Genomic DNA, 111861 nt, shown 5'->3' with positions numbered 1-111861 from the left:
TACCGGCGGCGCAGGCTTTATCGGCAGCAATATTGTTAAGGCTCTCAACGACAAAGGCATCACCGACATCCTGGTGGTTGACAACCTGAAAGACGGCACCAAGTTCGTCAACCTGGTGGATCTGAACATCGCTGACTATATGGATAAAGAAGACTTCCTTATCCAGATTATGGCAGGTGAAGAGTTCGGCGAAATCGAAGCTATCTTCCACGAAGGTGCGTGCTCTTCCACCACCGAGTGGGACGGCAAGTACATGATGGACAACAACTATCAGTACTCTAAAGAGATCCTTCACTACTGCCTGGAGCGTGAAATTCCGTTCCTGTATGCCTCTTCTGCAGCAACCTACGGCGGTCGCACGTCAGACTTCATCGAATCCCGCGAATATGAGCAGCCGCTGAACGTCTACGGTTACTCTAAGTTCCTGTTCGACGAATACGTGCGTCAGGTTCTGCCTGAAGCGAACTCCCAGATTGTGGGCTTCCGCTACTTCAACGTCTACGGGCCGCGCGAAGGGCATAAAGGCAGCATGGCAAGCGTCGCGTTTCATCTGAACACCCAACTGAATAATGGTGAAAGTCCGAAACTGTTCGAAGGCAGCGACGGCTTTAAGCGTGACTTCGTCTACGTAGGCGACGTTGCTGCGGTGAACCTTTGGTTCTGGGAAAACGGCGTGTCTGGCATCTTTAACCTGGGTACGGGCCGTGCGGAATCCTTCCAGGCTGTTGCAGACGCGACCCTGGCGTACCACAAAAAAGGCAGCATTGAGTACATTCCGTTCCCGGATAAACTGAAAGGCCGCTATCAGGCGTTCACTCAGGCTGATCTGACCAACCTGCGCGCAGCAGGTTATGACAAGCCGTTCAAGACCGTTGCGGAAGGCGTAACGGAATATATGGTCTGGCTGAACCGCGACGCGTAAGAAACAAGCATGAAGATACTGGTGATCGGCCCGTCATGGGTGGGCGACATGATGATGTCGCAAAGTCTCTATCGCACGCTCAAGGCGCGCTATCCCCAGGCGATAATCGACGTGATGGCACCTGCATGGTGCCGTCCGTTGTTATCGCGTATGCCGGAAGTTAACGAGGCGATCCCAATGCCGCTCGGCCACGGGGCGCTGGAAATCGGCGAACGCCGCAAGCTCGGCCACAGCCTGCGCGAGAAGCGTTACGATCGCGCTTACGTGCTGCCCAACTCCTTCAAATCTGCCCTGGTGCCTTTCTTTGCAGGCGTGCCTCATCGTACAGGCTGGCGCGGTGAAATGCGTTACGGTCTGCTGAACGACGCCCGCGTGCTGGATAAAGAGGCCTGGCCGCTGATGGTAGAGCGCTATGTCGCGCTGGCCTACGACAAAGGCGTGATGCGCAGCGCGAAAGATCTGCCGCAGCCGCTGCTGTGGCCGCAGTTGCAGGTTAACGATGGCGAAAAATCCCAGACCTGCAACGCATTTGGCATTTCGGCCGAACGTCCGATGATCGGCTTCTGCCCTGGCGCAGAGTTCGGCCCGGCAAAACGCTGGCCGCACTATCACTATGCGGAGCTGGCAAAACAGCTGATTGACGAAGGCTACCAGATTGTCCTGTTCGGTTCGGCAAAAGATCACGACGCCGGTAACGAAATCCTTGCCACGCTGAGCACAGAACAGCAGGCCTGGTGCCGCAACCTGGCCGGGGAAACCCAGCTGGAGCAAGCGGTTATTCTGATTGCTGCCTGTAAAGCCGTGGTCACTAATGATTCCGGTCTGATGCACGTCGCCGCGGCGCTAAATCGCCCATTGGTTGCGCTGTATGGCCCAAGCAGCCCGGACTTTACCCCGCCGCTGTCCCACAAAGCGCGTGTCATTCGCCTGATCACCGGCTACCACAAAGTGCGTAAAGGCGATGCGGCGGAAGGCTATCACCAGAGCCTGATCGACATTACGCCAGAGCGCGTGCTGGAAGAGCTTAACGAACTGCTGTTGAGCGAAGAAGGATAACGGATGCGGGTATTGATCGTTAAAACCTCTTCGATGGGCGATGTTCTGCATACGCTGCCGTCGCTGACGGATGCCATGCAGGCCATTCCCGGCATTCGTTTTGACTGGGTGGTGGAAGAAGGCTTCGCGCAGATCCCCACCTGGCATGAAGCGGTCGACCGTGTGATCCCGGTGGCTATCCGCCGCTGGCGTAAGGCGTGGTTCTCGGCACCGATTAAAGCCGAACGCAAAGCGTTTCGTGATGCGGTGCAGGCTCAGCAGTACGATGCCATTATCGACGCGCAAGGGCTGGTCAAAAGCGCTGCGCTGGTAACACGACTGGCACACGGCGTAAAGCACGGCATGGACTGGCACAGCGCCCGTGAACCGCTGGCGAGCCTGTTCTATAACCGCCGCCACGCTATCGCAAAGCAGCAGCACGCGGTGGAACGCACCCGTGAACTGTTTGCCAAAAGCCTGGGCTATACAAAACCTGAAGTGCAGGGTGATTACGCCATTTCACAGCATTTTCTTCACAATTCACGGCAAAATAGCTCCCCTTATCTCATTTTCCTCCATGCCACTACCCGGGATGACAAACACTGGCCGGAAACCCACTGGCGTGAGCTGATTGGTTTACTGGGCACAGCAGGTTTGCGCATCAAACTGCCGTGGGGTGCCCCGCATGAAGAAGCGCGCGCCAGACGCCTGGCGGAAGGGTTTGATTACGTGGACGTCTTGCCACGCATGAAGCTCGACGGCGTGGCACAAGAGCTGGCGGGCGCGACGGCAGTGGTATCGGTAGATACTGGCCTGAGCCACCTGACGGCCGCGCTGGATAGACCTAATATTACGCTTTACGGCCCAACGGATCCGGGTCTTATCGGCGGCTACGGAAAAAATCAATATGTCTGCCGTCCGGAACATTCATCGCAGCTGAGCGACCTCAGCGCCGCTGCGGTATTTGCACAATTAGAGCCTTTGCTGGCAGCAGAGAGAGCCTATGTCTGATTTTTTCTCAGCGGAGCGCCCACCGAAGCGCGTGCTGATCGTTAAGCTGCGTCACCACGGTGACGTGCTGCTTACCTCGCCGGTCTTTACCGTGCTGAAAAAGAACTGGCCGAACGTCGAAGTCGACGCGCTGGTCTACGACGACACGCAGGCGATGCTGACCAGCCATCCGCATATCGATCAGGTGCATACCATTGGTCGAAACTGGCGCAAAAAGGGCTGGCTCGAACAGTTTCGTCTGTATCGCGCCCTGGTCAACACGCTGAAAGGACGTCAGTACGATGTGCTGATTAACCTGACCGAACACTGGCACGGGGCGCGTCTGGCGCGTCGGCTGAAGCCGCGCGTCTCCGTCGGCTTTAAGCCGGATAAACGCAGTGGTCTGGCACGTCGTCGCTGGGTGAAATCCTTCACCACGCTCTACCCGGCAATTCAGGACAACAGCCGTCATATGGTGGAGGTGAACCTGGACGCCCTGCGCCGGATCGGGATCCACCCACAGTCTGCTGAAGACAAAAATACCCTGTTTGTACCGGGCGATGCGGCGGAAACCTCCGTTGCTGAGAAACTGGCCGGGTTTGGCCTGGAGAGTAAATCCTACATTCTGGTGCACCCGACGTCGCGCTGGATGTTTAAAGCCTGGGATATCAAAAAGCTGGCGGCAACCATCGATAACCTGGCGGCTCGCGGCCTGCCGATTATCCTCTCAGCCGCGCCGTCGAAAGAAGAAACCGCGTATATGGATGAGCTGCGTGCGGCGCTGACCCAGCCGGTGTTTGATTTAAGCGGTCAGCTGAACCTGAAAGAGCTGGGCGCCCTGATGAAGCACGCGCGTATCTACTTCGGCGTTGACTCCATGCCGATGCACCTCGCGAGTGCCGTAGGAACCCCGACCGTAGCTATCTTTGGCCCAACCGGGGCAATCAAGTGGGCACCGTGGGGGGTAAACTACCGCGTGATCGCTGCCGGGTTCACCTGCCAGCCTTGCGGCAAGGCGGGCTGCGGTGACGGTGGCGTTTCCGACTGCATCACCGCCATTACCCCGCAACAGGTGCTGAGCGCGATTGATACCCTGCTGCTGGAATATCCTGCATGAAGCTGGCGATCGTCCGACAGACCTACAACCCCAACGGCGGCGCGGAGCGTTTCGTTTCCCGCGCGCTGAACGTGCTGGCTCAGGACACCACCCTGGATGTCACGCTGATCGCCCGCCAGTGGGAAGATGCCTCAGGCTGGAAAACGCTGACGGTAAATCCGCCGTTTCGTAACCGTATCGCCCGTGAATCCGGGTTTGCGGTGGAAGCGGCCTCGCATTTTGCTCAGTTCGATATTGTGCAAAGTCATGAGCGTATTCCCGGGGCCACTATTTTCCGCGCAGGCGACGGCGTACACGCCACCTGGCTTGAGCAGTATGGCCGCATTCTGTCGCCGCTGGCGCGCTGGGCACAGTCATTCAGCCGTTACCACCGCTATATTTTGCAGGCCGAAGCGCAGATGTTTACCCATCCGCAGCTGCGCACCGTTATTTGCAACTCAAAGATGGTGCGCGATGACATCGCCCGCCGCTTTGCCTTGTCGGATGACAAACTGACGGTGATCTACAACGGCGTGGATACGGCGCATTTCAGCCCGGATGTCCGCTCGTTATCGCAGCGCACTGCGCTCGGCATACCGGAGGATGCGCCAGTGCTGGCGTATGTCGGGTCTGGCTTCAGCCGTAAAGGCGTGGCCACCGCGCTACGGGCCATTGTCCCGCATTCTGACGTCTGGCTGCTGGTTGCTGGTCGCGATAAACACGCACGCAAATTTGAAAAGCTGGCACAGGCGCTCGGCGTGGCATCACGCGTGCGTTTCCTGGGGCCGGTTGCGGATGTGCGGGAAGTTTACGGCACGGCGGACGCGCTGATCCTGCCGACGCTCTACGATCCGTTCCCGAACGTCTGCGTGGAAGCGCTGGCCTGCGGTCTGCCGCTGCTCACCAGCCACGGCTGCGGCGCGGCAGAGTGGGTAACTGAAGGTCAAAACGGCTGGGTGCGCGACGCGCTCGACAGTGAAGGCTACCAGCAGGCTATCGCCCACTGGCTGCAAGGCCGTGACCAGGGCGTGGATTATTCAGCGGCGGCGCGCGCAACGGCTGAACCCTACACCCTGGACAGAATGGCAAAAGAGCTACAGGCGCTTTATCGCGATCTGCTGCGCTGAGCCGCTTCAGAGAAGACTTTCTCCATCGCGTCCAGCATACATTCGCGAGTAAAGTGGGTGCTCAGGTAATCATAACCCTGCTGCGCCAGCTTCTCGCGAAGGGATGCATCGTCATACAGCTTAACGATGGCATCGTGCAGCGCGTTTTCATCACGCTGTGCGACCAGAATTCCGGTCTGACCATCAATCACCGCATCTCCCGTCCCGCCTGCATCGGTCGCGATGGTGGCAATGCGAGATGCCAGCGATTGCAGGACGCCCTGAGGGACACCTTCCATATCGTGGGAAGGACTCAGCGCAATATCAAACGCCGGGAACCAGCTCTCCGGATCGCTTTGATGCCCCGCCATCACCACACGCTGCTGTAATCCCAACGAGACAATTTCCTGTTCCAGCGTCGCTTTATGCGGACCTTCACCGACGATCGCCAGCTTAATCTGCGGATTGTCGATTTTCGCCAGAGCGCGCAGCAGCACGCTGTGGCCTTTGTTCGGACGCAGATGCGACACTACGCCCAGCCAGAAATCCTCCTGCGACAAACCACAGTGCGCGCGGGCTTCGTGCTTATCTCCCGGGCGGAAACGCTGCGTATCCACCCCGCTCGGCACCGATGTACTCTGGGACATGGGTACGCCAATATTCGCCACCTGATGGCGCAGCGCTTCACCGGTCGTGACGATATGCGCACAGGCTTTACGGAACAGCCAGCGCGTCGTCCAGTTGTTACGCGGTACACCTGAAGCATGGCGGGTACGGACCAGTGGCACAGGATTAGAGAGCGTCAGATTCGCCAGTGCCACCAGCCAGGTATCCGCCGAGTTATGGCTATTGATGACATCAATAGACTGGCGGTTATCCTTCAGCCAGCGGCGCAGCAACTGCAGGTTTTTAAGGTTCTTACGTTTCAACGGCATCGTGACAACCGTCAACCCAGCATCACGCGCCAGCGTATGCAGCGGTGCAGTTTCCGGGCAAAGAAGGGTCACCTGATGGCCACGCTGAATCATCCCGAGCGATTCGTTAATAATGCGCAGAGGCTGTCCGCCTTTGCCGCCGTCTGCTTCAGTGTGAACAATATGCATACATTTCCTGTTAAGAATCTCGCCAGCATGACGCTAATTTGCCGCCTGAGGGGATCTTTGTCCCTCCAGGCATATGTTTTTAGTATCCACCGGATATAATACAGCACGAATGGTACCACCAACATGGGTGGCCTGCCCTGAACACAACGGAGAAAGCATGTCCGACACACCTTTATTGAGCCTTGTAGTCGCCGTCTATAACGGTGAAAAATTCCTGAGTGCATTTTTCGACAGCATCAAAGCTCAACATCTGGACAGTCTGGAACTGGTCGTTGTGGACGATGGGTCAAGTGATAACTCTGCGGCCATCATTGCGCAATATGCCAGTGAATTCCCGTATTACAAGGTTATCGAACAGGCCAACCAGGGCGTCTCTGCCGCCCGTAACACCGGTCTGGCAGAGGCAACTGGCGAATATGTCGCGTTTCCGGACATCGACGATGTGATCTACCCGGGCATGTACCCACGCCTGCTTGAGATGGCGAAGAAAAACGATCTCGACGTTGCCACCTGTAACGGCACCTATATTTACGATGACGGCAGACCGTCGAAAAAAATCTTCCCGTCCGACAAGCTGCAGTCCACCGACGTGCTGGACGGCCCAACCTGGCTTCAGCGCGCGCTGGCATCGCGTAAATTCCTGCATGTGACCTGGCTGAATATTTACCGCCACGCCTTTATTAAAGCGCAGGGGTTCACGTTTGAGCATGGACTGCGTCACCAGGATATCCCATGGACGACCGAAGTGCTGCTGACCGCCAAACGCGTTCAGTACACCGACGAAACGTTCTACGACTATCTCATCCATTCCGCCTCGGTATCACACACGCCGGGTACGGATGACACGCGGATGCGTAACGCGCGTCACTATATGAAAATCCTTGAGATGCTGGACGTTATCAACCAGCGCTATCCGGATGCCGTGCGCCGCGTGCCGGCCTGCCAGTGGCAAATCGCGAAAGAGGGTCTGGGTATTCTGCACGCGATTAACAACATTGGCGATGTGACCAAAAAGCGTGAAATTATTCAGGAGCTATTCGATCGCGGGATCTGGACGCTTATCTGGAAAAACGCCCGTGGGCTTCGCCAGCACTGGCGACTGGGTCGCCGTTATTTCCGTTTAAAGCGGTATCTGGCATAAGAGATAGCTTTACCTGGCTTAAATGCTTAGAATTTGCCCGCCGAAACTAAAAAAACGGATAATCGCTTGGAATTGTTGTATACCGCCCTGCTCTACATCATTCAGCCACTGGTGTGGCTGAGACTGTTGCTTCGTAGCCGTAAAGCACCTGCGTATCGTAAACGCTGGGCGGAGCGCTATGGCTTCTGCCGCAATAAAGTCGCGCCGGACGGTATTTTGCTGCATTCCGTTTCCGTTGGCGAAACGCTGGCGGCTATTCCGCTGGTACGCGCCCTGCGCCATCGTTATCCCTCTTTGCCGATCACCGTCACCACCATGACCCCAACCGGCTCCGAGCGCGTGATGTCCGCATTTGGTAAAGACGTGCATCACGTCTATCTGCCCTACGACCTGCCCTGCGCCATGAACCGTTTCCTCGATACTGTTCGCCCAAAGCTTGTGATCGTGATGGAAACCGAACTGTGGCCAAACATGATTTCCGCCCTGCACGCCCGTAAAATTCCGCTGGTGATTGCCAACGCGCGCCTGTCAGAACGCTCGGCGAAAGGGTACGGCAAGCTGGGCAAATTTATGCGCCGCCTGCTGAGCCAGATCACGCTGATTGCCGCGCAAAATGAAGAAGATGCCGCACGCTTTGTCTCTCTTGGTCTTAAGCGCAATCAGCTCGCGGTAACCGGCAGTCTGAAATTCGATATTTCGGTCACACCTGAACTCGCTGCCCGAGCGGTGACACTGCGCCGCCAGTGGGCGCCGCGTCGTCAGGTCTGGATTGCGACCAGTACCCACGACGGCGAAGAAGCGATCATCCTGCAAGCACACCGTAAGCTGCTGGAAAAATTCCCGGATTTATTGCTCATTCTGGTGCCTCGTCACCCGGAACGTTTCAAAGACGCCCGCGAGATGGTGCAAAAAGGCGGTTTCAGTTTCACCCTGCGTAGCAGCGGCGAGATCCCGTCCAGCAGCACCCAGGTGGTGATTGGCGATACGATGGGCGAACTGATGCTGCTGTACGGCATTGCCGACCTCGCCTTTGTCGGCGGCAGCCTGGTCGAGCGCGGTGGTCATAACCCGCTGGAGCCAGCGGCGCATGCGATTCCGGTGCTGATGGGGCCGCATACATTTAATTTCAAAGATATCTGCGCTAAATTGCAGCAAGCCGATGGTTTAATTACCGTGACCGATGCGGACTCAGTGGTCAAAGAGGTTTCGACCTTACTGACCGACGAAGATTACCGTCTGTGGTACGGTCGCCATGCCGTCGAAGTGCTGCATCAGAACCAGGGCGCACTGACCCGTCTGCTGCAGCTTCTGCAACCTTATCTGCCTCAGCGGAGCCACTAATGTCTCAGCGTCTGTCGGTCGTGATGATCGCCAAAAACGCCGCCGACCTGCTTCCCGATTGCCTGGCCTCTGTCGCCTGGGCCGACGAAATTGTCGTGCTTGATTCCGGCAGCACGGACAACACGGTGGATGTTGCCCGTGCTGCGGGCGCAAAGGTCTTTATCGACACAGACTGGCAAGGCTATGGCATCCAGCGCCAGCGCGCGCAGGGACACGCCACTGGTGATTATGTCCTGATGCTCGATACCGACGAGCGCATCACGCCAGAACTCCAGCAGGCGATTCAGAGTGTGCTCTCTGCGCCGCAGCCAGGTGCGGTGTACAGCATCGCGCGTCGTAACTACTTTCTCGGCCGGTTTATGCGCCACAGCGGCTGGTATCCTGACCGCGTGATGCGCCTGTACGAGCGCGAGCGTTATCAGTACAACGATAACCTGGTGCATGAGTCCCTGGCCTGCGATACCGCCCCGGTAGTCGCCTTAAACGGTGATTTACTGCACCTGACCTGCCGCGATTTCGCCAGCTTCCAGCGTAAACAGCTCAACTATGCCACCGCATGGGCGCAGGAACGTCATCAGCGCGGCAAGAAGGCCACGTTGACCGGTATCTTCACCCACACGCTGGGCGCGTTTCTGAAAACGCTGCTGCTACGTGGCGGCGTTCTGGATGGTAAACAGGGCTGGTTACTGGCGGTGGTGAATGCCCAGTATACTTTCAACAAATACACCGAGCTGTGGGCGCTTAGCCGCGGCTACTCAGAGAAAACGTGAGCCATGAGCACAAAAGCGATTTATCCGGGTACCTTCGATCCCATCACTAACGGTCATCTTGATATTATCACCCGTGCGGCGAGTATGTTTGACAAGGTGATTCTGGCGATAGCCGCCAGCCCCAGTAAGAAACCGATGTTCGATCTGCCCGAGCGCGTACAGCTCGCCAGCGATGCGATCTCACATCTGTCGAACGTTGAGGTGGTGGGCTTCAGTGACCTGATGGCTAATTTCGCCCGCACCCAGCAGGCTAATATCCTGATCCGCGGCTTACGCGCAGTGGCAGATTTTGAGTACGAGATGCAATTGGCGCACATGAACCGCCACCTGATGCCAGAGCTGGAGAGCGTGTTTCTGATGCCTTCCAAAGAGTGGTCATTTATCTCTTCCACGCTGGTGAAAGAAGTTGCACGGCATCACGGCGATGTGACCCATTTCCTGCCGGTTAACGTCCATCAGGCGTTGATGGAAAAGTTAAAGTAGCCCTATTTCTGGCACTGACGGCAATAAAACGTGGCGCGCTGGGCATGCTTCGTTGCGATAATCGGCGTTCCGCACACGCGGCATGGCTCACCTTTACGGCCATATACCTGTAGCTCCTGAGCAAAATAACCGGGCTTACCGTCACTCTGCAGGAAGTCCTTCAGCGTTGTTCCGCCCTGCTCAATGGAACGCAGCAGCACCGCTTTAATCACCCTCACCAGCAGCTCGCACTCTTGCGCAGACAGCGAAGAGGCCAGCCGATCGGGATGGATCCCGGCAGCAAACAGTGATTCACTGGCATAGATATTCCCCACGCCGACCACCAGCTTGTTATCCATCAGCCATGGCTTAATCGGGCTTTTTTTCTTTGCACACTTCTCTTTCAGGTATTCCGCATTAAACGCGTCTGAGAGCGGCTCTGGCCCCAAATGCGCCAGCACGCTGTGACCTTCAAGTTCTTTAGTCCACAACCATGCGCCAAAGCGTCTTGGGTCGGTGTAACGCAGCACTTTGCCGTTACTCATGACCAGATCGACGTGGTCGTGCTTTTCCGCTGGCAGTTCTTCAGTGAGGATACGCAGGCTCCCGGACATCCCCAGATGGATAATAATCCAGCCGTCGGGCAGCTCCAGCAGCAGATACTTGGCGCGACGCTGAACGCTGAGGATCGGTTTGTCGCTTAACGCATGGATCTCATCGGAAACCGGCCAGCGAAGACGCCCATTACGGACAACCGCATGAAGAATAGTCGCACCGACCAGATGCGGCTCAATACCGCGGCGGCTAGTCTCTACCTCTGGTAATTCTGGCATGGTTCCTCCGTTGAGATACAGAATGCAAAAAACCCCGCAGTTGCGGGGTTTTTCAATACAAGGAAACTAAAATTATTTGATTTTAGCTTCTTTGTACAGTACGTGCTGGCGTACAACTGGATCGAATTTTTTCAGTTCCAGTTTTTCCGGCTTAGTACGTTTGTTCTTCGTGGTGGTGTAGAAGTGACCTGTACCAGCAGAAGAAACCAGCTTGATTTTCTCGCGAATACCTTTAGCCATGATTTATTTCCTCTTTAAGTACTTAGTACTTTTCGCCACGGGCACGCAGTTCAGACAGAACTGTATCGATGCCTTTCTTATCAATTACACGCATACCTTTAGCAGATACACGCAGGGTGACAAAACGCTTCTCGCTCTCAACCCAGAAACGGTGAGAGTGCAGGTTCGGCAGGAAACGGCGTTTAGTCGCGTTCAGTGCGTGGGAACGGTTGTTACCGGTCACCGGACGCTTGCCAGTAACTTGGCAGACTCGGGACATGTCTATTCTCCAAAAATCAAATTAGCTCGAGCTTCGTATGGGGTATCGGCGCCTCGTCAGGCTTTACAGCCCGGTCATCGCATAGTTCTAAGTGAACTCTCGATTGCCAGGCCCAAATGCCAAACCCGAGATTCTCAAAGGTGGCGTAGTATACGCTGACTCGGCGGTGTGCTCAAGTCCCGAACAGACAAAGATCCCGATGGATCGCGAGAAATAGCCTAAATCCAGCCATGTTCTGCAAAAGAAATGTACTCTCCGCGGCCAATTATCAGATGGTCCAGCACACGAATGTCCATGAATTGACAGCATTTGATAATGCGTTCGGTAATTTCTTTGTCAGCTCTGCTCGGTTGTGCACAGCCAGAGGGGTGATTATGCGCGAGGATCACGCCGGCTGCATTCACTTTTATCGCTTCGCGCACAATTTCACGCGGATGTACCTCAACGTGGCTCAACGTGCCCGAAAAGAGGTGGCTATGTTTCAGTATCCGGTTTCTGTTGTCGAGAAAGATCACCATAAAGATCTCGCGCTCCGCATCCGCCAGTTGGCTTTGCAGGAATTCACGTGCGCCTTCTGGCGTCAGAACCGGATCCTCTTCTTCCATACGGACATTGTAAAAACGCCGTGCAAGCTCGGCAATGCCCCTCAACTGGGCATATTTCGCCACGCCGATCCCCTCGACGTGCTTAAACTGGGCCAGATCGGCAGTCAACAAGCCATACAGTGAACCAAAATGCCCTATCAGCTCTTTTGCCAGCGTAAATACCGTTTTTCCGGGCGTGCCGGTACGTAAAAAGAGCGCCAGGAGCTCATCGTCTTTTAACAGGGTTACTCCATAACGCAGCAGTTTTTCGCGCGGCAGCAACTGCTCATCCTCTTCTTCCATGCTCGTTCTCCCTTTTCCTCTCATGCTGCCACAAGCCAGACAGGCGCTCGACGGCGACGTTGCAGTCTTGCGTAACGCCTCGCAAAGTGTCCGAAGGACAAAATCACCCCCTATTAGGGATTGTGATAAAATGCCCGCTCTCTGGTGAACCCCAACAGGAAAGAATCATGATGAGCCTGGCCGGTAAAAAAATCGTTCTTGGCGTGAGCGGCGGTATTGCTGCTTATAAAGCGCCAGAACTGGTGCGTCGTCTGCGTGAGCGTGGAGCCGATGTGCGGGTCGCGATCACCGAAGGCGGTAAAGCCTTTATCACTCCATTGAGCCTGCAGGCCGTTTCAGGATACCCGGTATCTGACAGCCTGCTTGATCCGGCAGCCGAAGCTGCGATGGGCCATATTGAGCTTGGGAAATGGGCTGACCTGGTTATTCTTGCCCCTGCCACGGCAGATTTAATCGCTCGTGTGGCGGCCGGCATGGCAAATGACCTGGTCTCAACCATTTGCCTGGCCACGCCTGCCCCCGTCGCCGTCGTACCCGCGATGAACCAGCAGATGTATCGCAATGCCGCCACCCAGCATAATCTGGAGACGCTGGCCGCTCGTGGCCTGTTAATTTGGGGACCGGATAGCGGCAGTCAGGCCTGTGGCGATATCGGCCCAGGACGTATGCTCGACCCGCTGACTATTGTTGATATGGCTGCAGCCCATTTTTCCCCTGTCAACGATCTGCAACATCTCAACATCATGATTACCGCGGGCCCAACGCGTGAACCGCTGGATCCGGTGCGTTACATCACTAACCACAGCTCCGGTAAAATGGGCTTTGCGATTGCGGCAGCGGCAGCAAAGCGCGGTGCAAACGTTACGCTGGTGAGCGGCCCGGTCTCATTACCTACACCGCCGTTTGTTCAGCGCATTGATGTGACTACCGCGCTGGAAATGGAAGCCGCAGTACAAGCACATGCGCAAAACCAACAGATTTTTATCGGCTGTGCGGCCGTCGCAGATTATCGCGCCGAGACCATCGCCGAGGCTAAAATCAAAAAGCAAGGTGATGAATTAACAATAAAAATGGTGAAAAACCCGGATATCGTTGCCGGTGTCGCCGCACTAAAAAGCCATCGACCTTACGTTGTTGGGTTTGCCGCAGAAACAAATAATGTGGAAGAATATGCCCGGCAAAAACGTACCCGCAAAAACCTCGATTTGATTTGCGCGAACGACGTATCGCTGGCCACGCAAGGATTTAACAGCGACAGCAACGCACTGCACCTTTTCTGGCAGGATGGAGATAAAGTCTTACCGCTTGAGCGCAAGGAACTCCTGGGCCAACAATTACTGGACGAGATCGTTACCCGTTATGATGAAAAAAATCGACGTTAAGATTCTGGACCCGCGTGTTGGCGAGCAATTTCCGCTGCCAACCTATGCCACCTCCGGCTCTGCCGGACTTGACCTGCGAGCCTGTCTCGATGACGCCGTAGAACTGGCTCCGGGTGCCACTACTCTGATCCCGACGGGTCTGGCGATCCACATTGCTGACCCATCACTCGCCGCAGTGATCCTGCCACGTTCTGGCCTGGGCCATAAGCATGGCGTTGTGCTGGGTAACCTGGTTGGCCTGATCGACTCCGACTACCAGGGTCAACTGATGGTCTCCGTCTGGAACCGTGGTCAGGACAGCTTCACCATTGAACCTGGCGAGCGTATTGCGCAGATGGTCTTCGTACCGGTGGTACAGGCAGAATTTAACCTGGTGGCAGACTTTGACGCCACCGACCGTGGCGAAGGCGGCTTCGGCCATTCCGGGCGTAAATAATCGCCCAATAAATACGCGTCCCACAGCGCCATAATGCAATAACAAACCGCAAGCCTCAGTTTGCGGTCGCTGTGTGGATGCCAGCCTGGCAAGTGCTTATTTTCAGGGGTATTTTGTAACATGGCAGAAAAACAAACCGCGAAAAGGAATCGTCGCGAAGAAATACTTCAATCTCTGGCTCTGATGCTTGAATCCAGCGATGGCAGTCAACGCATCACCACCGCGAAACTGGCCGCTTCTGTAGGCGTGTCTGAGGCGGCGCTATATCGTCATTTTCCCAGCAAAACCCGGATGTTCGACAGCCTGATCGAGTTTATCGAAGACAGCCTGATCACGCGCATCAACCTGATTCTGAAAGACGAAAAAGACACCACCGCGCGTCTGCGTCTGATTGTGCTGTTAATCCTTGGCTTTGGTGAACGCAATCCGGGCTTAACCCGTATCCTGACCGGTCACGCACTGATGTTTGAGCAGGACAGACTGCAGGGCCGCATTAACCAGCTTTTCGAGCGTATTGAAGCGCAACTGCGCCAGGTTCTGCGTGAGAAGAAAATGCGTGAAGGGGAAGGTTACAATACTGATGAGACGCTGCTGGCAAGCCAGATTCTGGCGTTTTGCGAAGGGATGCTCTCCCGATTTGTACGTAGCGAATTCAAATACCGTCCAACGGACGATTTTGACGCCCGCTGGCCGTTAGTGGCTACCCAATTGCAGTAACGCCGTAGGCCCGGTAAGCGTAGCGCTTCCGGGCAATAACATTACACGCCAAACTCTTCTCGATATGCGCGTACCGCTGCAAGATGGTCCGCCATCTCAGGCTTCTCTTCCAGATACGCAATCAGATCTTTCAGGGTGATAATCGACGTCACTTTACAGTTGTAATCGCGCTCCACCTCCTGAATGGCAGAGATCTCTCCGCGACCACGTTCCTGACGATCCAGAGAAATCAGCACGCCTGCAAGCGTCGCGCCATTGGCCTGGATAATTTCCATAGATTCACGAATTGCTGTGCCTGCAGTGATTACATCGTCGACCAGCATGACGCGGCCCTGCAACGCGCTGCCGACCAGATTTCCACCTTCACCGTGGGTTTTGGCCTCTTTGCGGTTAAAGCAGTATGGCACGTCGCGGTCGTGATGTTCTGCCAGCGCCACCGCTGTGGTGGTCGCAATCGGAATGCCTTTATAGGCCGGGCCAAACAGCAGGTCAAAATCAATCCCGGAATCCACCAGCGCTTCGGCATAGAAACGGCCTAACAATGCCAGATCGCGCCCGGTATTAAACTGCCCGGCGTTGAAGAAATAGGGGCTCTTACGCCCGGATTTCAGCGTAAATTCGCCAAACTTAAGTACCTGCTTGTTAAGCGCAAACTCAATAAACTGGCGCTGATACGATTTCATGGATTTGCTCCTTTGGTTTTTCTGTCTTACAGGCAAAAAAAAGGCGACTCATTGGTCGCCTTTAAAATCAATTTTCTAACGCCGCTTTCTGCGTCGTTACAATAGATTCGATTCCCCCTCGGGCCAGAGCCAGCAAGGTAAGAAGTTCTTCATGGGTGAATGGCTCACCTTCTGCAGTGCCCTGCACCTCAATGATGCGACCGTCTTCGGTCATCACCACGTTCATGTCCGTCTCGGCAGCGGAATCTTCCACGTATTCCAGATCGCAAAGCGCTTCGCCGTTAACGATACCCACGGAAACGGCTGCAACCATCCCTTTCATTGGATTGGTTTTCAGCTTACCGGCTGCAACCAGTTTATTCAGGGCATCGGCCAGCGCTACGCAGGCACCAGTAATCGACGCCGTACGCGTACCGCCGTCTGCCTGAATCACATCACAGTCAAGGGTAATGGTGTATTCACCGAGCGTTTTCAGATCAACGGCGGCGCGCAGCGCACGCGCGATCAGACGCTGAATCTCCATGGTACGGCCGCCTTGCTTACCCTTTGCCGCTTCGCGGGCATTACGGGTATGGGTCGCACGCGGCAGCATGCCATATTCAGCCGTGATCCAGCCCTGGCCCTGACCTTTCAGAAAGCGCGGAACACCTTCTTCAATAGATGCAGTACACAGTACTTTGGTGTCACCAAACTCAACCAGCACGGAGCCTTCAGCGTGTTTTGTATAGTTACGGGTCAGGGTGACGGGACGCACCTGATTGGCGCTACGACCTGCTGGACGCATGATGAATTCTCCGGCTTGAAACGAATGTGGCTGCGCATTATACGGATAAAGGACGCTTATTCCTATCCTGAGAAGCCCCCGAAAGCTATAATCCCCCCATCTCTCCTTTAAAAACGGGAATATCTATGATCCGCAGTATGACCGCCTACGCCCGGCGTGAAATCAAGGGTAGCTGGGGTAGCGCTACCTGGGAAATGCGCTCGGTAAACCAGCGCTATCTGGAAACCTATTTCCGTATGCCGGAGCAGTTCCGCAGCCTTGAGCCCGTCGTACGTGAGCGTATCCGTACGCGTCTGACGCGCGGTAAAGTGGAATGTAACCTGCGTTTTGAGCCTGATGCCAGTGCGCAGGGCGAACTGATCCTCAACGAAAAACTGGCAAAACAGCTCGTTAATGCAGCGAACTGGGTCAAAATGCAGAGCGATGAAGGCGAAATCAACCCGGTTGATATTCTGCGCTGGCCAGGCGTCATGGCCGCCGGTGAGCAGGACCTGGATGCCATTGCCGCTGAAATTCTCAGTGCCCTTGACAGCACCCTGGATGACTTTATCGTTGCCCGCGAAACCGAAGGTCAGGCACTGAAGGCGATGATTGAGCAGCGTCTTGAAGGCGTTAGCACTGAAGTAGCGAAAGTGCGCACCCATATGCCGGAAGTGCTGCAATGGCAGCGCGAGCGCCTGGTCGCCAAACTGGAAGAAGCCGAAGTTCAGCTGGAAAATAACCGTCTGGAACAAGAGCTGGTGCTGATGGCGCAGCGCGTTGACGTAGCTGAAGAGCTGGATCGTCTGGAAGCGCACGTTAAAGAGACCTACAACATCCTGAAGAAGAAGGAAGCTGTGGGCCGCCGTCTGGACTTTATGATGCAGGAGTTCAACCGCGAGTCGAACACCCTGGCGTCTAAGTCGATCAATGCCGAAGTAACCAACTCAGCGATTGAACTTAAGGTTCTGATTGAGCAAATGCGCGAGCAGATCCAGAATATCGAGTAAATATTTAAGAACTATCACAAAGACGCAAAGAACCAGCAAAGCCCGCATTTAGCCGGGCTTTTTGTTATTATGGGCTATCATAAAGACGCAACAAAGCGCATAGTTAAGGTGTACCCAAAGGTGTACCCAACGAGTTTTGTGTACATCACTTTGGGTACACCCTCTATTCAAAGTTTGGATATTCGCAAAATGCCAAAACTGACAGACATGCAGATCCGTGCGTGGATAAAAGCCGGAGAACGCTTCGAAGGACGCGCTGATGGTGGTGGGCTATACCTCCGATACCGACAGGTAGACCAATCCCCAAGCTGGAGATTTCGCTATAAGTTCGCTGGTAAGCAACGGGCTATGGTTATTGGCTCCTATGCCGAGCTCTCACTATCTAAAGCCAGAGAGACCGCCAAAGAACTAGCCGCCCGCGTTGCGCTTGGCTATGACGTGGCAGGAGAAAAACAGGAACGGAAAGCCAAGGCCTTGGCGAAGATGGAAGCAGAAAAAAACGCCATGCGCGTTTCAGATCTTGCCGCCGAATACTTTGAACGCCAAATACTGCCTCGCTGGAAGCACCCCGACATACTACGCCGCCGAATAGACAAGGATATAAATCCCCACATCGGGCGAATGAAGGTGGAGGACGTAAAGCCGCGCCATATTGATGACATGCTCAAAGCGATAGTAGACCGTGGAGCACCGACCATAGCGACAGACGTTCTACGCTGGACGCGCCGCATATTCGACTACGGAATCAAACGGCACGCTCTGGAGATTAACCCATGTTCCGCATTTGAGGTTTCGGACGCTGGTGGGAAGGAAGTTAGCCGTGACCGCTGGTTAACCCGTGATGAGCTAATCCAGCTATTTAGGGCCATGCGCACCGCAAAGGGATTCAGTCGACAGAATGAGATCACTTTCAAACTATTGTTAGCCCTATGCGTTCGTAAAATGGAGTTATGCGCCGCCCGCTGGGAAGAGTTCGACCTGGACAAAGGCATCTGGCACTTACCAGAAGAACGCAGTAAAAACGGGGACGCTATAGATATTCCGCTGGCACCACCAGCAGTTGAATGGCTAAGAGAGCTTTACACGTTCTCATGCAACAGTTCATGGGTATTGCCAGCCAGAAAGATGCAAAACAGGATGATTCCACACATTCAGGAAAGCACTCTGCCCGTGGCGCTGGCAAAGGTACGTGCAGAAATGCCGGACGTGCCGAACTTCACCATTCACGACTTCCGTCGTACAGCTCGTACACATTTAGCGGCATTGGGTATTGACCCGGTAGTCGCAGAAAGATGTCTAAATCACCGTATCAAAGGCGTAGAGGGTATCTATAACCGGCACCAGTATTTTGATGAACGCAAAGCAGCGCTGGCACAATGGGCCGATCTGCTGGTGGCCTTAGACAGTGGTGAAGATTACAACGTAACACCAATCAGAATAGTGAAGTAAACGGATAGATTGAGCCTAGCCCGACGGGGTGAAAAGCGGAGGCCTTACCGCCTGACTCAATCGCTCATTAAGGCATGGCGCGAAAGGTGACGCGATGACAAGGAAAAACGATAGCCAAAATGATGTAAATGTATGGAAACGTAACAATATTCCTGCATTAGAATTTTGCACTCTGCCAAGAGCCGCAGATCTGCTCAATTGCCATCTAAATGATTTAATTCATTTTATTCAAATTGGCGCTATTGAAATTTGTTTATCACTTCATGATTTTGAAGCGGCGCTATTTACACTTGGCCCTTGGGAAGAATCAAATGAATGGGAGGAAAAGTTTCCTCCTAAACTGATGACAAAATACACAAACAAATCACCTTTAAGCCTGTTTATGCCGAAAGCTGAATTTGATATGAATCCAGCATCAACCGTTCGAGTTAAGCGGTTTTATCAAAACAAAGACATTCCTGGGTTAAGGAAACCAATTTTATATCTTTCCGGACTTTGGGCATTATCAATAGGTTACCTGCCTTCTTCATTTTTCGGCGCCTTAAAAAATAATGAAGAAATCTCATTCACAGCTTTCAACCTCTCATTTAAAGAAGCAGATGTTCCATTAAGCGCTGATGATTTTGACAGTGATGACTACGTGGTTATGGCTCATCCATTAACAGAACACCTTTACTCATCTGGCTTGCTAAATGAAGCAGAAGTCAAACCGATTGCAACCATCACGGCAAACGATATTTTTGTTACCAGGTGTCAGATTGAAAAAGTATACAACTCTATTGGGAGGGATATACCAAATCTCATAAATGGAGGGGTTAGCCAACCTCAATCACCTGAAACAATGATAGAGAAACCAGTCAGAACAACAGCAAAACAGGCAGAGCTTATTGTCGCCTTACTTAAAGGCATTGGCTTAACCGATGATGATCTAGTCGGCAGCGTTTCACAGCTGAGAGCTAAAGCCAACAATAAAGTTAATGGACTACCATTCCCGGATGATGATAAGCCGCTGATTGAATGGTTGCGGAGAGGAGGAATCAGTCGATAACGGAATTATGATAATTCCGGGGAGTTTTCTGATAACTCCGATACATTACAATCAGTTGTGCCTATCGTATCTCGTAACAACTCAACAAGAATCAAAAAGAGGTTACGAGAAGCATGAACATAGAGACCATCCCCACCAAAGGTTATATACGACGCTTTCGCTTAGCTGAATTGCTGGGCGTTAGCGTATCTACTATCGACCGCAAAGTACGTGACGGCTCACTTCCTCGCCCGGTAAAACTAGGTGAAAAGATCACCGCATTTGACGCGGTAGAGATTCATAACTGGCTGGCAGAACGCCGCGGGGAGGTGGCGTAATGGAAAAGAAAAACCGCCCAGTACAGCAGGCGGCTAACTCTGATATTCGCGGATCCGATGTTACGCCACCAGCCCACTCTATTCAACAGATGAAGCGCACGCCGAAAAAGCATCGTGCCCGCGTCTATATGCTGCGCACCGGTGTAGAGGGATGGACAGAGAACGATATTCTTCGCTACTGCCGTCTTTCATCTGGCCGCAACTATGCGTCTGAAATCGAGCGCCGCCTCGATATTCAGCTTGAGCGTATCGATGAGAAAAACCCGGATGGCATTGGCGCACACCTACGCTACCGCTTTGTAAGCCGTGGTGATGTGATGCGAGTGATCCAGTTGGTTAACAACAACGCTGCCGCAGGTGGTTATCAGGGACTTACTCAGCCTGAAATAACCGACATCCTCAACCTCTACCCGGACGCATTCACCGCCGCATAACGGAGTCTGAAATATGAAACTCGAAAAAAGCCGATTCACTTCGGAGGCCGCCCCACAATCTAACGTAGGCCTGGGCGTAATTATCAATAACGACTTTGCCGCCATTGTGCCGGTTAATTCAGGTCTGATTGGCGGGCGTCAAACCAATATTGTGAGCGCCAGAGATCTGCATAAAGCGCTCGGTGTTGGCAAAGATTTCTCAACGTGGATCACCGACCGTATTACTGATTATGGCTTTGCTATTGGCAGTGACTACATCGTTAACAAGGCAATTTCCCCAAAATTGGGGAAAAGCCCTACTGGCGCGGCTTGCAGCCCGGTAACTGTAGGCAGACCGGGTAAGGACTATCTGCTGTCTATCAGTACCGCCAAAGAAATCGCAATGCTCGAGCGCAACGAACAAGGCCGAGCCGTTCGCCGCTACTTCATCCAGTGCGAGGAGGAGTTACAGCGCAGCGTACCGGAGATTGCCTCCCGTTATCGCCAGCATCTTAAAGCCCGCATCAATGCGGCTGGTCGTTTCACCGCTATGTGTGAAGCGCTTGAATTGGCGCGAATGGAGCAAGGTAAAGCCACCCAGCGCCATCACTACACCAATGAGAGCAACATGTTGTCTCGCATTGTTCTTGGTGGCCTGACAGCTAAGCAATGGGCGCAGACAAACGGTGTAGAGGGTGAGCCACGCGACAGCATGAACGCTGAGCAGCTAGAGCACTTCGCTTACCTTGAGAATACCAACATCACGATGATCGATATGGGCATGGAGTTTGATCAGCGCAAAGCGGAATTAACCCGCCTGTCACAGCGCTGGATGGCAAAGCATCTGGAGGTTGCTCATGACTAAGGCCACCAGCATCCCACGCCCGCAGCAGCGCTTTAAGGACGCACACGGCACTATAGTGACGGTTGAGAGTGTCATTTTTAACCGAGTTACATTTTACCGCGACGGATATCACTCACCATGCGTACAGCCGCTGGAACGCTTTACCAAAGAATTCCGGGAGGTAGCGCAATGATGGCTACCGTCCAGAACAAGGGCTTTCCACTGGCTGGCCTGTTAGCAAATGTTAACCCGCAGAACCTTATAAAACCCAATGTCGCGAACGGCTGCCTGTTATCAATTGTTATGGTTAATGGCTTAGCAAAACTTAGCCTGAACCTCACAAAACCTGACATCCACGCACGGGGAATGACGACAAATGATGACATTTTAAACCAAGAAATAATCACCTCTAAAAAGCTGATTGTGGGGAATAAATTCCCCCTGCTGGCTGGTGGTATGAACTGGATTGCTACCGTTGTGAACCGTTCCACATCGACTTTCGCGACAAATACGCGTGCGCTGGAAGATTTATTAGGGGTCGTTACGCGAGAAGGTGAGTATTCGGAGTCCATAAAAAAGGGCAGCCATAAGGCCACCCTTTGCAATGTTGCTGAAAAAAATCAAGCCTTAAGTTTGATTCCTTCTTTCCGCAGCCTATCGCGGCATGAGTCTTTAACCCAAGAACTGAAATTGCCTTGTCCAGCAACAGCGTTGATTTGCTCAAGTAGTTCATCCTCAAAGCGAATGTGCTTCATGGTGCTCCCCTTGCGATCGAACGCTTTTTTCTGCTTATCATCTTGCATTGGTAGTTACCAGTATTATAATGGCAATACAGATGGTAACTACCAGTTTGCGGTAATTCAATACCAATCTGTAAAAACGGCAAAGCCCGAGGGTGCGCTAACACCAATCGGGCTTCTAACCACCACCGATAGTAATAGTATCGAGGTAGCTATGAGCAATCGTACCACACACCCGCAAGGGCGGGATTCTTACACCCTTAAAAAATTCACATGGCGTTTTCTCGCTATCAACCGCCACGACAAAAAGGCCAAACCATGCCGCCTGTCTGTTGAGGCTGAAACTGAGCGCGAAGCACGCAGCATCTTAGCCCCGCATTTCATTCTCTCTTTGGCTGCCCGCCTGCCAGTTGTCGGAGGGAGCCATGCGTAAAAAACCATTGAAAAGCAGCATTGCGATTGCCCTCAGATCCATTGAGCAGGCTTCCGCTGTACTGATTGCTGTCCGCCACGCAGCCGGAGAAATGGAGCCTTGCGATATTTCAGACGCTATTGATGCGTGTTCTGGTTTGGTCAATGAGGCGCGTTGTGAGCTGGCAATTCTGGAGGGTGAAGAATGAATAAGTACCGTGTGTTAGTTAACTGTTTCGACCGTGCGGGCGCACCGATCCCATTGACATGGTATGGCAACGCCACCAGCCCCAGTGACGCAATCCAAAAAATGAACCATGAAGCGCAGAGCAATGGCTGGAGTGTTGGAAAAATCATTTGTGTACAGCAAAGAAAAATAAGTCAGGAAATGGAGGTCGCAGCATGAATATCAACGCAATCTATCGCCACCCGGCGGAACTGAATGCCGAAGAAATGCTAGCTCGTGAACATCCCTACCCCGAATCATTCGCGCTCGCCGAGCGTACCGTGGAACGAATGAACCGCGCCCGTACAGGTCTGGCTCATGTGATGACGGAGTTGCTTCCCGAACTCGACGAAGAACAGGGGGTAGTACTGAATTGCTGGTTAAACAAAATCCTGACGATTATCGATATTGCCCGTATTGATGCGGAGGGGAGAGCATGAGCCAGTTACAACTTATTGATGCTACCCGCCAGGTTGAGCAGGCACAGGCCGTTTTATCTATGTGGGTGGAGAGAACCCCACAATGCCCAAATCCAGAATTAACACGCCTTATCGGTTCAATTCTCACTTTACTGCATGGCGTTCCAGAGGCGATGAGCGAGGCAGAAAGCCAGCTGGCGGACTATGTGATGCGTGATTACCGGGAGAACAAGGCATGAATGAGATTAAAGCGATTCCTGAAGGAATAATTATCAACGGGAAGCTGCAGGCCTACTCGGACGTCATCAGTTTGTTTGAGAACGGCACATATGATTCCTGCCCGATTGATGCTTATCAGGCTTTACAGGAAATAAACGAGGCCCATCAGCGTGGCTGGGTAGATCCCGATATGGACCAGCAGATTGTTATGTGGCGGTGGCTGGTGGCGGGCATGTTCATCCGTGAACTTGCTAAAAACGGTTGTGAGTCAGAAAGCATCACGCCGGGTGAGGATAAATATTACACCTATGCAGGTGGCGGGATCCCTGTGCCTCTGAGGATGAGGAATGTGCGCAATGCGCTTATGTGCCTAGTGGAAACGCAGCTTCTGCAGATTTTGGGAGGTGATGAGGGCAGGGTTGCCTGCACAGAAGCCTACCGGGCAATGGTGACAAATTCCCCTGAGGATGGTGGCTTGATTTTGTCTGCCGAGGGCATGAGACAAATCACCGGCTTTTTGGATGCTTTTGTCACTATGGCTGTTACCGGCGCGTTCCCTGATAACCGGGCTATTCACTGATGGAGAGGACTATGAACTATCGCGCAGAAGCCACTCTGGAAGGAGTGAACATCATGACCCGCAATGATGCCGGGATTTCTGAACATGTTGAGTTGATCAGCTATGAGTGCGCCGTGGCGCGTCTGGTAGTGGGCGAATACGACAACAATCTGGATAAGGGTTTCGCGATACATCTTGCTGTAGCAGAAGGTGGCAACGTTGGATGGTTCGACTACACCGCACAGCACAATCTGGAGATGTGGCGCTGGCTGATTGCTGCCGCATTCATTGCTGAAATGAAGCACGAGAACGGCACAACCATTGTGACTGATTTAGACGGTACAACCTCATGGGCAGCTCTTTATTCCAATGGAGATACAACAATTCCGCTATATCCCTCAGCTGAAAGACTGGCGATGGCAAACAACATCGAGGGAGCCATGCTCGAGCGTTACGGTATTGAGCAAGGGACGGAGAATATAATTATTTTCTATCACTCCATGCTGGATGTTGAGCTGGGCGAGCTAACGCCGTTCGGGCGTGAAGTACTGGCAGAGCTACACGATCACTTTATTAACGATCTGGAAGTAAACGGCTGGCCTGAAACGCCAGTGACGCACTGAGGAGAGAGTATGATTACTAAAAACTTTCGACTGAATGCGCTGGCTAACCAGTATGCGGCGGCGCTGTATGACCATATTACAGCGACCAGCGGCGGTGATTATTTCATGATTGACGCAAATGGTGAGGCTGTTCGCGTGGAGGTTATCGGCGGTATCAAAGGGATACGTGACCTTGTTGATGGTTACGCACTGGAAGCACTCAAAGAGCATTATCCGGCAGCACAATGGGAAAGTATCGGGATCGCGTATCTGTCCCGGTACGTTGATGCTGAGGGAATTACGGATGACGGGATCAGCGCATGGACAAGCATGACTGCCGACATGGGCGCAACGGTAGGGGGAAATAATGCGTAATATCGACCTTATTCGTGAAGTGACCAGCGCCGCAGCGAACAACTGGCCTCATGTGCTGGCTGGCCTGAATATCGATGTTCCCGACTCGCCTCACCGCCACGCAGGATGTCCCGCATGCGGCGGGACGGATCGCTTCCGGTTCGACGACAACGGGCGCGGCGCTCACATCTGCAACCAGTGCGGTGCGGGCGACGGCCTGGACCTGATTAAGAAGGTGAACAACTGCGACACCACAGAAGCGGCGAAGCTTGCCGCTGGTGTGCTGGGTATTGATTCCCGGGCAGAGGAACAGGACGAAGTGAAAGCCAGCCAGAGGCGGAAGCAACTGGAGACTGAGAGCCAACGACGTGAGCAGGAGCGCCAGCAGCGGGCAGAAAATGACGCAACGCAGCGCCGGGCGACATTTACCCGTCTGTTTGATGGGATGCGTCAGAATGCCGCGCAGGGCGAATCTGAGTACCTTATTGCTAAGGGGCTGAGTGGATTCACCCTCCCCATTCTTACCGATGGATCAATCTTATTGCCGCTGGTGGACGAATCCGGCTTTGTAACTGCCGCACAGACCATTACGCCAAAGGGAGAAAAGCGACTCCTGACCGGTTCTGCAAAGCGCGGTGCATATCACGCCGTAAACGCACCAGAATCGCCGCAGAGCGTTTTAATTGCCGAAGGGCTGGCAACGGCATTGTCTGTTCACCTGATGCGACCTGACGCGCTGACAGTGGCAGCAATCGACGCTGGCAACCTACTCCCCGTAGCGGAAGTGATGCGCCGGAAACTCCCGGACGCAGAAATCATTATCGCTGCAGATAACGACCACCACGAAGACGGTCAACCCAATACAGGGAGGGAGGCTGCAGAAAAAGCGGCCTTATCAGTAACGGGATCGGTATCGCTGCCTCCGACAAGCAATAAAGCCGACTGGAATGACTACCATCAGCAAAACGGGCTGGAAGCGTCTGTATTAGCTTTTAAAGAATCTGCATATCAGCCGCAGGCGGAAACTCAGGACAACAAGATCACAACAAGAAATTGTCCCGACAACGGCAAGATTACGGCAATGGATTTACCTGATGACGGTAAGAACACGGTAAGTGAACCGGGTGATAAAGACCCATTAAAACCCCGAATTGAAAGCCGGGATGATGGCGTTTTCTACGTATCTCCAAAGGTGGATAAAGACAGCGGGGAGATTATCAACAATGAAAGCTGGTTGTGCTCACCGCTGGAAGTTATCGGCACCGGGCGAGACGACAAAGATCAGTACCTGATTATTCGCTGGCTGGCCTTTGGCGCAGATATCCCGACTACCGCAGCAATCCCCCTGGCCGATATTGGTGAGCGTGAAGGCTGGCGCACCCTGAAAGCTGGAGGGGTGAACGTCACAACCAAAAGCAGCCTACGGGCGATTCTGGCCGACTGGCTACAGCGCAGTGGTTCCCGTGATTTGTGGCGCGTGACTCACGCTACCGGCTGGCAATGTGGGGCGTACATCATGCCAGACGGGGAAATCATTGGTACGCCAGCGCACCCCGTTTTGTTCAATGGGCGAAGCTCTGCCGCCGCCGGTTATACCGTGCAGGGTACCACTGGTAGTTGGCGGGATGGTGTGGCACATCTGGCCTTCGGCAACTATTCCATGATGACCGGGATCGGCGCAGCTCTCGCAGCTCCGTTAATCGGGCTGGTGGGCGCGGATGGATTCGGGATCCACTTTTATGAACAATCGAGCGCGGGCAAGACCACTACGGCGAACGTGGCAAGCAGCTTATACGGCAATCCAGACTTACTCCGCCTGACGTGGTACGGCACAGCGCTGGGGCTGGCAAACGAAGCAGCCGCCCACAATGACGGGCTGATGCCACTGGATGAAGTTGGACAGGGTTCAGACCCTATAAGCGTGTCACAGTCTGCCTATGCGCTGTTTAACGGCGTGGGTAAATTGCAGGGAGCTAAGGACGGCGGGAACCGGGATCTAAAACGCTGGCGTACTGTTGCCATCAGTACTGGTGAGATGGATTTAGAGACCTTCATCGCCACCGCCGGACGCAAAACCAAAGCAGGCCAACTGGTTCGCCTGCTCAATATTCCGTTGAGTAAGGCGGTGCGCTTTCATGAGCATCAGAACGGCAAGCAGCATGCTGACGCACTGAAAGACGCATATCAACACCACCACGGCGCAGCCGGGAGAGAGTGGATTAAGTGGCTGGCAGACCACCAGCAGCAGGCTATTGATACTGTCCGTGAGTGCGAGGAGCGCTGGCGCAGTCTGATACCTGCCGACTATGGCGAACAGGTACACCGTGTAGGCGCTCGCTTTGCCATTCTGGAGGCCGCTTTATTGCTGGGCGAGGTTGTTACCGGGTGGGACGCTCAGACGTGCCGTGATGCGATACAGCACAGTTATAACGCATGGGTAAGAGAGTTCGGCACAGGTAACAAAGAGCATCAGCAGATAATCGAGCAAACGGAAGCGTTTTTAAATGCGTATGGGTTGAGCCGGTTCGCACCATTCCCATACAGCCCTGCAGACCTGCCTATAAAAGACCTTGCCGGGTATCGACAGAGAGGGGAGCACGAGGAAAGCCCGATGATTTTCTACACTTTCCCCTCGGCTTTTGAGCAGGAAATCGCGAAGGGATTTAATGCTAAACAGTTTGCTGAAGTCCTGAAAAGCTCAGGAATGCTCAACCCGCCCACCAGCGGGCGCGGATACCAAAGGAAATCGCCACGCATTCAGGGACGGCAATTTAACGTGTATGTCTTGAGTTACCAGCCAGAGGAATACAGCCAGCAAGAAGAATAATTTTTCACATACGTAGTTTAGGTGTTGGTTCAGTTAGTTCAGTTGGTTCAATTTGTAATTATCGTTGTTTTATAAGGTTTTTTATTTTCATTTTGAACCAACACTGAACCAACAAATGACCTGATTGAACCAACACTAGCAGGTCGAGACATTCTTCCTGGCTGGGAGTGAACCAACAGATAGCCCCGCTGAACCAACACAAAATCGCCGATGTTGGTTCAGCAAAACCCAGTGTTGGCGCGGGCTGGTGGGCAGTGAACCAACTGAACCAACTGAACCAACACTATTTCTGCTTATTATGCGAAAAAGTTAAGTGTGAACGTTGAGGGAAATATATTGATGGCGGAAGTACGTGATAGCAAAGCCGAGGCTCTGGAGGAAAAAGGACTCTACCGTCGAGCGGCTGCAAGGTGGATGGAAGTTATGCAGCTATGCACTGACGACGACGATCGGGAATGGATAATGCGACACCGTGAAGCGTGTCTCGAAAAGGTAAAGCGACCCCCGGTCAAAGTTGATGACTTTGGCGATCTCCACAAAGCCGCAAAAGAAACACAGCATCGCATGGGGATAGCTCAACCGAACGGAGATGCTTTCAGACTTCCAGCCAGTAAAGGCCGCTCACAAGGGCGTGGGTAGCGTCACATGGAGGGGATTACGTCCCCTACCTCATGAGAGGGTGATAAAACTTCACATTCGGAGATAAAAATGGCTGATGAACATCGTCGTAAGCGCTATCGGGAATGGGCTAAATCGCCATTTGGAACAATGCCATTTCCGGAGGAATGCCGAGGCATGACCTGTGGAGCGAAAACCCGCAAAGGAACGCCGTGCAAGCTGACATCTCTCTACGGATCCGGGCGTTGTAAATTACACGGAGGCATGAGCACTGGAGCAAAAACGCCGGAAGGTAAAGCGAGGCAGTTAGAAGGCTATCGCCGCTGGCAGGAAAAGCGGCGTCAGACCACCAGCAAAACAGAATAACCCTAAGGTTACACTAAGGTTCGCGGTGTCGGTTCGCAGACAGGTTCGCACCTGAACACCTGCAAAATTTGTACTGTTCTTGACGGATTCAGAACCAGAACGACGCAGAAGCCGCGCCAGAAGCAACGCTGGCGCATAAATGTGATTTGAGTCGTCAAAAATTTCAGTCTCTCCATTAAGCACGACTGTTTCCTTATCTGTTAATCAATTCCCCTTCTGGTAATGATCGAATTTACTCTTTCATTAATTGCAATAAATATGGTGATCGTTTCATTTATTGCAACTAAAATAACTGTATAAATATCAGGAGGTGGTAAATGTCTAAACAAAGCGTCAAGCCTGTATTGCTCAGTGATGCGCAGTTGCAGGCCATTCGAAATATTCAGGAGCAACAGCGCAAACAGTCAGGGCTCGGGGTTGCGCCCTCTATTCATGAAATCGCTCGTGGGCTGGTGGATAACGCACTGGCGATGCACGCAAAAATGAAGGTGTCCGCATGATTATTAACGAGTTGGCCTACAAGGTCACAGTAAAAACAGATGAGTTCCTGCATGGAAAGCGAAAGGTACAGGATGAAGTCAGAAAACTAAACCAGGAGTTGTCCCGCTCGGAAAAAGAGCGAGATAAAGAACTAAAAAAACAGCGGGAAGAACTCGAGAAATTCGGTAAATCCGCCGCCTCCGCTACACGCAACGTTATGGCAGCCGCTGCCAGCTTTCTTGGGCTAAGTGCCGGGCTTTACGGCATCAAACAATTATTCACCTCAACATCAAACGAAATTGTCCGAGCCAGCAATCAGGCCAAGTATTTCGGTACTGATGTGAATAAGTTATTCGGTGTCCGCCGTGGATTCCAGCAGGCGGGCCTTAATGCTGACTCGTTCATCGGCGCTTCCGGTAACGCACGTATGGCGCTGGCTAACATCAAAGATCCGACAATCTTTGGTGGGCTCACCGGCGCGGCGCAAAACCTGATGGTGTTGGGTGCGCGTACCGGCCTGAACATCAATAACCTTGGCGACCCTAACAAGGCGCTGGGGGAGTTTACCCGCTACGGCAAATCCCATTCTCAGGAAAACCTGATGCAGGTGATGGCGGCAGCCGGATTCGACCCGACAGACGCAGCCAAGATTAAATCTGGAGAGCTAAAGTCTCTGGTCGATTCTGAAACGAAGAAGTCGAACATCACCGCCCAGCAGGTCAGGGAGCAGGAAAGAGTAGCTGTTACACTTGGGCAACTGGATTCACAGTTCACGCGACTGAAAACAGATTTAGCGATCGCCTTTGCCCCTGATGTCGTTAACGGAATGAAAGCGTTTGGCTCATGGATTGAGAAGAACCACGGCAACATTATCGGTTTCTTTGATGATGCTGGTAAGACCGCTAAGCGATTTACCGAGGCCGTAGGTGGTGCTGAAAATGCTCTCAAGCTTCTGGCTGCTGCTTATGTGGGAAGCAAGGTAACAGGAGCTGGCATTCCTCCTTGGTTGGCTGGTTTGGTTGCGTATGGCACATACCTTTATAACGACCAGGACAACATTAAGGACAGTGCTGAATCATCATTAAGCTATACAAAGCGAAATATCGGTGATGCTGCAAGAGCTATTGGGTTTGATACTGATTATGGTCGTAAGCCCGGCACCGTGATGGGGGATAATATTCAGTGGGATATCCCCGGGGCTACTGAAACACTACTTGATGCCATCAGAAAGGTAGAATCTAGTGATGGAGCGAAACTATATAGTCATAAAGGTGCTGTCGGTGAGTATCAGTTTATGGCTGATACAGGCAGAGAGATGGGCTTGCGTGTTGATGACCAAGTTGACGACCGACTTGATCCTGAAAAATCACGAGCGGCAGCACAAATCTACATGAGTAAGCTATTAAAGAAATATGACGGTAACCTTGATAACGCTTTAATGGCTTATAACTGGGGGATGGGGAATGTTGACAAGTGGATCGCCAACGGAAGCGACCCAGCAAAATTACCAAAAGAAACTAGGGATTATACGGGTAAAATTCGTACAGCAATGGGGCTGAGCGATGCAAATAACTCGATTGGCACAGATAGATATCGTGACTACTATGCTACGCAAGCCAGGCTGGCCAATGGCTCTTCCAACCAATCCTATGCGCAGAGTGTTGTGAACAACTACAACAGCCAAAACATAGGAGAGGTAAAGGTTAGCGCGACCACCGACCAAGCCTCAAAGCTAGCTGAAGGGTTTAAAGAGATGAATCGACGCGCATCAACGAATCAGGCATTTTCAAGCAGCGTCAATTGATAAGCTGGTGGGTTGGGTGGCGTGCTAATAAATCTCATCATTGATAATGAGAGCGAATTATTTTTTATCCAGCGGGACACCCATGCCCCTCTTTGTTACATCAGCTTGCTGTTGTAGATATTTATAGTCACCAGCAGCACGAACCACTTCTGACATAGCTTGCTTGTATTCGTTTAACAGGTTGGTAAAAATGTATCTTTGCGTATCGGTTGTTAATGGGCTGGAGATGTTCTTATTTACCCAGTCTTCATAATGCTTAACTATTTTTTTATACCCATGCGAAGCTAATTTGGGGTCGCCGTTCGCCCCTTCTATCAGCCATTCGCAATCATCCATCACTTTATCGTTGAAAGTGCTTCCCGCGATTCTTTCCACATTTGCGTCAAGCTTATCATGGGCACTTGCTGTAATAGCCGCACAGGCCATCATGATGGTGTCCGCAGTAGGAGCAGAAGCCGCACTTTTACAGAAGCTGAATCCAGCGATTATGGAAACAGCAAAGATTGATAATCTGTTCATTTCATATCCTTGAATGTTTTCCAGAAGCATAACGTTATTGACGCAGAGAAAATAGCCACTCGGATATCAATGTGGCCAATTGCAAAGAAGGCTCATATCGCCTGTCGTGGATCGTGGATACTAGACTGCCTTGACGGATTATAAGCTGGAAAACCTGAGCGTAAAAAGCTGTTATACATCCCCCAGCATTCTGGTTCGCAGTACGCAGTCTGGTACGCAGCAAAAGTACCCATAAGCGGTGCGTACCACTCAGTATTACCTTTGCAAATCTCACCTCCTACACTTCTAGTGATGGCCCACCCTCCACCAGCACAATCGAACAAAATCCTTTAGATGGGGGCAGGCGACAATGCGCTTTAGAGGCGCTGGTGAAACATGTGGCGCTTTCCCGTAAAAAGTGCCACATGTTAGTAGGGACCGTGTCGCACTTTTTTAAGAAAACTGTAACAGGTAACACTTAATGATTTTTCACCGGGTTGAACGAAATGGCGTAGCTGGTGGTAGGTGGAGGTTGCGTGAGAGATTTAGATCCAGTGCTAATTACCAGAGCAGATATTCAGAACATGCTTGGCGGCATTTCCCGCACAACCTTCTATCGCATGCGTCAACGATGGAAACGAGAAGGTACGCCATTCCCGGAACCCGTTAACGACATCATGCCACCAAAGGGCGGAACACTATACCGGCATAAGGAGGTTATGGCGTTTTTCAAAGCTAAGGGGTACCTGTAGCCGGGATTACGCTCACACCACAAAAATAATTTTCTCTATATGCTGTAGTTGGGATAGGTCGATTTTAAAGGCAGATTTATGTCAGATAAAAGCATAATCCAACTAGTTCCCAACAAATGGGTTTCTGAAGAGTTATTGATGGCCATCACCGGCCTGACAAAGAACGCGATCAAATCAGCACGTACACATTCATGGATGGAGGGACGAGAGTATCGGCACTACTCAGGGGACTGCCAACCCAAGGAGAACTCCCCTATTCTTTACAACCGACACGAAGTCGATAATTGGGTTGAACGCCAGCAGCCAGCCAGGCCAAGAGCTAAAAAATAGTAACCCTACACGCTGACCACCAGCGCAGAGAATCAACCTCACGTTTAATGGATGATACATAGGGTCACTTTTCGCCAATAAGTGACCCTATGTTGAAACTGCATAGGGTCACTTTTTTTAAAAGTGGCACTATGAGGCAGAATGCATAGGGTCACTTTTTATAAAAAAGTGGCACTAGATATATGTATAACTATCTTATGAAACCGCACTTGTGGAAAGCGTATTTTTGTTAATTGGCATTAACTAACGATAGGCGCTGGTTAACATTCTTAAGTGGTAAGCATGGGCTTACTGGTCGCCTTAATCCGCCCCATCACCTTTATGACTGTGAGGTTACTTATGCCGATCTTTCGAAGAGGAAATATATGGTATTGCGACTATCAGACTCCTGATGGGAAAAGGAGGAGGAGATCACTAAAAACCTCAGATAAAAAGCTAGCGGAAGAACTCCATGACAAACTGAAATACGAGTCCTGGAGGATTGCTAACTTAGGCGGCTTTCACATAGCCACTTTCGAGGATGCTTGCGCAAGATGGATTAAGGAAAAGGCAGAGAAGAAAACGCTTCGGGACGATAAGAGCCGGATTGCCTTCTGGATGGAGAGCTTTGCAGGTAAAACGCTTGATGAGATTACGGAGGATAAAATCTACAACGCAATTGAAAATATGACTAATCGCCGGCATACAGAAAACATAAAGAACAGTATTGCGGCCATGAAATTGGCAAAGTTACCCACTCCATTGTTTATCCCCCGCAAAGTAGCTACCGCGACTAAAAACACTCATTTGGCATTTCTTAAGGCCATGTTGAGGAAAGCGTTTTTTGAGTGGAAATGGATTACAAATGTACCCTACATCCGCCTGTATCCTGTTAAAAACAACCGCGTTCGTTGGTTGCTACCACATGAAGCACAGAGGTTAATCGAAGTCTGCAATGAGCCCTTAAAATCAGTTGTCGAATTTGCGTTGGCAACTGGGCTAAGGCGTTCGAACATCATCAATATGGAATGGAAGCAAGTCGATCTAGCACGAAGTGTTGCATGGATAACTGCGGAAAACTCCAAAACAGGCAAAGCGATCGGCATAGCTCTAAATAAGACCGCCTGTAGCATTCTTGAGCGTCAAAAAGGCAATCACCCATGCTGGGTCTTTGTACACACGAAAGCAAAGCCAAAACCAAACGGAGAAATGACCCCATCGGTGAGAAGAATGCGTGTTGATGATAACAACGGATGGCGCTTGGCACTGGCCCGGGCGAGAATTGAAGATTTCCGTTTCCACGATCTGAGGCATACATGGGCCAGCTGGTTGGTTCAGGCTGGAGTCCCATTATTTGTTTTGCAGGAAATGGGCGGTTGGGAAAGTCTCGAAATGGTCAAGAGATATGCGCATTTATCACCAACACACTTGGCAGAGTATGCTTGCAGGCTAGATGAGATCTTGCCGCACACTAGGGACTAGCTTGTTAACGCTGGCGCAAACAAAGAGGTATCCACTTAAGCAGTGGTTAATGACAGTAAGCAGCTAGGCCAAAAAAGAGTAACCATGCCAACCGTGAGTTATCTCATGGATGACAATATAATACCGGGCACCACCAGCATGGGGACAATTGATGACGCCACGAGAGATCGGATTGCTGGCTATAGCAAAGCTTGAGCATGACGGCCACCAGCTTACTCCTGCAGATCAGCGGGAAATAGAACGCACTGTTAACGCCGATATAGTCCGGCGCACCAAGTTCCGGGATATGATGAGAGCACCGGCCTACCAGTGGAAGAAGCCCGCGCCACGGCGTTGATTAATCTATTGGGTTTTATGGGATAGCTTCCATTGTTCGTAATCGCTTAGCAACCAGCGCGAGCTTCTGCCGAACTTCATTGGTTGGGGAAGATTGCCTTTTTTGATTTCTGCATACAGAAATGTTTTACCCATTCCAGAGTCTTCCATCATGTAACGCATGTCTATCAAAGATGTTGGTTCTAGTTGTCTGCCCATGCGTGCCTCTACTTAAAGGTTGCTAGCGATGGCCGCTTCTAACTTTTCTGAATTGCTCCCCTGCCGCTTCCACGGGCTGTAGATGTCTTTATCCCGAGCCTTGCCTGCTTTAGTCTGATAACCGGCCTCATTCAGGCGTTCAGCGATGATGAGACCATTATCTAAGCCCTCATGGATAGTATCGGCAACAATAGCGATTACAACCGCTTAATTATATGGGGTGGGCGGGATTCCCTACTTACCTCCAGCCAGCGCTGCTGTTTCCATTCGCTCCACCAGCGCCAGCAAACGCGACTGAAGATTGCTCTCTGGCTGGTTCATAACGGATAACAACTGAATGATAACTGATTAGAAGATTGATAACGGATTATTGCGGATCATAACGGATTGTCGCTACCGTAACAGATGCCCCCCACCTATACCAAACAACTGAATAAACATACAGTTACATAACCATTTTGCACCTCAGTGTAATTTCTTGCGCTTTTTTATCAGGTAAACCAGGGTAAGATGTGGCGAGTTTATACCCACAAAACTCCCATGGAGGAGCAGTGTTTCAAATATCTGATCTAACTGACCTACGCACTTTGTCTGAAACCTCAGAACTTGAATTCAAATTAGCTCAAGGGAAAGACGGGCAAGGAAAGTTGCCAGATGATTTCTGGCCAACATACAGCTCAATGGCCAATTGCCGCGGTGGGTATGTTGTTTTGGGTATTCGAGAGAGAAAAGGCGAGTTTACGGTCGCAGGTATACCAGACATCAATACTGTTAAAAAACAGCTTTTCGACCTCGCCGGCAATAGCAAAAAGGTAAGTGTAAATCTCCTAACCAATCATTCTGTCCAGACAGTAACCCTGGATGGGAAAAATGTGCTTGTCATTGAAATTCCGATAGCAAGACGTGAACAAAAGCCTGTGTATCTTAATAACCAACCTATGACTGAAACGTGGTTCAGAATACATGATGGTGATCACCGTTGCTCGGAAGAGCAAGTTCGTAGAATGATGGCTGAACAGGTTGAAGAAAGCCGGGACAACCGAATTGTTCAGCATTTTGATATGAACGATATAAGTTTGGATAGCCTGCATGCCTATCGAAATCTTCTCTCTGCATCAAATCCTAATCACCCAGCGTTGGAACTAGATAATTTTGCATTCCTACGCAGCATTGGGGGATACAGGAAAGATAGACAAACTGGGCTGGAGGGCATGACCCTAGCTGGCATCTTGATGTTTGGGACGTGGGAAGCAATACAAGATGTAGCACCGAACTATTTCGTTGATTACCAAGAGCGACCAGAGGCAAGAACAGAAAGAAGGTGGGTTGATAGGTTGTGCCCGGACGGAACATGGTCAGGCAATGTTTTTGACTTCTACAGACGAACGTACCGAAAGCTAATTGCAGATCTGAAAGTCCCCTTCGAGCTTAAAGAAGGTATTAGACAAGATGACACTCAGATCCATACGGCTTTGCGTGAAGCGCTTGTAAATACTTTAGTGCATGCGGACTATTCCGGACGCATCTCAATCATGATCGTGAAGCGACCGGATTTGTTTGGATTTCGCAACCCTGGCCTAATGCGGGTGCCACCAGAACAAGCAATCAAAGGGTATGAAAGTGACTGCCGCAACCGCCTTATGCATCAAATGTTTTTGATTATCGGCGCTGGCGAACGTTCAGGTTCAGGAATCCCTAAGATTTTTAGCGGCTGGAAATGGGCCAACTGGCGCATCCCACGGCTATATGAAAAAACAGAACCTGAGCAAACGCTGCTTGAGCTATCAATTGGTAATCTTGTGTCAGAGGAAATTGCCAACCTTCTTCATGCAAAATTTGGAGACAAAGTTGATCACCTGAATGAACTTGAACGCAGCATAGTTATCACTGCCGCTGTCGAAAAGTGGATCGATCATGAACGCGCCTGCCAACTTACTAGTCTCCATTCACGTGAAGTAACGCTAGCCCTTCCTCGCCTTGTCAGTAGTGGTCTATTGGTCTCACACGGAGAGAAGAGAAACAAATCATACACACTGCCTGGGCAAGACCTTCCTTCCCCAGAAGAAGTGTTTGGTGTAAATCCGTTATCAACAGATAACTCAATACTAATTGATGGGCAAATCATCACGGATAGAGGTAATTTGATCACGGATAACGATGATTTGATCACGGATAACGAACTGGAAATAGGTAGCGAGCATGAACGAGATGCCTTTGGTCGATTCATAACGTCAAAACTTCCATATCCCTATGTAGACAATCTTGATTGCCTCTCCCCCATCCTTAGACAGCAGTTGGAGGACGCTTCCGCATTAGCAAGAAAGAAAAAAAGGCTTTCAAACGAAGTGATGGATGAAATGATCTTGACGCTTTGCAACGGTCATTACATGCCACTAAGTGTCATTTCGAAGCTGATGGAGAGGACGCCTCAAAACTTGCGAGAAAAGCAACTTGTCCCATTAGTTAAAGCAGGGAAAATCCGTTTAGCTTTTCCCCATGCAAGAAGACACAAGCGGCAGGGGTACATTTCTGGAAAGTAAATTAATACCGAAGGTTCAGAGAACAAAAAACAACCGGTTATGGCAAGCGCCTCACATTATGGTGTACACAAGGGTGTACCCAAAACAAAAATAGATTATATAAAAACCAGTGATAGCAATGGTTACATGACAGTACTCAACAAACAGATCCAATCGAGTAACACCTTCCGGATGGCGTCGGATGGCGCCATCCATTATTATTTCTAATCCGTTACGTGCCGGGATTTCTCATCACACCACCATTCATAAGCCATTTACGGTAAAGCTTGATAAAATTTCCTAAGTCAAACTGAATCGCCTTAGAAAATCTCAATCGTGATCTTGCGCACAAATCGCTAACCTCCCTACGTTCACTCCGGAGGTTATATGTTGCTTCACATTCTCTATATTATTGGTATCACCGCAGAGGCCATGACTGGCGCACTCGCCGCCGGACGTCGCCGGATGGACACCTTCGGTGTGATCATTATCGCCACTGCTACCGCATTGGGCGGCGGTTCTGTACGCGATATCCTGCTTGGTCATTACCCACTCGGTTGGGTTAAACACCCTGAGTACGTGGTTATCGTGGCGACGGCCGCAGTATTAACCACCATTGTTGCCCCCGTTATGCCTCATCTGCGCCGCTTGTTTCTGGTGCTTGATGCACTGGGGCTGATCGTCTTTTCGATCATCGGAGCACAAATCGCGCTCGATATGGGTGAAGGGCCTGTTATTGCCACCATTGCCGCGGTGATCACGGGCGTATTCGGAGGTGTACTGCGCGATATGTTCTGCAAACGCATTCCTCTGGTCTTTCAAAAAGAGCTGTATGCCGGCATATCCTTCGCAGCAGCAGTGCTGTATATCGCCCTGCAACATTACGTGTCGAACCATGATGTGGTGGTCATCTCCACGCTGCTGTTCGGCTTTACAGCACGCATGCTGGCGCTGCGGCTGAAGCTTGGACTGCCTGTTTTTCACTACAAACACAGCGCTCATTGATGTCAAAATCCCTTGATGTGCTGCTCCGCTAGCCACTTTGCCAGCACATCTACCTGAGGCGCGTGCATCCAGTTAACGATTTGCCGCGCTTTCTCCTCTCCCGTCCCCGGCAAGGACTGCCAGTCCTTTTCATTACGCGCGCTCATCTTCTGCCAGGACATGTCCCCCATCGCCTTCAGCGAGGCCTGTGTCAGCGGCACACCCAACGCCATAAGCCAGCGAATAAAAGGTTGCTCACGCACCAGATTAAAGCGATGCCAGAGCGCTAACCCACGCGCAGCGGAAAACCCCGGCGTAGACTGCAGCTGCGACTGAGTTAATAACAGCCATGAGAAGAGATGTTCAAAATGATGTGCTTGCCAGAGTGCCCGCCATCCTGATTCTCCTAAACCTTCAATGTTGAATACCTGCTTTGAACTGAGCCACGTCAACCGCGCAAAGAATTGTTCCATACACTCCGGTGAAGCATAAAAACAGCTCATTGAATGATAACGCGAGGGCGGAGGGAGTGGTTTTTGTCGATCCGTTCCTCGCCAGACCACCTTATCAAACCGGGGGATACCCTGACCGGCCAGGCTAACCTGTATCTGATCGCCCGGGGCAATATCCAGCCTCTGCCAACGACCGACCGATCCCAGGCTCACTCGCTGCACCTGTTTATCATCCAGTTGCACCGGTTCCAGCGCTGCTACAACGGAAATTTTGCCCGTTCGCCCAACGGTAAAACGGATATCACTGACCTCTGTTACCTGTGTTGCAGGGGAATATTTCCACGCGACAACCCAGTTACCTTCCCCGGGCAACCAGTTTTCACCCTGGGGAGAATCTGCGGATCGCACCACAATGCCATCCGTGGCAAAGGGTAATGCCGTGTTTTGCCACGTTGAACGCTGTTTCTCGACGCCTTCTACAGTCTCAACTGGCAAGGTATAGCGCGCCGTCAGAGGAAACCCTGCACTGGTAAGTTCAGACAACATGCTTTGCATATCGTTGGGTCCATCCGGCCAGGCCCAGATAAATATCCCTGTCTGTTTCAGAAGCGCGTTGTCCTTTTGCCGCATCATCGCACCCGCCACTTTTGCGCGTGCATTCACTCCCCCCATCTGTCGTTGAATGTGGTTTTCGCGCAACCAAAAAAGCTCCCCTTGCAGGACACTGTTTGCCAGCGCACCCGACACGTCTTGAGGGACTGACGGGATCAAACGTACTTGTGCAGTCCAGTCCTCACCTTTAAGGCCATTACCACGACTGATGGCCTGAATTAACTTTCCGTCACGATAGACCAGCGTCACCGCCACGCCGTCGACTTTTGGCTGCATCCAGAGATTGTGCCGGGCATGCATCCACGTGCGAAGCGCCTCTTTACTGGCCACTTTATGGACCCCGGTATGGGCGACAGGATGTTTGATATTTCCCGTCAGGGCAGGAATGGCGGCATCCAGTGATTCACTGCCAAAACAGTGCTGCCACTGTTTTAACCGGCCGCTAAGCTGGTCGTACACCTCATCATTGACCTCGCTAACGCCCTGTTTCCAGTAGGCATCATCCCAGCGTTTGATTTGCGCACTTAAGGACGCAATTTCTTTGTCTGCTTTTGCCTGCGACCACACCGGACACACAGCAACCCCATAACCACACCACAACAGCATTAACCCGCTTATCCATTGCCACATCGCCACTCCTCCTTTGTGTTGCAGGAGGTATACCCGGATGCCTGAAACAACGCTAACGTCAACGTTTCACAATGCGAGACGCTGTCCGATATTTCTTTTGGTTGCTGAAAACCACAGATAAAACCTGAAAACGGCACGCAAAATTCAATATTCGAGGGGAAAAAGTGTGACAAAGACTACGTCACAGAGCGGCGACGTGTATAATAAGCCCGTATGTAGGACTTCTTCGCTAACACATACAAAAGACTCTCATGGCTCAAGGCACGCTTTATATTGTTTCTGCCCCTAGTGGCGCGGGTAAATCCAGCCTTATTCAGGCACTGTTAAAAACCCAACCGTTGTACGACACACAGGTTTCTGTTTCTCACACCACGCGAGCGCCGCGTCCGGGTGAAGTGCACGGTGAACACTATTTCTTTGTGAATCACGACGAATTCAGAGCGATGATTGGCAGAGACGCGTTTCTTGAACACGCAGAAGTGTTCGGTAACTATTACGGCACCTCGCGTGAAACCATTGAGCAGGTTCTGGCAACTGGCGTAAATGTATTCCTGGATATCGACTGGCAGGGCGCACAGCAGATTCGCAAGAAGATGCCTGACTCACGCAGCATCTTTATTTTACCGCCATCGAAAGATGAGCTGGATCGCCGCCTGCGCGGTCGTGGCCAGGACAGCGAAGAAGTGATCGCAAAGCGTATGGAACAGGCAGTTGCAGAAATGAGCCATTACGCGGAATATGATTACCTTATTGTGAATGATGATTTTGATGCCGCGCTGAGCGATCTCAAAACCATTCTTCGCGCAGAACGTCTGCGTATGAGCCGCCAGAAGCAGCGACATGACGCATTAATCACCAAACTGTTGGCAGACTGAACCCACTTTCAGTATCATGCCCAGTCATTTCTTCACCTGTGGAGCATTTTAAGTATGGCACGCGTAACTGTTCAGGACGCTGTAGAGAAAATTGGTAACCGTTTTGACCTGGTGCTGGTCGCCGCGCGTCGCGCTCGTCAGATGCAGGTAGGCGGTAAAGATCCGCTGGTACCGGAAGAAAACGATAAAACTACCGTTATTGCACTTCGCGAAATCGAAGAAGGTCTGATTAACAACCAGATCCTCGACGTGCGCGAGCGCCAGGAGCAGCAAGAGCAGGAAGCCGCAGAACTGCAGGCCGTAACCGCTATTGCTGAAGGTCGTCGTTAATTAAACCTGCGGGTCGCCCTTGTATCTGTTTGAAAGCCTGAATCAACTGATTCAAACCTACCTGCCTGAAGACCAGATTAAGCGTCTTCAGCAGGCGTATCTCGTTGCACGTGACGCTCACGAGGGCCAGACACGTTCAAGCGGTGAACCCTATATCACGCACCCGGTAGCGGTAGCCTGTATTCTGGCCGAGATGAAACTCGACTACGAAACACTGATGGCCGCTCTGCTGCACGACGTGATTGAAGATACCCCTGCCACTTACCAGGACATGGAACAGCTGTTTGGCAAAAGCGTTGCCGAACTGGTGGAAGGGGTCTCTAAGCTTGATAAGCTGAATTTCCGCGACAAGAAAGAGGCGCAAGCCGAAAACTTCCGCAAGATGATTATGGCGATGGTGCAGGATATCCGCGTCATTCTCATCAAACTCGCTGACCGTACCCACAACATGCGCACGCTGGGCTCACTTCGCCCGGATAAACGTCGCCGCATTGCCCGTGAAACCCTCGAAATCTACAGTCCACTGGCGCATCGTTTAGGTATCCATCACATTAAAACCGAGCTGGAAGAGCTGGGTTTTGAAGCGTTGTACCCGAACCGCTATCGTGTGATTAAAGAGGTGGTGAAAGCCGCACGCGGTAACCGTAAAGAGATGATTCAAAAGATCCTCTCGGAAATTGAAGGGCGTTTACAGGAAGCGGGAATTCCGTGCCGCGTCAGCGGTCGTGAAAAACATTTGTACTCCATCTACTGCAAAATGGTGCTCAAAGAGCAGCGTTTTCACTCGATCATGGATATCTACGCGTTCCGCGTGATCGTCCACGACTCCGATACCTGCTATCGCGTGCTGGGGCAGATGCACAGCCTCTACAAACCGCGCCCGGGGCGCATGAAAGATTACATCGCCATTCCAAAAGCGAACGGCTATCAATCTTTGCATACCTCAATGATTGGTCCGCACGGCGTGCCTGTCGAAGTGCAGATCCGCACCGAAGATATGGACCAGATGGCAGAAATGGGTGTGGCCGCACACTGGGCGTATAAAGAGCACGGCGGTGAAAGCAGCACCACCGCACAAATCCGCGCACAACGCTGGATGCAGAGCCTGCTGGAACTTCAGCAGAGTGCGGGCAGCTCGTTTGAATTTATCGAGAGCGTTAAATCCGATCTCTTCCCGGATGAGATTTACGTTTTCACCCCAGAGGGTCGCATTGTCGAACTGCCTGCTGGGGCAACACCGGTCGACTTCGCTTACGCCGTGCATACCGATATCGGGCACGCCTGCGTGGGTGCACGCGTCGACAGACAGCCTTACCCGCTGTCTCAGCCGCTCTCCAGTGGCCAGACGGTGGAAATTATTACCGCACCGGGCGCACGTCCGAACGCGGCCTGGCTGAACTTTGTCGTGAGTTCTAAAGCACGCGCCAAAATCCGTCAGTTACTGAAAAACCTCAAGCGCGATGATTCGGTCAGTCTGGGACGTCGTCTGCTCAACCACGCGTTGGGCGGCAGCCGTAAGCTGGCTGAGATCCCGCAAGAGAACATTCAGCGTGAGCTGGAGCGCATGAAACTCGCCTCGCTTGATGACCTGCTGGCAGAGATCGGCCTCGGAAACGCCATGAGTGTAGTGGTAGCGAAAAATCTGCAACAGGGGGATGCCTCCGTTGCGCAGCCCGCTACGCAAAGCCACGGTCATTTGCCTATCAAAGGCGCAGACGGCGTGCTTATCACTTTCGCAAAATGTTGCCGTCCAATCCCTGGCGACCCGATTATTGCGCACGTCAGCCCGGGCAAAGGGCTGGTTATCCACCACGAATCCTGTCGTAACATTCGCGGCTACCAGAAAGAAGCCGAGAAGTTTATGGCGGTCGAGTGGGATAAAGAGACCGCACAGGAATTTATCACCGAAATTAAGGTGGATATGTTCAACCACCAGGGTGCCCTGGCGAACCTGACGGCAGCGATCAACACGGCCTCTTCCAACATTCAGAGTCTGAATACGGAAGAAAAAGATGGCCGCGTATACAGCGCCTTTATTCGTCTGACCGCCCGCGACCGCGTGCATCTGGCGAACATTATGCGCAAGATCCGCGTCATGCCGGACGTGATTAAAGTCACCCGAAACAGAAACTAGTTTTATGAATGCACAACGTTATGCACGTATCTGTGAGATGCTCGCCAGGCGTCAACCAGACCTGACGGTCTGCATGGAGCAGGTTCATAAGCCCCATAACGTTTCTGCCATTGTCCGTACTGCAGACGCCGTCGGCGTGCATGAAGTGCACGCTGTCTGGCCGGGCTCCCGCATGCGAACCATGGTATCTGCCGCTGCAGGCAGTAACAGCTGGGTTTCTGTCAAACACCACCAGAGCATAGGCGAAGCCGTAACCCACCTGAAAGGGCGCGGTATGCAGGTACTTGCCACTAACCTGTCCGCTAAAGCCGTAGATTTCCGCGAGATCGACTACACCCGTCCGACCTGTATTTTGATGGGTCAGGAGAAAACCGGGATCACCCAGGAAGCACTGGATCTGGCGGATCAGGACATTATCATTCCGATGATCGGTATGGTTCAGTCCCTCAATGTTTCTGTGGCCTCCGCGCTTATTCTTTATGAAGCGCAGCGCCAGCGTCAGAATGCAGGAATGTACAAACGCAGCAACAGTATGCTGCCGGAAGATGAACAGCAGCGCCTGCTGTTCGAAGGTGGTTATCCGGTGCTGGCTCGCGTTGCGAAGCAGAAAAAATTGCCTTACCCCCACGTCAACGCGCAGGGCGAAATTGAAGCCGATGCCGAGTGGTGGGCCACTATGCAGTACGCCGGGTAACCGATGAAAGGCCGCCTGCTGGATGCCATCCCGCTCAATAGCCTGACGGGCGTGGGCGCGGCGCAAAGCAATAAGCTGGCTAAAATCGGCCTGCACACCGTGCAGGATCTCCTGCTCCACCTCCCTCTGCGTTACGAAGACCGCACCCAGCTGTACAAAATTGGCGATTTGCTGCCTGCCATTTATGCCACCGTTGAAGGCGAAGTCCTGAACTGCAATATCACCTTTGGTGGACGCCGGATGATGACCTGTCAGATCAGCGACGGCACCGGTATTCTCACCATGCGCTTTTTCAACTTCAGCGCGGCAATGAAAAACAGCCTGGCGACAGGTCGCAGAGTGCTGGCCTATGGCGAAGCCAAACGCGGAAAATACGGCGCAGAGATGATCCACCCGGAATACCGCGTACAGGGCGATCTCAGCACACCGGAGCTGCAGGAAACACTCACCCCGGTTTACCCAACTACCGAAGGCATCAAGCAAGCGACGCTGCGTAAGCTCACCGATCAGGCCCTGGAGCTGCTGGATACCTGCGCCATCACCGAGCTGCTGCCGCCAGAGCTGGCGCAGGGCATGATGAGTCTGCCCGAGGCGCTGCGTACTCTTCACCGTCCACCACCATCGCTCCAGCTCAGCGATTTAGAAAGTGGTAAACACCCCGCTCAACGGCGTCTTATCCTTGAGGAATTACTGGCACATAACCTGAGCATGCTGGCGCTTCGTGCGGGTGCGCAACGTTTCCATGCCCAGCCCTTAAGCCCGCATGATGAGCTCAAAGATAAGCTGCTGGCCTCGCTGCCGTTTAAACCCACCGGTGCACAGGCGCGGGTCACCGCCGAGATCGAACGCGATATGGCGCTTGATGTACCGATGATGCGCCTGGTGCAGGGTGATGTAGGCTCCGGAAAAACGCTGGTTGCCGCCCTGGCCGCCCTGCGCGCCATTGCCCACGGCAAACAGGTGGCGCTGATGGCACCGACGGAACTGCTGGCCGAACAACACGCCAACAATTTCCGCGCCTGGTTTGCGCCGCTGGGCATTGAAGTGGGCTGGCTTGCCGGGAAGCAAAAAGGCAAAGCTCGCCTTGCACAACAGGACGCAATTGCCAGCGGTCAGGTACAAATGATTGTTGGCACACATGCCATCTTCCAGGAACAGGTTCAGTTTAACGGCCTGGCGCTGGTGATTATCGACGAGCAGCACCGCTTTGGTGTGCATCAGCGTCTGGCGCTGTGGGAGAAAGGTTTGCAGCAGGGTTTCCACCCGCATCAGCTGATCATGACCGCGACGCCGATCCCCCGCACCCTGGCAATGACCGCCTACGCCGATCTGGATACCTCCACCATCGACGAACTGCCGCCGGGCCGTACCCCGGTCACCACGGTCGCCATTCCTGACACGCGTCGCAGCGATATCATCGACCGCGTGCGCAATGCCTGCACTCACGAAGGGCGTCAGGCGTACTGGGTCTGCACGTTAATTGAGGAGTCTGAACTGCTGGAGGCGCAGGCTGCAGAAGCGACGTGGGAAGAACTGAAACTGGCACTGCCAGAGTTGAAGGTGGGTCTGGTTCACGGACGTATGAAGCCCGCCGAAAAGCAGGCGGTGATGCAGTCGTTTAAACAGGGTGATTTACATCTGCTGATCGCCACCACGGTGATCGAGGTCGGCGTGGACGTCCCGAATTCCAGCCTGATGATCATCGAAAACCCGGAGCGCCTGGGGCTTGCCCAACTCCACCAGCTGCGCGGACGTGTTGGCCGTGGTGCGGTGGCGTCCCACTGCGTACTGCTCTACAAAGCACCGCTCTCGAAAACTGCTCAGATGCGTTTGCAGGTGCTGCGCGACAGCAACGACGGTTTTGTTATTGCGCAAAAAGACCTTGAGATACGTGGCCCGGGAGAACTTTTGGGCACGCGGCAGACGGGGAATGCTGAATTCAAAGTGGCGGATTTGTTGCGCGATCAGGCGATGATCCCCGAAGTTCAACGCCTGGCCCGCCACATTCATGAACGCTACCCCGAACAGGCGGCAGCGTTAATTGAACGCTGGATGCCGGAAACCGAACGTTATTCCAACGCCTGACCTCAGGCAAATATCGGCAGCATCAGGTACAGCTTAATCACCAGCGCGTTGACGATATCAATAAAGAACGCACCGACCATCGGTACCACCAGAAACGCCATATGCGATGGGCCAAAGCGTTCAGTGATCGCCTGCATGTTGGCAATAGCCGTTGGGGTTGCCCCCAGACCAAACCCGCAATGACCCGCTGCCAGCACCGCCGCATCGTAGTTCTTGCCCATCATGCGCCAGGTAACAAACATCGCGTACAACGCCATAAACAGTGCCTGCACCGCCAGAATGGCCACCATCGGCAGCGCCAGCGAGGCCAGCTCCCACAGTTTGAGGCTCATCAGCGCCATTGCGAGGAACAGCGACAGACAAACGTTGCCCAGCACTGAAACCGCACGTTCGAACACACGATAAAAACCCATCAGCGCCAGACCGTTGCTCAGGATCACCCCGATAAACAGCACGCAGACAAACGTCGGCAGTTCGAACGGGGAACCTGCCAGCCATTGCGCAACCACTTTCCCTACCGTCAGGCAGATGGCAATCATCGCGATGGTCTCAATCAGCACCAGTGAAGTAATGCTGCGCCCAACATCCGGTTTTTCGAATGCAGTCGGCACCAGCTCATCGTCCGGTCTGCCGTCCGGCGTGGTGGAGTGCTTCACCAGATAACGCGCCACCGGGCCACCAATCAGTCCACCCAGCACCAGGCCAAAGGTCGCACAGGCCATCGCCACTTCAGTTGCGTTTTCAAAGCCATAGCGCTCGATAAACAGCTTGCTCCACGCCGCGCCGGTACCGTGTCCACCAGACAATGTAATTGACCCGGCCAGCAACCCCATCAGCGGATCCAGCCCCAGCAACGTCGCCATTCCGATGCCGATAGCGTTTTGCATCAGCAACAACCCAACCACCACAATCAGAAATACGCCGAGTACTTTACCCCCTGCCCGCAGGCTCGCGAGGTTGGCATTCAGGCCGATGGTGGCAAAAAAGGCCAGCATCAGCGGGTCTTTAAGGGACATATCAAAATCAATTTCCCAGCCCATGCTCTTTTTCAACACCAGCAGGGCCAGCGCTACCAGCAGGCCACCGGCGACAGGTTCGGGAATGGTGTATTTCTTCAGAAGGGAAACGCTATGCACCAGCTTACGGCCAAGCAGTAAGACCAGCGTTGCGGCAACAAGGGTCGACAACGTATCGAGATGAATCATAGAAGGCTCCTGTATTGCGCGTGTTCCATACACACGCGGCGTTATCCTGGGCCGGTTTTCGCTCTTCATGAGCCACCGGCGCAAAAAGTGTAATTTTTTTTCCCAATACGTTGTAGAAAACCTGCTCAAAGCGGCAGATTTTCTTCCTTTTTTTTGCTGGCAATCGTTTGCTTTTACCAGATGGTCAGATAAAATGCCCGCTTTTCCACCGTGGGATTGCCGCCGATGTCCGTTAACACCATAGAGTCGCCAGATGCGCAACCGATTGCGCAGAAGCAAAATAGCGAACTGATTTACCGCCTTGAAGACCGCCCGCCGCTGCCGCAAACGCTTTTCGCCGCCTGCCAGCATCTTCTGGCGATGTTTGTTGCGGTGATCACCCCGGCGCTGCTGATCTGCCAGGCGCTCGGTTTACCGGCTCAGGACACTCAGCACATCATCAGCATGTCTCTCTTTGCCTCTGGCGTGGCCTCGATTATTCAAATTAAAGCGTGGGGTCCGGTGGGGTCGGGTTTATTGTCGATTCAGGGCACCAGTTTTAACTTCGTGGCGCCACTGATCATGGGTGGTACAGCGCTGAAAACCGGCGGTGCGGATGTGCCGACGATGATGGCAGCACTGTTCGGCACGCTGATGCTGGCAAGCTGCACGGAAATGGTGATCTCCCGCGTGCTGCATCTGGCTCGCCGCGTCATCACCCCGCTGGTGTCTGGCGTCGTCGTGATGATTATCGGCCTGTCGCTGATCCAGGTGGGCCTCACCTCCATCGGCGGCGGCTATGCCGCAATGAGCGACCACACCTTCGGCGCGCCGAAAAACCTGCTGCTGGCGGGTGTCGTGCTGGCGATCATTATTCTGCTTAACCGTCAGCGCAACCCGTATCTGCGCGTCGCCTCGCTGGTGATTGCCATGGCGGCGGGTTATCTGCTGGCGTGGGCGCTGGGCATGCTGCCAGAGAACACCGCGCCGACCAACAGCGCGCTGATCACCGTTCCAACACCACTCTACTACGGCCTCGGTATTGACTGGGGCCTGCTCCTGCCGCTGATGCTGGTCTTTATGATCACCTCTCTGGAGACCATCGGTGATATCACTGCCACGTCAGACGTCTCCGAGCAGCCGGTTTCCGGCCCGCTGTACATGAAGCGCCTGAAAGGCGGCGTGCTGGCGAACGGCCTGAACTCGTTTGTCTCTGCGGTATTCAATACCTTCCCGAACTCCTGCTTCGGCCAGAACAACGGCGTGATCCAGTTGACTGGCGTTGCCAGCCGCTACGTCGGTTTTGTGGTGGCGCTGATGCTGATTGTTCTCGGTCTGTTCCCGGCGGTAAGCGGCTTTGTGCAGCACATTCCTGAGCCGGTACTGGGCGGCGCAACGCTGGTGATGTTTGGCACAATTGCCGCTTCCGGCGTACGTATCGTTTCCCGCGAACCGCTGAACCGCCGTGCAATTATGATTATCGCGCTGTCGCTGGCCGTGGGTCTGGGTGTGTCTCAGCAGCCGCTGATCCTGCAGTTTGCCCCGGACTGGGTGAAAAACCTGCTCTCTTCCGGCATTGCCGCGGGCGGTATCACCGCTATCGTGCTGAACCTCGTATTCCCGCCTGAGAAAAATTGATCTCTCTCACGGCAGGCAGTCAATGCCTGCCGTGACATCTTATTACACCATTCCCACCTTGAGGATTGCGCATAAATCGTGCATAACTCCTTTATGTGCGTTTTGCGGGATGGAAGACCATGAAATTTATTGGAAAGCTACTCGTCTATCTTCTGGTAGCCGTGCTGATTGTGGTGCTGGCGCTCTATATCCTGCTCCAGACCCGCTGGGGTGCGAGTCAGGTCAGCAACTGGGTGACGGTAAATACCGACTACGAACTCAGTTTCGACAAGATGAATCACCGCTTTTCGTCGCCTTCCCACATCATTCTGGAAAACGTCACCTTTGGCCGGGATGGCAAACCCGCCACGCTGGTTGCCAAAAAAGTCGATATTGGCCTCAGTAGCCGACAGGTTACCGATCCGCTGCATATGGACACCATCTCCCTGTTCGATGGCACGCTGAATCTTTCTCCTCAGACTGCGCCGCTGCCTTTCCAGTCAGACCGTCTGCAACTGAACAACATGGCCTTTAACAGCCCCAATACGGAGTGGGATTTAAGTGCCCAGAAAGTCACGGGAGGTGTCAGCCCATGGCAACCAGAAGCAGGCAACGTGCTGGGTAAAAATGCGCAGATCCAGATGAGCGCAGGATCGCTCACCCTGAACGGCGTGCCGGCCACCAACGTGTTGATCGAGGGTCAGTTGAACGGCAAGGAAGTGGTGTTGAACACCATCGGTGCCGATATGGCCCGCGGTTCACTCACCGGCTCCGCCCTGCGTAACGCCGACGGAAGCTGGATCATCGACACCCTGCGTCTGAACGAAATCCGCCTGCAGAGCGATAAAACGCTGATGGATTTCTTCGCACCGCTGACCACCATCCCCTCTCTGCAGATTGGCCGACTGGACGTAACCGACGCCCGCCTGCAGGGCCCGGACTGGGCAGTTACTGACCTTGATTTAAGCCTGCGCAACCTGACGCTGAGTAAAGGCGACTGGCAGAGCCAGGAAGGGCGTTTATCCATGAACGCCAGCGAATTCATCTACGGTTCGCTGCATCTGTTTGACCCAATCCTGAATGCGGAATTCTCTCCGCAGGGCGTGGCGTTGCGCCAGCTAACCTCCCGCTGGGAAGGCGGCATGGTGCGCACCTCTGGCAACTGGCAGCGCGACGGCAAAGCGCTAGTGCTGGACGATGTCGCCATCGCCGGGCTGGAGTATACCCTGCCGCAGAACTGGAAAACGCTGTGGATGGAGCCTCTGCCGGAATGGCTGAACAGCGTGACGCTGCAAAAATTTGGTCTGAGCCGCAACCTGGTGATCGACATCGATCCTGCCTTCCCGTGGCAGATCACCTCTCTTGATGGCTATGGCGCGAACCTGCAACTGGTGAAAGATCGCCAGTGGGGCGTCTGGGGCGGTAGCGCAACCCTGAATGGCGCGGCGGCAACCTTTAACCGCGTGGATGTGCGTCGTCCGTCACTGGCACTGAATGCTAACGCTGCCACAGTGAATATTACTGACCTGAGCGCGTTTACTGAGAAAGGCATTCTGGAAGCCACGGCGACGGTTTCACAACTGCCGCAACGGCAAACCACTGTTAGCCTGAACGGGCGCGGTGTGCCGCTGAACGTGATCGAGCACTGGGGTTGGCCAGCGCTGCCGATTGCGGGTGACGGCAATATTCAGCTCACCGCCAGCGGCAGCGTGCAGGACAAAGCCCCGCTGAAGCCAACCGTTAACGGGAAACTGAATGCAGTGAATATGGATAAGCAGCAGGTCGAGCAGACAATGACGGGCGGTGTGGTTTCAACACCGGTGCAATAACCAAGCCGGGTAGCGGCTGCGAGGTTTTGTTCCCTCTCCCAGTGGGAGAGGGCATCAGACCGCACAATTCCAGATGAATCAAAGATGAACCACTACCTCATTCCCCTCGGCTTTCACCACCACACCCCACTTGTTGCCTGCGTGTGAGCCGCCCTTCACGCCGCTCACCTTCTGCACGTTGCGCAAGCACACCGACCAGTTTTGCGCGTCTCCCGCGCCGGTAAGGGTCACGATTTCGCCCCGACGTGACGCCTTCAGCGTAAACGTCACGGAGCCGTCCGTCGCAGGCACTTCGCTCATCGCCGTTGCGCCATCGTCCAGGTTAAACAACTGGAAGGCTGTGCCCTCGTTCCACGCATAGTCTGGCTTCTGATTATTGTTTTTTGTGATCGCAGTAAATGCTGGCGAGTACGAAGGGCTAACATGAGGATTTTCTTAGGAATTAACTGAAATGACCCGGCACAGGTCAAAAGAGAGGTGAAAAAAGTGGTGTGGGGTATGTGGTAAATGCCTGAAAGTAGCTATAATGCGCCCCGCCTCCATGTAGCAATGCAGGCGCGGAAGATCGTCATCTCCGGTGAGGTGGCTGGACTTCAAATCCAGTTGGGGACGCCAGCGTTCCCGGGCAGGTTCGACTCCTGTGATCTTCCGCCAAAAGTACCTCTAAAGCTACTTTCCGAGTTAATAACTATGTTTAAATACCTTCCCCCAGAAAGAATCGATATACTTGAAAACAACTTAATATGTTTCAATAACCCCTTAAATTTCAACGACCCATTTGAATTCAATGCCTCTTTTAATTTTAGTAGTTTTGAATCCACTTTACATGATTCTTTAATAAATTTAGATCTCCTCAAAGAATTACCAACCGAATGGCTGAATCACATTGAAAAACTGCCTAAAGAAATGGCCAACAATATAATTGTTGAGGCAAAAAATGCAATGCTCTCGATGTATAAGAGAGAAAAAGAAAATATAATAAAAACGACTGAAATCACAATGCAGACTCTCAACAAAAAGTTGATAGAAATAACTAGAATTTTATCACTAACAGAAACACCAACAAATATTCTAATGTGGGGACACTACGCACAGGCCCACAGTGGCTTTGTCATTGAATTTGAAACTAATCATCCATTTTTCTCACAACGTCGTAGTCAAAAAGATGAATTTGGGTATTTACGAAAAGTCATATATCAAAAACAATACCCTTTTCTTGATCCGTTATCAGGCGGTCAAGTAAATCATTTCTTAATAAAAAGTAAAGACTGGGAATATGAACATGAATGGCGAATACTGTTACCTCAATCAAATTCCGACAAAAAAATAAATGTAAATAACAAAGAGTTTGATCTCTATAAAATACCATCCAATGCGATCAAAGCGATAATTTTTGGCTGTAATACCACTGTACATTTTAAAAATAAAGTATTAGATTTAGTAAGTTCACGAACCGATTATGAACATATCAATTTAATGCAAGCAAAGAAGTCAAATTCAAAATTTGAAATTGAATTAACCCCGTTATAGCTCCTTTTTTAATCTATTTAATTCATTTCGACCTAAATTTTTCAGCCAGTTCCCCAAACTCATCCCCTCAGCCTTGGCAGCCTCTTCAAACTGAGTCTTCAACTCCGGCGTAATGCGAATTTGAAAAGTCGGTGCTTTTCCGGATTTTGACTGATTAGGATCGCGTTTAGCTGTTGACATGTACGTACCTACAAGAGCAAGATATCTTCACTGAGGTACGTACCTTAACATACGAAAACCTCAAATTGAAACGCCCTCGCCAGGTACTCGCAATACCGGACGAGAGCTAACCTCACCAACTATCAAGGAGTTGATTATGGCTGATTCGCATTCTACCCCAGACACCGACCAATCCGGAACCGAGCGTTCGTTAATTGTGGGATACCGCCCGAATGTTTTCGACAAATCCACGCCCAATATCATTCTGTCCGGCAAGTGGCTGCGCGCGGCGGGGTTTGAAACCGGGCATCAGGTCACGGTGAAGGTGATGAAGGGTTGCATCGTTCTGGTGGCATATAACGAGCAGGAGCAGCGGTTACAGGATGATTATAAACGGACGAAAGCAAAGCTCGTTGAGATAGAGGACGCCCTCGCAGCGATCCAAACTCCGCGTCCTGGAAAGCGCCTCGCAAAAGTGAATACACACCGCCGAGCTTAACGCTGAGAATATGGAGGTGGCATTACAGACAAAGATGTCATCCAGTCTCCGGCAGGCAAAATTGAGTAACATTCAACTATCCGGAAATTCCGGATAGTTCACCTGAAGAAAAACAGCAGATTTCAGAGAGATAGAGCACCACAACCTCGAAGCAATACTCGACGTCGGGTACCGTCCTCCTCGAGCCGTCCAGTTCCACCAAGGGCCACCCAGACCTTCCAGTAATAGTGGGTAAAAAGGTTATTTATGGACAAACGGCAGCTTTACTCTCCAGCATGAATGAAAAACGCTGGAAAACGCCTCGCAATTTCTTAATTGCACGATCCGTTTGAAATCCCCTCTTTGTCATACTCCTGCCACTAACAGCCTGGCTGTCGATGACAGCCATTGCATTTATTAACTACAGCTTATATTCTTTTTATAAGCTACAGCTTATCATGGACGAAAGCATGTGGACGGTTCGGTTCGGAAAGGTATTCGAACAGTGGTTGTTTGAACAGGAAGAAGGATTACAGGATAAGGTACTGGCAGACCTGCTAAATCTGCAACACTATGGGCCACGTCTTCCTCGTCCTTATGCAGATACGGTTAAAGGCTCACGGTATAAGCATATGAAAGAATTACGTATTCAATATGCTGGTCGTCCTGTTCGTGCTTTCTTCGCATTTGATCCTGTACGTCAGGCCATTGTGCTTTGCGCGGGCGATAAGAGTAACGACAAAACCTTTTATGAAAAAATGATTCGCATCGCAGATACCGAATTTTCCCTTCATCTGACAAGCCTGGAGGCAACCAAGTGAAAACCTTAAATGAAGTGATTGCGTCACGTTCACCGGATAGCCAACAACGAATTAAAGAAATGGCAGAGGAAATGATCCTCGAAACGGGTCTGCAACTTTTACGTGAAGAGCTCAGGCTTTCGCAAAAAAATGTTGCCGAGCTTATGGGGGTAAGCCAGCCCGCAGTAACTCAGATAGAGCAACGTGGAAATGAACTAAAAATTGCCACACTTAAGCGCTACATTGAGGCAATGGGTGGGAAACTTTGTATCGACGTTGAACTTCCCACAGGAAAACGCGTTGCATTTCATATCTAACAAATGTGATTTCTGCGTTAAGTGAATATTCACTTAACCAACCGCAAATGCAGCAACGGAAACGGATTCCCCTGACCGTCCAGTTCCGAGCGCCCAACCTGCTCAAACCCCATATGGCGATAAAACGCGACGCCCTGCGGGTTTTGTTCATTAACATCCACTTCATTCACGCCAGACTCTGCGATGGCGTGTTGCAGCAGTAATTTCCCGACGCCCTTCCCCCGGCTCGCATCATCAACAAACAACATTTCAATGCGATTTTCATCAACGCCTAAAAAGCCGTGAATAGCGCCTGCGTAATCTTCAGCAATCACGACCTTGAGGTTAGGTAAATACGCATTGAGCAATAACGGGCGCAGCGCCGCAATATCGCTTTCCTGTAAAAAGTGGTGGGTGGCGCGGACGGAGGATTCCCAGATCGCGACCAGACATTCGAAGTGTGTGGGGAGTGCAGTTTCTATTTTCATGGGGGGATCATGGCTATCAGCCAACCTAAAATCAAGCCATCAGAAATAGTGAAAAGTCTTAGGCCAAAAGGAAAAAGTTGCAGGGCTAATGCAAAGGCATGAATGTGAAAACACCAACCAAGAACAAAACTATGATCTGAATACGATGGCTACATAAGCGGCTGGAGATCCTGAAATGGCAGATCAAAGCGATGGCTTTCTTAAAGATGAATATTTAAAGCTACAGGACCAATATGAAGACTACGATCGCAGAGCTTTAGTTATAAAAGGATGGATTGGTGCTGGGGCATTGGCGGGGTTCGCATTGGGTACCAATGCAGACAAACATGTAACATTACTCACTCTGTTTGCTATTTCGTTGATCGCCATGTGCTTTTGGTATCTCGAGGCAAAATGGAAAACATTCCAGTATGCCATTGCTGATCGAATCCGGATTATTGAAGCGCACTTTCGCCAGGATCCACATGTGTTATTCAAAGATCCGAAGCCATTACAAATTTATCATTGGTGGTTTAAGTCTTACTCGAAAGATGAACCCATCTACGATTACGAAACCGCCTACAGACCAGCCAATAAATGGCACCGATTCAGAAGCGCTGCATTTCAGGATTTTGTTCACCTACCCTATTCGCTCATTATTGTCCTCTGCATTTTGATAGGGGTAATAGATTCAATAGCTGATAAGCCTTCCTCTGATCCATACAAACCTACATGTGTTCTGTCACAAGTTGTGCCAGGAATTGCAGTACCCTCAACCTCCTATGTCTGTATTTTGAGCAAATAATAACGCTTCTCTGCGGCCTGTTCCCCCTCTCCCACAGGGAGAGGGAACCGACCGTGCTAAACCTTAATTTCCATCACCGCATACACCCCGTCCTTCGGTACCACCACGGTGACGTTTTCCACCGGCACGCCCGCCGCGAGGTGGATATCCTGCAGCTGCTGTAACGACCTCGGGTGAATATCCTCCCAGCCGATGCCCCGCAGCACAAAGTCAATTTGCGGGCTGCTGGTCAGCATGTTCGAGACAATCACCGCGCCGCCGGGCTTTACCATCCGCAGCGCGCGCTGGAGGAAAATCACCGCATCGGCATCATTGAAGTATTCGAAAATCCCCAGCGCGTCGACAAGCTCGGCCTGGTGCTCGCCCAGCTCCAGCAGCAGGTCCTCGTTACGTATCAGCGTATGGAGCAAATTGCGCCTGAGCAGCGTAAGCTGTTCGCCCACAACAATGCCTTCCTGCGCCGCCATGGTTTCAGCCCAACTGAGCGCCACAGGGTCTTTATCCACCAGCGTGAGATAAACCTGCTGACCGTCGAGCTTTGCCTCGCGCAGTGCCTCCAGCACCGGAATAGCGGCCCCACTCGCCAGGCTGACCCAGTTGTTTTCACTTTCGTTATGAATGTACTTTTCCACCAGCGCGGACAGCACTCTGGCACGGGAGCGCACGCCAACCGCATCGTTAGCGTGGATAAACCACTGGCGGCTGTCGCTGTCCATTTTTGTACCGTCAGGCAGGCGATCTTCCAGCGGATTTTGCACCACAAACAGCGCCAGCGCGGAGGGCACCAGCCGGGTTCGCCACGCGGTTAGCGCCGGGCGGTTACGAAAAGCCTGTTCGGAGTAACGGTTCTGAGGGACAAGCACGGCCTGTCCGCCCTCTTCGTATTCAATCAGCGGAGGCCGCAGCGCCGGTTCGGCTTTCAGCGCCCGGTCAAGCGCAGCGATCTCACGGGCAGCATCGTCTTTCATCGGCCACTGGTCGCTGACATCGGGAAATGACGCACTGAAAATCGTCATATTTTCCGGCGCGTCGCCGCGAAAAGGCTGCCAGTTCATATCGTTGTCTCCCGTTACGCTGATAACGAAAGTCTATCCAGGCAGACCAGTAATACCCTACGAAGAAAGCACGATCTTCACTGCTTCACCCACACCAGTTGATCAACCCGGAAGCCCAGACCGCGCGCGGTATTCAGGTAATCCTGTTTCACGGCATCCGGGATTGTCGGGGTGCGCGACAAAATCCACAGGTAATCGCGGTTCGGGCCGCTCACCAGCGCGTACTGGTACTTATCGTCCAGCCTGATCACGTTATAGCCGCCGTAGAATGGGCCGAAGAACGACACCTTCAGCGCCGCCGTGGTTGGTTCACCGGTAAAATACGCTTTGCCTTCACTCTCATTCCACGTCTTCTTCACCGGGTCATAACCCCGGTTAAGCACGCTAATGCCGTCGTCACTGCGCTTGCCGTAGGTAGCGGTTACCTGCTCCAGCCCGCGTTCAAAGCGATTTTCCAGACGAGCGATTTCGTACCATTTTCCGAGATAGCGGCTGGCATCAAAGCCTGAAATCGGCTGTACGCCTTTCGGCGGCGTAGGAGATGTACAGGCGACCAGCGCCAGGGCGATGGCAACACCGGCCACAACAGGCCATACCTTCATGAGAACTCCTTTCATTTGCATGGTTGGACGTTAATTGTAGTGCACCGTTTCGACGCTTCATCACGTCCGGGAAAATTCGTAGTATATTGAGAATATTCCTCCACTCTGGACACGGGCATGGCTTACTCCATCGGCGAATTCGCCAGACTCAGCGGCATCACCGCCACCACGCTGCGGGCGTGGCAGCGTCGCTATGGTTTACTCAAGCCGCAGCGCACGGATGGCGGTCACCGCCAGTACAGCGATGAAGACGTCCAGCAGGCGCTAAAAATCCTCGACTGGGTAAAAAAAGGGGTCCCGATCGGCCAGGTCAAACCCCTGCTGGAACGCCCGACACCGGGTCGGACCAACAACTGGCAAACCCTGCAACAGAACATGCTGCAACGCCTGCAGGACGGCAAAATCGAGTCCCTGCGCCAGATGATTTACGACGCCGGACGCGAATACCCTCGGCCAGAGCTGGTCGCGAACGTACTGCGCCCGATGCGTAGCCAGGTCTCCGCTAACGTCGCCGCAGCCATGACCCTGCGTGAAATCCTCGATGGCATCATCATCGCCTATACCTCGTTCTGCCTCGAGGGGGATAAAAAAGCGCCTGGCGATAATATTCTGCTCAGTGGCTGGCATCTGAATGACCCCTGCGAGATCTGGCTCGAAGCCTTAACGCGCACCGGGCAGGGCCACCGGATCGACATTCTGCCCTCGCCTCCTGCCGCGCTGGCACCGGAAATATTCCCGGATCGTAAATGGCTTCTGGTCACCAGCGGTAAACTCACCGCCGCGCGGAAAAAGCAGGTGGAACAGTGGCAGCAGCAGGTATCGCTTGAAGTGATTATCCTCTGACGATTTTCTCCTGTGGGAATCTTCACGAAAAGTTGAATATTTTTTCGCACCGCAGATGCTAACGTTTTCCTGTGACGAATAACCCAACAGGAAAACACCATGAAAAAAACCGCCCCTTTGCTGATGCTGACCACCCTGGCCTTTGCTCCGGCTGTATTTAGTGCCCCTGTCGGCACGCTGAGTGTACACGTTCTTGACCAGCAAACCGGGATGCCGCCATCCGACGTTACCGTCACGCTGGAAAAACAGCAGCAGGACAAATGGACCCAGGTTGCCAGCGGTAAAACCGACCACGACGGACGTATCAAATCGCTTTATCCGCAGGATCAGGATATGCAGCCTGGCGTGTATAAAGTGACCTTCAAAACCGCAGATTACTTCCACGGCAAAAAACTGGACTCCTTCTTCCCGGAGATCCCGGTGCTGTTTACCGTGACCCGCACCAACGAGAAACTGCACATCCCACTCCTGCTGAGCCAGTACGGTTACTCGACCTACAAGGGCAGTTAAGACTTATTGATTTTAAAGGAATATAAAAAATAATCTTGCTAATACTTGGACAAATTACTCATGTTGTGTAAGTTTTAAAGGGAAGAATGGGAGGACCACACCATGACAAAAAAACCTGTGCTGGGTATTAGCGGATGTTTGACCGGTTCCGCCGTTCGCTTTGACGGCGGGCATAAACGTATGGGTTTTGTCATGGACGAACTGGCCCAGTGGGTCAGCTTCAGGCCGGTCTGCCCTGAAATGGCGATTGGGCTGCCTACGCCACGCCCTGCCATTCGTTTAACGCTGACAGAAAGCGGTGAAACGCAGCTGCGCTTCAGCAAGTCACCTCATGAGAACCTCACGCAGAAAATGGCTGACTTTACGGCAGATTATCTACCGAAAATCGGCGATCTGGCGGGGTTCATTGTCTGTGCAAAATCCCCAAGCTGCGGCATGGAACGCGTGCGGCTGTATGACGAAAACGGCAACCGGGGCCGCAAGGAGGGTGTCGGGCTGTTCACCGCCGCGCTCCTTGAAACCTGGCCGTGGCTGCCCGTGGAAGAGGATGGACGGCTGCACGATCCGGTGCTGCGGGAAAACTTTGTCGAACGTGTTTTTGCCCTGCACGAACTGAACACGCTGCGTAGAAATGGCCTCACGCGCCGCGCGCTGCTGGACTTCCACAGCCGTTACAAACTCCAGCTGCTGGCGCACCATCAGGCGGGTTACCGTGAAATCGGCCCGTTCGTTGCCTCGCTGCACGAGTGGGAAGACCTGGACGCCTTCTTCGTGGCGTACCGGGAAAAGCTGATGACCATCCTGAAAAAACCCGCTTCGCGTAAGAATCACACTAACGTGCTGATGCATATTCAGGGGTATTTTCGTAACCAGCTGAACACCCGCCAGCGAGGCGAGTTGCGCGACGTAATCCTGCACTATCGCAACGGGCAGTTGCCTATTCTCGCCCCGATAACGCTGCTGAAGCATTACCTGGCCGAATACCCCGACCGGTATCTGATGACGCAAAACTACTTTGATCCCTATCCTGATGATTTGGGTCTGCGTCTGGCAGTCAAGTGATCATAAAAATGCGAAGGCCCCATTGACCCTTAGAGGCCCAAAGCAGTACCCCGTTTAGACGACATCCTCACTGTCGTCTCTTTTTTGCATTTCATCTCAAATACTGTGATTATATACAGTCTTATTCTGCGAAAGGGGCCTGCCTGTGATCCACACCCTGCACATTCAAAACTACCGCTCCATCCGCGAGATGTCGCTGGAGCTGGAGCAGCTCAATATCGTCTTCGGGCCGAACGGCACCGGAAAATCGAATATCTACAAGGCGATACACCTGATGCACAGCGCCGCGCAGGGGCAGTTTTCCCAGGCGCTGGCGAATGAAGGTGGAATTTTGAAAGTATTTTGGGCAGGCAAAACCCGCAGCGACCAGCTGCGGCGGATGAATCTGGCGGTGGAAACAGAGACCTACGAATACGAGCTGCAGGTCGGGTTTGTGGAGAAGCTGCCCTATCCCTCGCAGTTTCAGCTCGATCCGGTGATCAAAGAGGAGTCCATCTGGCTGAGCGGCCAGCACCGTCGGCCTTCGTCACAGCTGATGAAGCGTAAGAACCAGGCGGTGTTTCTGAACAACGTGCATCACGAGAAAGTGACCCACAGCGGCACGCTGTACGAGAACGAATCGGTGTTCGGGCAGCTCGGCGAACCGCATCTTTACCCGGAAGTGTCGCAGATGCGCGAGTCCCTGCGTAACTGGCGCTTTTATCATGAGTTTTCTGTATCAATCGGCTCGGCGATGCGCGCCCCACAGGTCGGTTTTCGCTCCCCGGTGCTGGCCAGCGACGGCTCGAATCTGGCCGCAGCGTTTCAGACCATCGTCGAGATTGGCGACGAACTGTTGCTGATGCGTATTCTCGACCAGGCATTTCCTGGCTGCGTGTTTTACAGCGACAACACCGGCGGACGTTTTCGCATGATGATGCAGCGCGAAGGGCTGAGCAGGCCGCTGGAACCGGCAGAGTTCTCCGACGGCACTCTGCGATTTCTGTGCCTGGCAGTGGCGTTGTTAAGCCCGCGCCCACCGGCGTTTATCGCGTTGAACGAACCGGAAAACAGCCTGCACCCGCAGATGCTGCCCGCCCTGGCGAGCTTAATCGCCGAAGCCAGCCGCTACTCGCAGATCTGGCTCACCAGCCACTCGCCGGAGCTGGCAAAGTTGATTGAGAAGCAGCGATCGTTTTCGCTGTATCAACTGTCTATGGTGGAGGGGGAGACGCGGGTGGAGAGGCTGGGGTGAATGCCGGGAGCGCTGGCTTGCCTGGCCTACGGGCGGGTGCGGAAGGTTTTTCGCCATTCCGCCGGGCTGACCCCAAAACGCGCTTTAAACTGCTGGCGATACGTCACCGCCGACACAAATCCCACCTGTTCTGCCACGCGTTCAATCGGTATATTTCCGGCTTCCAGTAATATCTGACTGCGTCGCAACCGTTCCGCAGTTAGCCAGTCGGCGACGCTCATCCCCGTAGCGTTAATAAAATGGCGAGTCAGGGTGCGGCGGCTCATGGAAACCACCTCCGCCAGCGAGTCCAGATTATGCGGCTCGGTAATGTGCTGCTGGAGATAATCGATCAGGCAGTTAATCCGCGCATCGCGGGTGTCTTTTGGCACCGGCTGGGCAATAAACTGCGCCTGTCCGCCTTCACGGTGCGGCGGCACAATCATCCGCCGGGCAATCTGGTTCGCGACCACGCTGCCAAAGCGCTGGCGGATAATGTACAAACAACAATCCAGCGCAGCGGCGGTGCCCGCTGAGGTGATGATGTTGTCGTCATCCACGTAGAGGGCGTTGATATCCAGCTGAACGTTCGGGAAAAGCAACTGGAACTGGTGCTCAAACTCCCAGTGCGTTGCCGCGCGTTTGCAGTCGAGAATGCCCGCATAGGCCAGCACAAATGATCCCAGACACAGCCCGACCATTTCCGCGCCGTTGTCTCTTGCCTGCACCAGGCTGTCGAGCAGCACCTGAGGCGGGCGTTCAAGGACATGCTGCCAGTAGGGAACGACAACAATATCGGCCTGACCAATAGCGGTGTAGTCCTGCGTGGCGTTGAGGGCAAATCCGTCTTTTGAGGTGAGAAAACCCGGCGTTTCGGCGCAGATCGTCACGTTAAAGCGCTTTTCACCGGATACCGTATCACCAAACAGAATGCAGGGAACGGAGTAGTGGAACGGGCTAAACCCGTCCACCGCAACAATCGCAACGTTTACTGGCGGCATCTGTCTCTCCCTTCCCCTTTAACACTCAGAATATAACGCTTTCGCCATCCTGTGGAATGCTTAGCGCATCACTGAACTGGTTGGCTTCGGCGTACTCACGCAGTGCGTGGCGGGTTAACAGGCAGTGGTTGATCGCCTCCATATGGACCGCCACAATCTGTGCCTGCGGCAGCAGGAAATGGACGTTCAGCACGTCCTGCTCGCCCATGATAATCGGCCCGAAACCCAGCACATGCGCGTAACCGGCATTCAGTACTACCACATCCGGCTGGTGTTTTTGCAGATCGACTGCCACCTCTTCGCGCCAGATGGTATCGCCTGCGATGTACAGCGTCTTCTCATCAGGATGGCGCAACACCACACCGCAGGCTTCGCCCAGACGTTCTGCCAGCTCTGGCACCGCATAAGCACGATCGGTACCGTGCTGGCCGCCGTGGGTTTTCGTGATGAGGATATCGCCAAAGAGAGTCTCTTCGGTCATCACCGTCAGGTGGGTAAACCCCTGGGTGCGCAGCAACGCGGCGTCGCTGTCGTTTTGCACGTAGACCGGTTTGTCTTTGGCGATCAGCTCAATGGCCGTTTGATCCCAGTGATCGTCATGGGTGTGGGTGACAATCACGGCATCGGCATCCAGCAGCGTTTTTACGTCAACGGGCAGGTCGACCATCGGGTTGCGAATGTCTGCACGCGCCGTGCCCGGAAAACCGGGATACGCGCCTTTTGGTGCCAGCATTGGGTCAATTAATAAACGTTTTCCGGCGTAGGTAATCAGCTGAGTGGCATTGCGAATTTGGGTGATGTTCATAGGGTATCCTCCGGTTGGTGTGATAAGGAGAATAGCCAGAGGGGCAGTTTTGCGATGTGGGCTAAAGGGCGATGTTCGATGGAATCGGGCCAATAGGAAAAGGCGGGTTTCCCCGCCAGCATGCTTACCAGCCTGGTACCGCCCCACCGTTAAAGATCGTCTCCGCCGCTTTCGCCACCTCAGGTGACTGATACGACTGAATAAACTCCTTCACGTTTTCTGCGTCTTTGTTGTCTTCACGCGTCACCACAATGTTCACGTACGGTGAATCTTTGTCTTCGATAAATACGCCGTCATGCACTGGCGACAGCCCGGTTTGCTGGAGATAGGTGGTGCTGATGATGGCAACATCAACTTTCGGGTCATCCAGCACGCGCGGCAGCTGCGCCCCTTCCAGCTCCATAATTTTCAGGTTTTTGGGATTTGCCGTGATATCCAGCGCCGTCGGCAGCAGGCCAACGTCTGGCTTGAGGGTAATCAGCTTCTCTTTTTGCAGCAGCAACAGCGCGCGGCCGAGGTTAGTCGGGTCGTTCGGAATAGCAATGGTCGCGCCATCTTTCAGATCGGACACGGATTTGATCTTGCGGGAATACCCGGCCATCGGGAAAACAAAGGTGTTCGCCACGGCGACCAGTTTGTAGCCGTGCGCCTTGTTATCTTCTTCAAGGAATGGGCGATGCTGGAAGACGTTGGCATCCAGTTCACCGTGGTTGGTGGCATCGTTGGGCAGCAGCGATCCGCTGAAGCCCACCAGCTCCACATCCAGGCCATATTTCTCTTTCGCCACCTTTTTGGCAACTTCCGCCACGTCTTGTTCGGCGCCATTGATGACGCCCACTTTAATGTGCTTAACATCATTGCCACTTTGGTCACAGCCCGCCAGCAGCAGGCCGGTCAGAAGAAGCACACCCAATCGGAGTTTCACGATACAGTTCCTTTTGATAAACGTTTTGATGACTATATCGACAACGCGGCGATGAGCTAAAAACCGAAAAAGAATCAATAAGAAGGATAAGTTATATGCGGTCGATTGCCGGGCTTACCCTGCCTACAGATTCAGGATTTAAAGCGCTTTCGCCAGATAATGTCGCTGCATGCCAGGATAAGGATAATCCTGCAAAGACATCTGTAGCTGGTACCCCTGTTTTTCATAGAACGGGCGCGCCTGGAAGCTGGCGGTGTCGACGAGCGCATGTTTACAGCCGTTGCGTCTGGCTTCCTCTTCGGCCGATTTAATGATCTGGCTACCCACACCGGAACCCCGCACGGTATCGCTGACCCAGAGAAAGTCGATATTCAGCCAGTCGCCTTTACGTACGCCAATTAATCCGCCCAGCATTACGCCATTTTCATCTCGCATGTAAACGCCAATGTCACCGCTAAAATTCGATAGATCGAGAAACTGCCCGTTATAGGCTCTCAGTCCCGTCAGTAACTCCTCTTTCTCTTGCGTGGTGACTGTATCAGTAATGCTCAGGTGCATATTTTTCTCCTTATTTTTCTGTGCCGTTTCACTATCTCACACACTCATCCTGGAGAAAATTCATACTTTCGACTGGAGTCGCTACACTGAATGTAACGATATATTTCATAGGAAGCATGTGACTTCTAAAGGGGGTTTTGATGAAAGCTGCGCACCTGGTCTGCCTGCTGGTTTGTCTGCTCTTCGCCGCGTTTGTCCATGCACAGGAAAAGGACGACCCGGCAAAAGAGGCACAAATAAAGCAGCAGGTCCTTAAAGATATTAAGAAAACCTGTACGCCACAGAAAAAGCAGAGCGATAAAGCCTGGCAGGAGATGATTTTGTCATCCGAGGCCAATCAACTCCTGATCAAAAACGCCATTACCGCCGTGAAGCGCGACAATCTGGACGCCTACTGGGCAGCGATTGGTCAGGTGGATTGTATGGAAGATTATTAAGTACGCCGCTACGTTTCCCATGACGAGTCTGGTTTAGGGCTCCAGGCTGCACGCCACAGGCAATCGACCCATGTTATGCTGGGAAAAAACCAACATAACAGGGGAGAACATGGGTTCCACACGTAAAGGGATGCTAAACGTCCTGATCGCCGCCGTTTTATGGGGAAGCTCAGGAGTTTGCGCGCAGTACATCATGGAGAAAAGCCATATTTCTTCGCCTTATCTGACCATGGTTCGCCTGCTGTTTACCGGCGTGATCCTGCTTACGCTTTCCTTTGTTCACGGCGACAAGATTTTCTCGGTCATCAAAAATCGAAAAGATGCCATCAGCCTGCTGATTTTCTCGCTGGTTGGCGCGCTCACCGTGCAGCTTACTTTCCTGCTGACGATTGAAAAATCCAACGCAGCAACCGCCACCGTGCTGCAATTCCTGTCGCCGACCATCATCGTGGCGTGGTTTGCGCTGGCGCGGAAAAAGCGCCCTGGTGTGTTTGTCTTATCCGCAATAATGACGTCGCTTGTCGGCACGTTCCTGCTGGTGACGCATGGCGACCCGACCTCACTCTCTATTTCGCCTGCGGCGCTGTTCTTCGGGATCGCTTCCGCCTTTGCCGCCGCGTTTTATACCACTTACCCGTCAACGCTGATCGCCCGCTACGGCACGCTGCCGATTGTTGGCTGGAGTATGTTGATTGCCGGGGTAATGCTGACCCCGTTCTACGCCGGGCGCGGGACAACGTTTGTCATTGATGGCAGCCTGCTGCTGGCGTTCTTCTACCTGGTGGTGATCGGTACGGCGCTGACGTTCAGCCTGTACCTGAAAGGTGCGCAGATGATTGGCGGGCCAAAGGCGAGCATTCTGAGCTGCGCCGAGCCGCTGAGCAGCGCGCTATTGTCGGTTATCCTGCTCGGCGTGGCGTTCACCCTGCCGGACTGGCTGGGCACGCTGCTGATTGTGTCGTCGGTAGTGCTGATTTCGATGGATTCGAGAAGACGGGTTCAGACATCGGCGTAGCCAGATTCCCTCTCCCACGGGAGAGGGAGAAAACCACTACTTCGCTTTAACCTTACCCGCCACCAGCAGCGCCGTCAGCAGCATCAGCGTACCGGAAATCACCAGCGGTGACGTCAACCCCAGATGGTCGAGCGCAACACCGCCGATGGCAGCACCGCAGGTGTTCGCCAGCTGGATCACCGCCACCTGAATGGAACCGGCTTTTTCCGCCTGATCGGCCAGCGAGCGGGTGATCCACGTTGACCAGCCCACCGGCACCAGCGCAAAGGCAAAGCCCCAGATAATGGCAATCGCCGACGCAACCCATTTATCGCTACCCCACAGCACCAGAACCGTGGCACTGATAGCCAGCACCAGCGGTGCGCCCGCCAGCGCCACTTTCAGGGAGCGTTTCAGGAACTGGGACGAGAGTGAGGTGCCCACAAAACTGGCGATACCGAAACTCAACAGCACCAGCGTCAGGCCATCCACGTCAAATCCCGCCATGGTCATAAACACCGGGCGGATGTAGGTGAAGAAGGCAAACTGCCCGGCGAAAGACATAAAGATAGCTGTCATCCCCGCCAGCACACCCGGGCGCTTCAGCAGGCTGAACATGTTCTGTTTGTGATGCGCGGCTTCACCAGGCAGGGACGGCAGTGCTTTCCACACCCAGATAATGCACAGAAAACCCATTACCGCCGCCGCATTAAACACGTTTCGCCAGCCGATAATCCCACCCAGGAAACTGCCCAGCGGCGCGGCGATCACCAAAGCAATAGAAACGGCACCAAAGATAACGGACAACGCTTTTGGCACCGTGCGGGCAGGTACAAGCCGCATGGTCAGTGAGGCGGACATTGCCCAGAAGCCGCCCAAGCCTAAACCCAGACAGGCACGGCCGAGCAGCAGCAACGTGAAGCTTTCAGCAAACGAGACCAGCAGGCAGGAGAGCGTCAGCAGCACGCTAAACAGAATAACCACTTTGCGGCGGTCAATGGTGCCAATCACCTGGGTGATAAACAGGCTGGCGAACATCGCCACAAAGGCAGTTACGGTAACAGACTGTCCCGCCACACCTTCGGAAATGCCCAGATCCTGCGCCATGGGCGTCAGCAGGCTGACCGGTAAAAACTCAACGGTAATCAGGCAGGCGACGCAGAATGCCACGGAGAAAACCGCCGACCAGTTCGGGCGTGAAACCTCTTTGGTCTGCGGTCTGGTCGTGGGCTGGATATGTTCTGTCATGGCGTCACCTGAAGATAAAAACGTGCGGAAAAGTCGCGCAGTTTATCATCAAAAGTGTGACGAATTTAACGATTTGACAACTTTTGTCGTTTTTAATTTTCCGGGAGGCAGATCGGCGGGAACTGATACCTTTTCAGCATAACGAAAATGAAAATTCAGTATCCACATTTGAGGTGAAACAATCATAGCGTCTGAAAAGGAGAAACTATGAAAACTCGTAACTTATCTCAAAATCTTACTGTTAGTTCTATTGGCTTTGGTGCGATGGGGTTGAGTGAATTTTACGGGCAGACGAATGACTATGCATCACTTGAGGTGTTGCATAAGCTCATTGAACTGAACGTGACTTTCATTGATACCGCAAATCTGTATGGCCGCGGTCACAATGAAAGGCTGATCGGTCACTTTCTTGCCGGGCTGGATAAAAGCACACGCGAGCAGTTTAAAATTGCCACGAAGTGCGGTATCGATCGCTCTCCCGACGAGTCCTATGCCCGCTCCATTAATAACACACCCGACTATATCATCCGTTGCTGTAACGAATCCCTTAAGCGCCTTGGCGTTGAACGCATCGATCTCTTTTACCTTCACAGAGTTAGCAACGAAACACCGATCGAAGAAAGCATGGATTGCCTGAGTGCGCTCGTTAAAGAAGGTAAAATTAACCATATTGGTCTTTGTGAAGTTTCAGCTTCCACGCTGCGACGAGCCCATGAAGTACATCCTGTCACCGCGCTGCAAACAGAATATTCCCTGTGGACGCGTGATATTGAAGATACCGTTCTGCCGGTCGTGAAAGAGTTGGATATCGGCCTGGTTCCTTACTCGCCTCTCGGTAGAGGCTTCCTTACCGGGAAATACCTGAACAACAGTGATTTTGCAGAGGGTGATTTCCGCAAGAATAACGAGCGTTTTATTCAGTCCAGTCTCGATCATAATCGCCAGTTGCTCGATATCATTACTCCGCTGGCGACAAAATATGGCTGTACCGCAGGTCAGATTGCGCTTGCATGGCTGTTAGCGCAATACGATAAGCTGGTCCCCATTCCGGGCACAAAGCACCTCAATTATCTGACCGAGAATGCGCGCGCTGCCGACATTGTGCTTGAGAATACAGATATTGATTCGTTGAACACTCTTCATCGACAAGTTGACATAAAAGGCGATCGCTATTCTGCAGAGGGTATGAAAGGGGTGAATGCCTGATACGTTATCATAAAAATAAAAAACCGGGTTACCCGGTTTTTTTATGTCTGAAGAACTCATGATATTTTTATTTCTCCGCTGTACCGCCTGCTGCCATTAATTTGGCTCATACGATTTCTCAACGTGAGAGTGTTTAGCAGTAAGACTTGCAGGAACGATCGCAACAAGCAGAACGGAAAGGCCGATGGCTGTACCTGCTACGATATACAGAAGAGGGACCGAGAATGATGACACCATCCAGGCACCCACTGACGCGCCGATACCAATGGCGATATTAAAAAACGAAACATAGAGTGCCGAGGCAGGAAACGTTTTATCTTCCGCCATCCGTAATACCCATGTCTGGAAGCCGACAAAGATGCCTGACACCGCTACACCCCAGATAACCATGGCACTCAAAATGTATGCGGCAGAGAGCGAAGAACCTGACAATCCCAGGGTGATCAACACTGCACAGATAAGGAGAACGGATAAAGCCACCGTCATCTTAAGATATTTATCAATCAATACCCCGGTCAGGAAATTCCCGGCCAGACCCGCGATGCCGTAAACAAAAAGCACAGCCGGAATAAAAGCAGCGGTGAGTAAACTCTGCGTATGTAACCAGGGCTCAATGTAGGTAAATGCGGCAAAGTGGGCGGTAACGGCAAGCAATGTGGCAGAGTAAATTTTCCATAGCGTGGATGATTTCAGCACGCTTTTCAGCGCATCAAGACCAATTGCACTCTTACTGGTGATCTGTGGAACAAGAACAGTAATCCCCACAAAAGCCACGACGCTGAGCGTCGCCATCAGCCAGAATGCCTGTCTCCAGCCGAAATGAATGCCAATATAGTTAGATATCGGTACACCAAACACGCTTGCGGCAGATACGCCGCCAAACACGATTGATGTGGCCGTCCCGATATATCTTGCAGGAACGATGGCTACCGCTGTCACGCCGATCATCGCCCAGAATGCCCCATGCGCAAGTGCACCCAATATGCGTGCACTGAGCAGTACATTGTAAGTGTCTACCGTAGCGGCCAGGACATTGGACATCATAAGAACGACGGTGAGCACCAGTAAAAGACGCTTCTTTGCCACATTCCCCAAAAACACAGAGGCAAACAGTGCACTTAACGCCCCGACCCATGCATAAAGAGAAACGGTCATGCCAATCGCGGATTCTGAAGAATGAAGACCTTCGGCGATAGGCGTTAATAACCCTACAGGTGCCAATTCAGTGGTGACAATGGTGAACGTTGAAATCGCCAGAATAAATAAAGCAAGCCACGACTTTATGGTCATCTTTTGCCTAGGTTTTTCTGAATCCATATTACTTACCTCAATAATTATTTAAATAATTCGAATACTAAAACATTTTAAAGGGCACATTTCTCTTGTAATAAAGAGTAATAATTACAGGGAGAATTTATCAACTCAGCGTCCAAATGGAATTATTAAATCTGTAATATAGTTTTTGTATTACTATTGAATTAGGTTTTTATTTTAAGCATTACCGTGTAAGATCTGAGACGAGAAAATAGACGAAAATACCTTTTCGCTTTTCAGGATCACCGTTATGGCTACAGCAGAACATTTAATCAGCAATAACCTTCCCAGTATCAAACAATTGCAATGCTTTCTCGCTGTTGCACATGAGTTGAACTTCCGCAAGGCTGCTGAACGTCTGCGGATGACGCAACCCCCCCTGACTCGCCAGATAAAATGTCTTGAAGCCGTTTTGCAGCGCCAGCTTTTCAGTCGGAGTACGCACGACGTCAGCCTCACTGAAGCGGGACGTGCACTGGTGGTACAAGCTGAGAAAATCCTACGCGAAATCAGTGAACTAAAATCGAATTCACTCTCTTCTGAAACCAACCTGCGTATCGGACTCACGCGAACGCTTAATTTTGAATATATTGAACCGGTGAATAGCCAGCTGCAAAAACTGAACGCCGGGGATGATGTCGAAACACCGGACCTGACGTCAGCCCAGCTGCTGCAAAGCTTGTCAAAAAATATGCTGGATCTGGTGTTAACCGGGGAAAAAGGGACAGGCCATGAAGATATTGTTCAGTACCGTTGGGTCTGTCAGGAGCCGTTACTCATCGCCATGCCCTCTTTACACCCTGCCAGCCTGAAAGAAAAAGTCTCCCTCGAAGATATCAGTGACTTACCCATTTTCTGGTTTTCCAGAAGTGCAAACCCTTCATTTTACGACAAATGTAAAAACTACTTCGACACGCTGAAAACACCGCTGAAACGAATAAAAGAGCCGGACGATTCACTCGTGATGCTGAGTCGAATAGCGAGAGGGAAAGGATTTGCGCTGCTACCGCAGTCAAAATGCACCTTCAATCAGGAGGGGCTATGCTACCGGGAGCTAACGGACGATGAAGCAAAGAGATTAAATATTGATATCTACGCGGCAACCCGCCTCAATGAAAACAGAGAAGAAATTCTGAACGCGCAGAATATCTTGTGCGGCAAAATGGCTTAATGCAGGTAAAACACGCCCTCTTCCGGCAAGAAAAGTTGGTTGTAGCGTAGCTGGAAGGCATTAAGTTCCTGCAGATCGGGCTCGATCTCGCGCATAAAGCCGAGCGCGAGTCGGACTTGCGCATCGGTGATTGGCGCAGCCAGGCGGGCTTTACGCAGCATGCGGTGCCAGGTGTGCAGGTTCTCTTCGCTACCATCGACGATGCAGACCTGCCAGATCAGCAACACTTGTGCCGCGTTTTGCAGGTGCGCCTCGTCCGGGCGCTCAAGATAACGGATAAACTCATTCCCCGGCGTTTTGCCAAACTGGTCGATCATCGACTCAACGGACATCGGGGTGATCCCCAGACGTTCGCTTAAGCGTTTGATGGCGCGTCGGGAATCCGAGGTCAGGATCCGAAATCCGACCACAAACACCACAGCAAGCGTTGCCAGCATTATCCAGACCATGCGTTCTCCTTAGAATAGCCGCTCATCATAGCGGGAAACACACGGCGTCAAAAGCGGGCAGAACCATAATAGTGAACTGAAAAGCGCTGGAAAAAGGGCAGGAAAGCCACTTTGGTTTTTATTGGGACGATTGTATATCCACGGTGTATGGTCAATGCCTGGCGGTAACAAATAATCACTTCAGGGAAAGAGCGAACATGTCCATAACAATCAGTGTCCTGCTGGAGAATCGGGCTAACCCCGGCGGTAAAAACTTACTGCGGGCCAAAGCAGGACTTAGCCTGTTTATACAGGATGAAAATGATTCCATTCTGTTTGATACCGGTCCTGATGATAGCTTCCTGTATAACGCTGGTCTAATGGGCATCGATTTGACCCGCCTGACCGCAGCGGTACTTTCTCACGGGCACTATGACCATTGCGGCGGCGTTCCGTGGTTACCGGATAATTGCCGGATAGTATGCCATCCCCACGTGGCCTGCGAGCGCTACTCGGCAATACCTTTTTTAGGGTATACCGCCAGACTAAAAAAATTGTCGCTGAATAATGATTATTCACGCTATCGCATGGAATACAGCAGTACCCCGCTTCAGATTGGAAAGCGTTTTATGTGGTCAGGGGAGATTCCTGTCGCCAAACCGCACGCATACGGTGTTATCGGCAGAAAAAACGCGAATGCGGACTATGTAAAAGATGAAGGGGTTCTGATTTATAAATCTGACCTTGGACTGATCATTTTTATCGGCTGCGGTCACCGAGGTCTGATGGATATTGTACGTCACTGCCAGAGCATAACTGGCATCAATCACATCCATGCAATTTTCGGTGGTTTCCATCTTCGCAGTGCATCACCGCGTAAGCTCTGGGCAGTCAGGCAGTTTCTACACGGCCTAAAACCGGACAAAATAATGGGCTGCCACTGTACGGGTAAATGGGGCAATTTGTGGTTGCCCGGCACAGTCACCCCGTCAACAGGGGATATTTTTGTTTTGGGGTAGGTCTTAACTCAGTTAATAAAAAAGCCCGGCGGTCAGCCGGGCAAAGAAGTCACCTGCACACTCAGGCTGCTTTCAATTTCTGCTTCTGCGCGCGGTTTTCGCGGCGAATTTTACGCTCTTCCAGCACCGCGACCATCGCCATCAGGACGATACAGCCGATGGCTGCGGCATCCAGCGCGGCGAAGGTGCCAGCCCAGCCGGTGAGGCCGAAAATTGGCGTGCCGTCGGCGATCATCCCCAGACCGAGCTTGGCGAAGCTGTCGCCAATCAGGTACGCGAAGGTGCCCTTAATCCCATCGGCGGCGCCGATCGCTTTTTTAGGTACGAAACCAACGGCGGCCACGCCGATCAGCAGCTGTGGACCAAACACCAGGAAGCCGAGCGCAAACAGTGACGCCAGGTACACATACTGGTTGCTGGCATGCTGGTAAACGCCCAAGGTGGCGATAATCAGCGCCAGCGCGATGCAGGCCACCAGCGCGCGACGGCCATTGGCGAGATCCGAGAGCCAGCCCCACAGCAGCGTGCCGACCAGCGCGCCCACTTCGAACAGGGTAAAGCCCTGAATCGCGACCTCTTTAGAGAGCTTCAGCTCCTGGAAGGCATACACGGTTGACCACTGGTCGATACCGATACGCACCACGTACAGGAAGATGTTCGAGAAGCAGAGCAGCCAGATCACTTTGTTTTTAAGAACGTATTCAACAAAGATCTGCCACTTGGTCATCTCGTTTTCTTCGGTCTCTTTATCCTCCTCGCTGATCTCCTCGCCAAACAGCTCTTCAGCTTTGCCGAGGCCATAAGATTCCGGGGAATCGCTGCCGAAGCGCAGACCGATAAAACCGACGATCAGGGCGATAATAGACGGGAAGATAAACATGCCGATCACATGGCCGTCGAACAGATAGTTGGCACCGAACAGCGCCACACCTGCCGCACCCGCACCACCGAGGTTGTGGGAAATATTCCACATGCCAAGATACGAACCACGCTTGCGGCGCGGCGTCCATTTGGTGATGGTGGAATAGCTGCACGACCCGCCGGTACTCTGGAAGAAACCGCTCAGGGCGTAGAAGGCGATCATCAGGAACAGGCTAACCGAACCTGCGCCCATGCTGGCGCTAAAGCCGAGCATACAGATGGCGGAGAGGATCAGCATAAACGGCAGGAACTGCTTGGTGTTTTTGCCGTCAGCGTAATAGGAAACCAGCGTTTTACCCACGCCGTAGGTGATGGAGAAGCCCAGGCCAATCATCCCCAGCTGCGTCATGCTCAGCCCGTAGGTGGAGATCATGTCATTCTGCGCGATGTTAAAGTTTTTGCGGATCAGGTACATGGTCAGGTAGCCAATAAAGACCACCAGGTAGGACTGCATGAACGGTTTGAACCACATTTTACGCCGCACGTCGAGCGGCAGATCCAGGGTCGGCTTGCGCACCTGGTTTAAGAAGGCCAGCATGGTTTGCTCCTGAGCTGATTTTTATACCTGCGAATGGCAGGCATTGTAAAAATCAGCCGGGAGAGACGCCTGAGACAGCGTCCAGGTGAAACCGGGAATTTTTCCTAGTTTTGCCCCATTCGGGGCGAAAAGGTGAGACGTATCACGCTTCGCGCGGTACCTGGGCGTGCAAAAACGGCAACAGCAGCAGAGCAGAAACCCCCGCCGCAATGGCAATCACCGCGAAGAAACCGCTCCAGTGCCAGATGTCGATGACCCGCGCCAGCGGCCAGCCGGAGAGCGATGCGCCAAGGTAGGCAAACAGCCCGACAAAGCCCGTCGCCGCACCGGCCGCCTCTTTGTGCGAGCACTCCGCCGCCGCCATGCCGATCAGCATCTGCGGGCCAAACACAAAGAAACCGGTGGTGAAGAAGCACGCCGCCTGCATCACGTAGCTGGCAAACGGCATCAGCCACAGCGAGCCTACCGAGAGCAAAATCCCGGCAGCAAAAATGAGATTCATCGGGCCACGGTTGCCGTTGAACAGCTTGTCCGATCCCCAGCCCGCCACCAGCGCGCCGATAAACCCACCCAGTTCAAACATGGTCACCGCCGAGTTGGCCGTCACCAGATCCACGCCGAGCGTCTCGGACATGTACAAATTACCCCAGTCGTTGATCGCCGCGCGCACCACGTAGACCAGCACGTAACAGAGCGACAGCAGCCAGATATAGGGGTTCTTCAGCACGTATTTGGTGAGGATTTCTTTACGGGTTAACCCCGCCCCTTCCTGCTGCTGGGCAATTTCCATCTCATCATGACGCCAGTCACCCACCGCGGGAAGTCCTACGGTCTGCGGCCTGTCGCGCAAACGCCAGCAGAGGAACAACCCGGCGATAATCGCTAACCCGCCCGCAATCATCATGCCTGCACGCCAGCCGTAATGCAGCGCCGCTGCGCCGACGACGATGGGGATAAGCGCACCACCCACGTTATGCGCGGTGTTCCAGACTGCCCACCAGCCGCCACGCTCGTTGCGCGAGTACCAGGTAGTAAGTAATCGGGCACAAACCGGCGCACCCCAGCCCTGGAAAAAGGCGTTCAGCGCCCACAGCAGCGCAAAAGCCCACAGCGAGGTGGAAAAACCAAACAGGATATTCACCACTCCCGTGGCAATCAGCCCGAAGCCCATAAAATAGCGGGCGTTGGAGCGGTCGCTGACGATGCCGGAGAAGAACTTCGACAGGCCATAAGTAATGTAAAACAGCGTCGCCAGCAGGCCGATATCGGTGCGGGCCATCACGCCGCTGGCGAGGATCTCCGGTGCGGCGGCGTTGAAGCTTTTGCGGGTGAAGTAGAACAGAGCATAGCCGAGCCAGATGGTGATCAGAATATGGCGACGCCAGTAACGATAGCGGGCGTCAATTTCATTTTTATCGCCGATCGGGGTGGCATTAGCCGGGGCTTTAAACATGGTAACTCCTCAGCGGCAAACTGACGCTGACGCGCGTTCCGTGGGTGCAGGAGATATTCAGCGTGCCGCCCAGCGCCTTCACGCGCTCGCGCATCCCCGCCAGACCAAATCCCTGCTGGCCGGAGCCCGGCGGCAGGCCGCAGCCGTCATCTTCAATTACCAGCATCAGACGCTCGTCCTGCTGCCAGGCCTGCAACGTTACCGCGCTGGCATTGGCGTGCTTCACAATATTATTCAGCCCTTCCTGACACACCCGAAACAGCGTCACACGCTGGCCTTCACTCAGCAGCGACTCTTCAATCCGCCAGTTGAGATGGCTGACAATCCCGCGACTTTCCAGCTCCATCTCGCGCATGAGCGATCGCACCGCCTGCTCCAGAGACAAATCATCCAGCTGGCGTGGACGTAACCTTCCGAGCAAACGCCTTACCGAGTCATACACACCCAGCGAGAGCTGTTCGATATGCGCCCCACCCTGCTTCACGCCGGCGTTTTCCGCCGCCAGACGCTGAACGATGCCCGCCTGCGTGCGGATGGCGGTAATGGTCTGGCCGATGTCGTCATGCAGTTCGCGCGCCACCTCCTGCCGTACGCTCTCTTCGGTTTCCAGCAGGCGTTCGGCCAGACGACGGTTGCGCGCCAGCTCGGTTTGCAAAGACTGGTTCAGTTCACGCAGCCGTTGAATGCCCGCCCCGAGCAGCAGCCCGGTCAGGCTTTGCGCCAGCAGGGAGAGGAGTAAATCTACCGGATGATCGTGCCAGGTCTGGCTGGCAATCAGCGCAATGGCGTTCATCAGGGTGGCGATAAGCGCCCCTTGCCAGCCGTAGTGCCACGCAAGCGCAATAATCGGCAGGGCCAGACAAAACGGGGTAAAGCGCGAGAGCTCAGCGGGCAGACCAAGCTGCAGCCACAGGCTTACCACAAACAGCAGCAGATACCAGATGAGGTGCCGTGCACGCCAGTTCACGGGCTGCGAGACCAGTGCCGGACCGAGCGGCTGCCAGACGGTACTGGTGAGGTAATGCCATATCACCAGACAGGTTGGCGCGAGCGTCAGGCCGCCGGTAAGGGTCAGTAGCAGAGCGTTGAGCATCTCTTTCTCGCCGACCCACGGGAGAGATTGCAGCAGCGCGGCGGCAATCAGCGCCGCCCCCTGACGCAACAGCGTGCGCCAGTCGCGCTGGTGGCGGTAGCGGGAAATAAGGGCAACAGGGAGAAGCGTGAGCAGGCTTCCGGTCATCAATAAGGGCAGATGCGCCAGCGCCACTTCCTGCGCCAGCCAGACCAGCATCAGCCATTCTGCGCCCAACAAAACGGGCCAGTAGCCACGCGGGCACTGCAGCATTAACCCCAGACGCAGGCCGAACGGGAACAGCAGTACTGCCAGTTCCGGGCGCTCCACCAGATGCAGGCTGATGCTCCACAGGCAAAACCAGGCTGCAGAGAAGATAAAAAAGCTGGCGACGACGGCGATCAGCCGCGAAAGCACGGGGCTCATTGCCAGCTATCAAACATGCGGCGCGCCAGCTCGACGTCGTTGCTGACGTTGAGTTTTTCCATCAGATTGGCGCGGTGAACGTGAACCGTTTTCGGCGACAGATCCAGCTCAGCGGCAATCTCTTTCACCGACATCCCCTGAGCGAGCTTCTCCGCCACCTGACGCTCGCGTTTGGTTAGCGGATCTTGTCGCCCGGCGGCCAGCTTGATGGCGATATCCGGCGTCAGGTAGCAGCCGCCGGTGGAGACGGTGCGCACGGCGGCGATCAGTTCGTCCGGGCTACAGCGTTTTGAAAGGAACCCGCGCGCCCCCGCATTGAGCGCCTGCTCCACCAGCGCCGGGCTGTCATGGACCGAAAGCATAATGATCGCCATTCCCTTCGGTAACTGACTCAGCAGTTCCAGCCCGGAGAGATCGGGCATTGAGATGTCACAAATACAGACCTGCACGCCACGTCCGGGTAAACCCGCCAGCGCCTCGCGCCCGGAGCCGAACTCTGCGACGACCTGAAAATCAGGTTCAAGGTTCAAAAGCTGAGCAAATCCGGAGCGGACGATAAGGTGGTCGTCGATAAGAGCGATGGTCGTCATGGCGCGTTCCTGGCGAGCAGATAAAAAAACGCGCTTACCTTAACGATAAGCGCGTGGGTGTTCAAGCAATGAGCGATTTATTCGAAGAACACCGCAATTTTATTAAACATGGTGGGATCGGACTGGTTGCGCGCCACTTTGGTGACATCTTCCAGCTTATCGATCTGCGCCATCATCTGTTCCAGGCGCTGATCGTCGTTGACCAGCAGCCAGATGCGGCTGTGCTCGCTGCCCTGAATCGGCAGACAGAGAATGCCTTCAACGTTAAACGCGCGACGGGCGAATAGCCCACAGACGTGCGTCATGACGCCAGGGTGGTTGCGGACGGTGAGTTCCAGAATGACGTTATCATGTTGTTTCTGCATGGCTTATTCCCCCACCATCTCAGTATTTGCCGCACCCGGCGGCACCATCGGATACACTTTTTGTTCAGGGTCGATACGCACGTGGATCAGCGCCGGGCCCGGGCGTGAAATCGCTTCCTGCAATGCCACGTGGGCATCCTCTTCAGCGTTCAAATCGCAGGTATGCAGGCCAAAGCCGGCGGCAATCTGCATAAAGTTGATCATACCGGGATAGGTCGCGGCAAACACGCCCTGCTTATAGAACAGGCTCTGCTGCTGATGCACCAGCCCCAGCGCTTCGTTGTTCATCAGGATGATTTTGACCTCTAACTGGTTTTCGGCCGCGGTCGCCATTTCCTGAATGTTCATCATCAGGCTGCCATCACCGGAGAAACAGATAACCTTGCGGTCCGGATTCGCCAGCGCCGCGCCTACTGCCGCAGGCAGGCCAAAGCCCATGGTCCCGAGGCCGCCAGAGGTCAGCCACTGGCGCGGGCGGTTCAGCGGGTAGGCCTGCGCGGTCCACATCTGGTGCTGGCCCACGTCGGTGGTAATGATCGCGCTGTCGTCCACGCAGGCAGCCACGGCGTTAATCAATCCGTAGTGGCTGAGCGGGTCACCTTCCGTTGGGATTGCACCAGGGAATTCCTGTTGCAGGTCGGCTACCAGCTGACGCCATTCTTCACGCCCGGTCGCTTCTGTCTGCGGGATCAGCTGTGCCAGTACCTCGGCAACGTCACCCTGAATCGCGACGTGCGGCTGTTTAATTTTACCCAGCTCGGCGCGATCGATATCCACGTGAATGATTTTGGCATTCGGACAGAACTGCTCGGTTTTACCAATCGCCCGGTCATCAAAACGCGCGCCAAGAACAATCAGCAAATCAGCCTCTTGCAGAATGTAGTTGGTGCTGCGCGCACCGTGCATCCCCAGCATCCCCAGTGACAGCGGGTGCGCTTTCGGGAGCATACCAAGCGCCATCAGCGTCATGGTGGTGGGCAGGTTGGCTTTCTCTGCCAGCTCACGCACCGCGTCAGAGGCATTAATCGCCCCGCCGCCCAGATAGAGCACCGGGCGTTTGGCGGCGTTAATCATGGCTGCGGCGTCACGTACGCTTTCAGCGCTGAATTCCGGGGCAGGGGCACGGCCGCCCGGCTCAGGCAGTACGTCGATCTCAATCTCTGCGGTCTGGACATCCTTAGGAATGTCTATCCACACCGGGCCTGGACGGCCGGACTGCGCAATGCGGAACGCATCGCTGATAACCTGAGGAAGCTCGGCGATATCGCGAACTAAATAGTTATGTTTGGTGATGGGGATAGAGATGCCGTAGGTATCCACTTCCTGGAACGCATCAGTACCAATCATTGAGGATGGTACCTGGCCGGTAATGCAGATCAGCGGAATGGAGTCGAGACGTGCATCGGCAATGGCGGTCACCAGGTTGGTCGCCCCCGGGCCGCTACAAGCCATACAAACCGCCGGTTTACCCTGCGTACGTGCCATGCCCTGGGCGATAAAACCAGCCCCCTGCTCGTGGCGCGCCAGGACGTGGCGGATCTGCGTGCTTTGGCTTAACGCATCGTACAGCGGCAGCACCGTCCCGCCAGGAATACCCGCAACCGTGGTGATGCCCTGTCGTTCCAGTAAATGAACGATTAACTGCGCGCCAGTAAAACGCGTCTTGGTGGATGTTGTGCCCGAACTTGCCATGCTCCAGTCCTTTTCTTCTGGGCCGACTTTCCGGGGAGGCTCTTAAACGAAAAACCCCGCCCGGTTTGCGCCGGCGGGGTTTTGGATTCGTGTGTTGATCCAGTCCCTACGGCGCATTGCCGACGACCACCACCACACGCACGACGACCACTGCGGCTGGTTGCGCAGTTTTTAGTAGGGTCGAAGTGAAGATGGATGAAGTCATTGGGGACCTGTGTTTGGAATCATTGATGGAATTTATACAAACACAGGTTTTCTGGCATGACAATGGAAATATTTTCATCTGCGCAAAAATGCGTCAGGGATCACGTTTCAGTACGTTGCGCGCTCATTCCAGGAGTCACTATAGATGACATTGCCATCACAATGTTTCCAGGTGATTTTCTCATAACGCATGAGAACCGTTTCAAGGTGTGTCCCGGTGTTTGCACCCGGATACAGGTCTGGTGTGATTGAGGTTATTTTCACACTCTCCAGGATGATATTAAAATACTCCTGTTCTACACCAGCCTCATTAATCAGATACATCTTAATGATCGCTGACTGGAGCGTTCTCCCCGTACTCAGAGCCCGAAATAAAAACGGGGTTATACGATCAAATTCCTTCTGAAACATGACGGGCATGTGTATACGCGTGCCCGTCAATTTCCCGGTATTCCCGTCGACTGGAATGTTGACATTATGAGTGAACGATTTGAGTTCAATTGCGCCTTCTCGCCCTGACACAAGGCAAGAACCAACCATCGGAGAACCATTTTCATCTGTTAGAAATAAATAAGCCGGATTTGACATAAAAACTCCTTTTTATAAAACTCAATCGTACTTATCAAAGCGGCCGAAGATTATCGGATGAACAATAATAAATGCAACGATAGAAATGAATGTTAGTAATACCCAGTGGTCAGGCACCAGCCACAGGAACAAAGAGGCGCACGCAAAAATATAAACGGGGAATAAAATATCTGAAAATAGAATTGATAGCAGACTCTTAAACATGCGCCTTGTCCTTTAGGTCGTTATAAATTGCATCGAAATCCTTATAGAATCCCATTTGCATCTTCTTAATGAGTTCCGACAGGAAAGGCTCAAAAAAGTAGTAAAGCATCTCCAGCTGTGCGGTATACAGGGTCGCATAATACTTAGGATCCAACGTTTTCAGGCGACGGGCAGCAAGAGCGCACTTCTGTTCTGTTCCAATTAGCTGAAGCGCCATGACAACGTTTGGTACACGGCGTGCAAGCCGTTCGACGACGATTTCAGAGAGCAGGCCAGATTCAGAAAGGGATTTGGCCAGCCCCCATGCTATCGCTAAACGCGTGGTCTTGCTTATCGGTATGTTGTTAACAAGCCCGGTTACTTTTGAATCCATCTTACGAACGCGATTTTGTTCATTTCCATTTTCAGAATCGGTAATAACACTTTCAAAATAAAGATAGAGCATGTGTGCTATTACATCGCGGTAACGATAAAGAGACACAATTGAGAGGTACATCCTCTTTTCTTCTGAGAGAAGTTCATCGCATACATCATGATAGCTGGGGATTAAGCATGATGAATACCAACTTACACGCTCCATTCCTGAATAAATATCAGAACCGATCCCCTTTAACGCCCTCCATGTCCCTGCTACGCCTTGTTGTCCATAAATAGCCAACTGCCTGTCACTCTGGAACTTCATCTTCAAGTAATCAGATGCCTGCATAATGTATCCATACAATTTACATGGTTGTTGTAATATACGTTGGAAAAGCGTGCAATTCAAATAAATTGGATTAATTTAAATACACATTCACGTTAAAAATAAAAAATCCACAGTTATTAATTGCGGCTATGAGTGACAAAAGTTGAATAGCCTAATGGGGAGAGGTTTTTTGTATCTTATAATTATATTAAATACATAGATGATATATATTTAAGACTTATTAGATGAAACATTAATGTATAACGTGTTCCTGCCACGTACGTCATCATTCATTGCCAATAAGTTAACAGACATCCAATCTTGCGGGCAGCCCAAAAAACAAAAAACCCCGCCTAAGCGAGGTTTTTATCAGGGTTTTGCGGTTGGTCGCCGCAGAACACACTGTGTTACGTCAACGCAAAAAGTATACGCGATCGCAGGAGAACGCGCAATTCCGGCACGGATTTTGACGTTTTTGAGTATGGATCGTCTTCCTAATTTTGTCCATAAAATACTGTTCATGCATACAGTATTTATCTATACTGAGGGTGTTCGCAGTGCGCGAGGGGGCCGCTGTTCTACCGGCGCAACAAAGTCCTGGCTGAAACGGGTGGTGCCGTCAGTGCCTTAACCCCCGAAGTGAGCACACTGTGTTACGTCAATCCAGGTGCTGGCAACAGGCGGCGGAAAGGTACGCCAGCATCGTGCTCCTTTTTACCAAAAGGAGACGCGTATGAGCGTAGTGGATATGGTGATACTTATCCTCAAACTCATTGTTGCTGTACTGCAACTGCTTGATGCTGTCCTGAAATACCTTCGGTGATTCAGGTTCAAGTCGCACCTGAGAGGGGCGGGCAACCGCCCCTCTTTAATAACGAGGGAATGCTATGTCGCGTCTGTTAATTGAGCCCGTCACCCCGGATGAGCCGGGCTACATCGCCCTGAAGGCTGAGAGTATCGCACTGAATTTCAACATGCTGCGCAGGCTGGAAGAGAACTGGCAGCGTGGTGAGAACCGCTTTAACGCGCCGGGTGAAAAGCTACTGGGGGCGTTTCTCAACGGCAAACTGGTAGGCGTGTGCGGCCTCAACCGCGATCCCTTCAGCCAGCAGCCGCGTGCCGGGCGCATTCGCCACCTCTATGTCAGCGAGAAATGCCGTGGGCTGGGCATTGGCAAACAGCTTTTGACCGTGGTGATGGCCGATGCCAGCATCTGGTTTGATTTTCTCAATACCCACGCGCCTGACACCGCTTACGGGTTCTATCGCCGGGCGGGTTTTACGCTGGTCTCGGACGAACCACGGGTGACGCACCGCCTTTTTTGTGCGGTGTAACCGGCTGGCAGCATCAGGGTGTGAATGTTACAGTTGAGTGACAATTCATCAGCCGATACCCCATGACCATCACCGTTTTCTGCATTTTGCTCTTCGCCGCACTGCTGCATGCCAGCTGGAACGCCATCGTCAAAGCCGGAACGGACAAGCTCTATTCCGCGATTAGCGTCAGCGGCTCCGCCACGGTTATCGCTCTGGTCTTACTGCCGTTTTCCCCACAGCCTTCTGCAGAAAGCTGGCCGTTTTTGATTGTCTCCTGTGCCTTACAGGTGGTGTATACCGTACTGGTGGCGAAGACGTATCAGGTCTCAGACATGAGCCAGACCTATCCATTGATGCGCGGGACAGCCCCGTTGCTGGTGGCGCTGATCAGCGTGCTGGTGCTCGGGGATAGCCTCTCATGGCTCGCATGGTCCGGCATCGGCGTGATCTGCCTGTCAATTCTGGCCATGGCGATGAATGGCCGTATGCGGTCGCGCAAAGGGATATGGCTGGCGCTACTCAACGCATGTTTTATCGCCGGGTATACGCTGGTGGACGGCACGGGCGTACGTTTATCCGACACCGCACTGGGTTATACGCTCTGGACCTTCTTTATGAATGGCTTCTGTCTGCTGTGCTGGGCGATGGTCGCGAGACGACGCGAAGCCTCTCGTTACCTGGGTCTGCACTGGAAAAAAGGGCTGCTCGGCGGTGTCGGGACGATGGGATCGTATGGCCTGGCATTATGGGCGATGACTCAGGCTCCGCTTGCGGTTGTCGCCGCGCTACGTGAAACCTCAATTCTCTTCGGTGCGTTAATTGCTTTTGTGCTTTTGAAAGAGAAGGTTGCCGGCCTGCGCATCGCTGCTGCGCTGGGTATTGCCGGCGGGGCTATCTTACTACGCCTGGCGTAATCCACTGGCAACATTAGTTGCCGATCTTGTTTACAAATCCTGCCTTTACCGGTTTTTTCATTCACCACGACAATGCTTAAATTGTCATCTCACTGTGGTAGATTCCTCGCGCATTTATGGGAATGCGCAGTCACTTATTCTTCATTTTTCTCTTTTGGCAAAAGTATTCAGCGACATGAAAAAACAAAGGAACGTTAACTTATTGTTGATGCTGGTGTTACTGGTGGCCGTCGGTCAGATGGCACAAACCATCTACATTCCGGCGATTGCCGACATGGCAAAGGAACTTAACGTCCGTGAGGGCGCAGTACAAAGCGTGATGGCAGCCTACCTGCTGACCTATGGCGTTTCGCAGTTGTTCTATGGGCCGCTCTCTGACCGTATCGGCCGCCGCCCGGTGATTTTAGTCGGTATGTCTATTTTCATGGTCGCCACGACGATCGCGATGACCACCCACAACCTGACCGTGTTGATTGCCGCCAGCGCCCTGCAGGGTGTCGGCACCGGCGTCGGCGGGGTGATGGCGCGTACCTTACCGAGGGATATGTATCAGGGCACTCAGCTTCGCCATGCTAACAGTTTGTTGAACATGGGAATTCTGGTCAGCCCGCTGCTGGCCCCGCTGATTGGCGGCCTGCTGGATACCATGTGGTCCTGGCGGGCCTGTTACGCTTTCCTGCTGGTGCTGTGCATGATCGTCACTTTTAGCATGGCGCGCTGGATGCCGGAAACGCGCCCGCAAGACGCACCGCGTACGAAGCTTATCGCCAGCTATAAAACGCTATTCGGTAACGGAGCGTTTACCTGTTACCTGCTGATGCTGATCGGTGGCCTCGCGGGTATTGCGGTGTTCGAAGCCTGCTCAGGTGTACTCCTGGGCGCAGGGCTTGGCCTGAGCAGCATGGTGGTCAGTATTCTGTTTATTCTGCCTATTCCTGCGGCGTTCTTCGGCGCCTGGTTTGCCGGACGTCCCAACAAACGTTTCTCGACGTTGATGTGGCAATCGGTCATTAGCTGCCTGCTGGCAGGCGTAATGATGTGGGTTCCGGGGCTGTTCGGCGTGATGACCGTCTGGACGTTGCTGATCCCGGCGGCGCTGTTCTTCTTCGGTGCGGGGATGCTGTTCCCGCTCGCCACCAGCGGCGCGATGGAGCCGTTCCCTTTCCTGGCAGGCACTGCGGGGGCACTGGTGGGCGGTTTGCAGAATATCGGTTCCGGTGCGCTGGCCTGGCTCTCCGCCATGATGCCGCAGACCGGGCAGGCTAGTCTGGGCCTGCTGATGACGCTGATGGGGCTGCTGATTTTACTGTGCTGGCTGCCGCTGGCGTCGCGTGTCCCGCATCACGAGCAGCCTGTTTAACCGCATGATGGCCCGGCTTTTCGCTGGGCTTTTCACAGACAGGGGCGATCATCGCCTGCAATAACGGCTCTGGCGCAGGCCGCCAGGCGCCCTCTTCCCCGTCGTAAAACTGGAAATCCGCGTTAAGCGCATACGGGATTTTCGCCTTTTGCAGCTCGCAGGCCATAAAGGTGGCAAAGGCCATTTGCGAAGCGGTTGGGGTGAAACGGCTTGATTCCCCTACGCCCCAACCCCCGACCCAGCTAACGTGCCCGGTTTTTTGCTGCCAGTGCAGCGCGGCATTGATGCGATTACGGATAGCCGCTTTCTCCGCCGCCGTGCCGGACGTCCACGGGTATTTGCCGCCATTCTTCAGCGGCCCCCACGGGAAAATATGCCACTCCGCCAGCAGGTAGTTCTGGCTGTGCGCGGGCAGCTTCAGGTTGGATAAATCCTCCGGCGCGGCACGCAGGCGCGGCGCAATGAAGATCATGCGCTGCGGGTCAATGTCGTGGATCGCTTTAATGGTCTTTTCATAGACGCGGTTTAACGACGCCAGGTTGTGGTTGAGCTTGTCGGCCGGCTCATAGATGAGGTCAAAACCCAGCAGAGGGTAGCTCTGACCGAAATAGTGCGCCACGGCAATCCACCAGTTGACCGTCTCTTTCTCGTTATCGGCTTTCGGATCGTTTTTATATTCATCCGCCTGATACGCGACTATCGGGATCACGCCATACTGCTCGCAGGCTTCCACCAGCTTGCGCAGGTGGATCAGCCGCGCTTCCGTCGGCTCATCGGCGACGCGGATGCGCACGTGGGTAATGCCTTTTGCTCGAAAATCGCGTACCACCAGCGGGTCGAATTCACGTATGCCGCGCTCGGTGCGCGCCCAGTCCACATCCATCCCGACACCCAGCTGCTGCGCATAAAGGGCGGCCGTCAGCGGCGGCTCAGCGGCAATCGCCCAGCCGGAAGAGATCAGTAATGCAGAGGCAATAAAAAGCTTTAACACGGTTTACCCTGGATAAATCGAAAGCATTACCTGTATTTAGCACGCTTTTTCACATTTGGTGTAGAGCGAAAGCGTAATAATTCTTCAACCTGCCAGTTCTCTCAGCCAGCCGATAAAGGCGTCAATTTTCGGCCACTGACGGCCAGAAAGCGTCGAAATATAGTAGTGCTGATGACATTTCAGGGTCTTTTCGCCAAACGGGGCAATCAGCTCGCCTCGTTCCAGCCGTTTCTGCACCAGCCGCTTTCTGCCCATCGCGACGCCGACATGGTTAATGGCCGCGATAATCGCTAAATCGGAACGATCGAAACCAATGCCCGACGATGGCGGCATATTCACCGCAAAGTGCTGCGCCCAGCTAAGCCACTCATCCGTACCGGAATCATTGCTCCAGGCCTGACGGTCGTGCAGCAGCGTGCAGTGGCTGAGGTTATCGGGGTTTTTCAGCAGTTCATGCTCGCGGGCATACTGCGGTGAGCAGACGGGCAAGATCTCTTCGTCCATCAGGAAGTGATGAGAAAGGTGGTTTGGCGGCGTATCGTCAAAATACAGCGCCAGATCGACGCCCGTTCGCTGCATATTGACGTAATCGTTGCCGGTCAGGATGGTGAGAGAAATAGACGGGTAGCGGCGGGTAAAATCCCCCAGCATGGGGACCAGCCAGCACTGGGCAATCGACGGTCGGGAGTAGACCGTCAGCGTACCGGACAGCGCCTGGTTTTTGATATCCAGGATCTCCTGGTTCAGGGTGTCGAGTGAAGATTTTAGCGTCCAGTAAACGCGTTTTCCCTCCTGCGTCAGCTCGACTTTACGGTGCGAGCGGACAAACAGCTGAATGCCCAGCTCCTCTTCCAGCAGGTTGATGCGGTGACTCACCGCGCTGGGGCTGAGCGACAACTCTTCCGCAGCCAGCGCGAAGGACTCGTGCCGGGCAGCCACCTCAAAGGTGTACATTTTCGACAGCTGCCAGCCGTTTAACAGCCGGTTTCGGGCTTCATTCACATCGTTCATCACAATTCCCACGCCTTATTTTCATGTTCAGCATACCGTTCAAAGATGAATTTATGTGAACCTAATACGAATTTAGTGCGCTTTTTAGAGTTTAGTCACTCAGTTGATCCAATCTGGCTCATCTGAAAGCCAATTTATATCGTTTGTCAGCCCAAGCCGTTTTTTCGTCCAATACCCGTAGATGACATAAGGGTGAGGTGAGATATGGGATCTCAGGTCTGGGTTGTGGCAACGCTGCTTGTCAGCATCGTGTTGATTGTTTTAACCATCGTAAAACTGAAGTTTCACCCGTTCCTCGCGCTGCTGCTGGCGAGCTTTTTCGTCGGCGCGATGATGGGGATGAGTCCGCTGGATATGGTGAACGCCATTGAGAGCGGGATTGGCGGTACGCTGGGCTTCCTGGCGGCAGTAATCGGTCTTGGCACTATTCTTGGCAAGATGATGGAAGTCTCCGGGGCGGCAGAGCGCATCGGGATCGCGTTGCAGCGCTGCCGCTGGCTGTCAGCTGACGTGATTATGGTGCTCGTGGGGATGATTTGCGGGATCACGCTGTTTGTGGAAGTGGGCGTGGTGCTGCTGATACCGCTGGCATTTTCCATTGCCAAAAAGACCCACACCTCACTGCTCAAACTTGCCATTCCGCTCTGTACCGCATTGATGGCGGTGCACTGCGTGGTGCCTCCCCATCCTGCGGCGCTGTTTGTCACCAATAAATTAGGTGCGGACGTCGGAACGGTTATCGTCTACGGTCTGCTGGTGGGCCTGATGGCCTCGCTGATCGGCGGCCCGCTGTTCCTGAAACTGCTTGGCAACCGTCTGCCGTTTAAACCGGTTCCGGCTGAATTTTCAGACCTGAAAGTTCGGGAGGAGCACACGCTGCCATCGCTGGGTGCGACGCTGTTCACGGTGCTGCTGCCGATTGCCCTGATGCTGGTGAAGACCATCGCCGAACTGAATATGGCGAAAGAAGGCACGCTGTATACGCTGCTGGAGTTTATCGGTAACCCGATCACCGCGATGTTTATCGCCGTGTTTGTCGCCTACTACCTGCTGGGGATCCGCCAGCATATGAGCATGGGCGCAATGCTGACCCATACCGAGCACGGTTTTGGCTCTATCGCCAACATTTTGCTGATTATCGGCGCGGGCGGGGCGTTTAACGCCATCCTGAAAACCAGCGGGCTGGCGGATACGCTGGCGCATATTCTCTCGAACCTGCACATGCACCCTATCCTGCTCGCCTGGCTGGTGGCGCTGGTTCTGCATGCCGCCGTGGGTTCGGCTACGGTGGCGATGATGGGCGCCACCGCGATTGTTGCACCGATGCTGCCGCTCTATCCGAACGTCAGCCCGGAGATCATTACTATTGCCATCGGTTCCGGCGCCATTGGCTGCACGATCGTCACCGATTCCCTCTTCTGGCTGGTGAAGCAGTACTGCGGCGCGACCCTGAATGAGACCTTCAAATACTATACGACGGCGACGTTTATCGCCTCGGTGCTTGCACTTGGCGGCACATTCCTGCTTTCTTTCATTATCTGAGCGCGAAGAGACGTATTATGGAAAACGCAACTATCACTACTTTAACCGCACAGTTTCCTCTGGTTGAGGATCTGATTGCCCTGAAAGAAACCACCTGGCTTAACCCGCGCACCACCACGCTGGCAGAAGGATTGCCTTACGTCGGGCTGACCAAAGCCGACGTGGACGACGCGCATGCTCGCCTCAACCGCTTCGCACCGTATCTGGCGAAAGCATTCCCGGAAACGGCGGCGACCAATGGCATCATCGAATCTGAACTGGTTGCCATTCCGGCAATGCAAAAACGGCTGGAGAAGGAATTTGCTACAAACATTCCTGGCACCCTGCTGCTGAAAAAAGACAGCCATCTGCCGATCTCTGGCTCCATCAAAGCGCGCGGCGGCATCTATGAAGTACTGACCCACGCCGAAAAACTGGCGCTGGAAGCCGGATTGCTGAGCATTGAAGACGACTACAGCATCCTGCTGGAGCCGCGCTTTAAGGACTTCTTCAGCCAGTACAGCATTGCGGTAGGCTCAACCGGCAACCTGGGGATGTCTATCGGCATTATGAGCGCCCGCATCGGCTTTAAGGTGACGGTGCATATGTCCGCCGACGCCCGCGAGTGGAAGAAAGCCAAACTGCGCAGCCACGGCGTGATCGTCGTGGAGTATGAGCAGGATTATGGCGTGGCGGTGGAACAGGGGCGCAAAGCGGCAGAAAGCGATCCGAACTGCTTCTTCATTGACGATGAAAACTCCCGCACCCTGTTCCTGGGCTATGCGGTAGCAGGCGAGCGCCTTAAGGCACAGTTTGCTGCCCAGGGACGCGTAGTGGATGCAGAACATCAGCTGTATGTTTACCTGCCATGCGGCGTCGGCGGCGGTCCTGGCGGCGTGGCGTTTGGCCTGAAGCTGGCCTTTGGCGATAACGTTCACTGCTTCTTCGCGGAGCCAACGAATTCGCCGTGCATGCTGCTGGGCGTCTACACCGGCCTGCACGATGAAATCGCGGTGCAGGATCTGGGCATTGATAACGTGACGGCGGCGGACGGTCTGGCCGTAGGACGGGCGTCCGGCTTCGTGGGCCGCGCGATGGAACGCCTGCTTGACGGGTTCTATACGCTTTCCGATCAGAGCATGTACAACATGCTCGGCTGGCTGGCGCAGGAGGAAGGGATCCGCCTGGAACCGTCGGCGCTGGCAGGCATGGCCGGACCGGTGCGCGTTGATGCCGGTGCGAACGTCACCCACCTGGTCTGGGCGACCGGCGGCGGAATGGTACCGGAAGACGAGATGGCGAAATATCTGGCTAAAGGGAAAAAATAGCCTGTAGGTGGGTTACCGCAAACAGCAGTGACAGGGACAGTACAGCCAGGGCGATCAGGAATTTATCCCGCACCGCCTTCGGCTGTACAAAATCGTCCTGCGACACATCCATCAGGTTACGGCTGCGGGTATAGCGCCATAAAATGAGTGCCACCAACGCCAGCACAACCAGTGAGATCCAAAATGGCACCCCTGTACGGTGCCAGTTGTGCTTAATCGCCAGGGCAATCAGCGCGCCATACCCCAGCAGCGTGCGCAGCCAGGCGAGTGACGTCCGCTCCGGCTGCAGGCCGGGGTCCGCTTCGCGTCGCGCTTTGCGGCTATCCGCCATAGAACACCAACACCATAATCACCCCCGCCACCGTCAGCAGGATTGTACTGATGATGAGTAACCCGCGCGTATAGGGCAGATCCTGCTTCAGACGCATCGCCTTCTCATTGCGCAACCAGCGCAGGTAGCCGTAAATCGCCAGTACACCCGCGAACAGGCACAGCAGCAACGCCAGCACTTCGCGAATCAACGGTGTGGCAAAATCAGGCGCGAGCTGATCGAGACCCACCCCTGCGGCAAGAAAGCCCAGCGCTGTGCGGATCCACGCCAGAAATGTGCGTTCATTAGCCAGAGAGAAGCGGTAGTCCGGCGCTTCGCCGAGGCGGGAAATTTTCATGAAGGTTCCTTGTCGTGCCAGAGACAGGCTTCAGCATAGCGTAAATCGACAAGGACAAGGAGACCGGCATCGGGCGATGCCGGTCGGAAAGGTTAATGCAGCTCTGGCCAGTAACCCTTATTGGCCTCGATCAGGTCATCCAGAATGGCTTTCGCAACGGAGGCGCTCGGCACGGTTTTCGACAGGGTAATCGCCTGCCAGAGTTTCTGGTATGAGCGTTGTTCCCAGGCATCCACCACCAGTTTTTCCACCGCCACCTGCTGGCTCATCAATCCTTTCTGGAAGTGCGGAATATCGCCCACGGTCAGTGGTTCCGGCCCGTTGTGGCCCACCAGGCACGGAATTTCCACCATCGCGTCGGCATCAAAGTTATGGATAGCCCCGTTGTTTGGCACAATCAGCAACATGCGCTCCTGGGTGTTGAAGGCAATTGCCGTCGCCAGATCGACGATGTACGACGCATGTTCGTCGATTTCCAGCTCACCGGCGGCGGAGTTACCGGCTTCGATAATCGCCCGGCAAGAGCTGAACACGTGCTTCTCGCGGTGATCCATGACTTCATTGGCGCGGGTGCGTTCCGGGTTGGAGTGCGCGACCACGTAGTCCGGGAACAGATAATATTTTAGGTAGGTGTTCGGCATGGTGTCCGGATCCAGCGCCTGCACGTCTTTTGCTTTGGCAAAGGTATCGTTCCAGCTCGCTTCGGTATGCGCATCTTCCGAAGGCGGGACATAGCCGTTTTTCGCAACGTATTCGCGCAGTTTCGGCATCAGATCGTTGCCGTTCAGATCTTCAATCGACGTCCACCAGCCGAAGTGGTTCAACCCGTAGTAGCGAACCCGCATCTCTTTGCGGTCCTTCAGGCCAACAATCTGCGCCATGCGCCCTTCAATGCCGATCGGCATATCGCAGATATTGAGGATTTTGGCATTCGGACGCAGACGGCGGGTAGCTTCCGCCACAATCGCCGCCGGGTTGGAGTAGTTCAGCATCCAGGCGTTCGGGGAGTACTGCTCCATATAATCCACCAGTTCCAGCACGCCGCCGATAGAGCGCATGCCGTAAGAGATCCCACCCGGGCCGCAGGTTTCCTGACCCAGCACGCCGTGACGCAATGGGATTTTCTCGTCTTTTTCACGCATCGGGTATTTGCCCACGCGGATATGCGCCATCACGAAATCGACATCGGTAAAGGCGGCTTTTGGATCGGTGGTGTAGCTAAATTCAATTTCCGGAGCCTGTTCTTTAAGGATGATTTTGCACGCTTCGGCGATAGTCTCCTGACGTGCGCCGTCGTTGTCATAGAACTTCAGCGCGCGCAGCGGGAAACGGTCGCGGTTGGCTAACAGCATCAGGACGATACCAGGCGTAAAGGTGCTGCCGCCGCCTGCAATGACAACTGAGAATTTTTTCATGATATAGCCTCTGTCAGGGTGGTTTGTTCATTCGTTAAAGGGGTTTTCATCAGCGATTCCAGCTGGTCGCGCACCTGAGGAACGTGCAGGCCGACAATCACCTGAATGCCGTTGCCGCGCCGGACGACACCGTGTGCGCCCAGGGCTTTGAAGACGTCATCACTTTGGGTTTTCGCCATATCCACCAGCGCGATACGTAAGCGGGTGGCGCAGTTGTTAATGCTTTCGATATTGGCCGCACCGCCGAGTGCCTGTAAGAATCCGGCAGCTTGTCCAACCTGCTGGCTGGCCGCCGCCGGGGCGGTGGTTTGCTCGCGCGCGGCCTTATAGTCAGCCTTGCTGTAGAGTTTGATTTCACTCTCTTCCCGGCCAGGTGTTTTGAGGTTCAGACGCTCAATCAGCGTTTTGAAGACCACGAAGTAGATCCCGGTAAAGCAGACGCCGATACCGATTTGGGTGAACATCATTGAGGCGTGGTTATGGAACATTGGGATCCAGTTTTGCGGCAGGAACTGGTCCAGCATGCCGCCGCCCATATTCCCTACCACGCCAAAGATGTACATCACCGTTGCCATCGTCGCGGCCAGTACGGCGTGGACGGCAAACAGCAGCGGCGAAATAAACAGGAAGGTGAATTCGAGTGGCTCGGTAATCCCCACCAGTACGGCGGTGAGCGTGGCCGGGATCAGCAACCCCGCTACCTTGACGCGGTTTTCCGGCGACGCGGTGTACCACAGCGCCAGCGCAATCCCGACAGAGCCAAACACTTTGGAGTTACCGTGCAGTGCGAAACCGCCTTCCGGGAACAGGGTTTTCAGCGGCAGCGTGCTCTGGCTGAACTCCTGCAGATGCTGCGCCCAGTAGACCTGAATCCCGCCTTCCACTGCCGCAGGGCCGAAAATAAACGGACCGTAGACAAAGTGATGCAATCCGGTTGGGATCAGAATGCGTTCCAGGAAGGTATAAACCCAGACACCCAATGCACCAGCAGAACGTAAGAAGGCCTGCAGAGACTCAATGCCCATTTGCACTTTCGGCCAACCCAGCAGCGTCAGCCAGGCGCAGGGGATCATAACGAAGAATGCGAGGATAACGACGAACGACGTACCCTGGAAAATCCCCAGAAAAACCGGCAGCGGCTTGTCGAAATAGCGGTTATGGATCGCGGTGACGATGCCCGAAATCACAATCGCCCCAATAATGCTGGTATCCAGCGTTTTGATACCCGCAATCATCGCCAGCCCGCTTCCCGCCGTGGGCTCTGCGGAGAAATCGACGCCAAAGAAATGACCCCAGGTCATCCCCATCGCATTGATGAAGTAGTTCCAGGTCAGGAAGCTAATCAGCACCGCCAGACAGGCACGGCCCTGCGCCTGCTTCGCCAGACCAATCGGCAGGCCGACGGCAAAAATCAGCGGCATATTGCGAAACACCGCCCATCCGCCCTCTTCAATGATGTGAACGATCTGCGCGAAAAGATTATCCGGAGCGGTTAAAGCCTCGCCCACAAACAGCGGGTTGCGAAGCATGATGGCAATTCCCACCACGATCCCGGCGAACGGAAACAGCAACACCGGGGTAAACATGGCACCGCCAAAACGTTGTATTTGACTGAGCATTTTTAAATCCTCACGTAACAACCTGTAGGGGGTAGAGGCCTTTATGGTTTTTTGCTGGCCTGGGGTGAGCATAAGAACTTACTGATGCGCGAACATGGCGTGCCGCTGCGATTCGTGATCGCATTCATGGTTTTATTTTGACCAGTCAGGTCTACTTTTCGTTATAAATATGGACATGTCAGGACGCAATCCACCTCCAGAAAAGGGCAGAGAGGTCTACTGGTGATCTACAAATCTATTGCCGACAGATTACGGCTGCGGCTGAATTCGTCGGACTACAACATCGGCAGCCCGCTTCCTGGTGAAAAGACGTTGGCACAGGAATTTGGCGTGGCGCGGATGACCATTCGAAAGGCACTGGACCTTCTGGTCAGTTGGGGGCTGGTGGAGCGGCGCCACGGCAGCGGGACGTTTGTATCGCGAAAAGATGTCCACCATGAAACCACTAACCTGACCGGGCTGGTGGAGGTGCTGCGTCAGCAGGGGAAAGAGGTGCAGAGCAAGGTGTTGCAGTTCGAAGTCATGCCCGCACCGCCCGCCATCGCCAGCCAGCTGCGGATACAGGTGGATGAACGGATCTACTTTTCGCGTCGCGTGCGTTTCGTTGATGGGAAACCCCTGATGCTGGAGGACAGCTTTATGCCCGTGAAGCTGTTTCGCAATCTGTCGCTGGCGCATCTTGAAGGGTCGAAGTTTGATTACATCGAGAAGGAGTGCGGGATCACCATCAGCGGCAACTACGAGAGCCTGACGCCAGTGCTGGCAGATAAACAGCTGGCCGGTTACCTGAACCTGCCGGAACAAACGCCGCTGCTGCGAATTACGTCTCTCTCATACAGCGACAGCGGCGAGTTCCTCAATTATTCCGTGATGTTCCGAAATACCAGCGATTACCAGGTGGACTACCATCTGCGGCGCATCCACCCGGACGAATTGCTAGCTTATCCCCCAGAACAGCACCGCCAGTAGCTGCGGGGTGATGATGCGCAGGAACATGACCAGCGGGTATACCGTGGCATAGGACAATGCCGCCGCACCGCTGGTGGCGTGCAGGTTATTGGCAAAGGCCAGCGCGGGAGGGTCCGTCATGGAGCCCGCCAGCATACCGCACAGCGTCAGATAGTTCATTTTGGCGAACATCCGCGCCAGAATGCCCACCGTCAGCAGCGGGATCGCCGTGATAAATATCCCGTAGCCGACCCAACTCATCCCTTCGCCCTTGACCAGGGTATCGACAAAATCACCGCCGGATTTCAGGCCGACAACGGCCAGGAACAGCACGATGCCGAGCTCGCGCAGCGCCAGGTTGGCGCTCGGTGGCATAAACCAGTAGAGCTTACCGATGCAGCCGATACGACCAAGGATGAGCGCCATAATCAGCGGCCCGCCCGCCAGGCCCAGCTTCAGCGCCACCGGGAAACCCGGCACGTACAACGGAATGGAGCCCAGAAGCACGCCAAGCCCGATACCAATAAACACGGGCAGCATCTGTACCTGCTGCAGTTTTTGCTGGGCGTTACCCACCATATCCGCCACGGCATCAATCGAGGAAGGCCGCCCGACAAGGTTGAGGATATCCCCGAACTGCAGGCTGGCCTCGGGGCTGGCGACCAGCTCGACACCCGCACGGTTAAGACGGGAGATCACCACGTCATAGCGCTCTTTTACCTGCAGATCGCGTATTTTCTTGCCCAGAACGTGCTCGTTAGTCACCACCACACGTTCCACGCGCATATCGGTGCCACGGGTGGAGAGCGAGGTATCCACTTCCTGACCAATCACCAGCCGCGCGTTGTTTAAATCCCCTGGCTGGCCGACCAGATGCAGCAAATCGCCTTGCTGAATGACGGTGCCGGGCGCGGGCACCATCAGCATATCGTCACGCTTAAGGCGGGAGCAGATGATATTGGCGCTGTTCAGGATCGGCACATCCTGAATCGCCATGTTGTTCAGATTGGGGTTATCAACCCGAATATTGATGGTTTTGATCGGCATATGGCCGTTAGTGAGGGTGGTTTCGTGGTCCTTCGCCTCTTTGTCGACGTTAATCCGGAACAGGACGCGTACCAGCCACATGGAGAGCAGAATGCCACAAATCCCAAACGGATAGGCCATGGCGTAGCTCATCCCCATCTGGTCGACAATACCGGGTTCGATACCCAAATCGCGCAAAATTTGCTGCCCCGCACCGAGTGCCGGCGTGTTGGTCACCGCCCCGGAGAAGATACCCAACACCACAGGCAGCGGGATATCAAAGACTTTATGCAAAATAGCGGTAACCAGCCCGCCCATCACCACAATGCCAAGAGCAAACAGGTTAAGCCGTAATCCGGAAACCCGAAGTGAGGCAAAAAAGCCCGGCCCCACCTGAATACCGATGGTATAAACGAAGAGGATCAGACCGAATTCCTGAATAAAGTGGAGCATTTCGGCGCTGAGGACCAGCCCGAGTTTGTCGGCAAAGTGCCCGACAAAAATTCCGCCAAACAGAACCCCGCCAATCCCAAACCCGACGCCACGGATTTTGATATTACCTATCCACAGTCCAACTACAGCGACCAGGGCCAACACGCTAACCGTTAACGCGATATCACTCATGATCCACTTCCTGTGCATAACCTTAGTTATGACGAGGATTCTCTCAGAGCCAAACGTAGTTGTATGGGCGATGGCGCACAAAAAAGCCCTGCCGGAGCAGGGCTTTGTGCAGTCGGTGAGTATTGTCGGGTGGCGGCTACGCCTTACCCGACCTACAGGATCGGCGGGCTAGTTAACTGTTTAACGCAGGCCGCTCGCTAATGGCGATACGCTGTGGCGCGATAGCTTCCGGCACATTACGGGTCAGGTCGATATGCAACAGCCCGTTGGTGAAAGTCGCACCGGAGACTTCCATATGATCGGCCAGGGTAAAGCTCAGGCTAAACGGCTGAGTGACCAATCCCTGATGTAACCATTTGGTCTCGGTTTCTGGTTTTTCCGGCGTACCCTTCACGGTCAGACGCGTACCTTCAAGCTGGATATCCAAATCGTCCTGACGGAAACCGGCCAGCGCCAGGGTAATGCGATAGTGGTTATCATCGCTCTTTTCGATGTTGTACGGCGGAAATGTCTGTTGCTCGGTGGTGCTTTGCAGGGCGTTAGCCAGTTTGTCAAAACCAATCCACTGACGCAGCAGGGGGGATAAATCGTAGTTACGCATACTAAATCTCCTTCTGAGAAGCGAGTTCGGCACAGTTTAATTTTGTGCGCAGTTATTCCTGCAAATCCCGATGGATTCGCATATGCTCCCATTACGGCAAGCAATTCTGGTTGGGCCGCTTAGGCGACCCGCATAATTAGTTAATTTCGATACGACGCGGTTTTTTCTCTTCCGGGATCACACGTTCCAGTTCGATAAACAGCAGGCCGTTGACCAGGTTCGCGCCTTTAACGTGAATGTTCTCAGCTAACTGGAACTTACGTTCAAAGTTGCGCTCGGCAATGCCCTGGTAAAGGTAGGTACGTTCTTTCTGCTCGGCCGTATGGGAACCTTTCACCACCAGCAGGTTGTCCTGGGCAGTGATCTCCAGTTCGTTTTCTGCAAAACCTGCGACGGCAATCGCGATGCGGTAGTGGTTTTCATCAACCAGCTCAACATTGTATGGAGGGTAGCCGTTGCTCTGGCTTTGGTTATTTTCTAAATGGTTAAACAGGCGGTCAAAACCAATTGCAGAACGGTATAGCGGAGAAAGATCGAAGTTACGCATAAATAAAACTCCTGAAATCAGCGAGAAATTGTAGCCTTCCACCATGGACAGGCCTTCGTACCCCGAACACCCATCAGGCGTGTTCGTTTTCGTGGTTACATTTTTAAAATGGGTCTTGAACCGGGCTTTTCAAGCACGACAGCTGCACTTTTTTTTGCACTTTCTCGCATCTCGCATAGACTGGGACAACAGCACAAAGGGTTAAATTGCGATGGCTGCCACAGTGCGGGGTTATCGGGCTATCCATTTTGGTTAAGGCTCGCTATAAACCTGAGTTGCAGGTCTTTGCAGTGCCATTAATGATGACTGAGTGATGATGAAAAATGTTCTGATAAAGCTGACGACGTTCAGCGGGGTAGTTTTACTTTGCGGGTGTTCGAGCGTGATGTCTCACACCGGCGGTAAAGAAGGAACATATCCGGGGACACGTGCCAGCGCGGCGATGATCTCCGATGACGATACAAACTGGGGCACCAAATCCCTGGTTATCCTGGATATGCCGTTTACGGCTGTGGCGGATACGCTTCTGCTGCCGTGGGATATGTTTCGTAAGGACAATTCTGTGCGCTCACGGGTAGAAAAAAGCGAGCAGGAGAATCTGGCGACAAACGCCGTCATTCCGCCCGCTGAATTGCCTCCACGCTAGTGTTGCGCGGTTTCTGTTAACCAAAGCTGACGGAAACCGCCTGTCTCTTCCATCCACGCAATAAAACGTCCGTCCGGGGAAAACACTACCGCATCTGCTGAAGGTGGGTTGCCGTGATCGGACGTCAAAAACGTCACCGCACCAGTCTGCGCATCGCAACAGGCGATCCGATTTTCAAGCACGAATCCCAGCATGTTCCCGGAAGGGTGCCAGTTAAACGCTGACTGAATACCGCTCTCCGTATGGGTTAACTGGCGCGTCTCGCCACCCTCAGGAGAGATCAGCCACAGCTGCACAATACCGTTATCATCCCGCATCAGAAACGCGATCTGCGTCCCTTGCGGATTACAGCGCACCCAGTGACGCGGCACGTTCACAAGCCCCGGATACGCCCTTTGATGCGTAAAGGTCAGACGACGCTGCTTAACCCCTGCTGGCGGGGCAGGCAGGGTCTCTGTCGTACCCTGCAGAGGCTCATCGCCAGCCTGCTTCCAGCCCTGTTCGTTCTCAGGCAACTCAACAATAAACAGTTCTGGCACTTTCTCGCCCTGCACTGACAGGGTATCGCCAATAAACGCCAGCCGGTCATTACTCACCCAGCCCTCTTCATAGGCGCGGTTGATGTCATCGCTGCCGGGCTGAGGTGTTGGCGTCGTGCGGCTCACCAGCACGCTCCAGTATGCACCGACATATTCTCGCGGATGGTTCCCCTGTGGGTTCACAGGGCCAAACGGTGCGGCAACACCCACGTTACGTAAATCAAGTTTCGGATCGCGCTCGTGCAGAACGTGGTCGTTATAGGTAAAGCTAACGAGCTGCCCGTTCGGGCTGAAGACGTGTACGTGGCTGCCGCCGCGCAACGCGCCTGCGGTGTAAGGCGCGGTGATATCCATCGCATCCAGGTTGCTCACCTGGCCATGATGCGCAATCACCCCCTGACGATGGTGAAAATCATAGTGCCAGTCTGCATCCGGGTGTTTCGGGCCGTGGATAAACACATACTTATCTTCAGCGGGATGAACGGTCACCACGCCGACATGCGCGCCGTCAGTGGCACGATAAATCACCTCAACCTCACCCGTACTGACATTGACTCGCTCAATGGTTTCACCGGTGAACGATGCGCCCGACGGGCGCACATCAAAGACGAGCCACTGGCTGTCCGGCGTCCAGGTATTGATATTGGTCAGCTGGTGATGGCGGGAAGCGAAGGTGATTTGTTTCATGGGGATACCCTGATGCGCAGTTGTCGCATCAGGGTAAAACATCAGCGGGATTTAGCCTACTCGTTTAACATCGCCCACCAGCAGAATGTAGGAGAGCGCACCGATCAGTGCTACCGCGGAGATATAGACCAGCGCCGGGCCAAAGCCGTAATCCTGGGCCAGGTAGCCGATGACCAGCGGTACAGTGATGCCGCCGAGCCCACCGACAAAGTTGAACACGCCACCGGTCAGGCCAATCAGACGCATTGGCGCCAGGGATGAGACCAGTGACCAGGTGATGGAGGCAAAACCGTTGCCGAAGAACGCCACCGCCATCAGGGTCATAATCCATACCGGATCGTTGGTGTAGTTAGCACCCATGATGCAGGTGGAAATCAGCAGGCCGCAGATAATCGGCGTTTTGCGCGCGACACCCAGCGAGACGCCTTTCTTCACCAGTTTATCCGCCAGCCAGCCCGAGAGCAGAACGCCGAAGAACGCCGCAAGGAACGGTACTGTAGTCATAAAGCCAGCTTTCAGCGCGGTGATCCCCTTTTCCTGGGTCAGGTAGTTCGGGAACCAGGTCAGGAAGAACCACAGCGTCGAGGTAACCGCGAACTGGCCCAGGTAAACGCCTACCAGCTTACGATGGAAAACCAGCTTCCAGTCCGCTTTGGTCAGCGGCTGGCGCGCCTCTTTTTTCACCGGCGCATCGCCGTCTACCAGGCCACCGCCGTCGCGGATGTAGTCCAGCTCGGCTTTGGTGATACTTTTGGTCAGACGTGGCGGCTGGTAAACCTTGAACCAGATAAACGACCAGATAATGCCGATCCCGCCGGTGACGATAAATACCCAGTGCCAGCTCAGCAGCTCCTGGATCCAGATCAGCAGCGGCGTCAGGAACGCCAGGCCGACAAACTGCCCGGAAGTGTAAAAACCAACGGCAGAAGCACGCTCATGTTCCGGGAACCAGCTGGTCACCATGCGGTTGTTGGTCGGAAACGCCGGGGCTTCGAAAATCCCGGTGATGGCGCGCAGACCAATTAGCGACATCAGCCCGGTGGCGAACCCCTGGAACAGCGTCGCCACGGACCAGCCGAAAATGGCGATGAAGTAGGTTAAACGAGAACCTACGCGGTCAAGGAACCAGCCACCGGGGATCTGGCACAGCGTATAAAGCCAGGCGAACGCCGAAAAGACGTAGCCCATTTCCGCTTTGGTGATGCCAAACTCTTCCTGAATATGGGCCGATGCCACGGCAAGGTTGGCGCGGTCAACATAACAAATGACCACGGTGATAAAGATCATAATCAGCGTCAGGTAGCGGCGACGCCCGGTTTTTGTAGCAGTAACTGGAATATCCATCGCAATCTGTCTCCAGATTTTGGGCATAGCGAAGCCGCTCACCATGCCCTGTAATTTACAGAGGGTTATATTTTTTGTAGGTAAGGTTTTTGTCCGGTGGCGAAGCGCCATCCGGCGAATTACCACTCGGCTACGGAACCGTCTTCATGACGCCAGAGTGGGTTACGCCAGTCCGGCGCATTTTTGCTGAGCTCAATGACTTTGGCTTCGTCAATATCCACGCCAAGGCCCGGCTTCGTTAACGGTTTAAAGAAACCACCTTCCATGCTGAAGTCTTCTTTGTTTTTCACAAAGTCGAGCAGTTCCGCGCCCTTGTTATAGTGAATGCCCATGCTCTGTTCCTGGAACACAGCATTGCGGGAGACAAAGTCCACGTGCAGACAGGCAGCCAGCGCGATCGGCCCAAGCGGACAGTGCGGTGCCAGCGCCACATCGTAGGCTTCCGCCATTCCGGCAATTTTGTAGCATTCGGTGATGCCGCCTGCGTGGGAGAGATCCGGTTGCAGTATGGCAATGCCGCCCGCTTCCAGCACGCGTTTGAACTCGAAACGCGAGAACATACGTTCACCCGCCGCGATAGGAATATGGGTCTGCTCAGCCAGCTTCGGATAGTACTCCGCCTGCTCGGCCAGCACCGGCTCTTCGATAAACAGCGGACGATAAGGCTCCAGCTCTTTAATCAGCACTTTAGCCATCGGCGCACTGACGCGGCCGTGGAAATCCAGACCAAACTCAATCTCGTTGCCGAAGGCTTCACGGATTTGCGCGACGGTATTTACCGCACGGTCTACCGCACGCGAGTTATCAATAACGCCCATCTCTTCACAGCCGTTGAGCTTGAAGGTGTCAAAACCGATATTGCGCAACTGCTTAATGCCATCGATCACTTCCGCAGGGCGGTCGCCGCCCACCCAGCTGTAGGCTTTGATTTTGTCGCGCACCAGGCCGCCCATTAATTGCCAGACCGGCGCATTCAGGACTTTACCTTTGATATCCCACAGCGCCTGGTCGATACCGGCGATAGCGCTCATCAGGATCGGGCCGCCACGGTAGAAGCCTGCGCGATACATCACCTGCCACAGGTCGTTAATGCGCGCCGGATCCTGGCCAATCAGGTATTCGCCCAGCTCATGCACTGCCGCTTCAACGGTGCGCGCACGCCCTTCAATCACCGGCTCGCCCCAGCCGACAACGCCTTCGTCGGTTTCGATTTTCAGGAACATCCAGCGCGGGGGTAAACGGTACGTGGTGAGTTTGGTAATTTTCATTTCACTGCCTCTCGATACGCTTTCACAAATGCTGTCGCCTGCTGCGCGGTTTGTTCAACTGACTGCCCGGCGCGATAGAGATCGCTGCCCAGACCCGCCCCCACACAACCGGCTTTCATCCACTGCGCCAGGTTTTCTGGCGTGACACCGCCCACGGCAAAGACCGGCACGCTGGTGGGTAATACCGCTTTAAGCGCTTTGATGTAGTCCGGGCCAAAGGCCGATGACGGGAAAATTTTGAGCGCCTGCGCGCCCGCATCGAGGGCAGTAAAGGCTTCCGTAGCTGTCGCACATCCCGGACAGACGGTCATGCCGTAGCTCACCGCGCGGCGGATCACTTCAGGATTAATGTTGGGCGTGACGATAAGCTTGCAGCCCATTTTCGCCAGCTCATCCACCTGCTCCGGGTGTAACACGGTTCCCGCGCCAATCAGTGCCTTATCACCAAAGGCATCCACCACGGCCGGAATACTTTTTTTCCACTCCGGAGAGTTGAGCGGGATTTCCACCGCATCGAACCCGGCGTCAATCACTGCGCCTACGTGCGCGATCGCCTCATCGGGCGTAATGCCGCGCAAAATCGCGATAAGGGGAAGATCAGTTTGCCACTGCATGAGCGATGCTCCTTATTCCTGCCTGAAATGCCGTATCGCCGGAGATCGCCGCCACATCACGCCCAATAGCGTGAAATGCCTGCTGATAGCGCGACGTTAACGCGCTTCCGGCAACAATCGTGATTGCCTGCCCGGTCGGGACAAAATCGCGCATGGTCGCGACTTCTGCGCCAATCAGCAGGCCTGAGAGAAATTCGCTAACCTGCTCGCGCGGGAGATTTCCCAGCACGTGCGAGGCGCGAACTTCGAAGAGTTTCGGCAGAACATCAGGTGATGCGAGACCACGCTCAAGCCCGGCGGTAAACGCTGCGGGCGACGTCTCTTGCGCTGGCAACCCCGCCCCCACCAGCGAATGCATCAGCAGCAAATGGTGCAGTTCGCCGGTCATTACGGTGCGAAAATCATGGATTTGCTCAGCATCGGCCTGCACCCACTTGCAGTGCGTACCGGGCATGACGTAAACAGAAGAAGGAGAAAGCGTGCGCGCGCCAAGCAACTGTGTCTCTTCGCCGCGCATCACGTTGTGGTTATCGTCGCGAGAGACGCACAGGCCGGGAATAATCCAGACATTGTCATCAACGGACGTTAACTGCTCGCCAATGGCAGAGAAATGCGCAGGAACCGGCAGATAAGGGGCGATTTTCCAGCCCACGTTGCTGCCGACCATGCCCGCCATTACCACCGGCGTGGCGCCATCGCGCCAGTTTTGCGTCACCTCTGCTAACACCGCCTCGGGGGATTTACCGTTCAGGCGTGTGATGCCTGCCTCTGATTGCCTGCTCTCCAGGCACTGCCCATCCTGGTAAAGCCAGGCGCGCAGGTTGGTCGATCCCCAGTCAATTGCGATGTAGCGAGATGTCATGTGATTTCCTTCAACCTTCGTGTCGAGCTGGCGATCATCGTGAGGGCCGCCTGCTCTGCCGCATCGCCGTCCTGATGCCTTATCGCATCGAACAACGCTTTATGTTCCTGGAGCGTTTTCGGCATGTTAGCCTCATCACCCATCCAGGTTCGTTCAAATACCGCTCGCTGTAGCGAGCTGATCGCCACGCTAAGCTGCTGTAACACCGGGTTGTGCACCGACTGCAGCACTGCCTCGTGATAGCGAATGTCCGCCTCGTTGAACGCCTCCCGGTTCTGGTTATTGGCGATCATGTCGTTTAAAGCCGACTCAATCTGGGCCAAATCGCCGGAGGTTGCGCGCTCCGCCGCCCAGCGGGCGATGGCCGGTTCCACCAGATTTCGGACTTCACTCATCGCGCCAATCAGCCGTGGGTCGTAGTCGTTTTCCAGAACCCACTGCAATACGTCGGTATCGAGGTAGTTCCACTGGTTGCGAGGAGCAACAAACGCGCCGCGATAGCGTTTCATTTCAATCAGCCGCTTCGCCATCAGCGAGCGGAACACTTCCCGGATGATGTTGCGCGAGGTTTCAAACTCCTCACACAGCTCGGCCTCAGCAGGGAGCGGCGAACCCGGGACGTATTTGCCCCCCACAATTTGAGTGCCCAGCGTGATGACAATGCGATCGGTTTTGTTAAGCGTCATGGAGAGTCCTTGTGCTCTGTATGTCCATCACTACTTTACCGTGCCCGCCGAATTTCGCCTCACTTTTGCAGTACAAACGTGAGGCCTTTCATCTTTGTCGTGATGACAATGTAGTACAATCAATATATGTTGTACTACAATAAAGATCACAAAAAGAACAATCCAATAAATTCAGCGCAAAAAAAAGCCCCGGTTGATAACCGAGGCTGATGATTTTGGTTGCTGTTACCGCAGGACAAATTTCTCAATGGCGTACGCCACACCGTCTTCCAGGTTGGATTTGGTGACAAAATTGGCCACTTCTTTCACCGACGGGATCGCGTTGTCCATTGCCACGCCCATACCCGCGTATTCAATCATCGCGATGTCGTTTTCCTGATCGCCCAGGGCCATAATCTCCTCAGGTTTGATGCCCAGCGCATCGGCCAGTGATTTAACACCGGTACCTTTATTCACGCGTTTATCGAGAATTTCGAGGAAGTACGGCGCGCTTTTCAGCACGGTGTATTTCTCTTTCACCTCGGCAGGGATGCGCGCAATCGCTTTATCCAGGATCTCAGGCTCGTCGATCATCATGACTTTCAGGAACTGAGTCGCCGGGTCCATTTTCTCGGCTTCACAGAACACCAGCGGAATGGTGGCAACGTAGGATTCATGTACCGTGTAGTAGCTGATATCACGGTTGGCGGTATAGAGCGTGTTGCGATCGAGCGCGTGAAAGTGAGAACCTACTTCGCGGGACAGCTTTTCGAGGAACAGGTAGTCATCATAGCTCAGCGCGGTTTGCGCAACCGTTCTGCCATCCGCAGCTTTCTGCACCAGCGCGCCATTATAGGTAATGCAGTAATCGCCCGGCTGATTCATGTGCAGCTCTTTCAGGTAGCTGTGCACACCGGCATACGGACGGCCAGTGGTCAGTACCACATTCACGCCCTTTGCGCGTGCCGCGGCAATTGCGTTTTTAACGGCTGGAGAGATGGTGTGGTCTGGCAGCAGCAGTGTGCCGTCCATATCGATTGCAATGAGTTTGATAGCCATGAGGTCCCCGGAATAAATGAATGCAACCCATGCTAACGCGATTAAGCACACAAAAATAGAGCTAGATTGCGCAACCAGATCACCCCTTTTCAGGCTTATCCCGGGGAACGACAATTCACTCGCGGGTGAGGACTATTTTGCCAAACGCACCGCGATCGAGGTGCTCAAGCGCCTGTTCAAGCTCGTCAAAACGGTAGCGATGCTCAATCACAGGTTTTAATCCGGTTACATCGACAGCCTGAACGAAATCCTCCAGCGCCCGACGATGCCCAACGCCAATCCCCTGAATAACCGGAGATTTCAGCAACAGCTCGCCAGCTGGGAGTGAAATTTCGGTCCCGGCCAGAACGCCGATAACCGAGATACGTCCATGAACGGCAACGGCGCGCAGGGAATGCTTCAGGTTTTCACCCCCTACGGTTTCGATAATATGGTCGATACCTCGATCCTGAGTCAGCGCCAGAATGGCTTCAGCCCAGTCACCTTTCAGCCTGTTGATCCCTTTGTCAGCCCCGAGTTTTTTGGCCAGTGCCAATTTTTCATCACTCCCGGACGTGACAAAAACCTCTGCTCCGTGTGCTTTTGCAATTTGCAGAGCGAATATCGCTACGCCGCCCGTCCCCTGTACCAGCACCGATTGCCCGGCGCGTAACTGGCCGCGTTCCACCAGCGCAAACCATGCGGTAAGCCCTGCGCAGGGTAAGGTGCTGGCCTCTGCGTCATCCAGTGTTTCCGGGGCGGCCACCAGCCAGTCTGCCTTCACAATCACATATTCAGCCAGCATCCCCTGGAAGTATCCACCGGACGTTCTATAGGGCAAATTGCGCGCGTCCGCCTGCGGCTTGCCGTCGATCCACTCAGGGAAGAAGGTTGAGATGACGCGAGCGCCGGGTTTGAAACGCGTCACACCTTCGCCAATGCAGTCCACCACGCCCGCCATGTCAGACGCCGGCGTAAACGGGAAGGAACGTGAAATCGGCATGTTACCTTCAATCACCATTTTATCGCGGTAGTTGAGCGCAACGGCATTCACCCGCACGCGCACTTCACCTGGACCAGGTTGTGGAACAGGTTCCTGAATGAGTCTGAGGTTTTCACGCCCGAGGGCATTCATCGACCAGCGTTGCATTGTCTCTGCCATTGTATTTCTCCAGCCATCAAATGAGTTTCAGGACTCACAGTCTACCGTTGACTCATCATCACCAGTGGCGATAAGTTTTCTCTTTATTGTCGCCACAATGGATACAATTCATGACCGATACACTGAAGGATATTCCTGTTTTTGTGGCCGCCGTTGAGGCGGGGAGTTTTGCTCAGGCCGCAACTCGCCTGCATTTATCGCGCTCGGCGGTAGGGAAAAGTATCGCTCGCCTCGAAGAGCGACTGGGCGTTCGTCTATTCCAGCGCACCACCCGCAGCCAGAGCCTGACCGATAACGGCGCGCTTTTTTATGAGCGCTGTCTGCGCGCGCTGGAGGAAATTCGCGGTGCAGAATCACTGCTTGAAACAGGGAAACAGCAGGTCAGTGGCCGCCTGCGTGTTGCCATGCCGGTGCTGTTTGGTCGCCAGTGTGTCGCCCCGCTGTTGATTGAACTGGCGCAGGAACACCCCGGACTTGAACTGGAAATGTCATTCAGTGACCGCGTGGTGGATCTTGTCGAGGAAGGGTTTGATATGGCAGTGCGTAACGGCGTGCTTCAGGACAGCAGCGTGCTGGTTGCCAGAAGGCTGGGGGAACATCGCATGGTGCTGTGCGCCGCGCCGGATTATCTGCTGAAGAAAGGCCAGCCACAAATCGTTGATGATTTACCCCTGCATACGGCCATTAACTATCTGCGCGCAGGCAGAGTGCTCCCCTGGCAACTCATGGACAACGACGGAACGCCGCGCACATTTATTCCCCGGTCATCACTCAATATGGATGATTTGCAGGCGATCTGCGACGCTGCATTGGCCGGACACGGCATTGCATGGCTACCCTGCTGGATGGTCAGCAAAGAAATTCATCAGGGAAAACTCATCCCGCTCTTAAAGCAGGCACCGGATGTGCGTTTCGACGTTCACGCGGTCTGGCAGCAGACGCCGCATCTGCCGCTAAGGGTAAGAATTGCTATAGATACGCTGGTGAGCCGTTTACCGTCAGTGATGTCGCTGGATATGCCTGTGCCCACAAAAAAGCCGCGCTAAAAGCGCGGCCTGTGTTTTGCAGTATTACGGCATTAAATATCGATATTAGCCGCTTTCAGGGCGTTCTCTTCGATGAAGGCACGACGTGGTTCAACCGCATCGCCCATCAGGGTAGTGAACAGCTGGTCAGCAGCAATCGCGTCCTTAACGGTGACGCGCAGCATGCGGCGGCTTTCCGGATCCATAGTGGTTTCCCACAGCTGATCCGGGTTCATTTCACCAAGACCTTTATAACGCTGGATAGACAGACCGCGACGGGACTCTTTCACCAGCCAGTCCAGCGCCTGTTCGAAGCTGGCTACCGGCTGACGACGGTCGCCACGTTCGATAAACGCATCGTCCTCGATCAGACCTCGCAGCTTCTCACCGAGCGTGCAGATACGGCGGTATTCCGGGCCGGTCACAAATTCGTGCTCCAGCGGATAGTCAGTGTCGACACCATGGGTACGCACGCGAACAATCGGCTCGAACTGTTGAGCGGCGTTCTGCTGAACATCGAATTTCCACTGGCTACCGTGCTGTTCTTTCTCGTTCAGCTCGCTTACCAGGGTATTCACCCAGCGGGTCACGGTTTGTTCATCGCTTAGGTCAGCTTCGGTCAGCGTTGGCTGATAAACCAGCTCCTTCAGCAGCGCTTTCGGATAACGACGCTCCATACGCCCAATCATTTTCTGCGTGGCGTTGAACTCAGACACCAGGCGTTCCAGCGGCTCACCTGCCAGCGCTGGTGCGCTGGAGTTCGCGTGCAGAGTCGCACCATCAAGAGCGATGGCGATTTGGTACTGATCCATCGCGTCATCATCTTTAATGTACTGTTCCTGTTTGCCTTTCTTCACTTTGTACAGCGGTGGCTGTGCAATGTAGACGTGGCCACGTTCAACGATTTCCGGCATCTGACGATAGAAGAAGGTCAACAGCAGCGTACGGATGTGCGAGCCGTCGACGTCCGCATCGGTCATGATGATGATGCTGTGATAGCGCAGTTTGTCCGGGTTGTACTCATCACGGCCAATGCCGCAGCCCAGTGCTGTGATAAGCGTCGCCACTTCCTGAGAAGAGAGCATTTTGTCGAAGCGTGCTTTCTCAACGTTGAGGATTTTACCCTTCAGCGGCAGGATAGCCTGGTTCTTACGGTTACGGCCCTGCTTCGCAGAACCGCCCGCGGAGTCCCCTTCCACAAGGTACAGTTCAGACAGCGCCGGGTCACGTTCCTGACAGTCAGCCAGTTTGCCTGGCAGGCCTGCTAAGTCCAGTGCGCCTTTACGACGGGTCATTTCACGGGCTTTACGCGCCGCTTCACGGGCACGCGCCGCATCAATAATTTTGCCGACAACGATTTTCGCGTCAGACGGGTTTTCCTGCAGGTAGTCGCTCAGCAGTTCGTTCATCTGCTGTTCAACCGCCGATTTCACCTCAGAAGAGACCAGTTTGTCTTTGGTCTGTGAGGAGAACTTCGGATCCGGCACCTTCACGGAAACCACAGCAATCAGGCCTTCACGGGCATCGTCACCGGTGGCGCTGACTTTCGCTTTTTTGCTGTAGCCTTCTTTGTCCATGTAGGCGTTCAGGGTACGGGTCATCGCCGCACGGAAGCCTGCCAGGTGAGTACCACCGTCACGCTGTGGAATGTTGTTGGTGAAGCAGTAGATGTTTTCCTGGAAACCATCGTTCCACTGCAGCGCCACTTCTACGCCGATACCGTCTTTTTCGGTGGAGAAGTAGAAGATATTCGGGTGAATTGGCGTTTTGTTCTTGTTCAGATACTCAACGAACGCCTTGATACCGCCTTCGTAATGGAAGTGGTCTTCTTTGTTGTCGCGTTTATCACGCAGACGAATAGAGACGCCAGAGTTCAGGAACGACAGTTCACGCAGGCGTTTCGCCAGGATGTCGTACTCGAATTCAGTGACGTTAGTGAAGGTTTCCAGACTTGGCCAGAAGCGCACCATGGTACCGGTTTTGTCGGTATCGCCAGTGACGGCCAGCGGTGCCTGCGGCACGCCGTGGGTATACAGCTGGCGGTGAATTTTGCCTTCGCGCTGAATAACCAGCTCCAGCTTCTGCGAAAGGGCGTTAACCACGGAGACACCTACGCCGTGCAGACCGCCGGAAACTTTATAGGAGTTATCATCAAACTTACCGCCTGCGTGCAGCACAGTCATGATAACTTCCGCAGCGGACACGCCTTCCTCCGGGTGGATACCGGTTGGGATGCCACGACCATCATCGGTGACGGAGACGGAGTTATCCGCATGGATCGTGACCACGATGTCTTTACAGTGACCCGCGAGCGCTTCGTCGATAGCGTTATCTACCACCTCGAATACCATGTGGTGCAGACCGGTGCCGTCATCCGTGTCGCCGATATACATACCCGGGCGCTTACGCACCGCATCCAGCCCTTTCAGGACTTTGATACTGGAGGAGTCATAAGAATTCGACATCAACGTTTCTCGCTCATTTCAACTTGGGTTAATCCGTTATTTTACCCTTTTCCACGGTAAACATCTTCGAATTTTCGTCCGACATGTCCATAACGTGTTCAGCACTTATCGCGCTGACGAAAACCTGCGACTGCGTGGCTTTTAAGCGGCTGGCAAGCAGCCCGCGCCGCGCGTCGTCAAGTTCCGAGGCAAAATCATCTATCAGGTACAGGCAGCGTCGCCCGCTTTCGCGGGTGAGAAACTCCCCCTGCGCCAGGCGCAGCGCGCACATCAGGAGCTTGAGCTGCCCGCGCGACAGCGTGTCTTCCACCGGCGCACCGTCGGCACGAATGCGGAAATCCGCCTTGTGCGGGCCGTGCGCGGTGTAGGTCAACATGCGATCGCGCTCGAAGTTTCTCTCTAACACCTCGGCATAATCCGTCTCTTTCTCCCAGCCGCGCTGGAAGGAGAAGGTGAGAGAGAATTCGGGTAAAAACTGTTTGCAGGTATCCGCCATATCTTCGGCAATACCCGCGCTGTATTCGGCACGCCAGCGGCTGATTTGTTCCGCGAGAGGGATTAACTCCATGTCCCACGGACGCAGCTGGGCGTAACGGGTGACCTGACGCAACGCGGCGTTACGCTGCTTAAGCAGGCGCTTCAGGTTGCTCCAGGCGTTAAAGAAACCGGCTTCGTTGTGAAAGCATCCCCAGTCGAGGAACGCTCTTCTGTATTTGGGGCCGCCGTTGAGTAAAGTAAACCCCTCAGGCGTAATCAGCTGCATTGGCATCAGCAGCGCCAGCTCCGCCACCTTGTGGCCGTCGGTACCGTCGATGCGCACCTTGCTGTCGCCCTGCTTGTCTTTGGTCAGGCCGATGGCGGTTTCCCGCTCTTCACCCTGTAAGCGCCCGTGCAGAACAAAGGACTCCTGCTCATGGCGAATGACGCGACCAATCTGCAAACTGCGAAACGCCCGGCCATGGCCGAGCGTATAGATGGCTTCCAGCACGCTGGTTTTACCGCTGCCATTCGCGCCAACCAGGAAGTTAAAGCCCGGGGATAAAGCAAGATCCGCGCTTTCAATATTGCGAAAGTCGCGGATCAACAGACGGGTGAGCGACATTACAGTCTCATTGGCATGACAACATAGGCAGCCGACTGTGATGCGGCATCTTCAATCTGTACGCTTGAAACGGAATCGGTCAGCAGGATGCGCACATTCTCGCATTTCAGTGCATTCAGCACATCCAGCACGTAGCTGACGTTAAAGCCGATTTCCATCTCAGCTCCGGCGTAGGTGACGTCCAGAATTTCTTCTGCTTCTTCCTGCTCCGGGTTGTTAGCGGTGATTTTGATCTGGTTTTCGCTCACATACAGGCGCACACCGCGGAATTTCTCGTTAGAGAGAATGGCGGCACGGGCAAACGCCTGCTTGAGGCTATCGCAACCCGCTTCCAGCGTTTTGTCCGGATTCTTCGGCAATACGCGGCGATAATCCGGGAAACGACCGTCAACCAGCTTCGAGGTGAAGACAAAATCGCCGACATGAGCGCGGATGTTGTTGCTGCCGATCTGCACGCGCAGCGGGGTATCACCACCGTCGAGCATACGCATCAGCTCAATCACGCCTTTACGTGGCACGATCACCGAATGGTTTGGCAGTGAGTCGCCAATTGGCATGGAACAGACCGCCAGACGGTGGCCGTCGGTCGCCACGGTACGCAGCTCTTCACCTTCGGTTTCGAACAGCATGCCGTTTAAGTAGTATCGAACGTCCTGATGCGCCATAGAAAACTGCGTGGCTTCAATCAGACGCTTCATCGTCGCCTGTGGCAGGGTGAATTCAACTTCACTTTGCCAGTCGTCCAGGTTCGGGAAGTCCGCAGCAGGCAGCGTGGAAAGCGAGAAACGGCTACGGCCAGAGCGCACCAGCATGCGGTCGCCCTCCAGCTGCACGGCGATTTCAGCGCCTTCCGGCAACCCACGGCAGATATCAAAGAATTTACGTGCCGGAACCGTGGTCGCACCCGCGTCGTGTGGCTGAGTCAGCGTAACGCGCGCGATCATTTCCATTTCCAGGTCTGTGCCAGTCAGCGACAGCGTACCGTCCGCGACCTGAAGCAGCAGGTTTCCGAGAATAGGCAGCGTTGGGCGGCCACCTAATGGGCCACTCACCTGTTGCAGCGGTTTTAATAAATGTTCACGTTCAACAGTAAATTTCATAGCGTCACGATGATAATGTTCTGATTAAATTGGAAAAATCTTCTTTTATGTCGTGGCTTTCTTCACGTAACTGCTCAATCTTGCGACAAGCGTGCAGCACGGTCGTATGGTCACGGCCACCAAACGCATCCCCGATTTCCGGCAGACTGTGGTTGGTTAACTCCTTTGCCAGCGCCATCGCCATCTGACGCGGACGCGCCACTGAGCGGGAACGACGTTTAGACAGTAAATCTGCCACTTTGATCTTGTAGTACTCAGCCACCGTCTTTTGAATATTGTCGATGGTGACTAATTTTTCCTGCAATGCCAGCAAATCGCGCAGCGCTTCACGCACAAAATCGATCGTGATCGCACGGCCGGTAAAGTTGGCATTAGCAATAACACGGTTCAGTGCCCCTTCCAGCTCACGCACGTTGGAGCGCAGACGCTTGGCAATGAAGAACGCCACTTCACCCGGCAAGCGAATGTCGTTTTCATCGGCTTTCTTCATCAGGATCGCAACGCGGGTTTCCAGCTCCGGTGGCTCGATCGCCACAGTCAGGCCCCAGCCGAAGCGGGATTTCAGACGATCTTCAACACCGTTGATCTCTTTTGGATAACGATCCGAGGTCAAAATGATCTGTTGATTGCCTTCCAGCAGCGCATTGAAGGTGTGGAAAAACTCTTCCTGCGATCGTTCTTTATTGGCAAAGAATTGAATGTCATCGATCAGCAGGGCGTCAACGGAACGATAATAGCGTTTAAACTCTTCGATCGCGTTGTTTTGCAGGGCTTTTACCATGTCCTGAACGAAGCGCTCGGAGTGCATATACACCACTTTCGCATTCGGCTTGCGCGCCATAATGCCGTTACCCACTGCATGCAGAAGGTGCGTTTTACCTAAACCCGTGCCGCCATAAAGGAACAGTGGGTTGTAGGCACCTCCGGGGTTATCCGCAACCTGACGAGCCGCCGCGCGCGCTAACTGGTTCGACTTACCTTCAACGAAGTTATCGAACGTGTGTTTAACGTTAACGTTAGAACGGTAGGTTGGCTCAGCAGGTGCAGGAACATTATCCCAGCCCTGACGAGCGGGTGCGACGCGAGGGGCCGGAGCAGGAGCAGCCTGAGCAGGCGCTGCTACGTTCACGGTTTCACGAACGGTTTGGGTGACCGGCTTTGTGCCCACTTCAAAGCGCAGCTGTGGGGCATCTGACCCGCAGAAATCGTTCAGCAGTCCATTGATGTTATTGAGGTACTTGTCCCTTACCCAATCGAGCACAAAACGGTTTGGCGCATACAAAGCCAGCGTGTTATCGCTCAGTTCCGCCTGCAACGGGCGGATCCACATACTGAATTCTGTGGCTGGTAACTCATCCTGCAATCGGGCAAGACACTGCTGCCAAAGCGAAAGTGACAC

The 111861-nt window shown here is 53.6% G+C and carries 119 protein-coding genes, 1 tRNA gene, 2 pseudogenes and 1 other annotated feature (1 of these 123 only partly in view); of the genes and pseudogenes, 68 read left to right on the top strand and 54 right to left on the bottom strand.

The features are described from left to right. The 5 genes in view from rfaD to AAHF05_RS00590 are tightly spaced (at most 9 nt apart) and all read left to right on the top strand, a layout consistent with a single transcriptional unit that may run on beyond the window. Nucleotides 1-922, top strand: the 3' portion of a protein-coding gene (gene rfaD / locus AAHF05_RS00610; protein ID WP_028017868.1) for an ADP-glyceromanno-heptose 6-epimerase. The gene continues 11 nt to the left of window position 1, outside the view; the window shows 922 of its 933 coding nt (coding positions 12-933); the start codon falls outside the window, past its left edge; the stop codon is at nt 920-922. A 9-nt stretch (nt 923-931) separates the two neighbouring features. Then, complete coding sequence (gene rfaF, locus AAHF05_RS00605; RefSeq protein WP_028017867.1) at nt 932-1978, top strand: ADP-heptose--LPS heptosyltransferase RfaF; 1047 nt, start codon at nt 932-934, stop codon at nt 1976-1978. Between the two features lie 3 nt (nt 1979-1981). Further along, nucleotides 1982-2968, top strand: a complete 987-nt coding sequence (gene rfaC / locus AAHF05_RS00600; protein ID WP_129324332.1) for a lipopolysaccharide heptosyltransferase RfaC — start codon at nt 1982-1984, stop codon at nt 2966-2968. Continuing rightward, a complete protein-coding gene (gene rfaQ / locus AAHF05_RS00595) occupies nt 2961-4064 on the top strand; it encodes a putative lipopolysaccharide heptosyltransferase III (protein ID WP_129324333.1) in 1104 nt (367 codons plus the stop codon). The genes rfaC and rfaQ overlap by 8 nt, the downstream gene beginning before the upstream one ends. Beyond that, the gene (locus AAHF05_RS00590) at nt 4061-5170 is read left to right on the top strand and encodes a glycosyltransferase family 4 protein (protein ID WP_129324334.1); all 1110 of its coding nucleotides are present in this window, start codon (nt 4061-4063) and stop codon (nt 5168-5170) included. The genes rfaQ and AAHF05_RS00590 overlap by 4 nt, the downstream gene beginning before the upstream one ends. On the opposite strand, the gene AAHF05_RS00585 is transcribed toward AAHF05_RS00590, so the two are convergent. Beyond that, nucleotides 5149-6252, bottom strand: a complete 1104-nt coding sequence (locus AAHF05_RS00585; protein WP_129324335.1) for a glycosyltransferase family 4 protein — start codon at nt 6250-6252, stop codon at nt 5149-5151. The genes AAHF05_RS00590 and AAHF05_RS00585 overlap by 22 nt on opposite strands. Before the next feature lie 157 nt (nt 6253-6409). On the opposite strand from AAHF05_RS00585, the gene AAHF05_RS00580 reads away from it, so the two are divergent. The 4 genes from AAHF05_RS00580 to coaD all read left to right on the top strand — a co-directional run bounded on the left by AAHF05_RS00580 (nt 6410) and on the right by coaD (nt 9987). After that, nucleotides 6410-7393, top strand: coding sequence for a glycosyltransferase (locus AAHF05_RS00580; protein WP_129324336.1), 984 nt, complete (start codon nt 6410-6412; stop codon nt 7391-7393). A 66-nt stretch (nt 7394-7459) separates the two neighbouring features. Continuing rightward, nucleotides 7460-8734, top strand: coding sequence for a lipid IV(A) 3-deoxy-D-manno-octulosonic acid transferase (gene waaA / locus AAHF05_RS00575; RefSeq protein WP_129324337.1), 1275 nt, complete (start codon nt 7460-7462; stop codon nt 8732-8734). Continuing rightward, nucleotides 8734-9504 carry a glycosyltransferase family 2 protein gene (locus tag AAHF05_RS00570; protein WP_129324338.1) on the top strand — a complete coding sequence of 257 codons (771 nt, stop codon included), beginning with the start codon at nt 8734-8736 and terminating at the stop codon, nt 9502-9504. The genes waaA and AAHF05_RS00570 overlap by 1 nt, the downstream gene beginning before the upstream one ends. Before the next feature lie 3 nt (nt 9505-9507). Beyond that, nucleotides 9508-9987, top strand: coding sequence for a pantetheine-phosphate adenylyltransferase (gene coaD, locus AAHF05_RS00565; RefSeq protein ID WP_129324339.1), 480 nt, complete (start codon nt 9508-9510; stop codon nt 9985-9987). 2 nt (nt 9988-9989) lie between these two features. On the opposite strand, the gene mutM is transcribed toward coaD, so the two are convergent. The 4 genes from mutM to radC all read right to left on the bottom strand — a co-directional run bounded on the left by mutM (nt 9990) and on the right by radC (nt 12185). After that, nucleotides 9990-10799 carry a bifunctional DNA-formamidopyrimidine glycosylase/DNA-(apurinic or apyrimidinic site) lyase gene (mutM, locus tag AAHF05_RS00560; RefSeq protein ID WP_028017858.1) on the bottom strand — a complete coding sequence of 270 codons (810 nt, stop codon included), beginning with the start codon at nt 10797-10799 and terminating at the stop codon, nt 9990-9992. A gap of 72 nt (nt 10800-10871) precedes the next feature. Further along, on the bottom strand, nt 10872-11039 hold the full coding sequence (gene rpmG, locus AAHF05_RS00555; protein ID WP_003024094.1) for a 50S ribosomal protein L33: 168 nt from the start codon (nt 11037-11039) through the stop codon (nt 10872-10874). Nucleotides 11040-11061: 22 nt separating this feature from the next. Further along, complete coding sequence (gene rpmB / locus AAHF05_RS00550; protein WP_002436699.1) at nt 11062-11298, bottom strand: 50S ribosomal protein L28; 237 nt, start codon at nt 11296-11298, stop codon at nt 11062-11064. 218 nt (nt 11299-11516) lie between these two features. Further along, entirely contained in the window at nt 11517-12185 is a 669-nt protein-coding gene (gene radC, locus AAHF05_RS00545) for a DNA repair protein RadC (protein ID WP_129324340.1), read from the bottom strand. A 170-nt stretch (nt 12186-12355) separates the two neighbouring features. Between radC and coaBC the strand changes: the two genes are divergently transcribed. From coaBC to slmA, 3 genes are all read left to right on the top strand, one after another. Continuing rightward, nucleotides 12356-13567, top strand: coding sequence for a bifunctional phosphopantothenoylcysteine decarboxylase/phosphopantothenate--cysteine ligase CoaBC (gene coaBC, locus AAHF05_RS00540; protein ID WP_028017856.1), 1212 nt, complete (start codon nt 12356-12358; stop codon nt 13565-13567). Then, the gene (gene dut / locus AAHF05_RS00535) at nt 13545-14003 is read left to right on the top strand and encodes a dUTP diphosphatase (protein ID WP_015570042.1); all 459 of its coding nucleotides are present in this window, start codon (nt 13545-13547) and stop codon (nt 14001-14003) included. The genes coaBC and dut overlap by 23 nt, the downstream gene beginning before the upstream one ends. A 120-nt stretch (nt 14004-14123) precedes the next feature. Beyond that, the gene (gene slmA / locus AAHF05_RS00530; RefSeq protein ID WP_108089320.1) at nt 14124-14720 is read left to right on the top strand and encodes a nucleoid occlusion factor SlmA; all 597 of its coding nucleotides are present in this window, start codon (nt 14124-14126) and stop codon (nt 14718-14720) included. A 41-nt stretch (nt 14721-14761) separates the two neighbouring features. Here slmA and pyrE read toward each other — a convergent pair whose 3' ends face one another. Together pyrE and rph are read right to left on the bottom strand one after the other, a co-directional pair. Continuing rightward, nucleotides 14762-15403, bottom strand: a complete 642-nt coding sequence (pyrE, locus tag AAHF05_RS00525; RefSeq protein ID WP_129324341.1) for an orotate phosphoribosyltransferase — start codon at nt 15401-15403, stop codon at nt 14762-14764. Nucleotides 15404-15470: 67 nt separating this feature from the next. Then, the gene (gene rph, locus AAHF05_RS00520) at nt 15471-16187 is read right to left on the bottom strand and encodes a ribonuclease PH (protein ID WP_028017853.1); all 717 of its coding nucleotides are present in this window, start codon (nt 16185-16187) and stop codon (nt 15471-15473) included. 125 nt (nt 16188-16312) lie between these two features. Here rph and AAHF05_RS00515 point away from each other — a divergent pair, with 125 nt between their 5' ends. The 7 genes from AAHF05_RS00515 (at nt 16313) to AAHF05_RS00485 (ending at nt 21440) form a co-directional block, all read left to right on the top strand. Beyond that, nucleotides 16313-17176 (top strand): YicC/YloC family endoribonuclease, encoded by an 864-nt coding sequence (locus tag AAHF05_RS00515; protein WP_028017852.1) that lies wholly within the window; start codon nt 16313-16315, stop codon nt 17174-17176. Between the two features lie 189 nt (nt 17177-17365). Further along, nucleotides 17366-18625, top strand: a complete 1260-nt coding sequence (locus tag AAHF05_RS00510; RefSeq protein ID WP_129324390.1) for a site-specific integrase — start codon at nt 17366-17368, stop codon at nt 18623-18625. A gap of 94 nt (nt 18626-18719) precedes the next feature. Next, entirely contained in the window at nt 18720-19673 is a 954-nt protein-coding gene (locus tag AAHF05_RS00505) for a hypothetical protein (protein WP_002436690.1), read from the top strand. 113 nt (nt 19674-19786) lie between these two features. Then, nucleotides 19787-19990 carry an AlpA family transcriptional regulator gene (locus tag AAHF05_RS00500; protein ID WP_129324342.1) on the top strand — a complete coding sequence of 68 codons (204 nt, stop codon included), beginning with the start codon at nt 19787-19789 and terminating at the stop codon, nt 19988-19990. Beyond that, nucleotides 19990-20424 (top strand): hypothetical protein, encoded by a 435-nt coding sequence (locus tag AAHF05_RS00495; RefSeq protein ID WP_129324343.1) that lies wholly within the window; start codon nt 19990-19992, stop codon nt 20422-20424. Before AAHF05_RS00500 ends, AAHF05_RS00495 begins: the two co-directional genes overlap by 1 nt. Before the next feature lie 13 nt (nt 20425-20437). Continuing rightward, entirely contained in the window at nt 20438-21268 is an 831-nt protein-coding gene (locus AAHF05_RS00490; protein WP_129324344.1) for an antA/AntB antirepressor family protein, read from the top strand. Further along, the gene (locus tag AAHF05_RS00485; protein ID WP_129324345.1) at nt 21261-21440 is read left to right on the top strand and encodes a DUF4222 domain-containing protein; all 180 of its coding nucleotides are present in this window, start codon (nt 21261-21263) and stop codon (nt 21438-21440) included. Before AAHF05_RS00490 ends, AAHF05_RS00485 begins: the two co-directional genes overlap by 8 nt. Before the next feature lie 427 nt (nt 21441-21867). On the opposite strand, the gene AAHF05_RS00480 is transcribed toward AAHF05_RS00485, so the two are convergent. Beyond that, on the bottom strand, nt 21868-22002 hold the full coding sequence (locus AAHF05_RS00480; RefSeq protein ID WP_374936424.1) for a YlcI/YnfO family protein: 135 nt from the start codon (nt 22000-22002) through the stop codon (nt 21868-21870). Between AAHF05_RS00480 and AAHF05_RS00475 the strand changes: the two genes are divergently transcribed. The 13 genes from AAHF05_RS00475 to AAHF05_RS00415 all read left to right on the top strand — a co-directional run bounded on the left by AAHF05_RS00475 (nt 21992) and on the right by AAHF05_RS00415 (nt 30872). Further along, nucleotides 21992-22420 carry a host cell division inhibitor Icd-like protein gene (locus tag AAHF05_RS00475; RefSeq protein ID WP_315969850.1) on the top strand — a complete coding sequence of 143 codons (429 nt, stop codon included), beginning with the start codon at nt 21992-21994 and terminating at the stop codon, nt 22418-22420. The genes AAHF05_RS00480 and AAHF05_RS00475 overlap by 11 nt on opposite strands. Next, nucleotides 22413-22607, top strand: coding sequence for a hypothetical protein (locus AAHF05_RS00470; protein ID WP_079938915.1), 195 nt, complete (start codon nt 22413-22415; stop codon nt 22605-22607). Before AAHF05_RS00475 ends, AAHF05_RS00470 begins: the two co-directional genes overlap by 8 nt. Continuing rightward, the gene (locus AAHF05_RS00465; protein ID WP_129324346.1) at nt 22604-22804 is read left to right on the top strand and encodes a hypothetical protein; all 201 of its coding nucleotides are present in this window, start codon (nt 22604-22606) and stop codon (nt 22802-22804) included. Before AAHF05_RS00470 ends, AAHF05_RS00465 begins: the two co-directional genes overlap by 4 nt. Then, a complete protein-coding gene (locus tag AAHF05_RS00460) occupies nt 22801-23064 on the top strand; it encodes a nicotinic acetylcholine receptor subunit beta (RefSeq protein WP_079938913.1) in 264 nt (87 codons plus the stop codon). The genes AAHF05_RS00465 and AAHF05_RS00460 overlap by 4 nt, the downstream gene beginning before the upstream one ends. Continuing rightward, nucleotides 23061-23282 (top strand): hypothetical protein, encoded by a 222-nt coding sequence (locus AAHF05_RS00455; protein WP_129324347.1) that lies wholly within the window; start codon nt 23061-23063, stop codon nt 23280-23282. The genes AAHF05_RS00460 and AAHF05_RS00455 overlap by 4 nt, the downstream gene beginning before the upstream one ends. Further along, entirely contained in the window at nt 23279-23842 is a 564-nt protein-coding gene (locus AAHF05_RS00450; RefSeq protein ID WP_079938911.1) for a hypothetical protein, read from the top strand. The genes AAHF05_RS00455 and AAHF05_RS00450 overlap by 4 nt, the downstream gene beginning before the upstream one ends. Further along, on the top strand, nt 23842-24444 hold the full coding sequence (locus AAHF05_RS00445; RefSeq protein ID WP_374936423.1) for a hypothetical protein: 603 nt from the start codon (nt 23842-23844) through the stop codon (nt 24442-24444). The genes AAHF05_RS00450 and AAHF05_RS00445 overlap by 1 nt, the downstream gene beginning before the upstream one ends. 9 nt (nt 24445-24453) lie before the next feature. Then, complete coding sequence (locus AAHF05_RS00440; RefSeq protein WP_061066847.1) at nt 24454-24798, top strand: hypothetical protein; 345 nt, start codon at nt 24454-24456, stop codon at nt 24796-24798. Then, a complete protein-coding gene (locus AAHF05_RS00435) occupies nt 24791-27604 on the top strand; it encodes a TOPRIM and DUF927 domain-containing protein (protein WP_061066848.1) in 2814 nt (937 codons plus the stop codon). Before AAHF05_RS00440 ends, AAHF05_RS00435 begins: the two co-directional genes overlap by 8 nt. 339 nt (nt 27605-27943) lie before the next feature. Then, the gene (locus tag AAHF05_RS00430) at nt 27944-28243 is read left to right on the top strand and encodes a PerC family transcriptional regulator (protein ID WP_104445827.1); all 300 of its coding nucleotides are present in this window, start codon (nt 27944-27946) and stop codon (nt 28241-28243) included. 69 nt (nt 28244-28312) lie between these two features. Next, complete coding sequence (locus tag AAHF05_RS00425) at nt 28313-28588, top strand: HGGxSTG domain-containing protein (RefSeq protein ID WP_200008102.1); 276 nt, start codon at nt 28313-28315, stop codon at nt 28586-28588. A gap of 317 nt (nt 28589-28905) precedes the next feature. After that, on the top strand, nt 28906-29088 hold the full coding sequence (locus tag AAHF05_RS00420; RefSeq protein ID WP_061066849.1) for a hypothetical protein: 183 nt from the start codon (nt 28906-28908) through the stop codon (nt 29086-29088). Further along, nucleotides 29085-30872, top strand: coding sequence for a lytic transglycosylase domain-containing protein (locus AAHF05_RS00415; protein WP_061066850.1), 1788 nt, complete (start codon nt 29085-29087; stop codon nt 30870-30872). Before AAHF05_RS00420 ends, AAHF05_RS00415 begins: the two co-directional genes overlap by 4 nt. A 57-nt stretch (nt 30873-30929) precedes the next feature. Here the strand turns inward: AAHF05_RS00415 and AAHF05_RS00410 are convergent, their stop codons facing one another. Continuing rightward, the gene (locus tag AAHF05_RS00410; protein ID WP_061066851.1) at nt 30930-31391 is read right to left on the bottom strand and encodes a hypothetical protein; all 462 of its coding nucleotides are present in this window, start codon (nt 31389-31391) and stop codon (nt 30930-30932) included. A gap of 809 nt (nt 31392-32200) precedes the next feature. Between AAHF05_RS00410 and AAHF05_RS00405 the strand changes: the two genes are divergently transcribed. The 3 genes from AAHF05_RS00405 to AAHF05_RS00395 all read left to right on the top strand — a co-directional run bounded on the left by AAHF05_RS00405 (nt 32201) and on the right by AAHF05_RS00395 (nt 34250). Next, nucleotides 32201-32452 carry an excisionase family protein gene (locus AAHF05_RS00405; protein ID WP_061066853.1) on the top strand — a complete coding sequence of 84 codons (252 nt, stop codon included), beginning with the start codon at nt 32201-32203 and terminating at the stop codon, nt 32450-32452. A gap of 339 nt (nt 32453-32791) precedes the next feature. Next, nucleotides 32792-33913 carry a site-specific integrase gene (locus AAHF05_RS00400; RefSeq protein ID WP_061068782.1) on the top strand — a complete coding sequence of 374 codons (1122 nt, stop codon included), beginning with the start codon at nt 32792-32794 and terminating at the stop codon, nt 33911-33913. 151 nt (nt 33914-34064) lie between these two features. Further along, the gene (locus tag AAHF05_RS00395; RefSeq protein ID WP_061066854.1) at nt 34065-34250 is read left to right on the top strand and encodes a hypothetical protein; all 186 of its coding nucleotides are present in this window, start codon (nt 34065-34067) and stop codon (nt 34248-34250) included. Between the two features lie 209 nt (nt 34251-34459). Here AAHF05_RS00395 and AAHF05_RS00390 read toward each other — a convergent pair. Further along, nucleotides 34460-34768, bottom strand: a pseudogene (locus AAHF05_RS00390) (hypothetical protein); the annotation flags it as partial. 230 nt (nt 34769-34998) lie between these two features. Between AAHF05_RS00390 and AAHF05_RS00385 the strand changes: the two are divergent. Together AAHF05_RS00385 and AAHF05_RS00380 are read left to right on the top strand one after the other, a co-directional pair. Next, the gene (locus AAHF05_RS00385; protein ID WP_061066855.1) at nt 34999-36987 is read left to right on the top strand and encodes an RNA-binding domain-containing protein; all 1989 of its coding nucleotides are present in this window, start codon (nt 34999-35001) and stop codon (nt 36985-36987) included. Nucleotides 36988-37353: 366 nt separating this feature from the next. Beyond that, on the top strand, nt 37354-37971 hold the full coding sequence (locus AAHF05_RS00380; RefSeq protein WP_129324348.1) for a trimeric intracellular cation channel family protein: 618 nt from the start codon (nt 37354-37356) through the stop codon (nt 37969-37971). 2 nt (nt 37972-37973) lie between these two features. Here AAHF05_RS00380 and ligB read toward each other — a convergent pair whose 3' ends face one another. Beyond that, the gene (gene ligB / locus AAHF05_RS00375; protein ID WP_129324349.1) at nt 37974-39644 is read right to left on the bottom strand and encodes an NAD-dependent DNA ligase LigB; all 1671 of its coding nucleotides are present in this window, start codon (nt 39642-39644) and stop codon (nt 37974-37976) included. A gap of 251 nt (nt 39645-39895) precedes the next feature. Here ligB and gmk point away from each other — a divergent pair, with 251 nt between their 5' ends. From gmk to recG, 5 genes are read left to right on the top strand one after another with little or no spacing between them, the layout of a single operon-like run. Beyond that, the gene (gene gmk / locus AAHF05_RS00370; protein WP_028017843.1) at nt 39896-40519 is read left to right on the top strand and encodes a guanylate kinase; all 624 of its coding nucleotides are present in this window, start codon (nt 39896-39898) and stop codon (nt 40517-40519) included. A gap of 54 nt (nt 40520-40573) precedes the next feature. Next, a complete protein-coding gene (gene rpoZ / locus AAHF05_RS00365; protein ID WP_000135058.1) occupies nt 40574-40849 on the top strand; it encodes a DNA-directed RNA polymerase subunit omega in 276 nt (91 codons plus the stop codon). A gap of 19 nt (nt 40850-40868) precedes the next feature. Further along, nucleotides 40869-42983, top strand: coding sequence for a bifunctional GTP diphosphokinase/guanosine-3',5'-bis pyrophosphate 3'-pyrophosphohydrolase (spoT, locus tag AAHF05_RS00360; RefSeq protein ID WP_028017842.1), 2115 nt, complete (start codon nt 40869-40871; stop codon nt 42981-42983). A gap of 4 nt (nt 42984-42987) precedes the next feature. Further along, nucleotides 42988-43677 (top strand): tRNA (guanosine(18)-2'-O)-methyltransferase TrmH, encoded by a 690-nt coding sequence (trmH, locus tag AAHF05_RS00355; protein WP_028017841.1) that lies wholly within the window; start codon nt 42988-42990, stop codon nt 43675-43677. A gap of 3 nt (nt 43678-43680) precedes the next feature. Further along, complete coding sequence (recG, locus tag AAHF05_RS00350; protein ID WP_129324350.1) at nt 43681-45762, top strand: ATP-dependent DNA helicase RecG; 2082 nt, start codon at nt 43681-43683, stop codon at nt 45760-45762. A 2-nt stretch (nt 45763-45764) separates the two neighbouring features. Here the strand turns inward: recG and gltS are convergent, their stop codons facing one another. Continuing rightward, nucleotides 45765-46967 carry a sodium/glutamate symporter gene (gltS, locus tag AAHF05_RS00345; RefSeq protein WP_108089317.1) on the bottom strand — a complete coding sequence of 401 codons (1203 nt, stop codon included), beginning with the start codon at nt 46965-46967 and terminating at the stop codon, nt 45765-45767. 225 nt (nt 46968-47192) lie between these two features. On the opposite strand from gltS, the gene xanP reads away from it, so the two are divergent. Beyond that, complete coding sequence (xanP, locus tag AAHF05_RS00340) at nt 47193-48584, top strand: xanthine/proton symporter XanP (protein ID WP_014881972.1); 1392 nt, start codon at nt 47193-47195, stop codon at nt 48582-48584. A gap of 119 nt (nt 48585-48703) precedes the next feature. Further along, on the top strand, nt 48704-50392 hold the full coding sequence (locus tag AAHF05_RS00335; protein ID WP_129324351.1) for an AsmA family protein: 1689 nt from the start codon (nt 48704-48706) through the stop codon (nt 50390-50392). Nucleotides 50393-50470: 78 nt separating this feature from the next. Here AAHF05_RS00335 and AAHF05_RS00330 read toward each other — a convergent pair. Continuing rightward, nucleotides 50471-50773: pseudogene (locus tag AAHF05_RS00330) on the bottom strand (alpha-xylosidase); the annotation flags it as partial. A 178-nt stretch (nt 50774-50951) separates the two neighbouring features. Between AAHF05_RS00330 and AAHF05_RS00325 the strand changes: the two are divergent. Both AAHF05_RS00325 and AAHF05_RS00320 read left to right on the top strand, forming a co-directional pair. After that, nucleotides 50952-51046 (top strand) — tRNA-Sec (locus tag AAHF05_RS00325). A 36-nt stretch (nt 51047-51082) separates the two neighbouring features. Next, nucleotides 51083-51922 carry a DUF2971 domain-containing protein gene (locus tag AAHF05_RS00320; protein WP_129324352.1) on the top strand — a complete coding sequence of 280 codons (840 nt, stop codon included), beginning with the start codon at nt 51083-51085 and terminating at the stop codon, nt 51920-51922. Here the strand turns inward: AAHF05_RS00320 and AAHF05_RS00315 are convergent. Then, nucleotides 51917-52102: a toxin-antitoxin system HicB family antitoxin gene (locus tag AAHF05_RS00315; RefSeq protein WP_129324353.1), complete on the bottom strand. Its 186-nt coding sequence runs from the start codon at nt 52100-52102 to the stop codon at nt 51917-51919. The two genes, AAHF05_RS00320 and AAHF05_RS00315, sit on opposite strands and share 6 nt — an antisense overlap. Nucleotides 52103-52238: 136 nt before the next feature. Here AAHF05_RS00315 and AAHF05_RS00310 point away from each other — a divergent pair, with 136 nt between their 5' ends. From AAHF05_RS00310 to AAHF05_RS00300, 3 genes are all read left to right on the top strand, one after another. Continuing rightward, a complete protein-coding gene (locus tag AAHF05_RS00310; protein WP_129324354.1) occupies nt 52239-52580 on the top strand; it encodes a SymE family type I addiction module toxin in 342 nt (113 codons plus the stop codon). 449 nt (nt 52581-53029) lie between these two features. Further along, complete coding sequence (locus AAHF05_RS00305; RefSeq protein ID WP_063927918.1) at nt 53030-53380, top strand: type II toxin-antitoxin system RelE/ParE family toxin; 351 nt, start codon at nt 53030-53032, stop codon at nt 53378-53380. Next, entirely contained in the window at nt 53377-53676 is a 300-nt protein-coding gene (locus tag AAHF05_RS00300) for a helix-turn-helix domain-containing protein (protein ID WP_128348879.1), read from the top strand. Before AAHF05_RS00305 ends, AAHF05_RS00300 begins: the two co-directional genes overlap by 4 nt. Nucleotides 53677-53705: 29 nt before the next feature. Here the strand turns inward: AAHF05_RS00300 and AAHF05_RS00295 are convergent, their stop codons facing one another. Continuing rightward, on the bottom strand, nt 53706-54143 hold the full coding sequence (locus AAHF05_RS00295; protein ID WP_129324355.1) for an acetyltransferase: 438 nt from the start codon (nt 54141-54143) through the stop codon (nt 53706-53708). 175 nt (nt 54144-54318) lie between these two features. Here AAHF05_RS00295 and AAHF05_RS00290 point away from each other — a divergent pair, with 175 nt between their 5' ends. Further along, nucleotides 54319-54927, top strand: a complete 609-nt coding sequence (locus AAHF05_RS00290; RefSeq protein WP_129324356.1) for a hypothetical protein — start codon at nt 54319-54321, stop codon at nt 54925-54927. Nucleotides 54928-54983: 56 nt separating this feature from the next. Here the strand turns inward: AAHF05_RS00290 and AAHF05_RS00285 are convergent, their stop codons facing one another. Next, complete coding sequence (locus AAHF05_RS00285; protein ID WP_129324357.1) at nt 54984-55982, bottom strand: class I SAM-dependent methyltransferase; 999 nt, start codon at nt 55980-55982, stop codon at nt 54984-54986. Nucleotides 55983-56059: 77 nt separating this feature from the next. Then, a complete protein-coding gene (locus tag AAHF05_RS00280; protein WP_129324358.1) occupies nt 56060-56584 on the bottom strand; it encodes a lipocalin family protein in 525 nt (174 codons plus the stop codon). Nucleotides 56585-56701: 117 nt separating this feature from the next. Between AAHF05_RS00280 and AAHF05_RS00275 the strand changes: the two genes are divergently transcribed. The 4 genes from AAHF05_RS00275 (at nt 56702) to AAHF05_RS00260 (ending at nt 60233) form a co-directional block, all read left to right on the top strand. Beyond that, complete coding sequence (locus AAHF05_RS00275; RefSeq protein ID WP_129324359.1) at nt 56702-57427, top strand: MerR family transcriptional regulator; 726 nt, start codon at nt 56702-56704, stop codon at nt 57425-57427. A 99-nt stretch (nt 57428-57526) separates the two neighbouring features. Then, a complete protein-coding gene (gene uraH, locus AAHF05_RS00270) occupies nt 57527-57937 on the top strand; it encodes a hydroxyisourate hydrolase (protein WP_028017825.1) in 411 nt (136 codons plus the stop codon). 102 nt (nt 57938-58039) lie between these two features. Then, on the top strand, nt 58040-58999 hold the full coding sequence (locus AAHF05_RS00265; RefSeq protein ID WP_129324360.1) for a DUF523 and DUF1722 domain-containing protein: 960 nt from the start codon (nt 58040-58042) through the stop codon (nt 58997-58999). Nucleotides 59000-59144: 145 nt separating this feature from the next. Continuing rightward, nucleotides 59145-60233 (top strand): AAA family ATPase, encoded by a 1089-nt coding sequence (locus AAHF05_RS00260; RefSeq protein ID WP_129324361.1) that lies wholly within the window; start codon nt 59145-59147, stop codon nt 60231-60233. 26 nt (nt 60234-60259) lie between these two features. Here the strand turns inward: AAHF05_RS00260 and AAHF05_RS00255 are convergent, their stop codons facing one another. From AAHF05_RS00255 to AAHF05_RS00240, 4 genes are all read right to left on the bottom strand, one after another. Continuing rightward, nucleotides 60260-61213: a GlxA family transcriptional regulator gene (locus AAHF05_RS00255; RefSeq protein WP_129324362.1), complete on the bottom strand. Its 954-nt coding sequence runs from the start codon at nt 61211-61213 to the stop codon at nt 60260-60262. Between the two features lie 25 nt (nt 61214-61238). Next, entirely contained in the window at nt 61239-62018 is a 780-nt protein-coding gene (locus AAHF05_RS00250) for an MBL fold metallo-hydrolase (protein WP_129324363.1), read from the bottom strand. Between the two features lie 124 nt (nt 62019-62142). Continuing rightward, entirely contained in the window at nt 62143-62943 is an 801-nt protein-coding gene (gene nlpA, locus AAHF05_RS00245; protein ID WP_028017817.1) for a lipoprotein NlpA, read from the bottom strand. Between the two features lie 138 nt (nt 62944-63081). Next, nucleotides 63082-63501: a GNAT family N-acetyltransferase gene (locus AAHF05_RS00240; RefSeq protein WP_028017816.1), complete on the bottom strand. Its 420-nt coding sequence runs from the start codon at nt 63499-63501 to the stop codon at nt 63082-63084. A gap of 140 nt (nt 63502-63641) precedes the next feature. On the opposite strand from AAHF05_RS00240, the gene AAHF05_RS00235 reads away from it, so the two are divergent. Both AAHF05_RS00235 and AAHF05_RS00230 read left to right on the top strand, forming a co-directional pair. Further along, nucleotides 63642-63938 carry a YicS family protein gene (locus AAHF05_RS00235; RefSeq protein WP_028017815.1) on the top strand — a complete coding sequence of 99 codons (297 nt, stop codon included), beginning with the start codon at nt 63642-63644 and terminating at the stop codon, nt 63936-63938. Nucleotides 63939-64047: 109 nt separating this feature from the next. After that, on the top strand, nt 64048-64953 hold the full coding sequence (locus AAHF05_RS00230; RefSeq protein ID WP_108089303.1) for a DMT family transporter: 906 nt from the start codon (nt 64048-64050) through the stop codon (nt 64951-64953). Nucleotides 64954-64989: 36 nt separating this feature from the next. Here AAHF05_RS00230 and nepI read toward each other — a convergent pair whose 3' ends face one another. Continuing rightward, nucleotides 64990-66180 carry a purine ribonucleoside efflux pump NepI gene (nepI, locus tag AAHF05_RS00225; protein WP_129324364.1) on the bottom strand — a complete coding sequence of 397 codons (1191 nt, stop codon included), beginning with the start codon at nt 66178-66180 and terminating at the stop codon, nt 64990-64992. Between the two features lie 207 nt (nt 66181-66387). Between nepI and AAHF05_RS00220 the strand changes: the two genes are divergently transcribed. Further along, nucleotides 66388-67386 carry an aldo/keto reductase gene (locus AAHF05_RS00220; protein ID WP_129324365.1) on the top strand — a complete coding sequence of 333 codons (999 nt, stop codon included), beginning with the start codon at nt 66388-66390 and terminating at the stop codon, nt 67384-67386. A gap of 96 nt (nt 67387-67482) precedes the next feature. On the opposite strand, the gene AAHF05_RS00215 is transcribed toward AAHF05_RS00220, so the two are convergent. Then, nucleotides 67483-68703, bottom strand: coding sequence for an MFS transporter (locus AAHF05_RS00215; RefSeq protein ID WP_129324366.1), 1221 nt, complete (start codon nt 68701-68703; stop codon nt 67483-67485). 247 nt (nt 68704-68950) lie between these two features. Here AAHF05_RS00215 and AAHF05_RS00210 point away from each other — a divergent pair, with 247 nt between their 5' ends. Continuing rightward, nucleotides 68951-69871, top strand: coding sequence for a LysR family transcriptional regulator (locus AAHF05_RS00210; protein WP_129324367.1), 921 nt, complete (start codon nt 68951-68953; stop codon nt 69869-69871). On the opposite strand, the gene AAHF05_RS00205 is transcribed toward AAHF05_RS00210, so the two are convergent. Continuing rightward, nucleotides 69868-70320, bottom strand: a complete 453-nt coding sequence (locus tag AAHF05_RS00205) for a DUF1198 domain-containing protein (RefSeq protein ID WP_129324368.1) — start codon at nt 70318-70320, stop codon at nt 69868-69870. The two genes, AAHF05_RS00210 and AAHF05_RS00205, sit on opposite strands and share 4 nt — an antisense overlap. A 197-nt stretch (nt 70321-70517) precedes the next feature. On the opposite strand from AAHF05_RS00205, the gene AAHF05_RS00200 reads away from it, so the two are divergent. Then, nucleotides 70518-71318: an MBL fold metallo-hydrolase gene (locus AAHF05_RS00200; RefSeq protein WP_028017808.1), complete on the top strand. Its 801-nt coding sequence runs from the start codon at nt 70518-70520 to the stop codon at nt 71316-71318. A 61-nt stretch (nt 71319-71379) separates the two neighbouring features. On the opposite strand, the gene uhpT is transcribed toward AAHF05_RS00200, so the two are convergent. The 9 genes from uhpT to AAHF05_RS00155 all read right to left on the bottom strand — a co-directional run bounded on the left by uhpT (nt 71380) and on the right by AAHF05_RS00155 (nt 80077). Then, on the bottom strand, nt 71380-72777 hold the full coding sequence (gene uhpT, locus AAHF05_RS00195) for a hexose-6-phosphate:phosphate antiporter (RefSeq protein ID WP_028017807.1): 1398 nt from the start codon (nt 72775-72777) through the stop codon (nt 71380-71382). A 142-nt stretch (nt 72778-72919) separates the two neighbouring features. Further along, a complete protein-coding gene (locus tag AAHF05_RS00190; RefSeq protein WP_028017806.1) occupies nt 72920-74230 on the bottom strand; it encodes an MFS transporter in 1311 nt (436 codons plus the stop codon). Beyond that, nucleotides 74223-75728 (bottom strand): signal transduction histidine-protein kinase/phosphatase UhpB, encoded by a 1506-nt coding sequence (gene uhpB, locus AAHF05_RS00185; protein WP_129324369.1) that lies wholly within the window; start codon nt 75726-75728, stop codon nt 74223-74225. The genes AAHF05_RS00190 and uhpB overlap by 8 nt, the downstream gene beginning before the upstream one ends. After that, nucleotides 75725-76318, bottom strand: a complete 594-nt coding sequence (gene uhpA, locus AAHF05_RS00180; protein WP_028017804.1) for a transcriptional regulator UhpA — start codon at nt 76316-76318, stop codon at nt 75725-75727. The genes uhpB and uhpA overlap by 4 nt, the downstream gene beginning before the upstream one ends. Before the next feature lie 77 nt (nt 76319-76395). Beyond that, nucleotides 76396-76683 carry an acetolactate synthase small subunit gene (ilvN, locus tag AAHF05_RS00175; protein WP_010426528.1) on the bottom strand — a complete coding sequence of 96 codons (288 nt, stop codon included), beginning with the start codon at nt 76681-76683 and terminating at the stop codon, nt 76396-76398. A gap of 3 nt (nt 76684-76686) precedes the next feature. Then, nucleotides 76687-78375 carry an acetolactate synthase large subunit gene (ilvB, locus tag AAHF05_RS00170; RefSeq protein ID WP_129324370.1) on the bottom strand — a complete coding sequence of 563 codons (1689 nt, stop codon included), beginning with the start codon at nt 78373-78375 and terminating at the stop codon, nt 76687-76689. 106 nt (nt 78376-78481) lie between these two features. Next, nucleotides 78482-78580, bottom strand: coding sequence for an ilvB operon leader peptide IvbL (gene ivbL / locus AAHF05_RS00165; protein WP_057979964.1), 99 nt, complete (start codon nt 78578-78580; stop codon nt 78482-78484). Nucleotides 78581-78687: 107 nt separating this feature from the next. Next, a complete protein-coding gene (locus AAHF05_RS00160) occupies nt 78688-79167 on the bottom strand; it encodes a type VI secretion system tube protein TssD (RefSeq protein WP_129324371.1) in 480 nt (159 codons plus the stop codon). Nucleotides 79168-79363: 196 nt separating this feature from the next. After that, nucleotides 79364-80077, bottom strand: a complete 714-nt coding sequence (locus AAHF05_RS00155) for a hypothetical protein (protein WP_129324372.1) — start codon at nt 80075-80077, stop codon at nt 79364-79366. 712 nt (nt 80078-80789) lie between these two features. Between AAHF05_RS00155 and tisB the strand changes: the two genes are divergently transcribed. The 4 genes from tisB (at nt 80790) to emrD (ending at nt 83646) form a co-directional block, all read left to right on the top strand. Further along, a complete protein-coding gene (gene tisB, locus AAHF05_RS00150) occupies nt 80790-80879 on the top strand; it encodes a type I toxin-antitoxin system toxin TisB (RefSeq protein ID WP_020684667.1) in 90 nt (29 codons plus the stop codon). A 64-nt stretch (nt 80880-80943) separates the two neighbouring features. Next, nucleotides 80944-81390 (top strand): GNAT family N-acetyltransferase, encoded by a 447-nt coding sequence (locus AAHF05_RS00145; RefSeq protein WP_014881927.1) that lies wholly within the window; start codon nt 80944-80946, stop codon nt 81388-81390. Between the two features lie 62 nt (nt 81391-81452). Next, nucleotides 81453-82286, top strand: a complete 834-nt coding sequence (locus tag AAHF05_RS00140) for an EamA family transporter (RefSeq protein ID WP_128348485.1) — start codon at nt 81453-81455, stop codon at nt 82284-82286. Nucleotides 82287-82461: 175 nt separating this feature from the next. Beyond that, nucleotides 82462-83646, top strand: a complete 1185-nt coding sequence (gene emrD, locus AAHF05_RS00135; protein WP_028017801.1) for a multidrug efflux MFS transporter EmrD — start codon at nt 82462-82464, stop codon at nt 83644-83646. Here emrD and AAHF05_RS00130 read toward each other — a convergent pair. Then, complete coding sequence (locus tag AAHF05_RS00130; protein WP_129324373.1) at nt 83549-84637, bottom strand: cellulase family glycosylhydrolase; 1089 nt, start codon at nt 84635-84637, stop codon at nt 83549-83551. The genes emrD and AAHF05_RS00130 overlap by 98 nt on opposite strands. A gap of 84 nt (nt 84638-84721) precedes the next feature. After that, complete coding sequence (gene dsdC / locus AAHF05_RS00125) at nt 84722-85648, bottom strand: DNA-binding transcriptional regulator DsdC (protein ID WP_128348482.1); 927 nt, start codon at nt 85646-85648, stop codon at nt 84722-84724. 204 nt (nt 85649-85852) lie between these two features. On the opposite strand from dsdC, the gene dsdX reads away from it, so the two are divergent. Both dsdX and dsdA read left to right on the top strand, forming a co-directional pair. Continuing rightward, on the top strand, nt 85853-87190 hold the full coding sequence (gene dsdX / locus AAHF05_RS00120) for a D-serine transporter DsdX (protein WP_129324374.1): 1338 nt from the start codon (nt 85853-85855) through the stop codon (nt 87188-87190). 17 nt (nt 87191-87207) lie between these two features. After that, nucleotides 87208-88497, top strand: coding sequence for a D-serine ammonia-lyase (gene dsdA / locus AAHF05_RS00115; RefSeq protein WP_129324375.1), 1290 nt, complete (start codon nt 87208-87210; stop codon nt 88495-88497). Here the strand turns inward: dsdA and AAHF05_RS00110 are convergent. The 4 genes from AAHF05_RS00110 to AAHF05_RS00095 form a co-directional block, all read right to left on the bottom strand. After that, nucleotides 88481-88828, bottom strand: coding sequence for a DUF202 domain-containing protein (locus AAHF05_RS00110; RefSeq protein ID WP_028017796.1), 348 nt, complete (start codon nt 88826-88828; stop codon nt 88481-88483). The two genes, dsdA and AAHF05_RS00110, sit on opposite strands and share 17 nt — an antisense overlap. Beyond that, complete coding sequence (locus tag AAHF05_RS00105; RefSeq protein WP_028017795.1) at nt 88818-89165, bottom strand: YidH family protein; 348 nt, start codon at nt 89163-89165, stop codon at nt 88818-88820. The genes AAHF05_RS00110 and AAHF05_RS00105 overlap by 11 nt, the downstream gene beginning before the upstream one ends. Nucleotides 89166-89257: 92 nt before the next feature. Next, complete coding sequence (locus tag AAHF05_RS00100) at nt 89258-90580, bottom strand: 6-phospho-alpha-glucosidase (protein WP_028017794.1); 1323 nt, start codon at nt 90578-90580, stop codon at nt 89258-89260. Beyond that, a complete protein-coding gene (locus AAHF05_RS00095) occupies nt 90577-92199 on the bottom strand; it encodes an alpha-glucoside-specific PTS transporter subunit IIBC (RefSeq protein ID WP_028017793.1) in 1623 nt (540 codons plus the stop codon). The genes AAHF05_RS00100 and AAHF05_RS00095 overlap by 4 nt, the downstream gene beginning before the upstream one ends. Nucleotides 92200-92421: 222 nt before the next feature. On the opposite strand from AAHF05_RS00095, the gene AAHF05_RS00090 reads away from it, so the two are divergent. Next, nucleotides 92422-93168, top strand: coding sequence for a GntR family transcriptional regulator (locus AAHF05_RS00090; protein WP_049007069.1), 747 nt, complete (start codon nt 92422-92424; stop codon nt 93166-93168). Here the strand turns inward: AAHF05_RS00090 and AAHF05_RS00085 are convergent. The 3 genes from AAHF05_RS00085 to ibpA all read right to left on the bottom strand — a co-directional run bounded on the left by AAHF05_RS00085 (nt 93136) and on the right by ibpA (nt 95945). Beyond that, a complete protein-coding gene (locus AAHF05_RS00085; protein ID WP_129324376.1) occupies nt 93136-94797 on the bottom strand; it encodes a putative transporter in 1662 nt (553 codons plus the stop codon). The two genes, AAHF05_RS00090 and AAHF05_RS00085, sit on opposite strands and share 33 nt — an antisense overlap. A gap of 172 nt (nt 94798-94969) precedes the next feature. Further along, entirely contained in the window at nt 94970-95398 is a 429-nt protein-coding gene (gene ibpB / locus AAHF05_RS00080) for a small heat shock chaperone IbpB (protein ID WP_028017790.1), read from the bottom strand. 136 nt (nt 95399-95534) lie between these two features. Then, nucleotides 95535-95945, bottom strand: coding sequence for a small heat shock chaperone IbpA (ibpA, locus tag AAHF05_RS00075; RefSeq protein WP_008500162.1), 411 nt, complete (start codon nt 95943-95945; stop codon nt 95535-95537). Further along, nucleotides 95939-96011, bottom strand: a sequence feature (ROSE (Repression Of Heat Shock gene Expression) occurs in the 5'-region of heat shock genes and acts as an RNA thermometer to modulate expression.). (Overlaps the previous gene by 7 nt.) A 247-nt stretch (nt 96012-96258) precedes the next feature. On the opposite strand from ibpA, the gene AAHF05_RS00070 reads away from it, so the two are divergent. Continuing rightward, on the top strand, nt 96259-96591 hold the full coding sequence (locus tag AAHF05_RS00070) for a YceK/YidQ family lipoprotein (protein WP_028017788.1): 333 nt from the start codon (nt 96259-96261) through the stop codon (nt 96589-96591). On the opposite strand, the gene AAHF05_RS00065 is transcribed toward AAHF05_RS00070, so the two are convergent. From AAHF05_RS00065 to AAHF05_RS00030, 8 genes are all read right to left on the bottom strand, one after another. Then, nucleotides 96588-97817, bottom strand: coding sequence for a DUF3748 domain-containing protein (locus AAHF05_RS00065; RefSeq protein WP_176691050.1), 1230 nt, complete (start codon nt 97815-97817; stop codon nt 96588-96590). The genes AAHF05_RS00070 and AAHF05_RS00065 overlap by 4 nt on opposite strands. Before the next feature lie 51 nt (nt 97818-97868). Beyond that, the gene (locus AAHF05_RS00060; RefSeq protein ID WP_208594874.1) at nt 97869-99206 is read right to left on the bottom strand and encodes an MFS transporter; all 1338 of its coding nucleotides are present in this window, start codon (nt 99204-99206) and stop codon (nt 97869-97871) included. Between the two features lie 74 nt (nt 99207-99280). Further along, nucleotides 99281-100429 (bottom strand): galactonate dehydratase, encoded by a 1149-nt coding sequence (gene dgoD / locus AAHF05_RS00055; protein ID WP_028017785.1) that lies wholly within the window; start codon nt 100427-100429, stop codon nt 99281-99283. Continuing rightward, complete coding sequence (locus tag AAHF05_RS00050; RefSeq protein ID WP_129324378.1) at nt 100426-101043, bottom strand: 2-dehydro-3-deoxy-6-phosphogalactonate aldolase; 618 nt, start codon at nt 101041-101043, stop codon at nt 100426-100428. Before AAHF05_RS00050 ends, dgoD begins: the two co-directional genes overlap by 4 nt. After that, nucleotides 101027-101905, bottom strand: a complete 879-nt coding sequence (locus tag AAHF05_RS00045; protein WP_129324379.1) for a 2-dehydro-3-deoxygalactonokinase — start codon at nt 101903-101905, stop codon at nt 101027-101029. The genes AAHF05_RS00050 and AAHF05_RS00045 overlap by 17 nt, the downstream gene beginning before the upstream one ends. Beyond that, nucleotides 101902-102591, bottom strand: coding sequence for a D-galactonate utilization transcriptional regulator DgoR (gene dgoR / locus AAHF05_RS00040; protein ID WP_003861109.1), 690 nt, complete (start codon nt 102589-102591; stop codon nt 101902-101904). Before dgoR ends, AAHF05_RS00045 begins: the two co-directional genes overlap by 4 nt. 225 nt (nt 102592-102816) lie before the next feature. Continuing rightward, nucleotides 102817-103629, bottom strand: a complete 813-nt coding sequence (gene yidA, locus AAHF05_RS00035) for a sugar-phosphatase (RefSeq protein ID WP_129324380.1) — start codon at nt 103627-103629, stop codon at nt 102817-102819. A 115-nt stretch (nt 103630-103744) separates the two neighbouring features. Beyond that, on the bottom strand, nt 103745-104770 hold the full coding sequence (locus AAHF05_RS00030; RefSeq protein WP_129324381.1) for an NAD(P)-dependent alcohol dehydrogenase: 1026 nt from the start codon (nt 104768-104770) through the stop codon (nt 103745-103747). A 110-nt stretch (nt 104771-104880) separates the two neighbouring features. On the opposite strand from AAHF05_RS00030, the gene AAHF05_RS00025 reads away from it, so the two are divergent. Next, a complete protein-coding gene (locus tag AAHF05_RS00025) occupies nt 104881-105816 on the top strand; it encodes a LysR family transcriptional regulator (RefSeq protein ID WP_129324382.1) in 936 nt (311 codons plus the stop codon). Nucleotides 105817-105848: 32 nt separating this feature from the next. On the opposite strand, the gene gyrB is transcribed toward AAHF05_RS00025, so the two are convergent. From gyrB to dnaA, 4 genes are read right to left on the bottom strand one after another with little or no spacing between them, the layout of a single operon-like run. Then, nucleotides 105849-108260: a DNA topoisomerase (ATP-hydrolyzing) subunit B gene (gyrB, locus tag AAHF05_RS00020; RefSeq protein ID WP_028017779.1), complete on the bottom strand. Its 2412-nt coding sequence runs from the start codon at nt 108258-108260 to the stop codon at nt 105849-105851. A gap of 28 nt (nt 108261-108288) precedes the next feature. Beyond that, nucleotides 108289-109362, bottom strand: coding sequence for a DNA replication/repair protein RecF (gene recF / locus AAHF05_RS00015; protein WP_013094779.1), 1074 nt, complete (start codon nt 109360-109362; stop codon nt 108289-108291). Then, on the bottom strand, nt 109362-110462 hold the full coding sequence (dnaN, locus tag AAHF05_RS00010) for a DNA polymerase III subunit beta (RefSeq protein ID WP_008500170.1): 1101 nt from the start codon (nt 110460-110462) through the stop codon (nt 109362-109364). The genes recF and dnaN overlap by 1 nt, the downstream gene beginning before the upstream one ends. 4 nt (nt 110463-110466) lie before the next feature. Continuing rightward, nucleotides 110467-111861, bottom strand: coding sequence for a chromosomal replication initiator protein DnaA (dnaA, locus tag AAHF05_RS00005; RefSeq protein WP_010426558.1), 1395 nt, complete (start codon nt 111859-111861; stop codon nt 110467-110469).

The sequence above is a fragment of the Enterobacter adelaidei genome (assembly GCF_041937165.1).
In the GTDB taxonomy this organism is placed as follows: Bacteria; Pseudomonadota; Gammaproteobacteria; order Enterobacterales; family Enterobacteriaceae; genus Enterobacter; species Enterobacter adelaidei.
Note: the sequence above shows the minus strand (reverse complement) of the source record. Positions and strands in the feature narration are given on the sequence as shown.

Bases quoted from the DNA above. Each gene is read 5' to 3' on its own strand.
- rfaF (WP_028017867.1), top strand. From the start codon at position 932: ATGAAGATACTGGTGATCGGCCCGTCATGGGTGGGCGACATGATGATG.
- rfaC (WP_129324332.1), top strand. From the start codon at position 1,982: ATGCGGGTATTGATCGTTAAAACCTCTTCGATGGGCGATGTTCTGCAT.
- rfaQ (WP_129324333.1), top strand. From the start codon at position 2,961: ATGTCTGATTTTTTCTCAGCGGAGCGCCCACCGAAGCGCGTGCTGATC.
- AAHF05_RS00590 (WP_129324334.1), top strand. From the start codon at position 4,061: ATGAAGCTGGCGATCGTCCGACAGACCTACAACCCCAACGGCGGCGCG.
- AAHF05_RS00585 (WP_129324335.1), bottom strand. From the start codon at position 6,252: ATGCATATTGTTCACACTGAAGCAGACGGCGGCAAAGGCGGACAGCCT.
- AAHF05_RS00580 (WP_129324336.1), top strand. From the start codon at position 6,410: ATGTCCGACACACCTTTATTGAGCCTTGTAGTCGCCGTCTATAACGGT.
- AAHF05_RS00570 (WP_129324338.1), top strand. From the start codon at position 8,734: ATGTCTCAGCGTCTGTCGGTCGTGATGATCGCCAAAAACGCCGCCGAC.
- coaD (WP_129324339.1), top strand. From the start codon at position 9,508: ATGAGCACAAAAGCGATTTATCCGGGTACCTTCGATCCCATCACTAAC.
- mutM (WP_028017858.1), bottom strand. From the start codon at position 10,799: ATGCCAGAATTACCAGAGGTAGAGACTAGCCGCCGCGGTATTGAGCCG.
- rpmG (WP_003024094.1), bottom strand. From the start codon at position 11,039: ATGGCTAAAGGTATTCGCGAGAAAATCAAGCTGGTTTCTTCTGCTGGT.
- rpmB (WP_002436699.1), bottom strand. From the start codon at position 11,298: ATGTCCCGAGTCTGCCAAGTTACTGGCAAGCGTCCGGTGACCGGTAAC.
- radC (WP_129324340.1), bottom strand. From the start codon at position 12,185: ATGGAAGAAGAGGATGAGCAGTTGCTGCCGCGCGAAAAACTGCTGCGT.
- coaBC (WP_028017856.1), top strand. From the start codon at position 12,356: ATGAGCCTGGCCGGTAAAAAAATCGTTCTTGGCGTGAGCGGCGGTATT.
- dut (WP_015570042.1), top strand. From the start codon at position 13,545: ATGATGAAAAAAATCGACGTTAAGATTCTGGACCCGCGTGTTGGCGAG.
- slmA (WP_108089320.1), top strand. From the start codon at position 14,124: ATGGCAGAAAAACAAACCGCGAAAAGGAATCGTCGCGAAGAAATACTT.
- pyrE (WP_129324341.1), bottom strand. From the start codon at position 15,403: ATGAAATCGTATCAGCGCCAGTTTATTGAGTTTGCGCTTAACAAGCAG.
- rph (WP_028017853.1), bottom strand. From the start codon at position 16,187: ATGCGTCCAGCAGGTCGTAGCGCCAATCAGGTGCGTCCCGTCACCCTG.
- AAHF05_RS00515 (WP_028017852.1), top strand. From the start codon at position 16,313: ATGATCCGCAGTATGACCGCCTACGCCCGGCGTGAAATCAAGGGTAGC.
- AAHF05_RS00510 (WP_129324390.1), top strand. From the start codon at position 17,366: ATGCCAAAACTGACAGACATGCAGATCCGTGCGTGGATAAAAGCCGGA.
- AAHF05_RS00505 (WP_002436690.1), top strand. From the start codon at position 18,720: ATGACAAGGAAAAACGATAGCCAAAATGATGTAAATGTATGGAAACGT.
- AAHF05_RS00500 (WP_129324342.1), top strand. From the start codon at position 19,787: ATGAACATAGAGACCATCCCCACCAAAGGTTATATACGACGCTTTCGC.
- AAHF05_RS00495 (WP_129324343.1), top strand. From the start codon at position 19,990: ATGGAAAAGAAAAACCGCCCAGTACAGCAGGCGGCTAACTCTGATATT.
- AAHF05_RS00490 (WP_129324344.1), top strand. From the start codon at position 20,438: ATGAAACTCGAAAAAAGCCGATTCACTTCGGAGGCCGCCCCACAATCT.
- AAHF05_RS00485 (WP_129324345.1), top strand. From the start codon at position 21,261: ATGACTAAGGCCACCAGCATCCCACGCCCGCAGCAGCGCTTTAAGGAC.
- AAHF05_RS00475 (WP_315969850.1), top strand. From the start codon at position 21,992: ATGTGCTTCATGGTGCTCCCCTTGCGATCGAACGCTTTTTTCTGCTTA.
- AAHF05_RS00480 (WP_374936424.1), bottom strand. From the start codon at position 22,002: ATGAAGCACATTCGCTTTGAGGATGAACTACTTGAGCAAATCAACGCT.
- AAHF05_RS00470 (WP_079938915.1), top strand. From the start codon at position 22,413: ATGCGTAAAAAACCATTGAAAAGCAGCATTGCGATTGCCCTCAGATCC.
- AAHF05_RS00465 (WP_129324346.1), top strand. From the start codon at position 22,604: ATGAATAAGTACCGTGTGTTAGTTAACTGTTTCGACCGTGCGGGCGCA.
- AAHF05_RS00460 (WP_079938913.1), top strand. From the start codon at position 22,801: ATGAATATCAACGCAATCTATCGCCACCCGGCGGAACTGAATGCCGAA.
- AAHF05_RS00455 (WP_129324347.1), top strand. From the start codon at position 23,061: ATGAGCCAGTTACAACTTATTGATGCTACCCGCCAGGTTGAGCAGGCA.
- AAHF05_RS00450 (WP_079938911.1), top strand. From the start codon at position 23,279: ATGAATGAGATTAAAGCGATTCCTGAAGGAATAATTATCAACGGGAAG.
- AAHF05_RS00445 (WP_374936423.1), top strand. From the start codon at position 23,842: ATGGAGAGGACTATGAACTATCGCGCAGAAGCCACTCTGGAAGGAGTG.
- AAHF05_RS00440 (WP_061066847.1), top strand. From the start codon at position 24,454: ATGATTACTAAAAACTTTCGACTGAATGCGCTGGCTAACCAGTATGCG.
- AAHF05_RS00435 (WP_061066848.1), top strand. From the start codon at position 24,791: ATGCGTAATATCGACCTTATTCGTGAAGTGACCAGCGCCGCAGCGAAC.
- AAHF05_RS00430 (WP_104445827.1), top strand. From the start codon at position 27,944: ATGGCGGAAGTACGTGATAGCAAAGCCGAGGCTCTGGAGGAAAAAGGA.
- AAHF05_RS00425 (WP_200008102.1), top strand. From the start codon at position 28,313: ATGGCTGATGAACATCGTCGTAAGCGCTATCGGGAATGGGCTAAATCG.
- AAHF05_RS00420 (WP_061066849.1), top strand. From the start codon at position 28,906: ATGTCTAAACAAAGCGTCAAGCCTGTATTGCTCAGTGATGCGCAGTTG.
- AAHF05_RS00415 (WP_061066850.1), top strand. From the start codon at position 29,085: ATGATTATTAACGAGTTGGCCTACAAGGTCACAGTAAAAACAGATGAG.
- AAHF05_RS00410 (WP_061066851.1), bottom strand. From the start codon at position 31,391: ATGAACAGATTATCAATCTTTGCTGTTTCCATAATCGCTGGATTCAGC.
- AAHF05_RS00405 (WP_061066853.1), top strand. From the start codon at position 32,201: ATGTCAGATAAAAGCATAATCCAACTAGTTCCCAACAAATGGGTTTCT.
- AAHF05_RS00400 (WP_061068782.1), top strand. From the start codon at position 32,792: ATGCCGATCTTTCGAAGAGGAAATATATGGTATTGCGACTATCAGACT.
- AAHF05_RS00395 (WP_061066854.1), top strand. From the start codon at position 34,065: ATGACGCCACGAGAGATCGGATTGCTGGCTATAGCAAAGCTTGAGCAT.
- AAHF05_RS00380 (WP_129324348.1), top strand. From the start codon at position 37,354: ATGTTGCTTCACATTCTCTATATTATTGGTATCACCGCAGAGGCCATG.
- ligB (WP_129324349.1), bottom strand. From the start codon at position 39,644: ATGTGGCAATGGATAAGCGGGTTAATGCTGTTGTGGTGTGGTTATGGG.
- gmk (WP_028017843.1), top strand. From the start codon at position 39,896: ATGGCTCAAGGCACGCTTTATATTGTTTCTGCCCCTAGTGGCGCGGGT.
- rpoZ (WP_000135058.1), top strand. From the start codon at position 40,574: ATGGCACGCGTAACTGTTCAGGACGCTGTAGAGAAAATTGGTAACCGT.
- trmH (WP_028017841.1), top strand. From the start codon at position 42,988: ATGAATGCACAACGTTATGCACGTATCTGTGAGATGCTCGCCAGGCGT.
- recG (WP_129324350.1), top strand. From the start codon at position 43,681: ATGAAAGGCCGCCTGCTGGATGCCATCCCGCTCAATAGCCTGACGGGC.
- gltS (WP_108089317.1), bottom strand. From the start codon at position 46,967: ATGATTCATCTCGATACGTTGTCGACCCTTGTTGCCGCAACGCTGGTC.
- xanP (WP_014881972.1), top strand. From the start codon at position 47,193: ATGTCCGTTAACACCATAGAGTCGCCAGATGCGCAACCGATTGCGCAG.
- AAHF05_RS00335 (WP_129324351.1), top strand. From the start codon at position 48,704: ATGAAATTTATTGGAAAGCTACTCGTCTATCTTCTGGTAGCCGTGCTG.
- AAHF05_RS00320 (WP_129324352.1), top strand. From the start codon at position 51,083: ATGTTTAAATACCTTCCCCCAGAAAGAATCGATATACTTGAAAACAAC.
- AAHF05_RS00315 (WP_129324353.1), bottom strand. From the start codon at position 52,102: ATGTCAACAGCTAAACGCGATCCTAATCAGTCAAAATCCGGAAAAGCA.
- AAHF05_RS00310 (WP_129324354.1), top strand. From the start codon at position 52,239: ATGGCTGATTCGCATTCTACCCCAGACACCGACCAATCCGGAACCGAG.
- AAHF05_RS00305 (WP_063927918.1), top strand. From the start codon at position 53,030: ATGTGGACGGTTCGGTTCGGAAAGGTATTCGAACAGTGGTTGTTTGAA.
- AAHF05_RS00295 (WP_129324355.1), bottom strand. From the start codon at position 54,143: ATGAAAATAGAAACTGCACTCCCCACACACTTCGAATGTCTGGTCGCG.
- AAHF05_RS00290 (WP_129324356.1), top strand. From the start codon at position 54,319: ATGGCAGATCAAAGCGATGGCTTTCTTAAAGATGAATATTTAAAGCTA.
- AAHF05_RS00285 (WP_129324357.1), bottom strand. From the start codon at position 55,982: ATGAACTGGCAGCCTTTTCGCGGCGACGCGCCGGAAAATATGACGATT.
- AAHF05_RS00280 (WP_129324358.1), bottom strand. From the start codon at position 56,584: ATGAAGGTATGGCCTGTTGTGGCCGGTGTTGCCATCGCCCTGGCGCTG.
- AAHF05_RS00275 (WP_129324359.1), top strand. From the start codon at position 56,702: ATGGCTTACTCCATCGGCGAATTCGCCAGACTCAGCGGCATCACCGCC.
- uraH (WP_028017825.1), top strand. From the start codon at position 57,527: ATGAAAAAAACCGCCCCTTTGCTGATGCTGACCACCCTGGCCTTTGCT.
- AAHF05_RS00265 (WP_129324360.1), top strand. From the start codon at position 58,040: ATGACAAAAAAACCTGTGCTGGGTATTAGCGGATGTTTGACCGGTTCC.
- AAHF05_RS00255 (WP_129324362.1), bottom strand. From the start codon at position 61,213: ATGCCGCCAGTAAACGTTGCGATTGTTGCGGTGGACGGGTTTAGCCCG.
- AAHF05_RS00250 (WP_129324363.1), bottom strand. From the start codon at position 62,018: ATGAACATCACCCAAATTCGCAATGCCACTCAGCTGATTACCTACGCC.
- AAHF05_RS00240 (WP_028017816.1), bottom strand. From the start codon at position 63,501: ATGCACCTGAGCATTACTGATACAGTCACCACGCAAGAGAAAGAGGAG.
- AAHF05_RS00235 (WP_028017815.1), top strand. From the start codon at position 63,642: ATGAAAGCTGCGCACCTGGTCTGCCTGCTGGTTTGTCTGCTCTTCGCC.
- AAHF05_RS00230 (WP_108089303.1), top strand. From the start codon at position 64,048: ATGGGTTCCACACGTAAAGGGATGCTAAACGTCCTGATCGCCGCCGTT.
- nepI (WP_129324364.1), bottom strand. From the start codon at position 66,180: ATGACAGAACATATCCAGCCCACGACCAGACCGCAGACCAAAGAGGTT.
- AAHF05_RS00220 (WP_129324365.1), top strand. From the start codon at position 66,388: ATGAAAACTCGTAACTTATCTCAAAATCTTACTGTTAGTTCTATTGGC.
- AAHF05_RS00215 (WP_129324366.1), bottom strand. From the start codon at position 68,703: ATGGATTCAGAAAAACCTAGGCAAAAGATGACCATAAAGTCGTGGCTT.
- AAHF05_RS00210 (WP_129324367.1), top strand. From the start codon at position 68,951: ATGGCTACAGCAGAACATTTAATCAGCAATAACCTTCCCAGTATCAAA.
- AAHF05_RS00205 (WP_129324368.1), bottom strand. From the start codon at position 70,320: ATGGTCTGGATAATGCTGGCAACGCTTGCTGTGGTGTTTGTGGTCGGA.
- AAHF05_RS00200 (WP_028017808.1), top strand. From the start codon at position 70,518: ATGTCCATAACAATCAGTGTCCTGCTGGAGAATCGGGCTAACCCCGGC.
- uhpT (WP_028017807.1), bottom strand. From the start codon at position 72,777: ATGCTGGCCTTCTTAAACCAGGTGCGCAAGCCGACCCTGGATCTGCCG.
- AAHF05_RS00190 (WP_028017806.1), bottom strand. From the start codon at position 74,230: ATGTTTAAAGCCCCGGCTAATGCCACCCCGATCGGCGATAAAAATGAA.
- uhpB (WP_129324369.1), bottom strand. From the start codon at position 75,728: ATGAGCCCCGTGCTTTCGCGGCTGATCGCCGTCGTCGCCAGCTTTTTT.
- uhpA (WP_028017804.1), bottom strand. From the start codon at position 76,318: ATGACGACCATCGCTCTTATCGACGACCACCTTATCGTCCGCTCCGGA.
- ilvN (WP_010426528.1), bottom strand. From the start codon at position 76,683: ATGCAGAAACAACATGATAACGTCATTCTGGAACTCACCGTCCGCAAC.
- ilvB (WP_129324370.1), bottom strand. From the start codon at position 78,375: ATGGCAAGTTCGGGCACAACATCCACCAAGACGCGTTTTACTGGCGCG.
- ivbL (WP_057979964.1), bottom strand. From the start codon at position 78,580: ATGACTTCATCCATCTTCACTTCGACCCTACTAAAAACTGCGCAACCA.
- AAHF05_RS00160 (WP_129324371.1), bottom strand. From the start codon at position 79,167: ATGTCAAATCCGGCTTATTTATTTCTAACAGATGAAAATGGTTCTCCG.
- AAHF05_RS00155 (WP_129324372.1), bottom strand. From the start codon at position 80,077: ATGCAGGCATCTGATTACTTGAAGATGAAGTTCCAGAGTGACAGGCAG.
- tisB (WP_020684667.1), top strand. From the start codon at position 80,790: ATGAGCGTAGTGGATATGGTGATACTTATCCTCAAACTCATTGTTGCT.
- AAHF05_RS00145 (WP_014881927.1), top strand. From the start codon at position 80,944: ATGTCGCGTCTGTTAATTGAGCCCGTCACCCCGGATGAGCCGGGCTAC.
- AAHF05_RS00140 (WP_128348485.1), top strand. From the start codon at position 81,453: ATGACCATCACCGTTTTCTGCATTTTGCTCTTCGCCGCACTGCTGCAT.
- emrD (WP_028017801.1), top strand. From the start codon at position 82,462: ATGAAAAAACAAAGGAACGTTAACTTATTGTTGATGCTGGTGTTACTG.
- dsdC (WP_128348482.1), bottom strand. From the start codon at position 85,648: ATGAACGATGTGAATGAAGCCCGAAACCGGCTGTTAAACGGCTGGCAG.
- dsdX (WP_129324374.1), top strand. From the start codon at position 85,853: ATGGGATCTCAGGTCTGGGTTGTGGCAACGCTGCTTGTCAGCATCGTG.
- dsdA (WP_129324375.1), top strand. From the start codon at position 87,208: ATGGAAAACGCAACTATCACTACTTTAACCGCACAGTTTCCTCTGGTT.
- AAHF05_RS00110 (WP_028017796.1), bottom strand. From the start codon at position 88,828: ATGGCGGATAGCCGCAAAGCGCGACGCGAAGCGGACCCCGGCCTGCAG.
- AAHF05_RS00105 (WP_028017795.1), bottom strand. From the start codon at position 89,165: ATGAAAATTTCCCGCCTCGGCGAAGCGCCGGACTACCGCTTCTCTCTG.
- AAHF05_RS00100 (WP_028017794.1), bottom strand. From the start codon at position 90,580: ATGAAAAAATTCTCAGTTGTCATTGCAGGCGGCGGCAGCACCTTTACG.
- AAHF05_RS00095 (WP_028017793.1), bottom strand. From the start codon at position 92,199: ATGCTCAGTCAAATACAACGTTTTGGCGGTGCCATGTTTACCCCGGTG.
- AAHF05_RS00085 (WP_129324376.1), bottom strand. From the start codon at position 94,797: ATGAGTGATATCGCGTTAACGGTTAGCGTGTTGGCCCTGGTCGCTGTA.
- ibpB (WP_028017790.1), bottom strand. From the start codon at position 95,398: ATGCGTAACTACGATTTATCCCCCCTGCTGCGTCAGTGGATTGGTTTT.
- ibpA (WP_008500162.1), bottom strand. From the start codon at position 95,945: ATGCGTAACTTCGATCTTTCTCCGCTATACCGTTCTGCAATTGGTTTT.
- AAHF05_RS00070 (WP_028017788.1), top strand. From the start codon at position 96,259: ATGATGAAAAATGTTCTGATAAAGCTGACGACGTTCAGCGGGGTAGTT.
- AAHF05_RS00065 (WP_176691050.1), bottom strand. From the start codon at position 97,817: ATGAAACAAATCACCTTCGCTTCCCGCCATCACCAGCTGACCAATATC.
- AAHF05_RS00060 (WP_208594874.1), bottom strand. From the start codon at position 99,206: ATGGTGAGCGGCTTCGCTATGCCCAAAATCTGGAGACAGATTGCGATG.
- dgoD (WP_028017785.1), bottom strand. From the start codon at position 100,429: ATGAAAATTACCAAACTCACCACGTACCGTTTACCCCCGCGCTGGATG.
- AAHF05_RS00050 (WP_129324378.1), bottom strand. From the start codon at position 101,043: ATGCAGTGGCAAACTGATCTTCCCCTTATCGCGATTTTGCGCGGCATT.
- AAHF05_RS00045 (WP_129324379.1), bottom strand. From the start codon at position 101,905: ATGACATCTCGCTACATCGCAATTGACTGGGGATCGACCAACCTGCGC.
- dgoR (WP_003861109.1), bottom strand. From the start codon at position 102,591: ATGACGCTTAACAAAACCGATCGCATTGTCATCACGCTGGGCACTCAA.
- yidA (WP_129324380.1), bottom strand. From the start codon at position 103,629: ATGGCTATCAAACTCATTGCAATCGATATGGACGGCACACTGCTGCTG.
- AAHF05_RS00030 (WP_129324381.1), bottom strand. From the start codon at position 104,770: ATGGCAGAGACAATGCAACGCTGGTCGATGAATGCCCTCGGGCGTGAA.
- AAHF05_RS00025 (WP_129324382.1), top strand. From the start codon at position 104,881: ATGACCGATACACTGAAGGATATTCCTGTTTTTGTGGCCGCCGTTGAG.
- gyrB (WP_028017779.1), bottom strand. From the start codon at position 108,260: ATGTCGAATTCTTATGACTCCTCCAGTATCAAAGTCCTGAAAGGGCTG.
- recF (WP_013094779.1), bottom strand. From the start codon at position 109,362: ATGTCGCTCACCCGTCTGTTGATCCGCGACTTTCGCAATATTGAAAGC.
- dnaN (WP_008500170.1), bottom strand. From the start codon at position 110,462: ATGAAATTTACTGTTGAACGTGAACATTTATTAAAACCGCTGCAACAG.